122 protein-coding genes and 3 pseudogenes (1 of these 125 only partly in view) are annotated in these 110,589 nt (G+C 60.2%); 77 read left to right on the forward strand and 48 right to left on the reverse strand.

What is annotated here, in order from left to right; all coding sequences use genetic code 11:
* The 16 genes and pseudogenes from IGB42_RS21875 to IGB42_RS08890 all read left to right on the forward strand — a co-directional run.
* A partial coding sequence (locus IGB42_RS21875) for a hypothetical protein (RefSeq protein ID WP_201799877.1) occupies positions 1-598 on the forward strand: 598 nt, incomplete at its 5' end.
* Between the two features lie 42 nt (positions 599-640).
* Entirely contained in the window at positions 641-1,126 is a 486-nt protein-coding gene (locus tag IGB42_RS08830) for a hypothetical protein (RefSeq protein WP_159670160.1), read from the forward strand.
* 90 nt (positions 1,127-1,216) lie between these two features.
* Positions 1,217-1,297 (forward strand): annotated as a pseudogene (locus IGB42_RS22650) (hypothetical protein); the annotation flags it as partial.
* A gap of 167 nt (positions 1,298-1,464) precedes the next feature.
* Positions 1,465-2,250, forward strand: a complete 786-nt coding sequence (locus IGB42_RS08840; protein WP_201799878.1) for an RHS repeat-associated core domain-containing protein — start codon at positions 1,465-1,467, stop codon at positions 2,248-2,250.
* 8 nt (positions 2,251-2,258) lie between these two features.
* Positions 2,259-2,615 (forward strand): carboxypeptidase-like regulatory domain-containing protein, encoded by a 357-nt coding sequence (locus IGB42_RS08845; protein ID WP_159670163.1) that lies wholly within the window; start codon positions 2,259-2,261, stop codon positions 2,613-2,615.
* A 77-nt stretch (positions 2,616-2,692) separates the two neighbouring features.
* Complete coding sequence (locus IGB42_RS22170) at positions 2,693-2,911, forward strand: hypothetical protein (protein ID WP_159670166.1); 219 nt, start codon at positions 2,693-2,695, stop codon at positions 2,909-2,911.
* Between the two features lie 7 nt (positions 2,912-2,918).
* The gene (locus tag IGB42_RS21965; protein WP_236822536.1) at positions 2,919-3,557 is read left to right on the forward strand and encodes an RHS repeat-associated core domain-containing protein; all 639 of its coding nucleotides are present in this window, start codon (positions 2,919-2,921) and stop codon (positions 3,555-3,557) included.
* On the forward strand, positions 3,526-3,933 hold the full coding sequence (locus IGB42_RS08860; RefSeq protein WP_159670169.1) for a hypothetical protein: 408 nt from the start codon (positions 3,526-3,528) through the stop codon (positions 3,931-3,933). Before IGB42_RS21965 ends, IGB42_RS08860 begins: the two co-directional genes overlap by 32 nt.
* Positions 3,934-4,004: 71 nt before the next feature.
* Positions 4,005-4,133: a hypothetical protein gene (locus tag IGB42_RS22435; protein ID WP_255461447.1), complete on the forward strand. Its 129-nt coding sequence runs from the start codon at positions 4,005-4,007 to the stop codon at positions 4,131-4,133.
* A gap of 60 nt (positions 4,134-4,193) precedes the next feature.
* Positions 4,194-4,451, forward strand: a pseudogene (locus IGB42_RS22655) (RHS repeat-associated core domain-containing protein); the annotation flags it as partial.
* A 69-nt stretch (positions 4,452-4,520) separates the two neighbouring features.
* Entirely contained in the window at positions 4,521-4,973 is a 453-nt protein-coding gene (locus IGB42_RS22175; protein ID WP_236822537.1) for a DUF4951 domain-containing protein, read from the forward strand.
* Positions 4,970-5,215 carry a hypothetical protein gene (locus IGB42_RS08870; RefSeq protein ID WP_159670172.1) on the forward strand — a complete coding sequence of 82 codons (246 nt, stop codon included), beginning with the start codon at positions 4,970-4,972 and terminating at the stop codon, positions 5,213-5,215. The genes IGB42_RS22175 and IGB42_RS08870 overlap by 4 nt, the downstream gene beginning before the upstream one ends.
* A gap of 71 nt (positions 5,216-5,286) precedes the next feature.
* Positions 5,287-5,466, forward strand: a complete 180-nt coding sequence (locus IGB42_RS08875; protein ID WP_159670175.1) for a hypothetical protein — start codon at positions 5,287-5,289, stop codon at positions 5,464-5,466.
* 311 nt (positions 5,467-5,777) lie between these two features.
* Positions 5,778-6,395 carry an RHS repeat domain-containing protein gene (locus IGB42_RS08880; protein WP_159670178.1) on the forward strand — a complete coding sequence of 206 codons (618 nt, stop codon included), beginning with the start codon at positions 5,778-5,780 and terminating at the stop codon, positions 6,393-6,395.
* Positions 6,396-6,517: 122 nt separating this feature from the next.
* Positions 6,518-7,318: an RHS repeat-associated core domain-containing protein gene (locus tag IGB42_RS22530; RefSeq protein WP_304505712.1), complete on the forward strand. Its 801-nt coding sequence runs from the start codon at positions 6,518-6,520 to the stop codon at positions 7,316-7,318.
* Positions 7,288-7,710, forward strand: a complete 423-nt coding sequence (locus IGB42_RS08890) for a hypothetical protein (protein ID WP_159670181.1) — start codon at positions 7,288-7,290, stop codon at positions 7,708-7,710. Before IGB42_RS22530 ends, IGB42_RS08890 begins: the two co-directional genes overlap by 31 nt.
* A 331-nt stretch (positions 7,711-8,041) precedes the next feature.
* Here IGB42_RS08890 and IGB42_RS08895 read toward each other — a convergent pair.
* Positions 8,042-8,262 (reverse strand): annotated as a pseudogene (locus IGB42_RS08895) (transposase); the annotation flags it as partial.
* 189 nt (positions 8,263-8,451) lie between these two features.
* On the opposite strand from IGB42_RS08895, the gene IGB42_RS08900 reads away from it, so the two are divergent.
* The 5 genes from IGB42_RS08900 (at position 8,452) to IGB42_RS08920 (ending at position 13,843) form a co-directional block, all read left to right on the forward strand.
* Positions 8,452-8,976 (forward strand): RHS repeat domain-containing protein, encoded by a 525-nt coding sequence (locus IGB42_RS08900; protein ID WP_159670184.1) that lies wholly within the window; start codon positions 8,452-8,454, stop codon positions 8,974-8,976.
* A 591-nt stretch (positions 8,977-9,567) separates the two neighbouring features.
* The gene (locus tag IGB42_RS08905; RefSeq protein WP_159670187.1) at positions 9,568-10,203 is read left to right on the forward strand and encodes a hypothetical protein; all 636 of its coding nucleotides are present in this window, start codon (positions 9,568-9,570) and stop codon (positions 10,201-10,203) included.
* Positions 10,204-10,630: 427 nt separating this feature from the next.
* A complete protein-coding gene (locus tag IGB42_RS08910) occupies positions 10,631-10,810 on the forward strand; it encodes a hypothetical protein (protein WP_159670190.1) in 180 nt (59 codons plus the stop codon).
* Positions 10,811-11,419: 609 nt separating this feature from the next.
* Complete coding sequence (locus tag IGB42_RS08915) at positions 11,420-13,156, forward strand: hypothetical protein (protein WP_159670193.1); 1,737 nt, start codon at positions 11,420-11,422, stop codon at positions 13,154-13,156.
* Positions 13,157-13,258: 102 nt separating this feature from the next.
* Positions 13,259-13,843: an RDD family protein gene (locus IGB42_RS08920; RefSeq protein ID WP_201799880.1), complete on the forward strand. Its 585-nt coding sequence runs from the start codon at positions 13,259-13,261 to the stop codon at positions 13,841-13,843.
* Between the two features lie 228 nt (positions 13,844-14,071).
* Here the strand turns inward: IGB42_RS08920 and IGB42_RS08925 are convergent, their stop codons facing one another.
* Positions 14,072-14,623: a C39 family peptidase gene (locus tag IGB42_RS08925; protein WP_159670196.1), complete on the reverse strand. Its 552-nt coding sequence runs from the start codon at positions 14,621-14,623 to the stop codon at positions 14,072-14,074.
* Positions 14,624-14,941: 318 nt separating this feature from the next.
* Between IGB42_RS08925 and IGB42_RS08930 the strand changes: the two genes are divergently transcribed.
* Complete coding sequence (locus IGB42_RS08930) at positions 14,942-15,709, forward strand: DUF2310 family Zn-ribbon-containing protein (RefSeq protein ID WP_159670199.1); 768 nt, start codon at positions 14,942-14,944, stop codon at positions 15,707-15,709.
* A gap of 16 nt (positions 15,710-15,725) precedes the next feature.
* On the opposite strand, the gene IGB42_RS08935 is transcribed toward IGB42_RS08930, so the two are convergent.
* From IGB42_RS08935 to IGB42_RS08950, 4 genes are all read right to left on the reverse strand, one after another.
* The gene (locus tag IGB42_RS08935; protein WP_159670202.1) at positions 15,726-17,156 is read right to left on the reverse strand and encodes a hypothetical protein; all 1,431 of its coding nucleotides are present in this window, start codon (positions 17,154-17,156) and stop codon (positions 15,726-15,728) included.
* On the reverse strand, positions 17,153-18,025 hold the full coding sequence (locus tag IGB42_RS08940; protein WP_159670205.1) for an ABC transporter ATP-binding protein: 873 nt from the start codon (positions 18,023-18,025) through the stop codon (positions 17,153-17,155). Before IGB42_RS08940 ends, IGB42_RS08935 begins: the two co-directional genes overlap by 4 nt.
* Positions 18,022-18,414: a GntR family transcriptional regulator gene (locus tag IGB42_RS08945; RefSeq protein ID WP_159670208.1), complete on the reverse strand. Its 393-nt coding sequence runs from the start codon at positions 18,412-18,414 to the stop codon at positions 18,022-18,024. Before IGB42_RS08945 ends, IGB42_RS08940 begins: the two co-directional genes overlap by 4 nt.
* A 190-nt stretch (positions 18,415-18,604) precedes the next feature.
* Positions 18,605-20,026: a DUF2867 domain-containing protein gene (locus IGB42_RS08950; protein WP_159670211.1), complete on the reverse strand. Its 1,422-nt coding sequence runs from the start codon at positions 20,024-20,026 to the stop codon at positions 18,605-18,607.
* Positions 20,027-20,193: 167 nt separating this feature from the next.
* On the opposite strand from IGB42_RS08950, the gene IGB42_RS08955 reads away from it, so the two are divergent.
* Together IGB42_RS08955 and IGB42_RS08960 are read left to right on the forward strand one after the other, a co-directional pair.
* Positions 20,194-20,865, forward strand: a complete 672-nt coding sequence (locus IGB42_RS08955) for an NAD-dependent epimerase/dehydratase family protein (protein ID WP_159670214.1) — start codon at positions 20,194-20,196, stop codon at positions 20,863-20,865.
* A gap of 143 nt (positions 20,866-21,008) precedes the next feature.
* Positions 21,009-21,308: a hypothetical protein gene (locus tag IGB42_RS08960; protein ID WP_159670217.1), complete on the forward strand. Its 300-nt coding sequence runs from the start codon at positions 21,009-21,011 to the stop codon at positions 21,306-21,308.
* Positions 21,309-21,335: 27 nt separating this feature from the next.
* On the opposite strand, the gene IGB42_RS08965 is transcribed toward IGB42_RS08960, so the two are convergent.
* On the reverse strand, positions 21,336-23,804 hold the full coding sequence (locus IGB42_RS08965; RefSeq protein WP_159670220.1) for an SEL1-like repeat protein: 2,469 nt from the start codon (positions 23,802-23,804) through the stop codon (positions 21,336-21,338).
* Positions 23,805-23,947: 143 nt separating this feature from the next.
* On the opposite strand from IGB42_RS08965, the gene IGB42_RS08970 reads away from it, so the two are divergent.
* Positions 23,948-24,922, forward strand: coding sequence for an NUDIX hydrolase (locus tag IGB42_RS08970; protein WP_159670223.1), 975 nt, complete (start codon positions 23,948-23,950; stop codon positions 24,920-24,922).
* Between the two features lie 90 nt (positions 24,923-25,012).
* Here IGB42_RS08970 and IGB42_RS08975 read toward each other — a convergent pair whose 3' ends face one another.
* The gene (locus tag IGB42_RS08975) at positions 25,013-27,481 is read right to left on the reverse strand and encodes a tetratricopeptide repeat protein (RefSeq protein WP_159670226.1); all 2,469 of its coding nucleotides are present in this window, start codon (positions 27,479-27,481) and stop codon (positions 25,013-25,015) included.
* A gap of 404 nt (positions 27,482-27,885) precedes the next feature.
* Between IGB42_RS08975 and IGB42_RS08980 the strand changes: the two genes are divergently transcribed.
* Positions 27,886-30,606 carry a chemotaxis protein CheW gene (locus tag IGB42_RS08980; protein WP_159670229.1) on the forward strand — a complete coding sequence of 907 codons (2,721 nt, stop codon included), beginning with the start codon at positions 27,886-27,888 and terminating at the stop codon, positions 30,604-30,606.
* 194 nt (positions 30,607-30,800) lie between these two features.
* Here IGB42_RS08980 and IGB42_RS08985 read toward each other — a convergent pair whose 3' ends face one another.
* Positions 30,801-31,322, reverse strand: coding sequence for a Clp protease N-terminal domain-containing protein (locus tag IGB42_RS08985; protein WP_159670232.1), 522 nt, complete (start codon positions 31,320-31,322; stop codon positions 30,801-30,803).
* A gap of 1 nt (position 31,323) precedes the next feature.
* The gene (locus IGB42_RS08990; RefSeq protein ID WP_159670235.1) at positions 31,324-31,557 is read right to left on the reverse strand and encodes a helix-turn-helix domain-containing protein; all 234 of its coding nucleotides are present in this window, start codon (positions 31,555-31,557) and stop codon (positions 31,324-31,326) included.
* 236 nt (positions 31,558-31,793) lie between these two features.
* Between IGB42_RS08990 and IGB42_RS08995 the strand changes: the two genes are divergently transcribed.
* Positions 31,794-32,777: a hypothetical protein gene (locus tag IGB42_RS08995; protein ID WP_159670238.1), complete on the forward strand. Its 984-nt coding sequence runs from the start codon at positions 31,794-31,796 to the stop codon at positions 32,775-32,777.
* Positions 32,778-32,960: 183 nt separating this feature from the next.
* Here the strand turns inward: IGB42_RS08995 and IGB42_RS09000 are convergent, their stop codons facing one another.
* A complete protein-coding gene (locus IGB42_RS09000) occupies positions 32,961-33,212 on the reverse strand; it encodes a DUF433 domain-containing protein (protein WP_159670241.1) in 252 nt (83 codons plus the stop codon).
* A 593-nt stretch (positions 33,213-33,805) separates the two neighbouring features.
* On the opposite strand from IGB42_RS09000, the gene IGB42_RS09005 reads away from it, so the two are divergent.
* Positions 33,806-33,997: a ribbon-helix-helix protein, CopG family gene (locus IGB42_RS09005; RefSeq protein ID WP_159670244.1), complete on the forward strand. Its 192-nt coding sequence runs from the start codon at positions 33,806-33,808 to the stop codon at positions 33,995-33,997.
* A gap of 56 nt (positions 33,998-34,053) precedes the next feature.
* On the opposite strand, the gene IGB42_RS09010 is transcribed toward IGB42_RS09005, so the two are convergent.
* Positions 34,054-34,689 (reverse strand): DNA-3-methyladenine glycosylase I, encoded by a 636-nt coding sequence (locus IGB42_RS09010; RefSeq protein WP_159670247.1) that lies wholly within the window; start codon positions 34,687-34,689, stop codon positions 34,054-34,056.
* Between the two features lie 226 nt (positions 34,690-34,915).
* Complete coding sequence (locus IGB42_RS09015; protein WP_159670250.1) at positions 34,916-35,395, reverse strand: VOC family protein; 480 nt, start codon at positions 35,393-35,395, stop codon at positions 34,916-34,918.
* A 340-nt stretch (positions 35,396-35,735) separates the two neighbouring features.
* Between IGB42_RS09015 and IGB42_RS09020 the strand changes: the two genes are divergently transcribed.
* Complete coding sequence (locus tag IGB42_RS09020; RefSeq protein ID WP_159670252.1) at positions 35,736-36,182, forward strand: SRPBCC family protein; 447 nt, start codon at positions 35,736-35,738, stop codon at positions 36,180-36,182.
* 204 nt (positions 36,183-36,386) lie between these two features.
* Positions 36,387-37,400 (forward strand): sensor domain-containing diguanylate cyclase, encoded by a 1,014-nt coding sequence (locus tag IGB42_RS09025; RefSeq protein ID WP_159670254.1) that lies wholly within the window; start codon positions 36,387-36,389, stop codon positions 37,398-37,400.
* Between the two features lie 373 nt (positions 37,401-37,773).
* Here IGB42_RS09025 and IGB42_RS09030 read toward each other — a convergent pair whose 3' ends face one another.
* Both IGB42_RS09030 and IGB42_RS09035 read right to left on the reverse strand, forming a co-directional pair.
* Positions 37,774-38,559 (reverse strand): hypothetical protein, encoded by a 786-nt coding sequence (locus IGB42_RS09030; RefSeq protein ID WP_159670256.1) that lies wholly within the window; start codon positions 38,557-38,559, stop codon positions 37,774-37,776.
* A gap of 401 nt (positions 38,560-38,960) precedes the next feature.
* Positions 38,961-40,478: a class I tRNA ligase family protein gene (locus IGB42_RS09035; RefSeq protein WP_159670258.1), complete on the reverse strand. Its 1,518-nt coding sequence runs from the start codon at positions 40,476-40,478 to the stop codon at positions 38,961-38,963.
* 334 nt (positions 40,479-40,812) lie between these two features.
* Here IGB42_RS09035 and IGB42_RS09040 point away from each other — a divergent pair, with 334 nt between their 5' ends.
* From IGB42_RS09040 to IGB42_RS09070, 7 genes are all read left to right on the forward strand, one after another.
* Positions 40,813-41,364: a M48 family metallopeptidase gene (locus tag IGB42_RS09040; RefSeq protein WP_236822538.1), complete on the forward strand. Its 552-nt coding sequence runs from the start codon at positions 40,813-40,815 to the stop codon at positions 41,362-41,364.
* Between the two features lie 431 nt (positions 41,365-41,795).
* Positions 41,796-43,046 carry a hypothetical protein gene (locus IGB42_RS09045; RefSeq protein WP_159670260.1) on the forward strand — a complete coding sequence of 417 codons (1,251 nt, stop codon included), beginning with the start codon at positions 41,796-41,798 and terminating at the stop codon, positions 43,044-43,046.
* A gap of 145 nt (positions 43,047-43,191) precedes the next feature.
* Positions 43,192-43,599 carry a DUF2251 domain-containing protein gene (locus tag IGB42_RS09050; protein ID WP_159670262.1) on the forward strand — a complete coding sequence of 136 codons (408 nt, stop codon included), beginning with the start codon at positions 43,192-43,194 and terminating at the stop codon, positions 43,597-43,599.
* Between the two features lie 203 nt (positions 43,600-43,802).
* Complete coding sequence (locus IGB42_RS09055) at positions 43,803-44,471, forward strand: peptidoglycan-binding protein (RefSeq protein WP_159670264.1); 669 nt, start codon at positions 43,803-43,805, stop codon at positions 44,469-44,471.
* Positions 44,468-47,305 (forward strand): hypothetical protein, encoded by a 2,838-nt coding sequence (locus tag IGB42_RS09060; RefSeq protein ID WP_159670266.1) that lies wholly within the window; start codon positions 44,468-44,470, stop codon positions 47,303-47,305. The genes IGB42_RS09055 and IGB42_RS09060 overlap by 4 nt, the downstream gene beginning before the upstream one ends.
* Positions 47,306-47,587: 282 nt before the next feature.
* A complete protein-coding gene (locus tag IGB42_RS22535) occupies positions 47,588-48,031 on the forward strand; it encodes a LysR family transcriptional regulator (RefSeq protein ID WP_304505713.1) in 444 nt (147 codons plus the stop codon).
* Positions 48,004-48,675 (forward strand): LysR substrate-binding domain-containing protein, encoded by a 672-nt coding sequence (locus IGB42_RS09070; RefSeq protein WP_159670272.1) that lies wholly within the window; start codon positions 48,004-48,006, stop codon positions 48,673-48,675. Before IGB42_RS22535 ends, IGB42_RS09070 begins: the two co-directional genes overlap by 28 nt.
* Positions 48,676-48,688: 13 nt before the next feature.
* Here IGB42_RS09070 and IGB42_RS09075 read toward each other — a convergent pair whose 3' ends face one another.
* Positions 48,689-49,588: an NmrA family NAD(P)-binding protein gene (locus IGB42_RS09075; protein ID WP_159670277.1), complete on the reverse strand. Its 900-nt coding sequence runs from the start codon at positions 49,586-49,588 to the stop codon at positions 48,689-48,691.
* An 80-nt stretch (positions 49,589-49,668) separates the two neighbouring features.
* Between IGB42_RS09075 and IGB42_RS09080 the strand changes: the two genes are divergently transcribed.
* The 4 genes from IGB42_RS09080 to IGB42_RS09095 all read left to right on the forward strand — a co-directional run bounded on the left by IGB42_RS09080 (position 49,669) and on the right by IGB42_RS09095 (position 51,878).
* A complete protein-coding gene (locus tag IGB42_RS09080) occupies positions 49,669-50,613 on the forward strand; it encodes a LysR family transcriptional regulator (protein ID WP_159670282.1) in 945 nt (314 codons plus the stop codon).
* A gap of 116 nt (positions 50,614-50,729) precedes the next feature.
* The gene (locus IGB42_RS09085) at positions 50,730-50,987 is read left to right on the forward strand and encodes a hypothetical protein (protein WP_159670287.1); all 258 of its coding nucleotides are present in this window, start codon (positions 50,730-50,732) and stop codon (positions 50,985-50,987) included.
* A gap of 62 nt (positions 50,988-51,049) precedes the next feature.
* Positions 51,050-51,373, forward strand: a complete 324-nt coding sequence (locus IGB42_RS09090) for a hypothetical protein (RefSeq protein ID WP_159670292.1) — start codon at positions 51,050-51,052, stop codon at positions 51,371-51,373.
* 88 nt (positions 51,374-51,461) lie between these two features.
* The gene (locus tag IGB42_RS09095; protein WP_159670297.1) at positions 51,462-51,878 is read left to right on the forward strand and encodes a DUF1398 domain-containing protein; all 417 of its coding nucleotides are present in this window, start codon (positions 51,462-51,464) and stop codon (positions 51,876-51,878) included.
* A 106-nt stretch (positions 51,879-51,984) separates the two neighbouring features.
* Here the strand turns inward: IGB42_RS09095 and IGB42_RS09100 are convergent, their stop codons facing one another.
* Positions 51,985-52,248 carry a hypothetical protein gene (locus IGB42_RS09100; RefSeq protein ID WP_159670300.1) on the reverse strand — a complete coding sequence of 88 codons (264 nt, stop codon included), beginning with the start codon at positions 52,246-52,248 and terminating at the stop codon, positions 51,985-51,987.
* A 354-nt stretch (positions 52,249-52,602) separates the two neighbouring features.
* Here IGB42_RS09100 and IGB42_RS09105 point away from each other — a divergent pair, with 354 nt between their 5' ends.
* From IGB42_RS09105 to IGB42_RS09120, 4 genes are all read left to right on the forward strand, one after another.
* Positions 52,603-52,992, forward strand: a complete 390-nt coding sequence (locus IGB42_RS09105; protein ID WP_159670305.1) for a nuclear transport factor 2 family protein — start codon at positions 52,603-52,605, stop codon at positions 52,990-52,992.
* A gap of 388 nt (positions 52,993-53,380) precedes the next feature.
* Entirely contained in the window at positions 53,381-54,835 is a 1,455-nt protein-coding gene (gene pyk / locus IGB42_RS09110) for a pyruvate kinase (RefSeq protein ID WP_159670308.1), read from the forward strand.
* A gap of 1 nt (position 54,836) precedes the next feature.
* Complete coding sequence (locus tag IGB42_RS09115) at positions 54,837-55,574, forward strand: TSUP family transporter (protein WP_159670313.1); 738 nt, start codon at positions 54,837-54,839, stop codon at positions 55,572-55,574.
* Between the two features lie 13 nt (positions 55,575-55,587).
* Positions 55,588-56,505, forward strand: a complete 918-nt coding sequence (locus IGB42_RS09120) for an AEC family transporter (RefSeq protein ID WP_159670318.1) — start codon at positions 55,588-55,590, stop codon at positions 56,503-56,505.
* A 31-nt stretch (positions 56,506-56,536) separates the two neighbouring features.
* Here IGB42_RS09120 and IGB42_RS09125 read toward each other — a convergent pair whose 3' ends face one another.
* The 4 genes from IGB42_RS09125 to IGB42_RS22540 form a co-directional block, all read right to left on the reverse strand.
* Positions 56,537-56,998, reverse strand: coding sequence for a hypothetical protein (locus IGB42_RS09125; protein ID WP_159670321.1), 462 nt, complete (start codon positions 56,996-56,998; stop codon positions 56,537-56,539).
* Positions 56,999-57,046: 48 nt separating this feature from the next.
* The gene (locus IGB42_RS09130; RefSeq protein WP_159670326.1) at positions 57,047-58,372 is read right to left on the reverse strand and encodes a type II toxin-antitoxin system HipA family toxin; all 1,326 of its coding nucleotides are present in this window, start codon (positions 58,370-58,372) and stop codon (positions 57,047-57,049) included.
* Positions 58,373-58,374: 2 nt separating this feature from the next.
* Entirely contained in the window at positions 58,375-58,764 is a 390-nt protein-coding gene (locus tag IGB42_RS09135; RefSeq protein ID WP_159670331.1) for a helix-turn-helix transcriptional regulator, read from the reverse strand.
* A 305-nt stretch (positions 58,765-59,069) separates the two neighbouring features.
* On the reverse strand, positions 59,070-60,488 hold the full coding sequence (locus IGB42_RS22540) for a chitosanase (protein ID WP_159670333.1): 1,419 nt from the start codon (positions 60,486-60,488) through the stop codon (positions 59,070-59,072).
* Positions 60,489-60,767: 279 nt separating this feature from the next.
* Here IGB42_RS22540 and IGB42_RS09145 point away from each other — a divergent pair, with 279 nt between their 5' ends.
* Positions 60,768-61,049, forward strand: coding sequence for a putative quinol monooxygenase (locus IGB42_RS09145; RefSeq protein ID WP_159670336.1), 282 nt, complete (start codon positions 60,768-60,770; stop codon positions 61,047-61,049).
* Between the two features lie 134 nt (positions 61,050-61,183).
* Here the strand turns inward: IGB42_RS09145 and IGB42_RS09150 are convergent, their stop codons facing one another.
* Together IGB42_RS09150 and IGB42_RS09155 are read right to left on the reverse strand one after the other, a co-directional pair.
* Positions 61,184-61,489 (reverse strand): hypothetical protein, encoded by a 306-nt coding sequence (locus tag IGB42_RS09150; RefSeq protein ID WP_159670339.1) that lies wholly within the window; start codon positions 61,487-61,489, stop codon positions 61,184-61,186.
* A gap of 200 nt (positions 61,490-61,689) precedes the next feature.
* The gene (locus IGB42_RS09155; RefSeq protein WP_159670342.1) at positions 61,690-62,433 is read right to left on the reverse strand and encodes an ABC transporter substrate-binding protein; all 744 of its coding nucleotides are present in this window, start codon (positions 62,431-62,433) and stop codon (positions 61,690-61,692) included.
* Positions 62,434-62,947: 514 nt separating this feature from the next.
* Here IGB42_RS09155 and IGB42_RS09160 point away from each other — a divergent pair.
* Complete coding sequence (locus tag IGB42_RS09160) at positions 62,948-64,456, forward strand: phospholipase D family protein (RefSeq protein WP_201799881.1); 1,509 nt, start codon at positions 62,948-62,950, stop codon at positions 64,454-64,456.
* A gap of 94 nt (positions 64,457-64,550) precedes the next feature.
* Complete coding sequence (locus tag IGB42_RS09165) at positions 64,551-65,105, forward strand: hypothetical protein (RefSeq protein WP_159670348.1); 555 nt, start codon at positions 64,551-64,553, stop codon at positions 65,103-65,105.
* A gap of 33 nt (positions 65,106-65,138) precedes the next feature.
* Here IGB42_RS09165 and IGB42_RS09170 read toward each other — a convergent pair whose 3' ends face one another.
* On the reverse strand, positions 65,139-65,426 hold the full coding sequence (locus IGB42_RS09170; protein ID WP_159670351.1) for a ribonuclease E inhibitor RraB: 288 nt from the start codon (positions 65,424-65,426) through the stop codon (positions 65,139-65,141).
* 376 nt (positions 65,427-65,802) lie between these two features.
* Between IGB42_RS09170 and IGB42_RS09175 the strand changes: the two genes are divergently transcribed.
* From IGB42_RS09175 to IGB42_RS09190, 4 genes are all read left to right on the forward strand, one after another.
* Entirely contained in the window at positions 65,803-66,198 is a 396-nt protein-coding gene (locus tag IGB42_RS09175; RefSeq protein ID WP_159670354.1) for a hypothetical protein, read from the forward strand.
* A gap of 205 nt (positions 66,199-66,403) precedes the next feature.
* Positions 66,404-66,973, forward strand: coding sequence for a YdeI family protein (locus tag IGB42_RS09180; RefSeq protein WP_159670357.1), 570 nt, complete (start codon positions 66,404-66,406; stop codon positions 66,971-66,973).
* Between the two features lie 152 nt (positions 66,974-67,125).
* Positions 67,126-67,527, forward strand: coding sequence for a glyoxalase/bleomycin resistance/extradiol dioxygenase family protein (locus tag IGB42_RS09185; protein ID WP_159670360.1), 402 nt, complete (start codon positions 67,126-67,128; stop codon positions 67,525-67,527).
* The gene (locus tag IGB42_RS09190; protein ID WP_159670363.1) at positions 67,524-67,844 is read left to right on the forward strand and encodes a ferredoxin; all 321 of its coding nucleotides are present in this window, start codon (positions 67,524-67,526) and stop codon (positions 67,842-67,844) included. The genes IGB42_RS09185 and IGB42_RS09190 overlap by 4 nt, the downstream gene beginning before the upstream one ends.
* 151 nt (positions 67,845-67,995) lie before the next feature.
* Here the strand turns inward: IGB42_RS09190 and IGB42_RS09195 are convergent, their stop codons facing one another.
* Positions 67,996-68,244, reverse strand: coding sequence for a hypothetical protein (locus IGB42_RS09195; protein WP_159670366.1), 249 nt, complete (start codon positions 68,242-68,244; stop codon positions 67,996-67,998).
* Between IGB42_RS09195 and IGB42_RS22440 the strand changes: the two genes are divergently transcribed.
* Together IGB42_RS22440 and IGB42_RS09200 are read left to right on the forward strand one after the other, a co-directional pair.
* Entirely contained in the window at positions 68,244-68,372 is a 129-nt protein-coding gene (locus IGB42_RS22440) for a hypothetical protein (RefSeq protein WP_255461449.1), read from the forward strand. The two genes, IGB42_RS09195 and IGB42_RS22440, sit on opposite strands and share 1 nt — an antisense overlap.
* A gap of 174 nt (positions 68,373-68,546) precedes the next feature.
* Entirely contained in the window at positions 68,547-68,786 is a 240-nt protein-coding gene (locus IGB42_RS09200; RefSeq protein WP_159670369.1) for a hypothetical protein, read from the forward strand.
* Between the two features lie 153 nt (positions 68,787-68,939).
* Here the strand turns inward: IGB42_RS09200 and IGB42_RS09205 are convergent, their stop codons facing one another.
* Both IGB42_RS09205 and IGB42_RS09210 read right to left on the reverse strand, forming a co-directional pair.
* Positions 68,940-69,413, reverse strand: coding sequence for a hypothetical protein (locus tag IGB42_RS09205; protein WP_159670372.1), 474 nt, complete (start codon positions 69,411-69,413; stop codon positions 68,940-68,942).
* A gap of 45 nt (positions 69,414-69,458) precedes the next feature.
* Positions 69,459-69,662 carry a cold-shock protein gene (locus IGB42_RS09210; RefSeq protein WP_159670375.1) on the reverse strand — a complete coding sequence of 68 codons (204 nt, stop codon included), beginning with the start codon at positions 69,660-69,662 and terminating at the stop codon, positions 69,459-69,461.
* A gap of 407 nt (positions 69,663-70,069) precedes the next feature.
* Between IGB42_RS09210 and IGB42_RS09215 the strand changes: the two genes are divergently transcribed.
* On the forward strand, positions 70,070-71,593 hold the full coding sequence (locus tag IGB42_RS09215) for a SulP family inorganic anion transporter (protein WP_159670378.1): 1,524 nt from the start codon (positions 70,070-70,072) through the stop codon (positions 71,591-71,593).
* 200 nt (positions 71,594-71,793) lie between these two features.
* Here the strand turns inward: IGB42_RS09215 and IGB42_RS09220 are convergent, their stop codons facing one another.
* Genes IGB42_RS09220 through IGB42_RS09245 form a run of 6 tightly spaced genes read right to left on the reverse strand, consistent with a single transcriptional unit; the run spans position 71,794 to position 75,842 of the window.
* Positions 71,794-73,026 carry an MFS transporter gene (locus tag IGB42_RS09220; protein ID WP_159670381.1) on the reverse strand — a complete coding sequence of 411 codons (1,233 nt, stop codon included), beginning with the start codon at positions 73,024-73,026 and terminating at the stop codon, positions 71,794-71,796.
* Positions 73,023-73,742, reverse strand: coding sequence for an arsenical resistance protein ArsH (arsH, locus tag IGB42_RS09225; protein WP_255461450.1), 720 nt, complete (start codon positions 73,740-73,742; stop codon positions 73,023-73,025). The genes IGB42_RS09220 and arsH overlap by 4 nt, the downstream gene beginning before the upstream one ends.
* Before the next feature lie 54 nt (positions 73,743-73,796).
* Entirely contained in the window at positions 73,797-74,228 is a 432-nt protein-coding gene (arsC, locus tag IGB42_RS09230) for an arsenate reductase (glutaredoxin) (RefSeq protein ID WP_159670388.1), read from the reverse strand.
* A gap of 24 nt (positions 74,229-74,252) precedes the next feature.
* Positions 74,253-74,978, reverse strand: a complete 726-nt coding sequence (locus IGB42_RS09235; protein ID WP_236822539.1) for an MIP/aquaporin family protein — start codon at positions 74,976-74,978, stop codon at positions 74,253-74,255.
* 8 nt (positions 74,979-74,986) lie between these two features.
* Positions 74,987-75,484 carry an arsenate reductase ArsC gene (locus IGB42_RS09240; protein WP_159670392.1) on the reverse strand — a complete coding sequence of 166 codons (498 nt, stop codon included), beginning with the start codon at positions 75,482-75,484 and terminating at the stop codon, positions 74,987-74,989.
* A 25-nt stretch (positions 75,485-75,509) separates the two neighbouring features.
* Positions 75,510-75,842, reverse strand: coding sequence for a helix-turn-helix transcriptional regulator (locus tag IGB42_RS09245; protein ID WP_159670395.1), 333 nt, complete (start codon positions 75,840-75,842; stop codon positions 75,510-75,512).
* Positions 75,843-76,121: 279 nt separating this feature from the next.
* Here IGB42_RS09245 and IGB42_RS09250 point away from each other — a divergent pair, with 279 nt between their 5' ends.
* From IGB42_RS09250 to IGB42_RS09265, 4 genes are all read left to right on the forward strand, one after another.
* On the forward strand, positions 76,122-76,571 hold the full coding sequence (locus IGB42_RS09250; protein ID WP_159670398.1) for an Hsp20 family protein: 450 nt from the start codon (positions 76,122-76,124) through the stop codon (positions 76,569-76,571).
* Between the two features lie 174 nt (positions 76,572-76,745).
* The gene (locus IGB42_RS09255; protein WP_201799882.1) at positions 76,746-77,168 is read left to right on the forward strand and encodes a GNAT family N-acetyltransferase; all 423 of its coding nucleotides are present in this window, start codon (positions 76,746-76,748) and stop codon (positions 77,166-77,168) included.
* A 38-nt stretch (positions 77,169-77,206) separates the two neighbouring features.
* Positions 77,207-77,749 carry a hypothetical protein gene (locus IGB42_RS09260; protein ID WP_159670401.1) on the forward strand — a complete coding sequence of 181 codons (543 nt, stop codon included), beginning with the start codon at positions 77,207-77,209 and terminating at the stop codon, positions 77,747-77,749.
* A 145-nt stretch (positions 77,750-77,894) separates the two neighbouring features.
* A complete protein-coding gene (locus tag IGB42_RS09265; RefSeq protein ID WP_159670404.1) occupies positions 77,895-78,245 on the forward strand; it encodes a hypothetical protein in 351 nt (116 codons plus the stop codon).
* Between the two features lie 6 nt (positions 78,246-78,251).
* Here the strand turns inward: IGB42_RS09265 and IGB42_RS09270 are convergent, their stop codons facing one another.
* Together IGB42_RS09270 and IGB42_RS09275 are read right to left on the reverse strand one after the other, a co-directional pair.
* The gene (locus IGB42_RS09270; protein WP_159670407.1) at positions 78,252-79,733 is read right to left on the reverse strand and encodes an alpha-amylase family glycosyl hydrolase; all 1,482 of its coding nucleotides are present in this window, start codon (positions 79,731-79,733) and stop codon (positions 78,252-78,254) included.
* Positions 79,734-79,752: 19 nt separating this feature from the next.
* Positions 79,753-82,476, reverse strand: a complete 2,724-nt coding sequence (locus tag IGB42_RS09275) for a glucosidase (protein WP_159670410.1) — start codon at positions 82,474-82,476, stop codon at positions 79,753-79,755.
* Between the two features lie 313 nt (positions 82,477-82,789).
* Between IGB42_RS09275 and IGB42_RS09280 the strand changes: the two genes are divergently transcribed.
* The gene (locus tag IGB42_RS09280) at positions 82,790-83,227 is read left to right on the forward strand and encodes a hypothetical protein (RefSeq protein WP_159670413.1); all 438 of its coding nucleotides are present in this window, start codon (positions 82,790-82,792) and stop codon (positions 83,225-83,227) included.
* On the opposite strand, the gene IGB42_RS09285 is transcribed toward IGB42_RS09280, so the two are convergent.
* Positions 83,224-84,108, reverse strand: a complete 885-nt coding sequence (locus IGB42_RS09285; RefSeq protein ID WP_159670416.1) for a LysR family transcriptional regulator — start codon at positions 84,106-84,108, stop codon at positions 83,224-83,226. The genes IGB42_RS09280 and IGB42_RS09285 overlap by 4 nt on opposite strands.
* Before the next feature lie 126 nt (positions 84,109-84,234).
* Here IGB42_RS09285 and bla point away from each other — a divergent pair, with 126 nt between their 5' ends.
* Both bla and IGB42_RS09295 read left to right on the forward strand, forming a co-directional pair.
* Positions 84,235-85,146, forward strand: coding sequence for a class A beta-lactamase (gene bla, locus IGB42_RS09290; RefSeq protein WP_159670419.1), 912 nt, complete (start codon positions 84,235-84,237; stop codon positions 85,144-85,146).
* Positions 85,147-85,284: 138 nt separating this feature from the next.
* Positions 85,285-86,238: a hypothetical protein gene (locus IGB42_RS09295; RefSeq protein ID WP_159670422.1), complete on the forward strand. Its 954-nt coding sequence runs from the start codon at positions 85,285-85,287 to the stop codon at positions 86,236-86,238.
* 94 nt (positions 86,239-86,332) lie between these two features.
* On the opposite strand, the gene IGB42_RS09300 is transcribed toward IGB42_RS09295, so the two are convergent.
* Positions 86,333-86,974, reverse strand: coding sequence for a lytic enzyme (locus IGB42_RS09300; protein ID WP_159670425.1), 642 nt, complete (start codon positions 86,972-86,974; stop codon positions 86,333-86,335).
* Positions 86,975-87,164: 190 nt separating this feature from the next.
* Between IGB42_RS09300 and IGB42_RS09305 the strand changes: the two genes are divergently transcribed.
* Positions 87,165-87,776 carry an NUDIX hydrolase gene (locus tag IGB42_RS09305; protein ID WP_159670428.1) on the forward strand — a complete coding sequence of 204 codons (612 nt, stop codon included), beginning with the start codon at positions 87,165-87,167 and terminating at the stop codon, positions 87,774-87,776.
* 104 nt (positions 87,777-87,880) lie between these two features.
* Positions 87,881-88,327 carry an isoprenylcysteine carboxylmethyltransferase family protein gene (locus IGB42_RS09310; RefSeq protein ID WP_159670431.1) on the forward strand — a complete coding sequence of 149 codons (447 nt, stop codon included), beginning with the start codon at positions 87,881-87,883 and terminating at the stop codon, positions 88,325-88,327.
* A gap of 155 nt (positions 88,328-88,482) precedes the next feature.
* On the opposite strand, the gene IGB42_RS09315 is transcribed toward IGB42_RS09310, so the two are convergent.
* A complete protein-coding gene (locus tag IGB42_RS09315) occupies positions 88,483-89,007 on the reverse strand; it encodes a hypothetical protein (protein ID WP_159670435.1) in 525 nt (174 codons plus the stop codon).
* A gap of 187 nt (positions 89,008-89,194) precedes the next feature.
* On the opposite strand from IGB42_RS09315, the gene aspT reads away from it, so the two are divergent.
* The 3 genes from aspT to IGB42_RS09330 all read left to right on the forward strand — a co-directional run bounded on the left by aspT (position 89,195) and on the right by IGB42_RS09330 (position 93,046).
* Positions 89,195-90,880: an aspartate-alanine antiporter gene (gene aspT / locus IGB42_RS09320; RefSeq protein WP_159670439.1), complete on the forward strand. Its 1,686-nt coding sequence runs from the start codon at positions 89,195-89,197 to the stop codon at positions 90,878-90,880.
* A gap of 261 nt (positions 90,881-91,141) precedes the next feature.
* The gene (dapA, locus tag IGB42_RS09325) at positions 91,142-91,999 is read left to right on the forward strand and encodes a 4-hydroxy-tetrahydrodipicolinate synthase (protein WP_159670442.1); all 858 of its coding nucleotides are present in this window, start codon (positions 91,142-91,144) and stop codon (positions 91,997-91,999) included.
* A 387-nt stretch (positions 92,000-92,386) separates the two neighbouring features.
* A complete protein-coding gene (locus IGB42_RS09330; RefSeq protein ID WP_159670445.1) occupies positions 92,387-93,046 on the forward strand; it encodes a hypothetical protein in 660 nt (219 codons plus the stop codon).
* Positions 93,047-93,081: 35 nt separating this feature from the next.
* On the opposite strand, the gene IGB42_RS09335 is transcribed toward IGB42_RS09330, so the two are convergent.
* Positions 93,082-93,915, reverse strand: coding sequence for an isocitrate lyase/phosphoenolpyruvate mutase family protein (locus tag IGB42_RS09335; protein ID WP_159670448.1), 834 nt, complete (start codon positions 93,913-93,915; stop codon positions 93,082-93,084).
* Positions 93,916-94,127: 212 nt separating this feature from the next.
* Between IGB42_RS09335 and IGB42_RS09340 the strand changes: the two genes are divergently transcribed.
* The 9 genes from IGB42_RS09340 to IGB42_RS09370 all read left to right on the forward strand — a co-directional run bounded on the left by IGB42_RS09340 (position 94,128) and on the right by IGB42_RS09370 (position 102,187).
* Complete coding sequence (locus tag IGB42_RS09340) at positions 94,128-94,472, forward strand: YciI family protein (RefSeq protein ID WP_159670451.1); 345 nt, start codon at positions 94,128-94,130, stop codon at positions 94,470-94,472.
* Positions 94,463-94,651: a hypothetical protein gene (locus IGB42_RS21970; protein WP_201799883.1), complete on the forward strand. Its 189-nt coding sequence runs from the start codon at positions 94,463-94,465 to the stop codon at positions 94,649-94,651. The genes IGB42_RS09340 and IGB42_RS21970 overlap by 10 nt, the downstream gene beginning before the upstream one ends.
* Positions 94,630-95,034 (forward strand): hypothetical protein, encoded by a 405-nt coding sequence (locus IGB42_RS21975; RefSeq protein WP_201799884.1) that lies wholly within the window; start codon positions 94,630-94,632, stop codon positions 95,032-95,034. Before IGB42_RS21970 ends, IGB42_RS21975 begins: the two co-directional genes overlap by 22 nt.
* Positions 95,034-95,636: a DUF6596 domain-containing protein gene (locus IGB42_RS21980; RefSeq protein ID WP_308419219.1), complete on the forward strand. Its 603-nt coding sequence runs from the start codon at positions 95,034-95,036 to the stop codon at positions 95,634-95,636. The genes IGB42_RS21975 and IGB42_RS21980 overlap by 1 nt, the downstream gene beginning before the upstream one ends.
* Positions 95,637-95,757: 121 nt before the next feature.
* A complete protein-coding gene (locus IGB42_RS09350) occupies positions 95,758-97,671 on the forward strand; it encodes an ATP-dependent helicase (protein ID WP_159670454.1) in 1,914 nt (637 codons plus the stop codon).
* Between the two features lie 158 nt (positions 97,672-97,829).
* Positions 97,830-98,084 carry a hypothetical protein gene (locus tag IGB42_RS09355; RefSeq protein WP_159670457.1) on the forward strand — a complete coding sequence of 85 codons (255 nt, stop codon included), beginning with the start codon at positions 97,830-97,832 and terminating at the stop codon, positions 98,082-98,084.
* A gap of 432 nt (positions 98,085-98,516) precedes the next feature.
* On the forward strand, positions 98,517-99,380 hold the full coding sequence (locus tag IGB42_RS09360; protein ID WP_159670460.1) for a DMT family transporter: 864 nt from the start codon (positions 98,517-98,519) through the stop codon (positions 99,378-99,380).
* Between the two features lie 169 nt (positions 99,381-99,549).
* On the forward strand, positions 99,550-101,922 hold the full coding sequence (locus IGB42_RS09365; RefSeq protein ID WP_159670463.1) for a hypothetical protein: 2,373 nt from the start codon (positions 99,550-99,552) through the stop codon (positions 101,920-101,922).
* A gap of 91 nt (positions 101,923-102,013) precedes the next feature.
* Complete coding sequence (locus IGB42_RS09370; RefSeq protein ID WP_159670466.1) at positions 102,014-102,187, forward strand: hypothetical protein; 174 nt, start codon at positions 102,014-102,016, stop codon at positions 102,185-102,187.
* A gap of 118 nt (positions 102,188-102,305) precedes the next feature.
* Here IGB42_RS09370 and IGB42_RS09375 read toward each other — a convergent pair whose 3' ends face one another.
* The 9 genes from IGB42_RS09375 to cadR all read right to left on the reverse strand — a co-directional run bounded on the left by IGB42_RS09375 (position 102,306) and on the right by cadR (position 108,658).
* Positions 102,306-102,761 carry a hypothetical protein gene (locus tag IGB42_RS09375; protein WP_159670469.1) on the reverse strand — a complete coding sequence of 152 codons (456 nt, stop codon included), beginning with the start codon at positions 102,759-102,761 and terminating at the stop codon, positions 102,306-102,308.
* A gap of 157 nt (positions 102,762-102,918) precedes the next feature.
* Positions 102,919-103,251: a low molecular weight protein tyrosine phosphatase family protein gene (locus tag IGB42_RS09380; RefSeq protein WP_159670472.1), complete on the reverse strand. Its 333-nt coding sequence runs from the start codon at positions 103,249-103,251 to the stop codon at positions 102,919-102,921.
* Between the two features lie 206 nt (positions 103,252-103,457).
* A complete protein-coding gene (locus tag IGB42_RS09385) occupies positions 103,458-103,724 on the reverse strand; it encodes a hypothetical protein (RefSeq protein WP_159670475.1) in 267 nt (88 codons plus the stop codon).
* A gap of 214 nt (positions 103,725-103,938) precedes the next feature.
* Entirely contained in the window at positions 103,939-104,178 is a 240-nt protein-coding gene (locus tag IGB42_RS09390) for a hypothetical protein (RefSeq protein WP_159670478.1), read from the reverse strand.
* A gap of 434 nt (positions 104,179-104,612) precedes the next feature.
* Positions 104,613-105,353 (reverse strand): hypothetical protein, encoded by a 741-nt coding sequence (locus IGB42_RS09395; RefSeq protein WP_159670481.1) that lies wholly within the window; start codon positions 105,351-105,353, stop codon positions 104,613-104,615.
* 109 nt (positions 105,354-105,462) lie between these two features.
* The gene (locus IGB42_RS09400; protein WP_159670484.1) at positions 105,463-106,569 is read right to left on the reverse strand and encodes an RDD family protein; all 1,107 of its coding nucleotides are present in this window, start codon (positions 106,567-106,569) and stop codon (positions 105,463-105,465) included.
* Positions 106,570-106,676: 107 nt separating this feature from the next.
* A complete protein-coding gene (locus tag IGB42_RS09405) occupies positions 106,677-107,018 on the reverse strand; it encodes a hypothetical protein (RefSeq protein WP_159670487.1) in 342 nt (113 codons plus the stop codon).
* Between the two features lie 58 nt (positions 107,019-107,076).
* Positions 107,077-107,994 carry a DUF4339 domain-containing protein gene (locus tag IGB42_RS09410; RefSeq protein ID WP_159670490.1) on the reverse strand — a complete coding sequence of 306 codons (918 nt, stop codon included), beginning with the start codon at positions 107,992-107,994 and terminating at the stop codon, positions 107,077-107,079.
* A 229-nt stretch (positions 107,995-108,223) separates the two neighbouring features.
* Positions 108,224-108,658 carry a Cd(II)/Pb(II)-responsive transcriptional regulator gene (cadR, locus tag IGB42_RS09415; RefSeq protein WP_159670493.1) on the reverse strand — a complete coding sequence of 145 codons (435 nt, stop codon included), beginning with the start codon at positions 108,656-108,658 and terminating at the stop codon, positions 108,224-108,226.
* A 71-nt stretch (positions 108,659-108,729) separates the two neighbouring features.
* Here cadR and IGB42_RS09420 point away from each other — a divergent pair, with 71 nt between their 5' ends.
* Positions 108,730-110,589, forward strand: the 5' portion of a protein-coding gene (locus IGB42_RS09420) for a cation-translocating P-type ATPase (RefSeq protein WP_159670496.1). It continues 564 nt past the right edge of the window; only the first 1,860 of its 2,424 coding nucleotides appear in the window; its start codon is at positions 108,730-108,732; its stop codon lies off the right edge, out of view.

Here is a 110,589-nt window from a genome sequence, read left to right on the forward strand (position 1 = left end):
GTATGTCCAATCTGATCCGATTGGGTTGGCGGGCGGGAGCTTCTCTACTTATGGGTATGTGGGTGGAAGCCCAATCGTAAATACCGACTCTCAGGGACTCTTTCTCGATACCACCGGCGCATACACGGCAACATCAGCCGCGGCGGGATCGATAACTGGTACTTCGGCCGCTGTTGCTGGTGCAGGTATAAGCGTTGCTGCTATCGGCGGAGTTGGTATTGGGCTGGCATTTAATTACTCAGTCGAGCAAATAACCGGGCGGTCACCAGGCGCCCATATTTATGATCTTCTCCATCCTGCGGCAATCAATCAACTTCCGGGCGGAAATGCTACAACGAGAGCACCCTATACTCATTTGCAAGAGCGGGAGGCTAGGAGCTTTCAGCCGGATCCATTTGCTTGCTTAGGGGGAGGTGGTAAACGAAACCATTGCGACCAATTGGCAAATGCCATTAACGTCCTTCGTGCGCAAATTGCTTGGCGGAAAACGGATCTCAATCCAAAGTCACCCAGTTACCAGCCTCATCTAAAGCATATTGCCGATTTGCAGAAGGAACTTGAACGGCTTGAGCGCGCTCATCGCGATATTTGTGGTTGATAGATGACCCTAGTGTTCAAATTAATTTGATTGAGAAGTTTTATGGATAAAGATAATGATATCAAAGTAGCTAGGCTTGATGGATATTTAAACGGAATTTCCGAACTAAGCGGACGTATTCGAGAGTATGCCTCTTTTGCTTATGCTTTTTCTGTGTTGGATGCCAGCAAAAGCGTTGCTGATTTGTTGGTTGAGTACTATTCGCCTCAGGTGCGATTGGAGTTTTCGAGTGTAATTGAATTGGCCGGAAATCTGGATGATTTGGAGGCGGAGTTGTGGGGGTGTTTGTCTGTTGATACTCTTGGAGAGTTGGGCGGTTTATTCAAAGAATTGTTGGTCGAGCGTAATAAATACTTGGCGTTCAGAGTTATGGATCAAGTGTGCGATATAGCAGATTCGATTGGGGGTTGTCGAAAGGTATTTAAGCTTGAGAGGAAGGGGGTCGATGAAACTGATTGTACATATTTTGGCTTGTTATTTGATGGGTCGATTCTTTTTTTGCAGTTCAATAAAATGAGCTATGACTGAGTGCCTATTTTGCGGAGACCCAGGATCAAGTCTTGCATTCCAACAATGTATTGGTTGTTAAGTTGTTGGTGTTGACCTGTCCCCACCGCCCAATACCGCTACAACGCATTAGGCCAACGTACCCAGAAAACCAACCCCAACGGCGTAACCCGCTTGTCTATGACCAACTGAAATCCACAGGATGAAGGCGGAAAACCCCATGGGGCAACGAAGCCGGCCACCTGCTGGGCGAATACCAGGCCAACGGCACCCCCATCCAGGAAACCGTCTGGCTCGGCGACACCCCCATTGCCGTCCTCAAACCCACTGCCGACCCCGCCAACCCCAAGGCCTACTACGTGTGGGCGGACCAGCTTGGCACCCCGCGGCAGATCACCGACCCGGCCAGCAACGCCGTAGTCTGGCGCTGGGACAGCGAAGCGTTCGGCAACACGCAAGCGAACCAGGACCCGGGCAACACCGGCAATCAGTTTGTGTACAACCTGCGCTTCCCGGGGCAGTACTATGATGCGGAGAGCGGTCGGCACTACAACTACTTCCGGGATTACGACCCCCAAACGGGGCGGTATGTCCAATCTGATCCGATCGGGTTGGCTGGGGGGAGCTTCTCCACGTATGCATATGTGAATGGAAATCCAATTGGCATAAATGATCCATTGGGTTTGATGGGGGCCGGCGGACAACGGCCATGGACATCTACAGCTACTCCCAAGAAAATATATGCAAGAAAATTAACAGAGTGCGAGATTGATGTGCTTCAGGATTATTTTCCTGATTTTGATTTGCATCAGATTTATTTGCACAATCCGCCTGGATCAATTTTGCCGTTTCCTGGCTCGGATGGAACAACTTTTGGCAACGATGTTTATGTGAATGCTTCTGACTACAATGGGACCAACTTAGAAACGAAAGTATTGTTAGGGCATGAAGCAACACATTCAAGACAGGCGAGTCAGGTGGGCGGGACTGCTCCGTTTGTAGCGATTTATCTACTACATGGGCTTTATAATAAATATCGAAATATTCCTGAGGAAGTGGAGGCGTATAAGATGGGCGATAGAATTCGTAAAGATTTGAAAGGAAATAATTCCGATGGCGTGGTCGATTGTTCTTGTCGAAAATGAGCGTTCTTATGATGAGAAATATACTGGTTTTCGTGTTGATTGTAATGCTGGTTTCTGCTTGCGATGCGCAGACCACCATTCGTGGGCATGTTACGGATAAAAATAATAATCCTATTCCAAGTGCAAAAGTATGGTTGGTTTATGGTTCTTGGTCATCAGATTCTGACGTGGCATCTGATGGGCGGTTTTCAGTGACAATGATTCACGGTAGTGGAGAGACGCCTCAATTCATTGTAATTGACAGTAGTCATAAGACCTATACGCAGCCGATCAATAACAAAGATAGAAAATTGGATAATTTGCACGTTATTCTAGAAGAGGGTGCTCCTACAGAAATAACAGCAAAAGAAAGTCCTGGGGCTTAATGCTCGCGCCATTTTTTGCGGGGAGCGAATCGGATGGATCACCGACCTTGCTCTTGCTGATACCAGCGGATTCGGCTATGACGAAGCTGCCCCCCATACTGGGAGAATACCAAGCCAACGGCACCTCCAGCCAAGAAACCGTCTGGCTCGGAGACACCCCGATTGCCGTCCTCAACCCCACGGCCGACCCTGCCGACCCAAGGGCTCACGTATTGGCGGACCAGCTTGGCACCCCGCGGCAGATCACCGACCTGGCCAACAACGCCGTGGTGTGGCGCTGGGGTAACGAAGCCTAGACCGAGCTTGTTCGGCCATATCAAACAGGTTTGCAACACGCAAGCGAACCAGGACCCGGGCAACACCGGCAATCAGTTTGTGTACAACCTGCGCTTCCCTGGGCAGTACTATGATGCGGAGAGCGGTCGGCACTACAACTACTTCCGTGACTATGATCCGAGCACGGGGCGGTATGTGCAGAGTGACCCGATTGGGTTGGCTGGGGGGAGCTTCTCTACTTATGCCTATGTGAACGGGAGTCCGATTAATAATTTAGATGCGCTTGGTCAAGATGTATGCCGTTATGAGAGCGATATAGATTATCAGCATCAATGGATTGAAATTGGTGGCGATTCTAACCGAAGCTATGGCGGATGGCCGGATGATAATCCATTTGGCGGTCCTATGAAGGTCTTTAACCCGGATCCAAAAAATAAAGAGAAAAATCTGAAGGAAACAGAAAAAGAATGTACAAAAACAACTGTTGCGCAGGATGCTGAAATTGAAGGTTGGATAAAGAAAAACTATCAGATAAACAGTACTAGTAAAAATATAAATGGCCGTTATTTTTTTGGTGTTAGGGATTGCCGGGCTTTTGCTGGAGCTGTCATGAGAAAAGCCAAAGAGGTTGTAGATGGCTCTTCATCGACCAACGCGGGGAAATAAAGTGGTGAGTTTTTTAAAAGCGAGAAAATTTTTTTTTTTATTTACTTTATTTGTGGTGGGTTTTGCCTATTTTACATTTGCTGTTGTTCCAAAGGAACGGTTGAGGACGGCAACTTCACAGGCAGTTTCAATTTGCCGTGAAATTGCGATTGGCCGGAATGGATGTGCCAATTTTGAAGTATTCACTGAGCTGAAAGATCGTCCTGAAGATCCTTGGGGGAATTACTTTAGATGTAAACAGGGGGAGAGCGGCAATGTGGTTGTATTCTCGCGTGACTACAATGTTTACGATAGTGGCGGGAGGGCGCAAGTGGTTTGCACTTCAGAGGGGAAGCAGATGAAAAATAGTTGTTTTTGTAAGGTTGATCGTCTGTGAATGGCTGATTCAATACCTCTTGGAAGTTCCGAATCAAATTCTCACCTATAACCCCTAATCATGGGGCCTTAGTGAGGGCGGAAACCCCGCGCTGGGCGAATACACCACCAGCGGCCCCCACCCAGGAAACCATCTGGCTCGGCGACACCCCGATTGCCGTCATCAAACCCACTGCCGACCCCGCCAACCCCAAGGTCTAATACATCTGGGCCGACCAACTTGGCACCCCACGGCAGATCACCGACCCGGCCAACAACCAACTGGTATGGCGCTGGGACAGCGAAGCCTTTGGCAACACGCAAGCGAACCAGGACCCGGGCAGCACCGGCACACAATTCGTCTACAACCTGCGCTTCCCTAGGCAGTACTATGATGCGGAGAGCGGTCGGCACTATAACTACTTCCGTGACTATGATCCGAGCACGGGGCGGTATGTCCAATCTGATCCGATTGGGTTGGCTGGGGGGAGCTTCTCGACTTATGGGTATGTGAATGGGAATCCATCCCGTGGGATCGATCCGAGTGGGCTATTTGAAAGCCATCCTCTCCTGCGAGCGCTCGTTCCCGGTCAAGTGCTATACGACAATATGCTGACTCATATTGAGCAGGGTAATAATTTGGACGCCGCGATTAGTGGCGCTGCGATGCTGGGAGAGCAAGTAGCTACGGTAGTGACGTTGGGTGAGTATGGAGCACTCAAGCAGTCATACCAATGCGCTAATACAACAGCACCTCGCCTTGCTGCGGGTGCGAAAGGTGAGTTCCCATCATTGCCCTCTGATGTAAGTAACAAAATTCTTGGCGAGCTTGCTGGATGGGGAAACGGGGCGAATGATGCTGTAGCAAAAGTTATTCAGGGATACACCAGAGCGGAAATTGAAGCTATACAAAAAGCAGGAGTTAGCATGGCGGATATTGCCTCTTGGAAAGCACGGTATGAAGCTATGGCAAAAATTGCTTTGTCCAGAGATAATCCAAATGCGATTGTTCCCGCTGCTCGGGCCAAGTTAATGCAGTACATCATGGAGGCGATGAAATGAAATTTTCCATTAAGAACAAGGGGTTGGATGGAATTATGGTTTACATTGAACCGTCTTGCGACGAAATTTTCTTGCAAGCTGATGATGTCTTGTTATTAATGGCGAAGTTTGAAAGTGAGGCTCCTTTTGAATTTGATGTTAAATCTGATAGCGTGGTTATATGGATACCTCATGGAAATTCGGCAGACGCATTTATAAATGGCAGCGAAGTCGAAACGATGTGTAGCAAGTTTACATGGTGAATATAAAAGGTTCGCTAACCAATGGTTGGCACTTTGTCACCGGGAGAGCATGACGAAAAGGAAGGTGAGAAATGCGGGAAATGCGCATTGATTGCAGGTTGCAAAGTCGTGATCAGATCACTGGCGGATTGCTGATGGAGCTGATCCCCACTTGGCTGAGGATGCTGCTGTGCGCAAACAAGCGATTTTTATCAGTGAAGATGCTTCGGTTTTATCGATCCGGCTATTACCAGACGCTGGCCAAATTATGAAAACTATGGGCATTGGGTTATCAGCGTTATCTCCGTTTCTACTTGGGCGGAGATTGTGGTTGGAAGTCTGGGATCAGGTCTTGCATTCCAACAATGCATTCCTAAGTTGTGCTATGGACGACCTCGGCGCATTGAACTTTCTGGAGGCCTGATCAAGTCACTTCTCGTGATGATCTGCGCGAAGGCCATGCACCATACAGAAGATCCATGCACAAGATCGCTCCCCGTTGGCGTTCACGATGCCACCGCCAGCAGGGCAATCAAGGTGGTAGAAAATGTATGATTGCAAGATCTGACCCCGGATTTGCAGCTTGAACAACGGCGCCCTCACCGCCGTCCAGATCGGCAGCCAGCCCCTCGCCAGCAACATCCAGTGGTCCAGCAGCATCGGCGCCCAAAGCTTCACCTACGGCAACGGCCAACTGTGGGCCCGCAGCAGCGACAACACCGGCCGCATCGCCGGCCTTGCCCTTGGCGACACCATCCGCAGCCACGGCTTCGACAACGTCGGCAACATCAAAACCATCAACGACATCGCCCGACCGCAACTCAACCAGAACTTCAACTACGACAATCTCGACCGCCTCACCCTCGGCAACGTCGGCGGCATCGGCTACAACTACACCTACGACGACAACGGCAACCGCACCAGCGAAAACCACGGCAGCAGCACCACCCTCTACAACCACGCCGCCACCAACAACCGCCTCAACAAAACCACCGGCAGCAACCCCCAGACCTACAGCCACGACCCCGCCGGCAACCGCCTCAACGACAACAACGGCCTCGTCAACACCTACAACGACGCCGGCAGAATCAGCCAGATTACCCGTAGCGGCACCACTACCCAATACAACTACAACGCATTAGGCCAACGCACCCAGAAAACCAACCCCAATGCCGTCACCCGCTTGTCTATGACCAACTGAAATCCGCAGGATGAAGGCGGAAACCCCTGTGGGGCGACGAAGCCGGCCACCTGCTGGGCGAATACCAGGCCAACGGCACCCCCATCCAGGAAACCGTCTGGCTCGGCGACACCCCGATTGCCGTGCTCAAACCCACTGCCGACCCCGCCAACCCCAAGGTCTACTACGTGTGGGCCGATCAACTCGGCACCCCGCGCCAGATCACCGACCCGGCCAACAACCAGATCGTCTGGCGCTGGGACAGCGAAGCCTTTGGCAACACGCAAGCGAACCAGGACCCGGGCAACACCGGCAATCAGTTTGTGTACAACCTGCGCTTCCCTGGGCAGTACTATGATGCGGAGAGTGGTCGGCACTACAACTACTTCCGTGACTATGATCCGAGCACGGGGCGTTACGTCCAATCTGACCCGATTGGGTTGGCTGGGGGGAGCTTCTCGACTTATGGGTATGTGAATGGCAATCCGCTGAGTGACGGCGACCCTTTAGGTTTGGTAACTCAATGTGAACTTTCAGCACTACGTGAGATTATTAATATTTATGGTGAAGGCCCCAAAGTTGGGCCTGAGGGAATCACAACAGATCCTACCGCTACCAGAGGGTATGGGCATACAGATTTTGGAGGGCCTATCACGCTTCACACAAACCCAGCATATGCAGATCAATATGCTGGGTCAGCTACTGCTACACATTCCTTGGCAATGTTGGTGTCCACTGGCTTGCATGAAAACATCCATCAAAAGCAAAGCAGGTGGGAGCATAGAAAAGATGCATGGCGCGAATTTTTCTCTGGTGGAGATAATAGTCATGCTCAAGATCGCGCTGAGGCAATAATGCAAAGAAACCCTAATATAATTAATGACTACATGAAACGCATTGAAGATTGTCGGAAATGTTCAAAATTCGACCAGGTGGTGAAGTGATGCTTGGGAATGTAAAAAATAACAAAGTGATCGGGTTTGTTGTGTTGATCGCTGTTTTGTTGTGCCTTGGGGTTTATTGGGCGGGGGCTCTCCTTGGAGAAGAGAGTGAAAATAGGCTTTATCTTGCATCGGTAGTTTCTTCTTTTAATGGGAGAGCGGCTGAATTTAAAAAAATATTAGCGACCGAAAAAAGCGGTCGTGATATTTTAAGTAATCCCAATCATCAGTTTAAAGGTGTTGATGAGATAATTTTTGGAAGGGGCGGAGAGGTTATTGTTCTAAGTAAGGAATACAACAGGATTGTTGTATTAAGAGTAAATAAAAACGGACGGCGATTGTGGGATTGTGAGACCTTTCCTCGTGTTTCGTTTAAATCCATGTGCGAGATGTAGTTGCCGGATGGAACTCTGGGGGCAGATATCGTGTTAAACGGTAACTCCTGTTTTTCCGCGATTTACATAAAGAGTTTGCCCGATGTGGTCACACTATAGATCAGGCGGGCCAGCTTGCGCATCACGGCCCCGACCGGTGGCTTTGGGGCTAGGTATCCCGTCTAGGTTAATTGATCTTTAACAGGCTAGTGAGAAACTCGCCGCCCCTTGCTTCTGGCGGAGGTTGAGGCAGAATCTCGCCTCAAACCAGCCCTCTACTTTTCCCATTTCCCATGCGCGGCCAAGAGAATCCTCAGTCGTCGATGTTCAGCTACGTCAGCCTGGCGCGACGTCACCCCATCTTCAGTAGCACTCCACTTTGGAGTCCGGGGTTAGTTTAACTGCTCGTGCTGCCAATTGCCGGGCATACGCCGATGGCGTCAGCCCGCCCAAGGTTTTCTTGGGTCGCTCCTCGTTGTATTCTCGCCGCCAAGCCTCAATCAGCACGCGGGCATGAGCCAGACTGGTAAACCAGTGCTCGTTCAGGCACTCATCCCGCAAGCGTCCATTGAAGTAAGTAATAGGGGACGGACCACGATTTAATCGTCATGCCCCGGCAACCCCAATGCCCACCCGCCCGGTGGGCATTGTCGCTTCTGGCCTTTCCCCATCAAGCCGCCGATCCAGTCCGGCCGCTACACCACCTTCAGCTCGATTTCCTGACGGCGCTGCTCGTCCCGCGCCAGCCGCCGCATGCTCGTCATGAAATCAGCCACGGCCTCGTCGCTGGCGTCGCAGTGCGTGCCCGGATCGGTCGCCGGCCTCACCCCCGGCGACACCATCCGCAGCCAAGGCTTCGACAACGTCGGCAACATCAAAACCATCAACGACCTGGCCCGACCGCAACTCAACCAGAACTTCAACTACGACAACCTCGACCGCCTCACCCTCGGCAACGTCGCCGGCGTTGGCTACAACTACACCTACGACGACAACGGCAACCGCACCAGCGAAAACCACGGCAGCAGCACCACCCTCTACAACCACGCCGCCACCAACAACCGCCTCAACAAAACCACCGGCAGCAACGCCCAGACCTACAGCCACGACCCCGCCGGCAACCGCCTCAACGACAACAACGGCCTCGTCAACACCTACAACGACGCCGGCAGAATCAGCCAGGTCACCCGCAGCGGCACCACCACCCAATACAACTACAACGCATTAGGCCAACGCACCCAGAAAACCAACCCCAATGCCGTCACCCGCTTGTCTATGACCAACTGAAATCCGCAGGATGAAGGCGGAAACCCCTGTGGGGCGACGAAGCCGGCCACCTGCTGGGCGAATACCAGGCCAACGGCACCCCCATCCAGGAAACCGTCTGGCTTGGCGACACCCCCATTGCCGTCATCAAACCCACTGCCGACCCCGCCAACCCCAAGGTCTACTACATCTGGGCCGATCAACTCGGCACCCCGCGGCAGATCACCGACCCGGCCAGCAACGCCGTGGTGTGGCGCTGGGACAGCGAAGCGTAGGCCGAGCCTGCTCGGGCCGTATCAAGTAAGATTGCAAACACGCAAGCGAACCAGGACCCGGGCAACACCGGCATACAATTCGTCTACAACCTGCGCTTCCCGGGGCAGGACTATGATGCGGAGAGCGGTCGGCACTACAACTACTTCCGGGACTATTATCCGAGCACGGGCGGCATATGCAAAGTGACCTGATTATTTGCCTGGAGGAGGGCTTCCTTTATTGGATGTGTGAACTTTCTCAATTTGGGTGTTTAATTGATCGGCAACAAAAATAGATTTGTCGATGCAGCTAGTTTTGAATTGTCGAATATATTTTATGATGCCGTTGGCAATTACTATGACTATTGATATTAAAGTTGCAAGTTGTGATGATGTTTCAGTCAAAAATGGTGTGATTAATTTTGGTGACGTAGATTTTTTTAAAGGTACTATCCTCGCAGCAAGGCGCTGGGTAGCATCAGCTACCTCCCCGGAGGGGGCTTTGTCTTCTGTTTTACAATTCGTGTGTGATACCCTTTCCAGAGGGTTGCCTGAATATGAACTATGGATTCTTGTTGGCAATTCTGCATGGCAACCTGATACGAGAATTATTCGCTACAAAAGATTATGGAAAATTCTGATGGAACAAGGGTTTGAATTATCAACCTTGCGTCCGTTGCCAGAAGTTCTTGTGGAACGAGATGGGGAGCTACGGTTTTTTGGGGTGTTTCGACTTCAGAATGCGTCGACATCTGTTGTAAAAATGATGTTGAGTGAATATCGAACGTATATGCTTGCGATTCCCGGTGGTTTGAAAATTCAAGATTTTTTGAAAATTGATTGGTTGGGAAATGTTGAGGATGATGGCCACTTCTTAAGTGCAGTTGGCAATGGTGGAGGGCTGGCGATCAAGGTGGTTGGTGGATTTGATGATCAAGAGCGCGGGCTTGTCGCTATTGGAAAGCCCTATTTGATTGGATCGCTTTTGAATTGAAGACTCGGTGGAAATGAATGTTAAGTGTTTCGCTTTTTCTACAAGTGCTGAATATCCCTTTCTAATGCAGCAGCCTACTTGCTGGGCAATAGCAGATGAACAATGCCCTATCAGGAAGCCATCTGGCTCGATGCTCCCCATTGTCGCGCGCAAGCCCATTGCAGATTCAGCATCTCAAGACGATTACATGTAGGCCGACCCGCGCGGCGCCCTTGCGTTAATGATTGAGTCCACCAAAAACACATGATCTGAGGGGGATGGAGGCGCTTGGACCGAACCTTGTCCAGCAGGGTCGAGCAGATCTGAATCGAGAACGATAGGCCGAGCACGGCCTGCTTGAATATTGCCGCCCGTACCTTGGCCGGGATCGCCGCTACAGTTCGTGCTACCCTGCGCGGTTCTTTCAAAGCAACGCCCGGAGCGCCCGATGTTTACCTGTTTGAACCAGCCTTGTGGCGCGCAGTGGAAGCTGGAAGAAGTGGTGATCAAGAACGAAGGGCAGGGCGAGTTGTTCCGTTGCCCGTTGTGCGGCGCCCGCAACCGGGTGATCCGCAGTGAAAAGGCTAATGGCAAGGTCACCTACAAGCAGGTGCGGCCCAAGCTCTGATGGCGTTGGTTGGGCGCGTTGCGAGTGCGGCTTTGCGGCAGGTGGCTTGAGCACATCTGGTTGCTGAGTGAGGGTAGCTGAACCACCGGTTGTTGCGCTGGCCGGCGTGATGCAATGTCGCGCTGATCACATCGGGGCGTTACCGTGATGTCGCGCTACGCACTGAAGTGGCTCCCATGAAATACTGAAGCTGATATTGGCGTGGCTCTGCGTGGTGCTGATGTTCTTCGACATCATTTACCGCGACGCCATCCTGCCATTTCATCGCCACTGTTTGATCTGCTGGCGTGGATTGCAATCGGTGCGGCGATGCTTTGCATGAGGGTATTGAGCAAACGATAAGCTGCAGAATGGTGCAGCGGTTTGTGCGCTCTTCCTGCTGGCAATGCACGGGACCGCCGGACTGCATTCTTGCCAGCCTGTCCTTGTCGTGCCTGGCACTGATGCTTGCAATGCTGTTGATGGCTGCGGGTTTTGCCGGCGCTGAACTAATCAGGTCAGCCTGTATCTGCTTCGCGCTTGTCCGTTCACCGTTGCCCGTTTCAGCGCTTCAAATTTCAGTATGCTTAAGGTATAAATCGCACTCCTTGCTAGTTTAGAGAAATTCTCATGAAATACTTGTTTGCCGCCACCAGCCTGTTGCTGACCACGACTGCGTTTGCTGGCGAAATCCCCAGTGTGCCGACAACCATTGCGCGTGAAGTGATCACCAGCGATAGCCAGACCCTGGCTGCGCCGGCGGTGTCGTTCCGCTTCTCTAACGATATCGATGCGCAGGCAAGCAGCGTTACCTTCCAGATGCAATACACGCTTGATGGCGGTGCGGCATGGAAAACCACCGGCAATGCCACGCATATCAAGCTGGCCGATGGCGTAGTGGGCACGCAGATCGCCCAAGGTAGTGCTGCGGGCCAGTTCAAGGTGGATGCACTCAAGATCAGCGGCGATGGCAAAACGCTGTTTGCCACGCTCACAGTCAATGCCGGTGCAGCTGCGGTGATCCGGCAGCCGGTGATCAGCATTGCCGCTTCGGGCACGCTGACGGATAGCCCCACCATTGGCCAGCTGAAGCAGCTGTCGGGCACGCTGGATCGCTGTGATACCGCGGTAAAAGTCCTGAAGGTATCGATCAAGCACTATCTGGCGCTGTCTGATCCGCAAACACTGGCTAATGATAGCAATGCCACTGCGAGTGAACACCTGAGCGGGAGTCCTAAAACCCTGCAGAATTTGCTGCTGTTCTCATCCAATTTGCTGGTGATTGTAGGCAGGTCGGGCGGTAACGCCGCATTGAGCGCTAGCAACGGATACAGCGCATTTGTAGGTAGTGTCACCGCGGCAGACGACTGGATTCCTTCTTCATTCATCAGCAGCAAACTCCTCAACCTGGGGTTTGTGCGGGTAGGTTCAAATGCCCACGGCTATGACCTGGATCTGACCCAACAGTATCTGTTGAACGGCATGAATGCCGCAGGGATATCCGCCACTGCCAACGCAGCAGTCCAGGATGGCCATATCGAGGCGGAACGGCTGGATGTGGAGATCAACGCATCGCCGGCTCCGGCCAGTGGCAGCAAGCTGTTCCTGTCCAGCGCGGCCGATTGCAGCGCAATCATTCCGGGCAGCAGCGTCAGCTTCACCAATAGCTCGTCCGGCCCCATCCAGTTGTCGGTGCAGACTGGCCAACTGGCGGCAGCGCTGTCTGGCGACACGGCCAAATCTGTCTACATTTGTTATGACGTTACTGGCGCCAGCAGCATCCCCAGCACCAACTTCACCGTCAGCGCGGCGACACTGGTGAAGGCCGCGCAAGGCAATGCCTTGATGGCCGAGCAGAACAACCGTTGCGATGGCTCGCTGTACAACCTGGCTGGCTCGATCAAGATCGATATCCGCAACTATGCGGCCGATGGCCGCAGCGATGGCTGGATTTCGGTGCTGCGTGTGATCAACGCCAGCGAAACACGCAATGCCGAGGTGTATGGCCAATACATCCTGGCCAATGGCAAGTATGGCAAATGGGGCAAGCTGCTGACGCTGGCGCCGCGTGCCGTGGCCATGCTCAATCCGACGGAAGTGGCGACCAAGCTGGTGAATGCGCCGACCGCGCCGGGGGCATCGGAAGACAGTGCGCCGTCGGCCTTGGGTGCTGCACCACGCCTGCGCATCACCTCGGAGACCACCGACAGCCTGCGCGTACAGAACTACCTGTACAACCCGCTATCGCAGAACTTCATCGAGGCTTCGGGTACGCAAGGCGCGGACCTGATCACCGAAAACCAGCGTATCCCGGCAGCGCAGCTGCTTAACCAGGACGCACAATTCGGCCTGAACGGCGGGCGCTAAGCCAGTACGTGGGGTGTGGCTGCAAGGGCTGCCCCCACGCGGCCGGGGCCGGTACTGTATTAAAATGGCGCCGGTCCATATCGGGCATCAACAAAGAGAAAGATGATGGAAGCCCGCATCCGCGAAAATTATCAATACAAGGACAGCGAAGAGCTGCTGGCATTGCGGGCCAGCAATGATCTGACGGATGTTGCACGCCGGATACTCGATGAAGAATTGGCTGCCCGCCAAATCGCGCCAGGCGAGATCGCGGCGGGCACGCAACTGTATGCCGATCTGGCGTCGGTACAGCAGGAGGGGCAGGCAGCGTTGGCGTCGATTCCGGCCCGCTTCATGGCCAAGCTCATTGATGTGTGGGGCGTGGCATTGATCGGTTTCGGGATCAACTTCCTGCTGGCGCTGATGCTGCCTTTGGCTGCCGCTGATGTGCTGTTCACTGCCACGGTGGTGCTGTTTGTCGCTTATCTGTTTGCCAAGGACGGGATTGCCGGTCGAAGCCTGGGTAAGCGTGCAATGGGTATCATGGTGGTTGATGCCGACACCGGCAAGCCGTGCTCGGTGCCAAAATCCATCCTGCGCAATGTCCTGGGCTTTTTCCTGGGGTTCATCGATGCGCTGTTTGCGCTGGGCGCAAAGCGGCAACGGTTGGGTGACATGGCGGCCAATACCCGGGTGATCAATAAATAGATGCGGCTTGCGGCTTGCGGCTTGCGGCTTGCAGCATGCACGGCGCTGATGCCTACTCACCGCGCTGAAACCAAACCGGCAGCGGGTGCTGCATTGCCTTGAACGCGGGGCAGCTTCGGGAGCGGGTTGAGATCGCGGTACACCACCAGCAGCGTGGAGATTGCCAGCCACGCCATTCATGATGCCGGAGGCCGGCATCACATCGCTGCATGTCGGCCGCACCGCTGGTTACGAGTGCGTGAGGCAGGTGGCATCCCAAACGCCGCCACTTTTGTAGCTGCCAGGGAAATCGGCATAGCGGATCACCGTGGTATCCCCGTCTGCCGGATCGTTGATCTCTATGGTGGTGATCGGCCCAGTATCATCGTAGCCGGTGATCACCACCGGATGGCGTTCTGTGCCTTGGGTCCAGCGTATGGCTACCACCACTGGCTGCGCGGCATCAATTTCGCCAGTCAGCGCCGGCAAGGAGATGCCGCCTTCAGTTTGCTGATGCAGGTGTCCAAGATGCTGCAGTGCTTCCGCCAACAGGTAGGGCCGATTGCATGCGCTGCTGGAGCCATCGATACAACAATTTATCTGGTTGAATGCCCAATTGGCCAGCTCGCACTGGCTGGTTGTTGCGCGGGGGTCGTAATAGCGGGCCACGCTGGCAGTGACTGCTGCCCATGCCCAATGGGTTTGCTGCTGCCGCTGCATGGCAAACCGGAGTTGCGTGCGTGCTTGCTGCTGTGGCAGGGAATCCGGCGTGGCATCGCCTGCGGGGGGTGCGTTGTACATGAGGATCTCCATGGGCTGGGTGCCGGGGGCCGGGTGTGGGCGGGGTGGGGATCTGGTCGATCAGCGCGCATTCCGGCGGCAGCTTGTTGTATCCCTTGGCGGGATGAGGCATGCCCGGTATTTGCTTTGGCGCCTGATCAGTATACTGAAATGCTGATGTCATGGTGGGTGGCGTGCGACAGCAGGTGGTGATGCCATCAGAGCACCGTTTGCCGTTTCGCCATCGCAGCTTGCAGCGAGGATGGATTACCCGGTTTGCTACCGTCCTGGGTGCCACCTGTTAGCATCGCGGCTTCACCTTTGGCCACAATCCAGTCCATGTTTGTTCAACAAATCGAATTTGCCCCCGCTGACCGTGCGCCTTCCGCGGCGCTGGCCGATCTGATCTTTGCGTATCAAGGTGTGCTGCTGCGCAACGGCCAGGTGTGCGGCGAAGGCTTGCCGCTGTGGTTTGCCGATGGCCGCTACAAAACCACGCTGCTGACCCCGGCGCGAGATTCGCTGGCGGCGCGATTTGGCAATCGCCATGTGCATGCGCAGCTGGCTGCATTGGGTGAATACGGGGTTACCATCACCACGCAGGTGCTGGGTGAGGATGAACAAAGCGTGCCGGCATGCAACTGTGCAACCTCCGGCGGCCATATCCTGTTCACCACGTTCATCTCGCACGAATCCCCGGTGCGCTGCCTGGATTGCTTCGGCGCTGTGCCGCTCTACACGCTGCCGCTACTGGCGGGCGGAGAGCATCATGAACTGATCTCCTGGCAAGCCGCTTACCAGCGCTGCGATGGTTTACAGATGGGCAATACGCTGCAGCGTGCAGCCACGCGTCAACTGACCCGTATCGATAGCAGCCTTAGCCAGAGCGGCATTGCACATTGCCGTACATTGAGCGCGCTCACCAGTACGCCGTTTTACTTTTACCTGTATCACGCCAGCGGCCGCAGCCACCGTGCCGAAGCACAGCGCCCATGCCCCGGGTGCGGGCAACCGTGGCTGTTGCCGCAACCGCTGCATGGCTTGTTTCACTTCCGGTGCGATGATTGCCGATTGCTGTCCAATATGGCGTGGGATGTGGTGCGCTAAGCCAGTCGATATTCCGTCAGCCAAGTTCTGCAAGTATCGCTGCATTGTGCAGCCGACCAACCGGAAAGGCCGTTGGCGCGTGAGCTGCTTTGCGATAACGGTAGGCAATGATTGTGGCGGCGGCGCCCATGCAGACCAGTACAGGCGGTAAAAGATTCATGTCCATATCCGGGTTTGTCATGAACAATGTACGCAGGATCACGATGAGCATGATCGCCATCATCATCCAGATGAAGGGTGAGCGCTGTTTCAGCACCGTATAATCGGTGATGACAAAGCCTGCCAGCAGCAGATTGCCCATGCTGAGCAGGACACTCAGGTCAAAGAGCGCAGGCGCAACATTGAACAGCAGGCAACCAAGCAAGACTGCAACAGTGGATGCCAGCCACGATATGCCATAAAGCAGCAGACAACGCCGTGCCAGCGCCTGATTCAATGCCTTGCCCTGCGGCGTGCCGGGCAAAAGCAGCAGCAGGCTCTGGTCACCCCGGGTGGCATACAGGGTCTGTCTCAACGTGCCCAATATCGTGATTGGTGCAGCCATCAGCAACGGTAAAGCATGCCAATCCAATGCGTTGAACAAGCTTGGCCAGAACGCGCGGCTAGCCAGCATTGTTGCAACGCTACCCGCACAAACCATTAGCCCTCTCCCAGCTTGCGTGGACGGTTGGAAAGCACTGCCGAGCGCGGCAAACATATCCTGTTTGGATGAGCATCCAGACCTATGCAGGCGTCGGGACAGGTACTGTTTCAGCTGGTCGATACCGGTTTCCGCCATGTTTGGCAACGTGCCTCCCTGCTGAGTATGAAGCGAGGTCAGTTTCCACTGATACCAACGCCAATGCGCATCGCTGCTACGCGGGTAAAGCCGGGCGACCATGACCATGCCGGCCAGTAACAAGCCGCCAAGAAACAGGATATTGAGCGCATCGTGAGCGTATGGAAGGGTAGTCAACATCTTCATGCGGCGGGAATTGATGGCGTAGTAGGCTGTACCGGACAGTACCGGTAGCCACAACAAGAACACCAGACCCCGGACCTCGCGCTGTGACCACGCAAAAAGCATGAACAGGTACAGCAGGCCGGCCCACCACCGCGTGAAATGGCCCCATGGCAATGCAAGTCCCGTGGCCAGCAGCGCGCTGCTGCCCAGCCACAATGCATAAGTCAGCCACATCAACCGTTGCCGGTGCCGTGGCACCAGCTGCGCATTGGCTGGCGTGTGCTGGCGCAGGCTGAAACGGATATGCGCAGCCCACCACGCCAGCGCCAATGCCACGCCGGGAATCAGCCCGCCGAATATCCAAACCACCTCCCAGAATGGCCCGGCCAGCAACCCGATCAGCGCCAGCAATAACAAGGGTATGAAAACCCACAGCATGCGCTTGTCCATATTGCGCCAGAACGCCAGCAGCGACAGGCGTAGCATCAGTGGGTAGGCATTCATCGGGTGACCTCGATGAACAAGTCTTCCAGGCTGACGGGGGCGTGCACCAGCACCGGGTTGGACGCCAGCAGTTGCTGCTGGAATGGTGTGATACGCGCCACCACGCTGGTCTGGCCGGTGTGCCCGAGCATGCGGCTGAGTGGCTTGAGCGCCAGTTGTTCCAGCGCGGCCGCCGGGCCGGTGATGCGCCGCACGCTATCGAGCAGGTCATCCAGCGGCGCCTGCAGCGCAATCTGCCCTTCATGCAGGAAGGCCACATCCATGGCCACCCGCTCCAGGTCGGACAAGATGTGCGTGGAGAACACTACGGTGCTGCCGCGCTCCAGCACGTCGTCCACCAGCTCGCGCAGGAAATCTCGACGGCCAGCCGGGTCCAGGCTGGCCACGGGTTCATCCAGGATCAGCAGATCGGGCTCTGGCGCCAGCGCACGGATGATGGATAGCCGTTGCTGCTCGCCCACCGAGAGGCGTGCGATGGGTTTATCCCGCGCGATATCCCAGCGGTCGAGCAGGGAGTCGGTCTTGGGCTGGTTCCAGCGCGGGTAGAACGAACGGAAGTAAGCCAGCATCTGCGTGGCGGTCATCCAGCCGAACAGCTCGGCCTTTTGCGGCACGTAGCCGATGCGCGCGCGGCCGGCATCGCTGAGGGTGGCAGGGTTTTCGTCCAGCAGCGTGATGGTGCCCAGGTCCACGTCGCGCAGGCCCAGCGCGCATTCCAGCAAGGTGGATTTGCCTGCGCCATTGCGCCCCAGCAATCCATGGATGCGGCCTGGTTCCACCTGCCAGTTCAGCCCGCCAAACCCGCCCAGCACGCGCTGCAGGCCGTAGGATTTGGCAACGCTGGCAAGCTGCAACAGCGGTTGGGTCATGGTTTTTCCTCCAGGAGTTGTTGAAGCAGCGCCAGCACGGCGGCAGGCTCCAGCTCCAGTTGTTTTGCTTCCAGTGCGGCGCGCTGCAAGGTGCCGCGCAGCAGCGCCAGGCGTTCATCCTGGCCGTGCGTGGCTGCGCCCTGATCGGCCACCTGCATGCCCAGCCCACGCCTGCGCAGCAGCACACCTTCCAGCTCCAGCAGGCTGTACACCTTGGAAACCGTCATCGGGTTGACGGCCAATGCCTGCGCCAGCTCGCGTACCGATGGCATCTCGCTGCCCGGCTGCAATTGCCCACCCGCAGCCAGCCGGCGGATCTGATCCATCAGCTGGCGGTAAATGGGCTCGCCCGAACCGGGTGAAACCGACAAGGCGTGAAGTAGGCTCATTGTGTGTATGCTGTATTGGTTGATTAATACACTAGATGTGCTGAAGATCGATGTCAAGCATGCCGTTGGCAACTTGCCGGGCATGGCAAACTGTCTTCAGATTGCGATGGGGTGCAGGCCGGTCAGGTCGGGTTGCTGTCCGGCTTGCAGGCAGGAGCGGGGCGGGTTTGCTGAAGGTGCTGCTGGTGGATCAGGCGCTTGCCCATTGCGGCAACGCATTCACACTGGCCCGGGCTTGCCGTTCTGCCACATGCGCTACTGCCTGGCGCAGCATGGTGGGGGCGACATAGCCGCGGTGTGCGCGGTCGATGGCGCTCATGTAGAAGCGGCCGAACAGGTTCTTGCAATGCACGCGTGTGCCCAGTGTGAAGCGCACGCTGCCATCGAGGATTTCCACGGCGGCGCACGAGCGGAACAGCAGGTGTTTATCGTCCGCACCCAGTACCACTTGCGCCAGGCGGTCGTCTGGCGTGCTGGCCTGCGCCAGGACCGGAAAGCGGTTGTCGAACAGCTGTTCGCGGTTGGCAGACAGCAACGACGATACCGGACAGCCCAGCGTGGAGGTGCGCAGCCCCATCGGCCGCACCAGCAGGTTGCGGAATGCCATCATGCGCGATACGCCCGGGGGGGCGTTTTGCAGAAAGCCTTCCAGCAAGCCGGCCAGCAATGCATGCGCGCTGCGGCTGGGCAGATTGGCCGCCGGCAGCGTCAGGCTGAAGGTGTCCTGGTGATATAGCGGCAGATCGGCCAACTGGCCCAGCAACAGCGAATGGGCGGGTGGGGCGGCCATTTCTTCCACCGCATGGCGCGCGCCGTTGTCTGCCAGAAAACCGGTGGTGCCACGCCAGCGGCCCCAGCGCCCGCGTACCAGGCCGCTGCTGCAGCGGGCGGTTCTGCACAGCAGGTGCTGCAGCGAGCCGGGTGGCGCATCGAGCGATAGCGTGATGGTGGGCAACTGGCGGTGCGCCAGTGGCGTTTGCGTCAGCAAATCCTGCACATTTTGCGGCAATAGCTCGGTCAGTGACGGAATGGTGGCCAGGTTGGCCAGCACCTGCGCACGCAACGCATCCGGCAGATTGCCGCCCAGTTCGTCGGTATGGCACGACAGCGCGAAAAACGCAGGGTGCAGTCTGCCGGCCAGCGGGGCGAACTGGTGCCAGGTTTCGCCGCCGAAGCGCACGGTGAACAGGCTGTCCGGCGGGATATTGATGCATTGCAGGCAATCGAAAAAATGCTGCGGGTTGTGCGCCAGCTGCTCGGGCGCGGCGGTGCTGAAGCGCAGTTGCGCGCCGCCACTGCCGGATATCGCGGTAAAGATGCGGTGGCCGGCATGGCGGTGGAACGGGTGCCCGTTCGGGCCGACCGAGAACGAATACAGCGCGGTGGCATCGCCCCTGGCAAAGTCGGTGGCACCCAGCCGGGCGGATGGCTCATCCAGTTCGTCCACGTATTCGTCATGTGCTTTCTGCCGTGCGAACACGCCTTCATACACATGATCGCCCGCGCCATGGCCCAGTTGGGCAATCAGCGAGACTTCCACCGGCAAACCACCCGTCTGCGACGGAATGCGCGCGGAGGGAAAAGTGCGGATCACTTGCTTGAATTCCGGCATGGCAGGCCCTTGGGCTGGATGGAAAAAGCGGCACCGACGGGGATGATTGTGCTATCTGTAGCAGCGGGGAGCAACCCTGCCGTTTTCCTGCGGCCCACGCCACATGGTGTAGCCGGTTTGCCAGCGCCGGACGCCGATCTCCCCGATCAGATCACCTCGACCAGATCATGACCAAGACCATCCTTGTTACCGGTATTTCCGGCTTTATCGCCAAGCATTGCGCGCTTGAACTGCTGCGCCATGGTTACCGGGTGCGGGGCCCTTTGCGTGCGCCGGAGAAGGCTGCGGAAATCCGCACTACGCTTGCGCAGCACTGCGATATTGCCGGGCTGCCCATGGTTGAAGCAGATCTGCTGGCGGATGAGGGATGGGCCAATGCCTGCGCCGGGGTGGACGGCGTGCTGCATCTGGCTTCGCCGTTTCCGATCCGTGATCCGCAGGATGCGGACGCGCTGATCCAGCCGGCTGTGGCGGGAACGATGCGCGTGTTGCAGGCGGCCATTGCGGCCGGGGTGCCGCGCTTTGTGCACACCTCGTCGATCGCGGCCATCGTTGCCGGCCACGACCCGGGCCGCGTGGCCGCGTTCACGGAGGCGGACCGGAGCATCCCGGATGCGCCAGGCGTCAGCGCGTATATCCGCTCGAAAACGCTGGCCGAGCGTGCCGCGCGTGATTACCTGTGCACGGCGGATGCCGCGATCCACTATGCCTCCATCAATCCGGGTTGCCCCCGGCTGTCCTTCCCCGTTGTGAATGTCCGCGACATTGCCAGGATGCACCGGCTGGCGCTGGAAACCAGCCAGCGGGCGGGCGTTGGCAGTTTCTTTTATCTATCGTAATCGACACCATGAGCAAGAAAATCGAGTTTGGTAACCTGTATGTCGAAGTGCCCGACGATCATATTCTGGCCAGCAGGGCAGCGACCAGCGTGCCCGCGTAAAGAAAGGCAGAGAAAACGGCTACGCCAGAGACACTTGAGGAAGTGGCGTACATTCCGCGCGATGTGTTCAATCTTGCGCCCAGCCGCCACGAGGACGAAGACGGCATCAGCGAGCCACATAGCGCGTGGTTGCGTAACGGGTTCCTGATTGCTGCCGTGCTGGTGCCGTGCGGTTCCCTGATGCTGGCTGTGCTGGCCTTCATGATCAGCGAAGGCCGGCCATTGAAGCAGATCTTGTTTGCCCTGTTGCTGGCAACCATACATACCACGCCGTTTTACTGGCTCTGGCGGAACGCCCATCGCAAGGCACGGGAAAAGGCCCAAGCAGGAACCAAGGGCTGATTCACGGCGTCAGGCTCTGCCCCGGGGCTATTTTGATCTGACCGTTTTTGCATACGCATCCAGCGCGGCGAGCAGGTCAGTGCTTTCCGCCCAGGAGAGAGCCAGTTTTTCGCCTTGATCCGCCCCCTTGCTGCCGATCACCATTGCCAGATCCTGGCGGTTTTTCGCGGGAATCTCGCTTTCAGTGCGGCTATTGGTGATGGCCAATGTATATAGCGCATAGGCAACGACCAGATTGCGTGGTACGCCTTTCCCGGATTGATAAAACCGCCCCAGGTTGTTTTGCGCGCCAGCTGAGCCTTGTGCTGCAGACTTGCGGAACCAGCTGATCGCCGTCTTGATATCCTGTTTTACGCCTTCGCCATTCTGATACATGAGGCCAATGGCATTCTGGGCCAGCGCATTGCCCTGGTCAGCTGCTTTGCGGTACCAGTGCAATGCCTGGGCATAGTCGCGGTTTACCCCTTGACCATATAAGTACACATAGCCCAGTTTTTGTTGCCCCTCCGCCAAGCCTTGCATCGCCGCACGCTTGAACCAGGCAATAGCTGTTGCCTCATCCTGTGCGACGCCACGGCCATTGAAATAGAGCAGGCCCAGGTTGACCTGGGCGACGGCCAGGCCCGCATCCGCGGCGATCCGGTAGAGCCGGGCAGCTTCGGCATGATCCTGCTCCATGCCGCGGCCGGATTCTCGCAGCAAGCCAAGTTGCACGTGGGCCGAGGTGTTGCCCTGGTCGGCCGCCTTGAGGTACCAGTCGATGGCCTGGCTGTAATCCTGTTCGCGGCCGGCGCCCGTCTCATAGCACCATCCAAGCCTGACCTGGGCGGGGGCATAACCCTGGTTCGCAGCTTGCTCATACCAGTTGGCAGCCCCTTCCGGATCTGCCGGCCGGCCCCGCCCTTCGGCATACAGCGTACCCAATGCGGTGATGGCTTCCGGCAGATTCTGTTCGGCAGCCTTGGTGAGCCAGCTGCCGGCCTTCTGCATGTCCTTGTTCACGCCGAGCCCGGCCGAGAAGGCGATGCCCAGATTGTACTGGGCCAGCGCGATGCCCTGTTCCGCCGCCAACTGATACAGGCGCGCCGCAGCAGCATGGTCCGTTGCCGTGCCGCGGCCGGTGCTATAGGCATATCCAAGATTGAATTGCGCTTCGGCATCGCCGCTCTGCGCGGCCTTGCGCAGCCAGATGACGGCTTCGGCATCATCATGGACCGCCTCCGGGCCATGGAAATACATCCGGCCAAGCTGCGCCTGGGCCCGCACCGAACCGTGCAGCGCGGCCTTGCGGTACCAACTGATCGCTGTTGCGTCATCCTGCGCCACGCCGCTGCCCGCCTCGTAGGCGCGGCCCAGATTGAATTGCGCATCGACGTTATCCTGTGCGGCGGCTTTGCCGTAGAGCACGGCGGCCTGTTCTTCATCCTTGTCCACGCCACGCCCGGACATATACAGGATGCCCAGGTCGTTCTGGGCCTGGGCGTGGCCCTGGTCGACCGCCTTCTGAAACCACATGACAGCCAACTGGTCATCCTGTGGCACGCCCTTGCCTTGCAGGTACAGGTAGCCCAGCTCGTCCTGCGCAAGGGCATTGCCCTGTTCCGCAGCCTTGCGCATCCATGCTGCGGTTTGCGCCGGATCCGTGTCGACCCCGGCGCCGGTGTTGTACATCATGGCCAGATGGACTTGCGCCTGCACCAGCCCCTGATCGGCCGCCTTGCGGTACCAGATGGCCGCCTGCGCGGCATCTGCCGGCATGCTCATGCCCTGCCGGTATAGCTGGGCCAGCGTGTATTGCGCTTCAGGCAGGCCCAGATCGGCTGACTTGCGAATCCACTGCAGCGCTTGTGTTTCATCGCCTGCCTGGCCATCTTCGGGCAGGTAGACCATGCCCAGCTTGTACATGGCCCGGGGATTGCCCTGCGTGGCCGCCTTGCGGTACCACGCTGCAGCCTGTTGCTTGTCCGGCTTCATGCCCAGGCCCAGATCGTACATGCGGCCCAGATTGAATTGCGCCTCCAGGTAGCCTTGCGCGGCGGCCTTGTTGAACCATTCCAATGCCAATGCCGCATCCTGGGCTACCCCCACGCCATCGGCATATAGCACGCCCAGATTGTTCTGCGCACTGGCCGAACCCTGTACACCCGCCTCGCCATACAGCTTGAGCGCCAGCGCCAGATCCTTGGGCACGCCACGGCCGCTCTCGTAAAGGACTGCCAGGCTGTTCTGGCCTGCCGCAAGGCCCTGGTCCGCCGCCTTGCGGAACCAGCGCGCAGCCTGTGCGTCGTCTTGCGGCACGCCGTGGCCGTCCAGATACATCGTTCCCAACGCAAACTGCGCTTGTGCATCGCCACGCTCGGCCAGCGGGCGGAATTCCTTCAGCGCCTGTGCGTAATCATCGAACTGATAGGCATAGACACCATCGCTGAGGTCGGCATGGGCGGGGGTGGCCAGCGCGGTGGTCAGCAACAGGGCGAGCAGGGTTCTTCTGGTCATGGCTTGCAGGCGGCGGGCGGGGTCGTCATTCTGCCCGTGAGTTTTGAGCCCCGGCAAGCAACGACTGATGGTTGGCGGGGTGGCTGTGTGGCCCGTTTTGCGATGCACCGCGCTTAGGTCGTGGATGCCGTGAGCGGCTGGCTTTGCAAACCGGGGAAACAACCGGCCTGCCTTGTCGCCGGGCGGCAGGCATCCTATACAGATACGCGTGTTTGATCATGCAATCTGCATTTATTAGGAGACCGGGCATGTCTTGGAACAAGGGGGGGCGTGGTGGCGGAAGAGGCGGTGGCGGGCAGCGGCCCCAGCAGGAAAAATCGCACAGCCTGACCCGGATGCAGGAAGGGCCATATGTTTTTCCGGTTCAGGCGCCACACAATGCTTATACCGGACGCCCGCAGCCGCAAGTTCCGTCATTGTTTGGCGGCAATGTCGATCGCGGTGAAACCCATGTCGATACGGTGCGCAGGGAGACCCATGAAGAAAGCCAGGGCCATTTCCAGATGATGCCCGGCTCGCACACGCAGCACCCGTCGGTGGATGCAGGCAGATATCAGCAGCATCTGTTCACTTCCGTGGTGCAGCCGCACACGCCGGTAAACAGCGGTGACCAGCATGGGCAGGAAACGCGCGAGATGAGCGGCCACTTCATGCCCAGCCTGACCGAGCTGAACACGCCGACGCCGCTGACCACAAGCAATGTGCAGCAGCACCTCACGCAAAGCTTCATGGCGCACGCCGGACAGCAGAACTTGCAGGTTACCCGGCAGGATGTCGACGAGCGCATGGGCTGGCATACGATGCAATTTGCGCAGCAGCAGCTGGTCAATGACAGCCAGGTCTTCCACGCAGCGCAGACCAATTACCAGCAAGCGCGGGATGGGTTGATGCCGCCGCCGTTCACCTCCCGTCATACGTCGCCATACCAGCAAAGTATTGCCGACGAGGCTTACAACGCCATGCCGCCGTTGCCGGTGCAGCAACATGTGCTCCCGCCTGTCCAGCAGCAGGTGCCGCCGCGCCCTTCCGCGCAGGGCTTCATGGATATGGAAATGCAATCCGAAGCGGAATTCAATGCGCGGCGGCAAGAGGGGACTGGCGGGTTCGGCAACTTCTGACCATCGCGTGCTACCCGTCTGCCTGCGCAGTCGTGCGGCTTGGAAGCGACGGTTGCAGGATGCTGCCTGGTTGCGGTTTGGCCTGCCGCGTTATCTGGACGCAGCGGTGTTCAGGTAAGCATCCAGCGCGGCAAGCAGGTTGTTGCTTTTCGCCCATGCTGCCGCCAACTGCTCAGCCCGGGTGATTTCTTGGGCGCTCATCTGTTTTTGTGTGGCTTGGCGATTTTGCACCAGCACGGGGTCGCGGGATTGATCGTTGCTGATTGCCAGCATCAATAGCGCATGGCTGACGACCAGATTGCGCTTTACGCCATCGCCACGCTCGAACAGCATCGCCAGATTGTTCTGTGCGGATGACAGCCCCTGCGCAGCTGCCTTGCGGTACCAACTGATGGCGCTGCGGATATCCCGCTTTACGCCTTCGCCCCGCTCGTAGTGCTTGCCCAGGCTGTCCTGCGCCATGGCATCGCCTTGTTCGGCTGCTTTGCGGTCCCAGTACAGCGCTTGGGCATGGTCTTGTTCCACCCCTTGGCCGAGCGAATACAAGTAGGCCAGGTTGTACTGGCTTTCTGGATGGCCTTGCAACGCCGCGCGCCGGAACCACGCGGCGGCAGCGGCATCATCCTGCGCCACGCCACGGCCATGAAGATAGAGCGACCCCAGATTGAACTGGGCCGCCGCCAGACCGTAATTGGCCGCAGGCGCGTATAGCCGGGCAGCCTCTGCATCGTCCTGTGGCACACCTCGACCATCTTCATGCAGCAAGCCCAGCTGAAAATGAGCCATCGCATTGCCTTGCGCCACTGCCTTGCGATACCAGGCGGCTGCCTGTGCATAATCCTGCTTGCGTCCCTCGCCGCTGTCATAGCTCATGCCCAACATGGCTTGTGCTGGTGCATAGCCCTGCTGCGCGGCTTTTTCATGCCAATCGGCCGCCAGCTTTGCATCGGCAGCCCAGGCGTTCCCGTTGCTGTACAACATGCCCATTTCGAATTGCGCTTCCGGCAGGCCCTGCTCGGCTGCCTTGCGCAACCATAGCCCCGCCAGGCCCATGTCTTTGGGTGTGCCCTGGCCATTTGCATACAGCTGGCCCAAGTCAAGCTGGGCATCGGCAAAGCCCTGATCCGCCGCTTTCTGCAGCCACGCAATGCCCTGTTTTTCGTCTTTGGGCAGGTCCCGGCCTTGCAGGTACATCCTGGCGACTTCGCGTTGTGCCAGCGGATTGCCTGCTTCTGCCGCCTTGCGTAACCACACCGCGGCAATGGCCGGGTTTTTCTCGACTCCGTTCCCGCTGGCATACAGCAAGGCCAGATCGAGCTGCGCCAGTGTGTCGCCCTGTGCGGCCGCTTTTTGATACCAGCTTGCGGCTTTGCCGGCATCGTTGGCGACGCCCCTGCCTTGCCGGTACATCTGTGCCAGTGTGTACTGTGCCTGGGCAAGCCCCGTTCCGGCTGCTTTGCTGATCCATGCCAACGCTTGGGCATCGTCTTTCAGCTTGCCTTCGTCCTGCAGGTAAAGCAGGCCCAGCTTCAGCATGGCCGCAGGGACGCCTTGCATGGCAGCCTTGCGATACCAGGCTGCAGCTTGCTGTACATCCGCTGCCGTTCCCTCACCCCGTTCAAACAAACGGCCCAGGTTGTACTGCGCCTCGGGGTAATCTTGTTCAGCCGCTTTTTTGAACCAGACCAGCGCCTGCTGCATATCCCTGGAAACAGCAATCCCGCCTGAATACAGGGTACCCATATTGTTCTGGGCGTAGGCATTGCCCTGTTCGGCCGCTTTGCGATACCACTCGAAGGCCTGCTGCACATCGCTATCGATGCCATTACCCTGCTCGTACGCAAGCCCCAGGCTGATCTGGGCGCTGACATGGCCCTGTTCGGCCGCTTTGCGATACCACCGGATGGCCTGCTGCATATCGGTAGCAACGCCATTACCCTGTTCGTACGCAAGCCCTAGGTTGAATTGGGCATGGGCATGACCTTGTTCGGCCGCTTTGCGGTACAGCGCCGCGGCCTGCCCGGTATCCTTGGGCACGCCACGACCACTGGCATACATTGCGCCCAGATTGTTCTGAGCGACTGCCATGCGCTGATCCGCTGACTTGCGCAGCCAGAGCGCCGCCTGGCTGTCGTCTTGTGGCACGCCCTCGCCCTCGGCATACCGCATGGCCAGATTGAACTGGGCTTGGGCAAAGCCTTGCTCAGCCGCCTTGCGATACAGGCTGGCAGCAAGCGGCAGGTCGGTAGATACCCCCAGGCCCTGTTCGTACAGTTTGCCCAGATTGTTCTGTGCGCCGGCCATGCCCTGATCTGCCGCCTTGCGCAGCCAGCGGGCAGCCAGCGCGTTATCCACGGGCACGCCGTGGCCGTCCATATACATCGTTCCCAGCGCAAACTGCGCTTGTGCATCGCCCTGCTCGGCCAGCGGGCGGAATTCCTTCAGCGCCTGTGCGTAATCATCGAACTGATAGGCATAGATGCCATCGCTGAGGTCGGCATGGGCGGGGGTGGCCAGCGCTGCAGTCAGCAACAGGGCGAGCAGGGTTCTTCTGGTCATGGCTTGCAGGCGGCGGGCGGGGTAGGGGCGTCATTCTGCCCGTGAGTTTTGAGCCCCGGCAAGGCAGCGCTGATGTCTGGCGGGGTATTGCCGCGCGCTGTATCGAGCGTGGGGCCGGGAGCCGGAGCTTGCCGGTCGGTGATACAGGCCTGCCGGCCGGGAGAATGGCGGCGAAGGGAAATGTGCACCAGCGTTTGTCACCACCGCGGTGCACAGGCACTGCGGCGGTGCGTTGTATGCAAATTGCCGTCGCTGCGTCACCGTTGCGGTTGAAGTTATCTGCTTGATTCGATGGTTGTTATTTCAGTGTTGTGCACCTTGTCCTGCACGGGCATGGCTTCTGCTTGTTGAAAACAAAGTTGCACGCATTCCATCTCTTCCAGATTCAGCAATCCGGAGCCTGCATGACCAGTTACAAGGGTATCGAGATCGATGCCAGCCTGCGTCCGCTGATCCGCCATATGGGCAGCGTGAATGAATACCGCGAGATGCTGCAGCGGCTGCAGGCGGTGTGGGACAACCTGGCATTGCTGGGGCAGTTGTCCGGCATGGCGACGGATATGGTGGGCACGCGGCAGGCATTTGCCGAGCTGACCACGGTGCTGCTGAACAAGCTGGGGCTGGAAATGCGCCGCAAGCTGGTGCAGGAGCTGGGTTCGCGCGCGCAGGTGGCGGTGGATATCCTGACGCGCAACCTGTTCGAGCGCACTGCGGATATCGGTTTCCTGGCCATCGATGATGCGTTGCGCCAGTTTGCCGCGGGGGCGGGCGGCGCTGTTGATCCGGATGCGGACGACGGGCTGGCGGTGCGGCGCGCTGCCATCGTGGCGCGCTTCCGGGCCTATGTAGAGAAGTATTCGGTCTACGACGATATCGTATTGCTGACACCGGATGGCCGCGTGCTGGCGCGGCTGGATGCGCGCGTGAGTGTCGGGCAAACGCACGACCCCGTGGTGGCAGAGGCATTGAGCACCCGTGCCGCGTATGTCGAGCACTTTGGCGTATCCGATCTGTTTCCGCAGCGTGGCGCGGTGCTGCGCTATGCCTACCGCATCAGCGATGAAAAGAGCCAGCGCCCGCTGGGCGTGCTGTGCCTGAGCTTCCGCTTCGATAACGAAAGCGAACGCATTTTTGCCAACCTGCGCGGCAGCGACGACTGGTCGCTGTTTGCATTGATCGACACGGCCGGCCACGTGGTGGCCACGTCGGACGCACAACAACTGCCGCTGGCCAGCCGCGTGGAGCCGGTGCTGGACGAGGCTTGCAGGGTGATCCGCTTTGGCGGGCGTGAATACCTGGCGGTTACCCGCGCCACTGCCGGTTACCAGGGCTATGGTGGCCCCGGCTGGCTGGGCCATGTGATGGTGCCGCTGGAGCACGCCTTTGCCGATACTGCCGAGGGCAGCGATGCCGGCCGGCTGGCGCAGCTGGATCGTGCGCTGATCGATGCGGTGATGCACAGCCCGGCGCTGTTTTCTGCCGAGTTGCGCGGCATTCCGCAGCAGGCGGAGCGCATCCAGCGCGAGCTGAACCGCTCGGTATGGAATGGCCGCGTACTGCAAAGCCGCGAGGACAACAACAACGCCACCTTCAGCAAGGTGTTGCTGAGCGAGATCGGCCGCACCGGCCTGCAAACCAGCGATGTGTTTGCACAATCCATCGCCAACCTGCACGAGACGGTGGTGTCCGCAGTGCTGGGCGACAGCGAATTCTTTGCCGCGCTGGCCATCGATATCATGGACCGCAACCTGTACGAGCGCGCCAACGATTGCCGCTGGTGGGCACTGACGCACCAGTTTGCCGAATGCCTGGCGAGCGACCCGCGCAGCAGCGCCACGCGCGAGCAGATTACCGCCACGCTCAAGCTCATCAACAGCCTGTATACCGTGTACGACAACCTGGTGGTGTTCGACCGCCATGGGCTGGCCGTGGCGGTATCCAATGCCAATTACGCGGGCGTGGTGGGGCAGGCGATAGGCGAGGAATGGGTGGGCCGCACGCTGGCATTGTGCCAGCCGCAGCAATACGTGGTGTCGGCCTTTGCCGCCACGCCGCTGTATAGCGGCCGCCATACCTATATCTATGCCGCGCCGGTGTTTGCGCCGGGTAGCAACAGCGTGGTGGGCGGTATCGGCATCGTGTTCGATGCGGCACCGCAATTTGCCGCCATGCTGGCCGATGCACTGCCGGCGCGCCCGCCCAGCGCTACAGCGGTGGGCGGGCCACAGGGCTTTGCCGCATTTGTCGAGCGCAATGGCCGCGTGGTGGCGTGCAGCGATGGCGCTTTTCCGCCGGGCAGCACGCTGGCACTGGATGGCAAGCTGCTGCAGCAGGCTGCCGGGCAACGCAGCGCCAGCATCGTGGCGCTGGATGGCCAGTACTACGCGGTGGGCAGTTGCCCTTCTACCGGCTACCGCGAATACAAGGCGGCGGAAGATGCCTACCGCAATGAACTGATCGCGCTGGTGCTGATTCCGCTCGGCGCCGTGCAGGCCGCTGCGCAAACGGCCCGGCATGACCGGGTGCGCAGTACCGCGCAGCGCCCGCTGGAACGCACCGAGGAAGTGGCGCAGGTGGCTACCTTCCAGATCGGCGGCGAATGGCTGGGCGTGCCCTGCGATGAAGTGGTGGAGGCGGTGGATGCCACCCATATCACCCCGTTGCCCGGCATGCCCGCCGCAGTGCGTGGCGTGGTGATGCGCAACGGCAGCCCGGTGCCGGTGTTCGATCTGAAGGAACAGCTGCGCTTTGGCCGCAGCGTGGATGAAACCGATTACCGCCAGGTGGTGATCATGCGTGGGCGCGATGGCGTGCAATTTGGCGTGCTGGCGCATGCGCTGGCCGATACGCTGGAAATACCATTGCGGCAGATCGATGCCATTGGCGGCCTCTTCCCCGGCCAGATGCCGCTGGCGGAAAGCGTGGTGCGACCAGACCCGGCCCAGGGGCGCGAGGGCATCCTGATCGTGCTGTCGGTGGAGCGCATCCGCGACCGCGTGATGGGCCGTGCGCCCGAGCTGCTGTCCACCTGGAATGCGCCGCTGCTGCCGGAACGCAATGGCGAGCGCATCGTGGCCGGCCTGCCCGGGGCGGCGCCGCTGCGGTTGATGGGGGAAGGGGTTTAGGGCGGGATCGCCGGCAAGGCGTGTTGACGGGGGATGATGCCGGAACGCCCGGGTAATGCAGTCAGATACGGGCTGCCGATAGAGGGCACTGCAGCTGGCAACCGCCTGTTACAAGGGGTTCCGGAATGGCCGGGAAGCGCTGCCCGCGCCGTGACTGATTGCCAGGCACCTGTGGCGGGCGGTGGCCGCTGCGATCAGCGGGCGGTGGCCGTCCGCAATTCATCCTGCGTGGCGTTGATCAATGCCTGCAGATCGATCCCCATCGCTTTCAGTGCACGCGGTGCCACGCCGAAGCGGGCGGCGGCTGCCACTGCAATCACATGCGCACCCAGCAAGGGTTCGGCCGCGTGGCTTCCCGGCCGGCTGGCCAGTTGCTGCATCAATGATTGCACCGCTGGCTTGGCTTGATACGGGCCCTTGCCGGGGGCAATGGCGGCGGTATCGCCTTGCGTATCCAGCGGTGATGCGGCAATGCCGATGCTGTTCAGCGCATCTGCGTATTGCCGGGCAATGGCAGCGGTAAATTGCGCCGGATCTGCGCCGATGCGCTCGAACGCCCGGCGTGCGCTACCGTCGGGCAAGGCCAGCGCCGCCAGTACGAAGTGCTCCAGTCCCGGTTCTGTCTGCCCCGCTGCATTGGCGTGCTTTTCGGCATCCGTGCACAGGACCTTGATGGTGCGCATGTCGCTGATGCGCTGTGTGAGGCGACGTAGCATGTCAACGCTCCTGGTCAGGCAAATCAATGGGGGGCAGGGTGCCAGCCAGCCGCTTGTGTGCGGCCTGCTTTGAAACGCCGAGTGCCTCGGCCACTTGTGTCCATGACCAGCCCTGCGCAATGGCATGCGCTACGGCGTTGCGTTCCAGCTGGTCTGCAAGCAGGCGCAAGGCCACGACGGCGGCCAGTGCCTCGGCAGGGTTGTCGGCCGCGGGAAGGGGGTGGGGGATGATCATTCGTCAACTATGGTTGACGATTTTGATGTTGTCAACTTTTGTTGACGAGGAGATGAAGGGAGGGCTGGAGGCAGGCGAATGTGGCAGCACTCATGCAGCGGCATGCAGTGCGTGTGCTGTCAGCCTTCGCAACCCCAATGCAATCCCCTCGACAGCCATTTGCATTATGATGCGCTCAGCCGCCATGCCACCCGGGTAGCCCTTACCCCATGACCGTACCCCATCCAGGAGCCTGTATGTCTACGCCAACGCCAGACCAGATTGCCCTAGCCCGCAGCAACCTCAGCATCTTGCGCGAGCTGAACGAAGAAGCCTGCCTGCACCACCTGCCCAAGATACTCAATGCCTATGCGTTGCTGGTGGGCAACAAGGATGAAAGCGATCCGGGCATTGCCTTTTTGCTGGAAATCTTCCAGGGATTGTTCTCTGCACTGGGGGCGGAAGTGGGCGGTGGCGCCGGCAAGGCGGCAGCCGGCTTCGTGGCTGGCCTGGTGGCGAACTGGATTTCTGCGCCGCCCAGCTCGCTGAACACGCAATTTGCCTCGTATGCCACGCGCTACGATGCCACCGTGCGTGCGCTCAGCCTGCAGCTCGATACCATCAACGCCAACCTGGGCAGCAGCGATGCGGCACTGGTGCAGCAAACCTGGGACAGCAAGGTCAGCTACAACGGCATTACCACCGCGGTGGCTGATTTTGCCGCCCCCGGCCTGCCCAAGGTGAAGGAAGACCCGCTGTTCGACCACATGGTGGACAAGGTGACGTTCTCGCAGGATCAGGCGCTGTGGAAACAGATGCTGATCCAGAACTATCAGGCGCTGTACTACACCTGGTATCACCGCGGCCAGGCGGGCAGCCCGCCGTTGAGCTGGTCGCAGTACCGGCTGTCCTTCTACAAGTATTGCTATTACACCTACTACACCTTCCAGGCCGGCTACGAGCCGCCGTTCTACCTGTGGTGCGTCAACGAATACGTGGTATGCCGCAAGGGCACGGTGGAATGGTATTACCTGAATGGCGATGCCTGCGATTACCTGTTCATCGACAGCACGCCCGGCACCATCATCAACCCCAACGGTTTGTTCGGGCGTGAGGAAGTGGTGCAGTTCCTCGGCATCGTGCATGTGGAAACCGAGCCTTATGTGACCATCTTCAACCCGCCCAACTGGCGCGATCCCAAGCGCAATGCAAGGCCGGATGTGGAACCGGTGCCAGCCTGATGGTTGCCACGTCCCGATGGCCTGGCTGCATGCTCCGGAATCGTGGCGCTGCACATCTCATTGATGGGCTGACTACATGGCAGGTGTAGCGGGTAAGCCGTTGCATCTGCAGTGAACATTGCGGTGATCAGGGTGGAACAAAAAACGGCGTGCACAGCACGCCGTTTCTATTGCTGCCGCAGTTTATCCGTGTGCCGGTGCGGCATCTGCAAGCGGGTGCAACTGCCTGGCCGATTCGGGAAGGCGCATATATGCGTCGGCAATGGCGAGCAATTCCGCGCTCAGGAAGGGGTGGACCGCCTGCAGCGCTTCCAGTGATGCCCCTGCGGCACTGGCGGACAACACATCGGCAACCGGCACATGGGTGCCGACAAAGCAGGTTGCGCCGCTGGCGGGATCGTTGACGAGATAAAGATGGAATTTATCTGTATGCATGACTGCCTGATACCCCAAATGTTGTCGTGAGCTGGCTGCGTAGCGTGGAAGACCACCTCACACGCCAGCATGCTGATGCGCCGGCCCGATGCGGTCTGAAGCGTGGTCGTGAAGGGCTGGCCGCAGGATGAGCACACAGGCAAGCACTTCACTGTGTGCGATACAGCAACCTGAAACCCATTTCATTATCATCACATGATAACAATAAACAAACTTCATTAGAAATGGATGCGTGGAATGGATGCGGGGGGATGGCTACGCCAGCCGCCTGCGACGCGGGCAAGACAGCCACGCGATTGGAAGCCGTAAAACAACGGAAAAGAGCCGTGCAAGGCAGCAAGCGCCGCAGTGTGCAGGAGTAGATAGCAACAATGTGCCGGGCGGTATGCTGGCAAGCAGAATGGCTTGTGCAGGCACGGGCTTGTGCAAAGCCCTGGCGGGCAGCAGCCAGAAGAGGGTGGCAGGGGCTGGTGCCATGGTTGCAGCCGTTTGCAAGCCTGCAGCTGCAGGCAGCTAGCCGGGGTAGCAAAATTCTCCCCGGCTTACGCACATCAAATTATAATGCGATTACCATAAAAATCTGGGTGTGCAGGATGGAAAGCAAGACAGCCCGTTTGACGGTTCTGGTCGACCCGGCCAAGAAAAAGGCTTTTGAGGAACTGTGTGCGTCGCAGGATCTGACGCCTTCCCAGGTGGTGCGGCAGATGATCCGTGAATACCTTGCAGCGCATGGTGTCAGCTATAGCTCGCAAGCGGCAGGCGCTGCCGGTAAAGCAAAGAAATGATACCGGACGGGCGATTTTTCTGCCCGTCCTCAGTGGCTTCGATGATCAAGGGGTGATCAGGCTGTAGCCTGCGCATCGCCATGCGTCGCGGGGCGATCAAACCCCTCGCGCGCCTGGGCAACCCGGGCCCGGATCACGCAGCCTTGGGCATGGTCGTTGATCAGGCCCATCGCCTGCATGAAGGCGTAGACGGTGGTGGGGCCGACAAACTTCCAGCCCAGTTTCTTCAGGTCTTTGGACAGCGCGATGGACGCGGCCGAGGTCGAGACAGTTTGCGGCGTGCCCAGCAACTGCGCGTCCGGTTCGTAGCGCCAGATGAACGCGGCCAGCGAGCCTTCGCGTGCCACCATCTCCTGCGCCCGACAGGCGTTGTTGATTACCGCCTCGATCTTGCCGCGATGGCGCACGATGCCGGCATCCTGCAGCAGGCGTTCCACATCCTGTCGGGTGAAGCGGGCGATCTGGTTGAAGTCGAAATCACGGAACGCGGCACGGAAATGCGGGCGCTTGTTCAGGATGGTGCGCCAGCTCAAGCCGGACTGAAAAGCTTCCAGGCTCAGCTTTTCGAACAGGCGCTGGTCATCGCTGACGGGAAAGCCCCATTCCACATCGTGATAATCGAGAAATTCCGGTGCACTGCTGCACCAGTGGCAACGCGGCTGGCCGTCGGCGCCCGGGGTGGTCGTGGTCATTGCCTGGGTGTGTCCGTGTGAGAGGCTGCGGATGGCCAGCGCCGGCAGGAAAGCCGGGCAGTCATCGGCTGTGGCCTTCCATCATATCGGCCGCGGCGGCCTGATTGAAAGGCGCAGAGCGCTCGCTGCGCTTGCGAGGCGAGGAGGGTGGATTGCCTGCCGGCCAATGCGCACGGCCGGTTTGCCCCGGGGGATGGGGCCGGCCAGCCTGGCGCTTGCAGCGGGCTTAGCCGCGGCGTGCTGCTTCGATGGTGGCGATGTCGATCCTGCTCATCTCCATCATGGCGTCGAAAGCGCGCTTGGCTGCGGCGCGGTCCGGATCGGTGAAGGCGTCCGTCAACACGCGTGGCGTGATCTGCCACGACAGGCCCCATTTGTCCTTGCACCAGCCACATGCGCTTTCCTGGCCGCCATTGCCAACAATGGCGTTCCAGTAGCGGTCTGTTTCTTCCTGATCATCGGTCGCTACCTGGAACGAGAAGGCTTCGTCGTGCGTGAAGGCAGGGCCGCCGTTCAGGCCCAGGCAGGGGATACCCATCACCGTGAACTCCACGGTCAGCACATCACCCTGTTTGCCATCCGGGTAGTCACCCGGGGCATGGTGTACGGCAGTCACTGCCGTATCCGGAAAGGTTTGTGCATAGAACTGTGCGGCTTCCAGAGCGGTACCGTTGTACCAGAGGCAAATCGTGTTCTTGCTGGGCATGCTGGTTCTCCTGGGATAAAGGGCGGCAGGTCAGCGGTGCATTCGTGGGCATCGCTTGCCGGCATCGCCCATGAACGCAATGGGTTGGCCGGTGGTGCTTGCAAAAGGCTTATGTGACCAGTGTAGCGATTGCAAGTTTCAGAATGAGTGTTCACGATAGCGCGGGATTGCGCAATGCCACGATGGCTGCATACGCTGGCGGAACTTTCACCGTTGCCGGCTTGCCCACACCATCAACAAGCGCATGCTGCGCCGGTATCCGGCAGCAAACCGCCCGGCAGATGCGGCAATCCCCATTACAGGAACATGAACGCCAATCCAACTACCAGGAGTTATTGTCATGGCTACCGGCACTGTTCGTCTGCACCGCGTATTGCGCGCCCCTCCCGAGCGCGTCTACCGCGCCTTCCTCACCGCGGAAGCACTGGCCAAGTGGATGGCGCCGCATGGCTTCACCGCCACCGTGCACCATCTGGAGGCCAAGGTGGGCAGCGGCTACAAGATCTCGTTCACCAACTTCACCACCGGGCAGAGTCATGCTTTTGGCGGGCAGTATGTGGAGCTGGTGCCGAACGAGCTGATCCGCTACACCGATCAGTTTGAAGACCCCAACCTGCCCGGCACCATCCAGGTGGCGATCACGCTCAAGCCGGTGCTCTGCGGCACCGAAGTGCATATCGTGCAGGAAGGTATCCCCGAGGTGATTCCGGTGGAAATGTGTTACCTGGGCTGGCAGGAATCGCTGGCACTGCTGACCTTGCTGGTGGAGCCGGAAATCCGCGAATAGCGTTATGTATCATGCTGGCTGCGTATACCCATCGGCTGCGCTAGCCAGCACCATTGCTGCAGTTTTGCTGCATGCGCCAGCGGTTGGTGCGCAACGGCTTGGCATGACCATGTCATTGCGTATTGAGCTTCCCTTGCCGAAAGAGGACACTGTAAGGGTTGGCCGTCAGCGGCGAAAAATATTCAATACGGTGAAAGGGAAGGTATGTCGGAAGCATTGATCCCGCAACTTTCAGATGCGCTGGATTCGGAAAAAACCTTTGAAGGGCTGGTGCGCCGCTTGCTGGTGATGCTGGAGCTGGCCACCGACCTGGAATCCACCTATCTGACCAAGATCGACCTGGATGCCGGCCTGCAGAACATCCTGTTCTCGCGCAATACCAAAACGCTGACCATCCCCGAGGGCCTGTCGGTACCGTGGAGCGATACGCTGTGCAAACGGGCGATGGACGAGAACGTCAGTTATACGGACGACGTTGCCAACCGCTGGGGTGATTCGGAGGCGGCCAAGGCGCTGGGTATCGAAACCTATGCCAGCACCAAGATCTGCCTGGAGGACGGCAGCGTATACGGCACGTTGTGCGCGGCAAGCTCCACCCGCAAGCCGATGACGGCGGACGGCCAGCAGTTCTTCGAGCTGTTTGCACAGCTGATTTCGCACTTTGCGCAGAAGGAACAATTGCTGCGAAAGCTGCAGGTGGCCAATGCCGCCTTGCACCAGCATTCGTATACCGATGCGCTGACGGGGCTATGCAACCGCCGCGCGGTGTTCGAGGAACTGGCCCGGCTGTTTGCCCAGGCCCGCCGCAGCCACCAGCTGGTGGTGATTGCCTTCATCGACCTCGATGGTTTCAAGAAAATCAACGATGTGCATGGGCACGAAGCCGGCGATGCCTTCCTGGTGGAAGTGGCGCAGCGGCTGACGCTGGTGCTGCGCGCCGGTGATGTGTTGGGCCGGCTGGGGGGCGATGAATTCGTGATCGGTGGCCTGGGCCCGGCCAACAGCGCCGAAACCGCACACGCCGCCGCCGCTATGAAGGCCCGGCTGGGCCCCGCATTGGTGGGGCACTATAACCTTGGCAGCACCGAGATCGATTACCTGGGTGCCAGCATCGGCGTCATCTCCGTAGACCCGGCTGCGCTTTCGCCAAAAGCGGCGTTGCAGGCGGCAGATGAAGCAATGTACGAGGAAAAATCAAGGCGGCGCGCGGCTGCCTGAAGCGAGCGACTGGTGGCGCTGGTGCAGCATTGCCAGCCAACGCTACTGGTGGCACGCACCGGCAGATTGTCGAGCTGCTGTTGATCTGGCTACCGGCTAAAACCGGCAGCCAGATTGAGGGTGCCGCGCTGGCGATCTTCTGCCCGCCCGCTTATTCAAAGCCGTGCGTGATACCGACCAGTTCCATGAAAACCAGGAAATTGCCTTTAGAGCGGCTAGCGTTCAAGCGCTCGGCTGACCTGAACCGAGTCAGCGAATCAGTCCCTTCAGCACGAAGCCAGTTTCTGATCGCGGTAGACCCAGCCTAAGCCGCCATTGTAGGCGGACATGGCGATGCCCCGGTGCTGACAAGGATCAAAAAAAGGGCTTGAAGTTAACCTTGTCCCCCATGGAATTCGCCAAGTGCGCGTTCAAGGGCATCCGAATCGGGCTGAGCACTCTCTAGAAAACTTCTGACAAGGCGAACCTGTCCGTCGTTACCGTGCTGAGCAAAACCAATGCCCTTGTTGCTATCTAGAATTTCGCCCGGCGGGAGATCCCTTGGTTGTCCAGTATCAAACATCCGAAAGACAAGCCCAAAAGCCCCAAACTGCGATTCTCCATGATCATTACGTATTGGACTCACGATGAACGGACTTCGTACTTCTTCAATCGAGAAAATGCTCACTGAACAGCCAAGATGCAAGATGGGGGGCTCCGCCTGCATGTTCAATCGCAACTGCGCTTCCGTTTCGGGAGGCAGCTTGTAATCAGCGCACATCTTTTCCGATACCGATGCACGCCAGAAAATGGATTGAACGGCCCCGATCATCGCTCCCAAATCTTCAGTCGGGATACGCATTCTTGATTTAGAGCCTAGTTCCTCATATAGCTTTCTTGATACAGGAGCCCATCTGTTCTCGAAATCCCCAAATTTTTTTTCGCAACACGAGCAGAGCATCGGCTCCTTCATGTCAGAGTCATTCTGCTGGGGTGGGCCATGTGTCGAGATCAAGAAGTTATGCCCTTTGTTTTTTGTAGCCCTATGAGCCGACGCCGGAATGATGTGCGAATCGCATACTTCGATATCGCTTTCCGCATAACTTGCAAGTTGCCATAAGGCAAATTCCTTGTAATCGATGCAAGCGGCTAATGATGGTCGTTCAGTCGACTCGGGCATTCGAGATAGGATTCTATTTTCCTGGTCCCGTTTTCCACATCAGTCAAGCTCCGGCGAGTTCAAGGGCGTCAAACCCGCATGTACCCCTCAGATATTCAAATTGCTCTCTAACGTCTTTCGGGCACGAGATACCAACATTTTCAAGAAATCCGCTTGCTTCTTCGGCTCAGGAGTCGGTCATGTTCATATTCAGCCCATGCAGCTGGTTTGCGTGCGTGTGCAGATAGGAACGCATGGGCTAGGCTACCTGGCTGATGGCTATGGTGATCCTACACCGCGCGGCGCTGGCAACGCACCGCGCAGGTGTACGGTTGTTGCAGCCGGGCCACCCGGGCGGGACCACCATCGCAGCTCCCATGCGCAAAGGGCCGGAACGCGCAGGTGCAGGCCTCCCTCCTGCCTCAGCCCTGCTTGGGGAACAGGATGCCGGTAGTCACCACATTGCCCGGCGTTACACCGTGGCCCCATGGCAGGTGCCATGCCGGGCCACTATCCGCCCCCAGCAGCACTAGCAATTGCTGCATCTTGCCCGGCATGACCGGGGCCAGCAGGTGGGCGGTGCAGCACAGCGCTTCCAGCAGCGTATGCAGCACGGTATCGAGCCGGCCGGCGGCGTTGCTGTCCTTGGCCAGTTGCCATGGCGCGCTGCTGGCCACGTAGGCGTTCAGCTGCCGCACGAATTCCATCACCAGCTCGATGGCCTGCGCGAGCTTCATTTCATCCACCAGCGCCAGTACCCTATCCGGCAATGTGGTGGCATGGGCGATGATGGCGTCTTCCGCCGGCGTATACGTTTGCGGTGCAGGTACGCGCGCGCCGCGGTATTGCGTGACCATGGCCAGCGTGCGCGCGGCCAGATTGCCCAGGTCATCAGCCAGATCGCGGTTCATCCGCTGTTCGATGATGGCGTTGCTGATCACGCCATCGAAGCCGAAGCTCACTTCGCGCAGCAGCGTGTAGCGCAGCGTATCCACGCCATAGGTTTCTGCCGCCTGCAGCGGATCGACCCCGTTGCCGAGCGATTTGCTCATCTTGCGTCCATCCGCACCCAGCAGGTGGCCGGATACATGCAGCCGCTGGTAGGGTGGTATGCCCAGTGCGTGCGTCATGCTCAGCCAGAACAGTGTGTGGGTACGCAGGATGTCCTTGCCGATCACGTGCCGTGCCGCAGGCCAGTAAGCGCCAAACGTGGCCTGATCCGGGTAGCCGATGGCCGATACATAGCTCAACAGCGCATCGAACCACACATAGGTGACATGGCCGGCATCCCAAGGGATGGGTATGCCCCAGGCCAGTCGGTCTACCGGGCGGGAGATGCTGAGATCGCCGATCGGCTCTTCCAGCAGCTTGAGGATTTCATTGCGGTACTGCGCGGGCTGGATCAGCTCTGGTGTATCGCGCAGCAGATCGCGTATCCATGGCCGGTGGGCTTCCATGCGGAAGAAGTAATTGGGTTCACGCCGCAGCACCGGTGGATCTTTGTCTTCCGGCAGCTTGCCGTCCACCAGCTCCTTGTCGGTGACGTAGCGCTCTTGCCCCACCGAATACAGCCCTTCGTATTCGGCCAGGTAGATATCGCCCGCTTGGTAGAGTCGGGTAAGGCAATCTGCCACCACCTGCGCATGCGCGGGGGCGGTGGTGCGGATGAAGAGATCCGGTGCTACCGCCAGCTGTGCCCATGCCTGCTGGAACGATTGCGCATGGCGTGCTGCAAATGCGCCGGGTTCCTCGCCGGCCTGTTGCGCCGCCTTGGCGATTTTCTCGCCATGCTCATCCGCCCCGGTCAGCAGCAGCACATCGTGCCCGGCTGCGCGCAGGTAACGCGCCATCACATCGGCATGGATGCTGGCGTAGGCATGTCCCAGGTGCGGGCGGTCGTTCACGTAGTAGATCGGGGTGGTGATGTAGCGGTATGCCATGCTTGCTCCTGAAATGAAAAAAGGGACGCCGCAGCGTCCCTTTTCTGAAGTACGAATAGCCTCAACGCCCGGGGGGAGAACCTTCCAGGGGCATGCGCATCGAGCGGATGATGGCGTTGTGGGCGTAAAGGGTCATGTGGTTCCGGTGTTGAGGTTGAACAGGCAGGCGCGGCCCGCATGCTGTTATTGATCCTCGCATCCGGCAGGGCGGTTTGTCCAGCCCCTGCGGGTGGCCTGACTGGCATACCGTTGATGCCATGCGGTTTGCGCAACATTCTGCCGGAGCGCACGCGCATTGCCCGGCGCGCTCTGCTACCTTGATCATGGCGCTGGCATGGCCGATACCGTTTTGCATCCTGGCATTTCCCGGCTGCCCGGGATTGCCTCAATACCCCTTTGGGTCCACTTGGCAGGGTTCGAAAGCATGTTCGGGTTTTCAAGGAAAAATGAGCTGCGTGCCAAAACCGCAGCAGAGATCGAGCAACTCTCGGAAGCGGGCAATGCGCTGCTCGACAAGGAAGATTTCAACGGTGCGTTCAAGCACTTCATGAAAGCACTCGACTTGCTTCCCGAGCCCAAAACCAAATGGCGGGAAGCAACCTGGCTGTTGGCTGCGCTGGGTGATGTGTACTTCCTTTCCCGGAGCTACGCCCAGGCGCTGCAGGCATTTTCCGATGTCATGCATTGCCCGGAGGCAATCGGCAACCCCTTCCTGCATCTGCGGCTGGGGCAATGCCAGTTTGAGGCCGGTAACCTGGACCGGGCTGCCGATGAGCTGGCAAGGGCGTATATGGGGGGCGGGTTGGAAATCTTTCAGAACGATGATGACAAGTATTTCGAATTCCTTAAAACCAGGCTGAAGCCACCAGCAAACGGTGAGTGGTGAGCTGATCTGGTTATTCGAGCCTGCTTTGCCGGCAGCTAGCGGATCTATTTATCTGCACTGTGCCGGCGAAATACCGGGCCGGACCGCAGCCGAATGGATGGGAGCCGCTGCGGATGATGTCCATGTTGTGCTGCTCCTGCATGTGTTGGTTGGGCCGCCGGTGGGGGCCTGATGCATGCAAAGGTAACAGGGGTGGGGCTATGTGATTAGATGGGGGGGAATGTGCATGGACTCATGATTCGTGCTCATGAATTGCCATGAACTGCCGGTACAAGGATATTCAATACAGCTTATGCAACATTTGCTGTCTGGATTGTGCAAATTTTTTGGTTTGTATGGCGTTGTCTGCTACGGTCGTACGTGGCGCTGCAATGCGATGGTGAATGAGAAAACTGATTGCTGTTGCAGCATGAAAACGAATGGAGGACATAATGTCTGATGCATCCCTTGGCAAAGTGATTGTTTCCCGAACCAAGCGGTTTGGCGGGATCTGCATTGCGCTGTTTTGTATCCCGATTTTTTACACAGCATGGACCCATCTGAGTAATTCACCGGGCTCCGTCAGTATTGCATACAATATTGTGCTTGGCGCTGTGTTGGTATTGATTGGTTTGGGCCTTTCCGGGTTGGTGCTTTTCTTTCTCACCGAGCGAACCGAACTTCACGAACATGGTGTAACGGGCAAAAGCCTGTTTCACCCTTTGCGCAAGATCTTGTATAAAGACCTGTCGCATTTTACCTATGCAGCCATCTCAGTAAATGGCGTGCCGAGAGTGACGCTTGCTTTTGGTGCAAAAAATATAAAGCCGATCAGGATCATAACGGTTGGTAAAAAAGGCATTCAAGGCCTCGATGCCATCGTTGATATGGCCACGAATGTGGTTCTTGAAAAAATGACCCGATTGTTCGAGAGAAACGGCTATGTCGATATCCCCGCCGGGCTGCGCCTTGATCAAAGAAAAATAAAATTCAAAGATAAGGAAATTCCGCTGGAACGCATGCGATACATGGCCTGCAATGGGGCAGTGATTTTTTTTGACGGAGATCGCGAGCGATTCCATGTGCGTACAGCGGAAGAAAATGTGTTGCCCATGCTTGAACTGTGTTTGAAAGTTCAGGCTAGCGGGAAAACCCTTGTGGGAAATCAGAATGCAGCCGATGCCGATGCCGATGCCGATGCCAGAAAAAAGCATAGAAGCTTGGTCATACTCATACTGATTCTCTTCATTGCAGGTACAGTGCTTATTGTCATGCCTTTCGTGCAATGGTCAAAACCCCATCTTGACCATGTGACGGCTCGCGTTGTCAGCTGCGAAGGCGGAATGCGCCGTGGTTTGACCAGTACGGTCATGATGCGTATCGACCGGTCTCCTTTCGAGGTCTGGATACAACTGAACAGTACAGCTGCGTCCGACAAGATAAAAAGCGGTTTCGAGCTGGCTTGTACACAGGCAGATGTCGTGAAGATTGACTATGCGACATCAACCAGTCTGGCTGACGATGCTTATGTGGCCGTTGCCATTCAGGGTGCCGAGGGCGTGGACTATGTTACGCAGGAGGATACATACCGGGCAAAGCGGCAGGACAATATGTATGCAATCCCCATAGGGCTGGTACTTTACGGGCTGGTTGGATTCCTGCTCTGGAATATGCGGAAGAATCGCAGAACCGCACAGCAGTGACGCTTGATCCGGCGTTGTTTCTTCTGGCGGGATGATGTGGCTGTGCGGCAGTTGCGAATGGATCGCTTTTATCGGCTGTATATCGTGTACCGCCAGATAATCGATACGCAATTTTATTGACCCGCTTCAGATTTCTGGAGAATCCATGCCTATTCAGATCACCGCCGAACAGGAAATCACCGTTGGCCAAACTGTGGTCATCGAAGCTCCTGCGCCAGCAGGCCACTTCATGGCAGCATTCGAGGACGATACCGAAACCGGCTACTTCTACGCGCTGGATCTATCCCGGCCGGATAGCCCGATCGAGGATGCGCTGCATATCTATAACGTGAGCAACGTGAAGGACAAGGCGCTGCCGTCGCTGCTGAAGATCGGCTGGTCGCTCGATTCGCGCAAGGCTGTGTTGTTGATCAACGGCTACCCGCATGCGGTGTTCGATTTCGATGCCAGGCGTGGTTATTGCCGGACTGGTTTCCCCCCGCCGGATGAGAGCAGCCCATGGGGCGCGCACTCGCATGCATGGCTGGATGAAGCAACTGATCTGTTCGCCTGATATTGCCGCCGGCCCGGTCTGCTGCTGATAATGGGGGCGTCGTGCAACAGGCGCGTGCAACAGTCGTTATCCAACGGGCGCTCCACAACCAGCATCTGCCACGGCGGATGCCGCAGATACAGCCTGACGCGTGCTGGCGCATCCGCATCATGCGCGTTGTGGCAGGTAGCCCGCATGCAGACCATCCCACAATTGAAAGAACCATGCCCAAACTGAAGATTGCTGCCGGCGATAGTGTGGCGCGCCTGGCTGGCGCGGCCGGCGTGGCGCCGGATACCGTCTGGTCGCACCCGGATAACGCCAGGCTGAAGGCCCGCCGCGATCACATGGATGTGCTGGCGGTGGGCGATGTGCTGACCGTGCCGGAGCCAGAGGCCAAGACCCAGCAATGCGCTACCGGCAAGCGCCACCGTTTTCGCCGGCATGGCGTGCCCATGCGCTTTACGCTGCAATTGCTGGATGAAGCGGGGCAGCCCCGCAAGGGCAGGCCGTTCCGGCTGGAGGTGGATGGCACGCCACAAGAAGGCAGCACGGATGGCGATGGCGTAGTGCAGGTTTATCTGCCCACTGCCGCCAGGCAGGGCGTGCTGGTGGTGGATGACCTGATGCTACAGCTGGCCTTCGGTGTGCTCGAGCCCAAATCAGGTTTGGCGGGGGTACAGCAACGGCTGACCAATCTGGGGTTTCCGTGCCTGCAGGATGCCGGGCGGCTGGGTAGCCCCACGCGGCGTGCGTTGCGGGCATTCCAGCAACTGGCGGGGCTGACGGTTACCGGCAAGCTCGATGATGCCACCCGTTCCGCGCTGGATGACCACCATACGCAGCGCAACAAGCTGGCGCAGCAGCTTGCCAATGCGGATGCCGGCACATGACGCGCCCGACACCCTGGCTGAGCGCATTTGCGGTACTGGCGGACTGGAACTTGGATGATTGCCCATGGCCGGAAGGCCCGGAAATCGCCATGAACGCCATGGTGAAAAGCCAGGGCGATCAGGGGGAGCTGAACTTCGTGGCCACCCGCCGCGAGATACTCGAAGCCTTCCTGCACCCGAACGAAGATGACGACATGCAGGGCGTGGTTGAGAGCACGCCAACGGTCCAGTTCGGCTTCAATCCGTTTGCCCCGAATTTGTTCAATGTGTTCCGTCCGCCACCACCCAAGCCGCCGCGCTATTTCCGTGCGCTGGTGTGGAACCTGGAAAACTTCACCAACGACAGGCGCCCGCGTGGTGCCAAGCCGATCGATTCGCCCCGCAATCTTGCACGTATTGCCATGGTGGCCGATCTGGCCTACCGCATGGGGGCGGATGCGTTGCTGTTGATGGAAACAGGCGCCGATGTGGGGCAGGCGATGACGCATATGGCAACGCGCTGGCAGGCGCAGGAAGAACAAAGCGGTGATACGGTGGTGCGCAGCGTGGAGCCGCTGGTCAGCCCGGCAACCTATGCTTTGCCGGAAATCGCCCTTGCCTATCAAGGCGTGCAAGTTGCTGCGGAGGCCGATAAGGTTCGCGCATTGCTGCTGGTGGGGGAGGGCTACATCATCACGCCCACGGCGTTTCCCGCGCTGGATAATGGCAAGTTGTGTGCTGCCTTCAACTTGTTGTTCGATACATCGAACAATGTGGCACGCCTGCCAGAGCTTCCCGAGCTGGCGGGTGATCTGGACAGCACGCTGTATAACGTTGCCATGTGGTGCTGGAAGATGCTGGCGCATTACCAGTCCAGCATGGGTAGCGAGGCGGATCATCACCTGCTCAAGCTGGTGCTGGAAGACATGATCCAGACGCCGGGGCAGTTTCTCACCCAGCCGGAAAACGATTATGGCAACTTCCATCTGGCACTGCTGACCGCGTTCGAACTGGCTAACGACTATTCGCCCTCGCCAGAGGCCGGCGGGGCGGAGATCCTGCAGTTGCTGATGCTGGCCTGGATATTGCGCCGCAACCTGGGCACGCTGCAGGAAAAGCCCAGTATCTCGCAGCCGCAACAGTTCAATCAGTTTTTTGGCACGTATACGCCCCCACCCATTCCATTACCGGCGCAGCGGCAATTCTGGCTGAACGGCTACGGCGATAGCCCTGATCTGGTGGCCACGGTGCTGCTGGTGGCTTGCGGGCAAACCTTCGACCTTGCCGCACATGACCCGGACAACGGCGCCGTTGCCAGTTGCAGTGATGGCGAATTGTTACCGGGTGGCCTGGCCCGCCTGGGCTTGCTGACCTTGCCGCATGCGGAAACCTATGGCGTGGTGTACCGCCCGTATAGCAGCCAGCATCTGGAGTGGTTTTTTGATAGCCCGTTCCAGGACCTGGGCTACAGCACCAGCGGCATGTACGGCATCCTGCATGGCGACAAGAACCGCACCTTGCGTGCGCAGAGCCCCACTGATGCGCTCAACGGCCGCTCTGCGCTGATCATCCGTTTTCCGGTCAGCGAAAAACTGAAAGTGCCGTTTGCGCTGCATCACAACCGCTATAGCCCCAACAAGGCCATCAAGGAGATGGATACCGAGTTTACCGGCGAGCGGGCGATTCTGGCGCGCCTGCAAACGCTGGAAGATGAAGCCAGCATGCTGGCGCTGAAAGATTTTGATCCAGCGCCGCTGATCGTGGGCGATTTCAACGTGCCCAGCGGCCTGGTGCAGGCCGAAAGCGGCGCCAAGAGCACAACGGCTGCCGGCAAACGCCGCAGGAAGCTGCGCAAGCTGCATGTGAGCCAGATGGCAGCGGCCGGCTATGTGCGGCGCAGGCGCGGTGACCGCACCCATCCACAAACCACCCTCAAGGTGCCGGCCAATATCGCCCGGGACCGGGCGCCGTATTCCGAGCCTTACGATGCGGTTTACCAGCCGTTCGATTTTCTGGATGGGGAGGCCAATGTGCGCAGCGCCGCCGTGCACAATGTGCAACGCCTGATTCCGCCGGCATTGCTGCAGCAAACCATCTCCGTACCGGGCGCATTCGGCATGAGCCAGACGGTGGCACTGAGCACTGTGGTGCGTGAACAGATGGAATACATCTACCTCGGCATCGTCCGCCGCATCCTCACCACGCTGGGGGACGCACAGGCGTGGCTCCAGGCCAACCTGGCTGCCAATGAATCAAAGCAAGCCTATACGCAGGCGGACGACATGCTGCGTGGCCAGTTTACGGCGTTCTGCAAATGGCTGGAGGCACGCCGGAAAAAGTTTGCAGAACTGCTGGGACAGAATTTGCTGGCGCCCTGTGTACCGACAAGCCTTGAGGACTGGTTTGGCGAGCTGAGAAAAGCCATCGCCAAGATCAAGCCATTCGTGGAAGGCGCCAAAAAGAAGGCCGCTGCCGCCCGCAAGGCCGAGCGTGAACGCTTGAAAAAAGAAGCCAAACGTACAGGCAAGAAAACCCGCCGCAAGAAACCGCAGCCGCAGTCCAGCACCAGCGTACCCTTGCTCGATCAGCTCGATGCCGAGCTGGATGAAGAGATGCAAAGCCTGTTCGACGAGGAAGACGACGAAGGCGAAGAAACCGAAGTGATTGCCACCAAACCCAAGCAGAAGCGCAAGACGCCGGGCCAGGAGCGCATGCTGAAACTGGGCGAGCTTTTCGATGCGCTGCTGCACCTGGAGCAATACCCGGATCTGCGCCTGTGGGGAGCATACCGCAACATCGTCAGCGATCACTTGCCGCTGCTGGTGGAAATCGATCTGGAACCTGGCAGCAGTTGATCAAGCCGCCTGTGTGCGCGTGCTCGTACCTTCTGCACCGGACGGCCTTGATGCCGGATGCGATCTGCCCCGGCGACGTTTGCCTGCAGTCCGTTGCGTGCCCCAGGCCGGTTTGTGACCGCCTGGCATTGTTGCAGGCTGCCGAAAGCCGTTTGCCATCATCAAGATGATTTTTGGCCGCTAACAAAACCCGGTGAAACGTGGCCGGCGAGGTGCGGCGCGAGGTGCGGCCGGCCTGGCGCCCCCGGCTCGGCGCCCCCGCCCAACGTCGCAAGCAGGGGGGTGTCAGCGGTTTTCAATGAAAGCAAATTCATCAATGGGGGCTGTGCGCCACGAGAGAACTTCAATGACTTGCCGGCGTTCGTGGCGGTGGCGCGCGAGGGCAGCTTTACCCGGGCGGCCGCGCAGCTGGGCGTATCGCAATCCGCGCTCAGCCACACCATATGCGGGCTGGAAACACGGCTGGGCTTGCGCCTGCTTACCCGCACCACGCGCAGTGTGGCGCCCACCGAAGCGGGCGAGCGCCTGCTGGCAACGGTGGCGCGGCGTTTTGAAGAAATCGAGCAAGCGCTGGCGGCGCCGAGCGACCTGCGCGAGCAGCCCGCCGGCACCATCCGCATCAGCACCGCCGAGCACGCCGCCAACCAGGTGCTGTGGCCCTGGCTGGCCACGCTGCTGCCGGATACCCGGATATCAAGGTGGAAATCAATATCGATTACGGCTTGATGGATATCGTGGCCGGGCGCTTTGATGCCGGCGTGTGGCTGGGCGACCAGGTGGCGAAGGACATGATCGCCGAGCGCATCGGCCCGGACCTGCGCAGGGCGGTGGTGGCCACGCCCGGCTACTTCAGCCGCCGAGCGCCACCGCAGGTGCCGCAGGATCTGACCGCGCATGACTGCATCAACCTGCGCCTGCCCACCTACGGCGGCCTGCTGCCGTGGGAGTTTGCCAAAGACGGCCACGCGCTCAATGTGCGGGTGGACGGACAGTGGGTATTCAACAGCAGCACGCCCCGGCTGCGTGCGGCGCTGGCCGGCTTCGGCATTGCCATGCTGCCGGAGGATATGGTGCAGCCACATGTGGCCGACGGCAGCCTGATCTGCGTGCTGGAAGACGGGTGCCAGCCGTTTGCCGGCTATCTCCTTACTATTCCGGCCGCCGACAATCCTCGCCGGCGTTTGCGCGGGTGGCGCAGGCGTTGCGGTATCGGCATGAATAGGGGGCGATACAGGCTACAAAACCGCATCAACCCCCGACGATGGCCAAGCGATTCTGGCTTCAGCGTGTGGGCATGGCGTTTGGAATGGCCCAATTGCGTGAAAAAGCGGCTATTGGTCGGTCTTCGGCCATGTGGCAACGCCGGATAACGGCTGCTGACCTTCAGCGCTGCCGCTGTATCAATTCGGCGATGACCTGTTCGAGCGTCGTCGTGCCTGCCAATCCAACTGCGCCGGGATCGCTGTTGATGTCGATATGCGGGCCATTGAGGCCACGGGTCATTTCAATGAAGCCGGCCAGCGCAGCCTGCGAGAAATGGGCATCCGCCAGTGCTTGCGGCCACGCTGCTTCCGGCAGGACTGCCACGTCGACGGGCTTGTGAAGCGTGATTGAAACAATGGCGGCGACATCGTCCGGCGCGTAATCCTTCGGCCCGGTGAGCGTGACAACAGCCGTGTCCGTCCCATCATCTTGCAGCAAAGCCGCTGCGGTGCGGCCGACATCCACAGTCGCCACCATCGGGATAGCACGCTGTGCTGGTGCCAGAAACGTTGGCAGCCTGCCGCTGTGCACGGCCAGCCCTAACAGCGGCATCCAGTTCTCCATGAAATAGGCGGCGCGCAGGAAGATGGCAGGCACGCCGGCTTCGCGCAAGCGCTGCTCGAACAGGCGGTTCATCCTGATCCACCCGGTGCCGTTTTCTCGATCGGCCCCTACCGAGGAAAGGGCGACAAGCCTGGGCACCTTTGCCGCAATCGCGGCGCGCGCCGTGATATCGGCAATCAGGTCGGCGCGTTCGAAGAGGTCTTCGCTGTCGTAGTGCTGCGGGCAGACCACATAAGCGCCTTTGGCCTGGTTCAGTGCACTGACCATTGATACCAGGTCCGTCATGTCAGCCACGGCAACCGATGCGCCACGTGCGGCCCACGCCTGGCCTTGGGCGGGATCACGCACCACCACGCGCACAGGGTGGCCGGACCGCAACAGCGTTTCGGCCGCGGCAGCGCCGGTACGGCCGGTTACGCCAAACACAACATAGGGAAGGGATGAGGAAGCCGTCATGCAAATTTCTCCTGTTCAGATGAACCATGAGGATGCATGATCGACAGATATGCATAAATGCCATGAAAGGCATGATGAAAATGCACCAAGTGGATTTGTCTACGGTTGATCTCAACCTGTTGAAGCTGTTTGAAGCGCTGGTTCGGGAGCGCAGCGTCACGCAGGCAGGCCTGCGGCTGGGCTTGAGCCAACCGGCCGCCAGCCGCGCGCTGGGCCGGCTGCGTACGATGCTGGGTGATCGTCTGGTGGTGCGCGGCAAGCTCGGGCTGGAGTTGACGCCACGCGGCGAGGCACTGGCAGATCCGGTGACCAGGCTACTGGAAGATGCCCGCAGCATTGTCTCGCCCATGGTCTTCGACCCCGCCGCCGCCACTGGCCGGATCACCATCGCTGCGCACGATCACTTGAGCCTGGTGGTGCTTGCTGGTTTGCTGGCCCGCCTCGAGCGCCAGGCGCCGGCGCTCAGTCTGCATATCGCCCAACCTGCGGGAGACAATGTGCGGCTTGTCGAGCAAGGCGGTGCAGATCTGGCACTGGGCATTTTCGAGTCACTGCCCGGCAGCCTTCATCGCCGCGGCCTTTACGCCGACAGCCTGGTTTGCGTGGTGCGGTCCGATCATCCCTGTGTAGCGGATGGGCTCAGCCTGGCGCGGTATGTGGCCTTGCGGCACATCACCGTGACCATTTCGGGCGTAGGGCAGAGTGCGGTCGATGTTGCGCTCTCGGCAATGGGGCTTACCCGCCAGGTGGCATTGCGCGTGCCCCACTTTCTTGCTGGCGCGATGCTGGTGGCGGATAGCGACATGATCCTCACCTTGCCAAGCCGTCTGGCGCGGCTGCTGGCGAAAAGGTTGCCGCTGGCACTGCTGGATCTGCCGCTACAGGTTGCGCCCTTGTCGCCAGCCATGGTCTGGCACGAGCGGTTCCACCATGATCCCGCACATGTCTGGGTCAGGCGACAGCTGGTCGATGTTGTCGAATCGTTCAGTACTGTAGCGGGTACAGCGGGAGCAACGGCAGGTTGAATTGCGTGCAACGGACAGGCCAGCAGCGGATTCGGACTACCCGGTTTGAACCGCTGGGCACTGCCAGGCAATTCAGTCACACTTGCCTGCGCGAATAGTGATCAAGGTGTTATCAGATGTCTGATGAAGCATATTGGGTTTTTTTCAATTTCATGGTACGCAGAGTGCTCGCCAGCCTATTCATTGTTGTGGGCCTGCTGCTGTGCATTTTCAATCTCCCGGCCCTGATGCCGGGCGGCACCCTGTTGGTTGATGGCAGCCCAAGCGCCGATTTGGTGATGCGCCTTTTTGCGGTGTTCTTTCCTGTGTTGCTGTGCGTATTGGGCATTGCCCTGTTTCGCTGCAAGCCGTTCCGGTATGACTTGCCGCAATGAAGGTACCCGTCAATACCACATGCCAGCGCGAGGAAGCCGCGCCATGCAGAAGGGGTGATTGCATGCGCAAAGCCATCACATGCCTGTTGCTGCTGCCAGCCACCGCATATGCATCGGATATGGGCGGCATCGGTTTGTTGATGCTGATTCTTGAATTGGCATTGCTGATCTTGATCGCTGCACTGCTGGCCGGCCTGCAGGAAGGCAAGGTCGCCTTTTTCATCTTGCTGGGCTTGAGCGTGTTTGCCTCACTGCAACTGGGCTGGATGGCGTCCATTTCCTGGCAGCGCAGCGACGATGTACTGATGCTGCAAATAGTGATGGGGCAGGTGGCGTTTTTATGGCTGCTGACCGTGTGGCATTACCGGAAGAAATGCTTCAAATGATGGGCATTGTGCCATTCTGAAGCGCAAACCGGTGACAGGCACCGGGAGGATCGAATAGCCATCCCGATACAGCATACTGAGCATGGGAATGAGCAAGGCAATCGATAATCTGCAGGCGGCCCAGCAGCGCGCCATGGCCGGGCGGCCGACAGCAGGTGGTTTTCCGTACCTGGCGGAAACGCTGCGCAGCGCAGGGGTGACGCGCAATGTATGGTCGCTGCCGGCCTGCCAGAGCTTGTATCTCACTGCAGATGGCCCCGTGCTGATGCAGGGCACGCCGCTGCTTACCGGCATGGTGGATGTACCGCCCTTTGACGAAGCCGCACTGATCCGCGCATTGCGGGCCGATCAGGCGGGGCAGAGCACCTTTCCGGCATTCTTGCAGGCGTGCTGGCAGGCCGGTGTGGTGCGCTACGACGTTGATTTCATCGGCCGTAGCGTCAGCTATTACGGCTGCAATGGTGAGGTTTATGTCGAGGACTATCCGGCAGTGGTGATTGCCTGAGCCGTGATAGATGCACGCAACTGATACCTGATGCAGGCATGGCAAAAAGGCCGACTGAGGTCGGCCTTTGCGTTTGCTGCCGGTTGCTACCCGGCGTTGCCAGTGCTTACTGCAGCGGCACCACGGCGCGTTGCGAGAACTCAACCAGCGATGTGCCCTGGGCGGTTGCGAAGTTGTCCGCTGCCGGGGCATCGAGGCGCGCACGTTGCGAGAACTGTACCAGGCCCTGGCCGTCGGCCTGTGTAGCGGTAGCTGCAGCAACCGGGGTGGTGGCGCGTTGCGAGTATTGCAGCAGGCCATCGGCAGCGCTGGCGGCGCCAACGGTGGCAAACAGGGCAACAGCGGCGAGAGTGGATGTGAACTTGGTCATGATGGTTTCCTTTCCTGTCTTGTGGTCAGAGATCGCGACGGCGAGGGAAACGGCTTTTAACCGGTTGGCTGTTCGTCGCGCTGAATGTCACGGCGGGTTGTGCTGTGCTGCATCCATGACCGAATCATATGCTGGCGTTCTTTGTTGATAAACGGCTGTTTCGTAGATGGATTGTTTCCTTTTGGTTGTTAATGCGTGTAGTGCATGGCCCGCTGCTGCTGCCTGGGTAGGCGGGGCAGGTTCCTACCGCGTACCCGGCACAGGCTGACCCGGTATTTGTGCCCCGTCTGATGCCCGGCTGTTGCATGGCGGCGCATAGTGATGCCTTGTGGGCCAATGAAAGGAGTAGTGATCATGCAAACTGCCAACAGAGAACTGATCGATCTGGAAAACCGTTTCTGGCAATCACTGGTGGACGAAGATACCGATACCGCCATTTCCTTGCTGGCTGAACCGGCACTGATGGTCAGCTCGCACGGTGCCATGTCGTTCGACCATGCCGGTTACCGCAAGATGGCCGAGAAATCGCCCATGGTGGTGAAGTCGTTCGCGCTGAGCGATGTGAACGTGGTGCAGCCCAGCGCGGACACCGCCATCCTCACCTACCGGGTGAAGCAGGCCTTCGGCACCCGGGGCAAAGCCGATGATGTCACGCAGGAAATGACCGATTCGTCGGTGTGGACTCGTGATGGCGGCAACTGGCGCTGTGTGATGCATACGGAAACGCCGGTTGCACGGCACTGACCGTAGCGCTCGGCCGGCACTGGCTTGGGCATATGACCGGTTGATTACCGGTTTGCATAACGTGCATGCACAGGCCGGCTGATGCCGGCCTGTTTGTTGCAGCCCATGCCAGGATGCACGCTGATCGCACGCATGGGCGGGTGCTGCGCTGCGCTCGTTACAAAATTTATTGCCGATTTGTGACAAAGCCTGGGCGGTTTTGGTGCTTGTCCATCGTGCCGCCGTTTTGGCGTGATGCCAATGTCTGCTTGGTGTACAGGTCAGTTCACTATCGGGCACAGCGTTTTTTATTCCAAAAAGAAATATATAAGCCATATATTATTATTTTGTTGCTTGTAACGTAGGCGTCATATTTCTCGCCACAATCTTTCACTTGGCGAAATGTGATATGTCGAAAACAAGCGTAGTGGCAACAATCGGGCCGGTTTCCAACACTGCTGACGTGCTGCGCGCGCTGCGCGATGCCGGTGTGACCGTGGCCCGCCTCAATGGCTCGCATGGCAACCTGGCATGGCACGCAGAAACCATCGCGCTGATCCGCCACACCTTGCCGGATGTGCCCATCCTGCTGGATATCCCCGGCCGCAAGATCCGCACCACGCAACTGCGTGTGGAACCCTCGTTTGCGGTGGGCGATATCGTGGTACTCACCACCGATATCAGCCATGACGGCAGCAGCAAGGTGCCGGTGAATTACGATGTACTGCACGAGAAGCTGCGGGTGGGCGTACGGGTGTTTGCCGACGATGGCACGCTGTCTTTCGTGGTGGATGCCATCGATGGACGCGATATCCATCTGCGGGCAGAGGCCGCTGGCACCTTGAAAAGCCGCAAGGGCATCAACGTGCCGGAGATCGATCTGGGCCAGCAGCTGGTAACCGCGCGGGATCGGGAGATGATCGCCTTTGCCCGGCAGCATGGTGTCGATTTCGTCGGCATCAGCTTTGTGGAAAGCGCCGCGCACGTGGAGGCCATCCGTGATCTGATCGGCGCCAGCACGCCGCAGATCGTCGCCAAGGTGGAAAACCAGGGCGGGCTGGATCATGTGGAAGAGATCGCTGCCGCCACCGATGTGATCATGATCGACCGTGGCGATCTGTCGGTGGAAACCAATGTGGATTATGTATCCATTTACCAGAAGCGCATCATCTCGGCGGCGCGCCGCCACGGCAAGCCGGTGATCGTGGCGACCGAGCTGCTGCACAGCATGATCGACAACCCGCTGCCCACCAAGGCGGAGATCGGCGACATCACCAATGCGGTGATCGACGGCGCCACGGCAGTGATGCTGTCCGGCGAGACCGCCGTGGGCAAATTCCCGGTAGAGGCGGTGGCGCGGCTGCGCAGCATCGTTACGCTGGCCGAATCGCACTATCACCCGGTTACGCATTACGTTGGCAACGATGCCACTACGCCCACCGACCTGCGCGCGGCCACGCTGGCACTGACCCGCACCTTGCCGATCTCGCAGGTGGTGGTGCTGTCGCAAACGGGCTACGCGGCACGGCTGGTTGCCATGGCAGCGCTGCGCCAGCCCATTCTGGTGGTCGGCAACGATCAGGCGCTGGTCCGCACCTGGAACCTGTTGCCGGGCGCTACCGGCATCTACCTGCCGCAAATTCCGTTTGTGGCGCCCGATGCCGGTCTGCTGGCGCTGAAGGTGCTGTGGGAGCAAGGCCATCTGCACGAGCGCGACATCGTGTTGCTGGTGCAGGCAGCCAGCGACAACGCGCAGTCTTCGCTGAACCTGCTGCAAACCGTACAGGTGGGGCAACTGGCGCGTGAGCAGGCATGGCACGCTGTGGCAGCTTCAGCGCCGCTTACCAGCGCCGTGGGGGTGTGACATGGATGCCATTTACCTGCACGCCGGCCTGATTGCAGTGCTGGCGGTGATCCAGTCCGTTTTTGGCATGGGCATCCTGGTATTTGGTACGCCCACCTTGCTGTTGCTGGGTTTTGATTTTACCGTGGTGCTGGGCTTGCTGCTGCCGGCGTCGATGACGATATCCATTATCCAGGTGCACGCCGCGCGGCAGATTGCGTGGCTGCGGCAGGACAAGATCAATATGGGCGTTTGCGCGGTGGCTATCGTGGCCGCGCTCAGCCTGTTGATCCTGCTCAACTGGAAGGCCCATATCGAGCTGTGGCTGGGCATCACCATGCTGGCTGCTGCAGCGCTGCGTTACTGGCGCGCATTGCAGGAACGCTTGCGCACGGTGCTGGATCGCCAGCAATCCGTGTATGTGGCGGTAATGGGCGTGCTGCACGGGCTGACCAATATGGGCGGCGCGCTGCTGGCGCTGTACGCCACCAGCGTGCACAAGGACAAGCACGTGGTTCGTGCCACCATTGCGCGCTACTACTTGCTGTTTGGCGCCATCCAGCTCAGTACGCTGGCCTTGCTCAAGCCCGCTTCGCTATCGCTCAACGGCTTGCTGGTGGCGCCGATTGCCGCAGTGGCGTACTTCGTGGTCGGCAATGTGCTGTTCACGCGGGCCAGTGCGCCGTTGTTCGATCGCAGCATCACCGCATTCATTGCCGTGTATGGCGTGGCGGTGCTGGCCAAAGCGCATTTGCTGTAGCACAAGGTATCTGATGATTGCTGTATTGACTGCGCTTGCGCCCATTTTCATCCTGATTTTCATGGGCTTCGCGCTGCGCCAGCGCCGGCTGCTGGCAGACGAATTCTGGTTGCCGTGCGAGCACCTGAATTACTTCTACCTGTTTCCGGCGCTGATGTTCAGCCAGGTGGCCAAGGCCAACCTGGCGCAGTTTCCGGTGCGCCCCATCGCCATTGCGGTGCTGGGGGCGGTGGCGGCGGGGGCGCTGGTGCTCTACGTGTGGCGGTTCTGGCGCAAGCAGCCGGGTGCGGTATTTTCTTCGGTGATCCAGGGATCGCTGCGGCCCAATACCTATGTGGGTGTGGCTGCGGCCGCAGCCATGTATGGCACGGTGGGGCTGACGGTGACATCGATCAGCATCGCGGTGGCGATCCCCCTGCTCAATATCGCCTCCATCGTGGTGCTGATGCATTACGGCAGCGGTGGCCGGCCCACCTTGCGGCAACTGGGCAGGGCGCTGGTGCGCAACCCGGTGATCCTGGCGGTGTTGCTGGGGGCGGTTTTCAATCTCAGCGGGCTTGTATTGCCGGAAGTGATCGGCAACATGCTCACCATCCTCGGCAGTGCATCGCTGCCGCTGGGCTTGCTGGCGGTGGGGGCCGGGCTGGACATGCGCGCGGCGCGCGCCGCGCATGGGCCGGTGCTGCAGTCGTCATTCATCAAGCTGTTGCTGGTGCCGGTGCTGACATTATGGTTCGGCATCGCGCTGGGTGTGAAAGGCCCGGCGCTGACCATCATCGTGCTGTTCAACTCGCTGCCATGCACGCCATCGGCGTACATCATGGCCAAGTTGCTGGGTGGCGATCACCGGCTGGCCGCGGGCATCATCACCGTGCAAACCGCACTGGCTGCCATCACCATGCCGCTGATCCTGATGCTGTCGCGGCATTGATGACGCGGTCGCTGCAAGGCTGTAACAGGCTTCAACTCTTGCTGCTGGCTGCCAGGCATGGATCGATTCCCTGCTGCCAGTAGAGGCTCAGATGGTAGTGATCGCCATGTCTGGTCACGGTTGCGGCATGGTCTGCCTTGCAGAAGGTGTGCGCCCATGGGGCTTGCCCGTCACCGACCTGCTGCCAGCCGGCCACGGCCAGCGCGGCGGCGAAATCAACGGTGGGCAATGTCTTGCCATCAGCGGCTGCATAGCCGGTGCTGTAGTGCGCTTGGGTGTTCTGCCAGCCGTCATCGTCCGTTGCGGTGCGGGATATCCCTGCGGGCGGCGTGATCAGCGCCAGCTCTTTCTTCAGTGCGTACATCTCTGTGCCGCCGAATTTGGGCGGCCCATGGCGCTGGGTGGGCGTTGCCTTCCACCAGAGAACGCCGCAAATGAGCAGGCCAGCGGCAATCAGCATGGATCGGGCGCGGGGTGCAATGTTCGTTGGCATCGATGGTTCTTGTCGCTTTCTGATTGATGCTTTGCCGCAGCCAGCTTATTACGTGTTTGGCATACTCGCCAGGCGCTCGCTTTGCTGGCGCAAGCCAGCAAAGACCGCTTCGGCCAGATCGGCGGGAAAGCCCGCAGGCAGCATGGTGCTGACCTGATCGATGACGCGTGCAGTCGCGCTGATCAGTGCTGCGATCATCGCCTCGACTTCATCTGTGGCCAGGCCGGCGCGCTGCGCTTGCGCGATCCAGTGCCGGCGCTGAATCCTGCTGATCTCGCAGTGCAGCGTGCTGCTGCGCACCCCCATGGCCAGTCGGGCTTTTTGCTGCGCCAGCTGATTGGCACCAGGCCCGATGATCGGGTGTGCCGACAGCACATCGTAGAGTGACGTGCTGGTGAAACGGTTGCCCGCGTGATGCGCAATGCTGAAATTCTTGGCATGTCCGTCTGTTGCGGCCAGCAGCCAGAACACCAGTTGCGCCTTGAAAAAGGCATGGCGATCCGCAGCGGCGCGATCCGAACCCAGCAGTACATCCATGATCTGCGCAATGCCCGGCCCACCATCGCTCTGGTATTTGCGGTGTGGCGGCGTTGCGGTGGCTTGGCACATGTCCTCCTGCGGCAGGCGCATGATCCAGCTGCCATCTGCCGCCGGGCGACGATCAAAGCGCGTCACGATCAATACCTTCTGGTCTTCGAACCGGGCGATTTCGCAATTGGCAATGGGCAGGCCATAGGCTGCAACGATTCTGGCGCACAGCCATTCGTTTTCGACCGAGGTACGCATATCCGCCTGCATGCCGCCGACCAGGCCGATGGGCAGCTTGAAAATATGCGTGGTGGGCGTGCTGCCATGTGGCAGTAGCCACTGATTGTCGTGATACAGCAGCGCGGTTTTTTCCTGGGCGCCAGCAATGGACAGGCGCAAATCCCCGTCGCCATCGGGATGTCGCCCCAATGGTTCCGCCGAGGTGCTATTGCGCAACAGCCGGGCTATCTGTGCCTCGTCCAGCACATGGCCGCTGATGGTATGGATATCGGTAGGGGTTTCGTTCTGGCCCAGCAACTGGATGGCACCGACACAGTCACGGCCAAGGGCGGCAAGCAACGCAAACGGGGCCTGATTGGCTGTGCGGTGACGCTGGGCGAGGCGGCGGCGGATCTGTTCGTTGTCAGGCAGCAGGTTATCGAAGTAGTTGCTGACCACATCGCCTTGAAGAGGCTGGTTACCGGGCGTGAAAGGCAGGGAAAGTGATAGCGGGCGGCCTTGTGGATCGTTGACCCATTCGTCGAAGTAGGCGAATCGCGCGCTGTCCCTGCGCTGAGTCCACACCCCTACCGGAAGGCCGTTCATCCAGATATTCAAGCTGTCCATGCTTACCAGTCCTCGTGCTTTTTCGGGCGGACTGCCATCGGTGCTGCCGGGTGGGATGGCATTGGTTGCGTTTCATCCTTGCCTGCAGTGCTTGGTGTGCCGGGTTTGCGGATATTTGCCACGTTGGCGGCGGTCAACGCCGGTACAGAGCGATAGCAATGCAAGTGGCGCACCTGCTTGGCAGAGGCAAGCTGTACATCCACATCCAGCAAGCGCAATACCTTGAAAAGACGTTCAAAGCTGGCCGCAGCAGGGTTTGCTTCCAGCGCGGCATAGCTTTGCTGGGTGATGCCCAATTGCGCGGCGATGGCTGCCTGCGTCAGGCCTGCCTGCCTGCGGAACCCGAGCAAAATGGGGCGTAACTGCTGCACTGTCTTGATTTGGTAGTTCATGTCGCCTTCTGTTTGGCAGGCTTGTTTGCAGCCGCAACCGGGTTTGCCCCATACAGTGTATGAGCTGTTTTGGATTGATACAAATTAAAGGCTGTATTTGTTATTAACAGCTTATAGGCTGTATTTTTCGTTTCTGCGAAACCCGATCAAGCCGCCACATCGTGCCCGGAAAACGCCGAAACGGGCACGTGGCTGTTCTGCTCAAGTTGAACAAGCGCAGTGATGCGCGTTGCAATCAAACAAAAACAGCCCCTCAAGCTTGAGGGGCTGTTGTCCCTTGCCGCATTGCTTTGCGGCCGGGCGGCTTACTTCAGGATAGAGAACGAATCGCCGTACACCTTCCAGTACAGCGGTGTGTCGAGGTTGAGGTTGCCGTTGGTAAGGAACACGCGCTGGGCGGTTTCGATGCGGCTAACGTCTTCATGTGCGGCTTCTTTCTTCATTTCCACCACGCGGGCATCCAGGAAGGCGTTGAGGTAAGTCACCTCGGCGCCGCCGGCCGATGGTACCGATGCTTTCTTCAGTGCGGCGCGGCGTACGCTTTGCAGCCCTTCAAAACCGTGCACCACCGCGGCATCGTAGTAGGCAAACTGGCCCAGTGCATGCAGGCCATCCTGCTTGGCCAGCTTTACCGCCGGGTTGAAGTACACGGTATCGCGCTCGTATTCCTGGGCAGCCTGGAAGCGGCTGTCGGCTGCGGCGGTTTTCCAGGCGCTGGTGAAGTTCGGGTCCAGACCGGCGTGCGAAGCGGTGTTGTTCACTGCGCGCAATGCCGGCAGGTAGCTGGCCAGGTTGTTGCCCGGTACCTGCGCGGTGTAGTACTCCACCAGCTCCAGCATGTCGCCGGTGCCCGAGCAGAAGCCGATGATGCCGGCGGTGTAACCGCGGCCATCGCCGATGTCCTCGATATAGGCAAACTGGCCGCGCCAGTTGAGCGAGGAGTTTTCTGCGCTGGAGACCAGTTGCATGGCGATTTCCTTCTTCGCCGGGTCATCCAGGTTGGCGCCGCCCGGTACTGCGGTCGGTGCGGTTGTCGGCGTTGGCGTTACCGGTGCCGTGGTGGGCTTCGGGGTCGGTGTGACCGGCGCGGTGGTCGGCTTGGGCGTCGGGGTGATTGGCGCAGTAGTCGGTTTCGGTGTCGGCGTTATCGGGGCCGTGGTTGGCTTGGGTGTGACGGTGGGCACAGGAGTGTTACTGCTGCCGCAGTTGCCCAGGTTCTTCCACACGCCATCTGCGGTAGAGAGCGCGGGGTTATCGCCCTGTGTCCACCACTTGGCTTCGTAATTGACGTTCTGCTGCGTTACGCGCTGGCCGCCGGTGTACACGCTGGTGGCACTCCATGCGGCATAGCAGGTGCTGCTGACCGGGGTAGGCGTAGCTGGCTTGGGGGTGGCTGTCGGCGCGCTGGTAACCGGGGCACCGGTCGGCGTTGTGGTCGGCAGGCTGGTAGGTTTGCTGGTTGGCGTGGGGATTGGCGTGGCGGTGCTGGTGCCTTGCGCCGCCCACAGCGTGGGCGTGCCGGCCGGATTCCAGTTGGCGCCCACATAGGCGGTGTGCGTAACCAGTGCACGATAATCCTGGCCGTTGTAGCTGACCACGGTGCCTGCGGTGTAGGTAGTGCCTTCTTGCCAGCTGTCTGCTGCCAGCGCGGTGCTGATCAGCAGGCTGCTGCCCATCAACAGGCCCAGCAGTGGCTTGAGGGCGCGATAGGTGGTGTTTTTCATTGTGGTCTCTCTCCATCCCGGTGCGTGCCGGAACTGGTTATGGATGCGGGCAACACCTTTGCTGCCTTGGCATCGATTGCCGGCACATCTTTTCGTGTACGCGTGTTTCTGCCTAGCGGGCAGCGCGGGTGCTTTCACGGAATGTGCAACTTTTTCTGTATTTATCCATTTTAATCAATGGCTTGATTGCCTGGTGGGGCCCGGTTGGTTTTCACGGATTTGGCGTGGCAGCGTGCTGTTGCGGCACACTGGGGCACAGGTCAAACCCAAGGGGCAAACATGCAATACGTACTGATCATTCATGAAGTGGCAGATTACCCGGCGTGGAAGGCGGTGTTCGATGGTGCAGCCGGCATCCGGCGCGAAGCGGGCGAGCGCAGCTACCAGGTGCTGAAGTACCAGAACGAGCCGAACCGGATCGTGCACTTCTCGGCCTGGACATCGATTGCGGATGCGAAAGCGTTTTTCGAATCGCCACAGCTGGTGCAGATCAGGCAGGAAGCGGGCGTGAAGGCGCCGGAGTTCATCTATCTGGATCAGTTGGAGGCGGGGCAGCTATAGCACGCAGCTGTGCCTGAAAGGGCACGCAAGGACCAGATTGCCGTTGCGTGCGGGCGTCGATGTATGAGAACGGAAGAGGTATGGCGCTGTGCCGCTGGCCTACCCGTTACCGGTGGCGCGCGGGTTGGGTATTGCTATGCGGTGACTGCTTCGCTGGCACGGCTGAACATCGCCAGTACCTTGTTGCGTGCGGATGCGCTAGTCAGCCGCAATGCATAGATGAATTCGTATTCTTCAGCGCTCAGGTAATCCATTTTCCAGTCTGTGGGCGGGGGTGTATCGCCGCGCAGCACCAGCCGGGTTGCCAGGCTTTCGCCATGCTCCACCCTGGTGATGGGCCGCGGATAGCAGTTGCTGTCCTGGGTAACCACTTCCGGATCGAGTGGCCATACCAGCGCGGCTTCCCGCTGCAGCTCTGCAATCAGTTCAGAGGTTTTCATGTGCGTGTACCTTGTATGCACCTGGCAGCAAAGCACATTGCGCAGCCCCCAAGTCCAGCGATCATCCTACACGCTTATGTGCATTGTCTTACCATGCAACAGTACCAGCGGTAGGTATATTTCGGGCCCGCTGCCTGAGCTGCACAGGCAGGAGGTAGACGGGATGGCACGCTTCATGCCGGAGTACGCGGCGCGCCGGTCTAACGCGTGTTTTCCGGGCCCTGCTGCAGATATCTGTCGCGCAGCACCTGCAATTGCCCGCTGCGCGCCAGCGCATGGAAAGCCGCCTCGAAGCGCTGCAGCAGCTGTGGATTCACCTTGGGGTTGAAGGCGAAATAGCAGCCCTGACCGGGGTCCAGCACATAGGCCACCTGCAGCCGCGATGGCGGCAGACCGTACTGGCGTGCCTGGTACGCGTAAGAGAGCTGGATGCCGGACAGCAGATCGAAACGGCCGGCATAGAACATGCGGATCAGGCTGCCGGAGCCGGGCACCAGGATGGCCTTGTCCAGCGACAGGTGCTGTGCCTGGAAGATATCCAGATCCGCGCCATGCGTGGGCAAGCCGATGCTGTACTGGCCGATGTCGGCGCGTGAGGTGATCTGCACGCGCGTGTTGTCCTTGCGCTTCATCACCACCACCGCGCAATCGTCGATCGGCCCTACCCAGCGGTATTGTTTCTCGCGCTGTGGCGTGCGTACGGTGGTGAACAGCAGGCTGTCGGCATCCTCGCCGTTACGCAGCACCGCGCGCGGCCACGGCAGCACGGCGGTGTCCACCTGCAGGCCGGCTGCTTTGCTGACCTGCTGCAGTACCTCGACCGCCAGCCCGCGAAATTGCCCCTGCTCGGTAAAGTTGAACGGGGCGAATTCCTCACTGTAGGCGCGCAGGTCGGCCCCCGGGCAAGCGCTGGCCCACAGGGTGCTACACAGCAGCAGGAGCAAGCAGCGTTTCATCAATGCAATACGATCCACCACAGTGCCCGCCGATGCTGCCCTTGCCGGATGCAAGGCCAACCGGCGCCGTAGATCATTACAAAGGATAGCGGCGCGGGGTGCAACTTTGCACGCTGCGGCGGTGGCTGGTTGTGGTTTAAACCATAAGCGGGTTGGTGCCTGCGCACAGGCGTTGCGCGGCACGCAATGCATGCCCAACTTCTACCTGATATGGCTCCCAGCATAGTGGACAGGGACGCGAGGCCACGGCTGCGGAGCCCGAGCTGGCAGGCGGCGGGGGAGAGGGGCTGTGGCCGCCGCCACAGCTGCGCACGTGCAACTGTGCAGCCACTTTTGCTGCCGCGTTCTAGAATGGCAGCCAATGCCTTGCATTGTTGCAGGGGGATCGGTGGGCATGGGCCCACGGGTCGCTTGATGGTTGATCAGGCCCGGCATCTGGTTGCGGGCGGGGTGTGCAATGCGCAAAGGGTGCAGTCTGATGGCGATGATGGTGGCGGTTTTGATGTCGGCGTGCGCCAGCTTGCCACCGCAGGCGGACCGGGTGGCGACACAGGCACTGGCACGGCAGGCGGATACGCGGCTGGGCAATACCTATGCGGCGGCAGAACGGCAGCATGCGGACAGCACCGCCATGCACCTGCTCCCGGACGGCGTGGATGCTTTGCTTGCGCGCATCGCGCTGGCGGAGGCCGCAGATCACAGCCTGGATCTGCAGTACTACATCTGGCACGACGACCTGACTGGCCGGCATCTGGCGCATGCGCTGCTGCGCGCCGCAGACCGTGGCGTGCGGGTGCGGCTGCTGCTTGATGACCTGGGTACCAATGCGGATGACCAGGTGTTGCTGGCGCTGGCATCGCACCCCAATATCAGCGTGCGGCTGTTCAACCCGGTGGCCAATCGCCGCTTCAAGCGCATCAGCGCCTTGGTGGATTTCGGCCGCATCGACCGGCGCATGCACAACAAGGCGCTGATTGCCGACAACCAGGCGGCCATCCTGGGCGGGCGCAATATCGGCGATGAATACTTCGGCGCTTCCAGCGAGGTGGCATTCGGTGACCTGGATATCCTGATGCACGGCGTGGTGGTGCCGCAGGTATCCACCGCGTTCGATGCGTTCTGGAATGCGGATTCCGCCTACCCGATCGAGCGGCTGATGGGCCGTGCCGCCGCAGCCGATGCGTTGGCCGGCTATCGCGCCAAACTGGATGCCTTTGTTGCTGCGGAGCGGGCCAGCCCGTATGTGACACAGGTAGGGCAGCGGCTGGCGCAGTTCCTGGATGAAGGCGGCGTGGATTTTGCATGGGGCAAGGCCACGGTGCTGTACGACGACCCGGCCAAGATCAGCCGGGCGCCGGAAGATACGCAGGGGCATCTGCTGCCGCAATTGCAGGCGCTGCACGTGGCGCCCACCCGGCAGATGCTGGTGGTATCGCCGTATTTCATCCCCGGTGATGCCGGCGTAGCCTGGCTGCGCGGGCTGAGCGAGCGCGGCGTGCAGGTGACGGTGCTGACCAATTCGCTGGCTGCCACCGATGTCAGCGCCGTGCATGCCGGCTACCAGCGCTATCGCAAGGATCTGCTGGCAGCGGGCATCCACCTGTATGAGCTCAAGCCGGCAGCCAGCGACGATGGCAAGGCGCACAAGAAATCGCTGCTGGGGTCCTCGAAGGCATCACTGCACGCCAAGACCTATGTATTTGACCGCGGCAGCATCTTTGTTGGCTCGATGAACCTGGATCCGCGCTCGGTGATGCTCAATACCGAAATCGGCGTGTATTGCGAAAGCCCCATGCTGGCCGGGGAAGTGGTGGACAGCCTGCTGCCGCAGCTGGACCGGATTGCCTGGCGGCTGGCATTGCGCAACGATGAGCAGGGCCGGGAGCACATCGTCTGGATCGATAGCGAACCGGGTGGCGCGATTACCGAACGGGACGAACCGGAAGTATCCGCGCTGCGGCGCATCGGCATCTGGTTTTTAAGCATACTGCCGATTGAATCCGAACTGTGAACCGGCTGCCGTGGCTGCTGCCATGGCGGGAACCTCATGCTGCAATGCCCGGCTGTCATCGGCTGGCTGAGCGGCAATTGCCGAGAGTAACGCAATGATCGAACTGGAACTGACCAAGGCCTGGCTGGCGTTTTTGTCTTCACTGACTTGGCCCATCGTGGTGGTGATCGTGCTGTGCCTGTTCCGGCACAAGATTGCCGCGCTGAGCGAGCGGCTAAGCTCCGGCGAGGTGGCGGGGGCCAAGTTCAGTTTCAACGAAACCGCATCCGGCTATATCGAATCGCGCATCGATGATCTGGCCGGGCAGAAAGACCCGGAAAAGCGCGCCGCGCTGGCCGGTGAAATCAAGGATGTGGCCGCAGTGCTGGGCGGCATCCACCCGATCTCGCTCTCGCTGCTGATCAACGCCGGCGAGCCGGGCGGCCAGCTCTGGGTGGGCGATACCTACCTGAAAAAGAAAGAGCGCTTCGAGGTACTGCAGCAGCAGGGCCTGGCCAGCGTAGAAACCAAAACCATGAGCAACGGTGCGCTGGTGGCAGAACTGCACCTGACTGACAAAGGCCGGGGCCTGTTGCGCAACTTGGGTATGGAAACGGCGGTGGCACCTGTGCCGCAAGCCAGCACCATTGCTGCCGGAAGCGCGATCTAGCACCGCTCTGCCCTTTGTTGCCCAGCGAGGCAATCAGGCCGTTACGCCTGCCGGGCGGATATAGGCACCGCAGCGTTCAAAGTCGATCGACAACTGCTCAGCCAGCGTGGCGAACTGTACGCATTGCTGATCCAGCTGCTCCAGCGTCCATGGCCGGGAAATCGTTACAGTGACCTCCCAACCCTTGAAGATGATCAGTGTGCGTTTGGTGCGCTTGGTGACAAGCATGCCACGGTTGCCCAAGCCGGATATCAAGGCATCGGCACTTTTATGGTCTGCCGAATAAAAGTGGAATTCCACCGGGAAATCGATGCCCGGCACTAGTCCGACCCCCCAGCCATACCGACCACCAATTTGCGTTATGAATGACTTTTTCGTGTGCTGCACTGGCCATGGGAAAGCCTTGTAAAAATGCCGGAAGGCTACCCGGCAATGACGTTTTGAAGGGGGAAAATGGCTACGCTCTGCGGTTCGGCACGATGTGGATTGCTGCACCCGCAGAATCGCAGTTGCAGCCTAGCAGAGCTCGCATGAAGACAAGGCTGGAGATGCAATGGGATCAGGTGAGACCTGTTCACCAATTTCCCTTGCAAGACTTACACCAGGCTAACATGTTAGGCTTGCCATTGTAGTGCGATGCAGCATGCCGCGCAGTGCCTTGTCATCGCCATCACGCCAGCGCGTCGGGAGCCCGCCTGTGAGTAACGAGAGTTATCAGAACATCACGCTTCAGTTCAGCCAGGTTGCTGCTGGCCAGATGATCTTGCTGGATCTTGTGGCGGATGGCACGCCGATCAGTTTCAGCGGTGGGCCGGCGGGGCCAAGCTCGGGGATGCAGATCCAGGCGCAGCCATCGTTGCTGCTGAGCTCGTTCACGCTGAGCAGTGCCGAGTTGAGGATCATCGTGGCACCTGCGGCGGCCGATACCAGCAGCTTTTCAGTCAAATTGTACCTGGCAGCCAATCCGGGCATCGTGCGTTTCTTCCTGAAATCCCGCTCTGATCCAGGCGTACAGGCAAGTGCCGCATTGGGCTTTGCCACGCCACAAACGGTGGGCACCACCAACACCCCATTCAGTTGGAACCCCTGGTAGGCCAGCGTTGCTTGCATGCAGCATGGTGATCGAAGCAGGGCGGCTGGATGCGCGCTTCATTCAATGTGCTGATCGGCACGCAGTGCGGGCGTGAGACTGATACGGACAATCACGCAGCGGGGCAGTGCGTGCCGCAACGATAGAACGGCAGCCGGATTGGCTGGCGGCAAAACAAGCGAGACCAGATGACGGCAGAATGCAACCGATGAGCGATCTGCAACTTACTTTCGCTACCCAGCAGGATTGGGAAGACTGGCTGGAGCAGCACGGCGCAGATGCCAGCGTGGTCTGGCTGCGCCTTGCCAAAAAAGGCGCACCGCAGCCAACGCTGAGTTACGCACAAGCGCTGGAAGCGGCCTTGTGCTTTGGCTGGATCGATGGCCAGAAAAAGACGGATGACGCACATCACTGGCTGCAGCGCTTCACCCCGCGCCGTGCGCGCAGCATCTGGTCGCAAATCAACAAGGACAAGGCACAGGCGCTGCTGGATGCCGGCCGCATGCGCCAGGCTGGCCAGCGCGAGATTGCGCTGGCGCAACAGGATGGCCGCTGGGATGCTGCGTATACGTCCGCACGCAATTCGACCGTGCCGGATGACCTGCAAAGCGCGCTGGATGCCAATCCGGCTGCGGCCGCATGTTTCGCCACCCTTAACGGCGCCAACCGCTTTGCCATCCTGTTCCGGCTGCAAAATGCCAAAAAGCCGGAAACCCGATCGCGCAAGCTGGGCGAGTTCATCGACATGCTGGCACGGGGCGAGAGGCTGCATCCCTGAGGGATATCCACCCGGGGTGGTAACGGCACGAACGGTGCTGCGGCGCGATACCGGAATGAACATGTACTTCTGGAAAAACGATTCTCTTTTCAAACCTCGTATGCGCCGGCAGCGCCATGGATTCTGCCGGCCCACTATCACCCGGAGTTACCATGCCCAGCTACAAACCCGCTGAACACCGTGCCGTTTCGCCTTATCTGATCGTGCAGGATGCCCATGCCACGCTGGCCTTTCTGGTGCACATCTTCAACGGCATCGAGCGCTACCGGATGGCGGACGAACAAGGCGTTATCCGCCATGCCGAAGTGCAGGTTGACGATTCGGTGATCATGGTGTGCGGGCATCCGGATGGCCAGCAGGCCACGGTTGGCTCGGTGCATGTGTATGTACCGGATGTGGATGCCTGTTACGCGCGCGCACTCGCCGCTGGCGCTACCAGCATCAGTGCGCCCGCCGATCAGCACTATGGTGACCGCAGCGCCGGCGTGACCGATGCCGCAGGCAACATATGGTGGCTGGCTACCCACCTGAACCTGCCGGCAGGCGTAGCATGATCCGCAAGGCCGGTCAGGCCATCCCGCACCCGTTGAATGCGCCGGGCGATTTTTATGTGGAGGATGGCTGCTGCATGGCCTGCCTGATACCGATTGCCACGGCACCGGCATTGCTGGTTTATGACGACGATGCTGAACATTGCTACCTGCAGCGCCAGCCAGCGTCGGCAGCGGAAAACAGCTTGATGATCGAAGCGATCCAATTGGCGGAGGCACGCTGCATCCGCTATCGCGGCAGCGACGCCGGTATCCGCCAGACACTGGAACGATGTGGCGAAGCCGAACAATGTGACGGCCTGCCGTTGCAGGGCCACTGAATTTCGCTTGCCGACATGCGGGCAGGCCATGCGCTGGTTTACCTGCCAGGCATTGCCGGATTGCTGCAGCCATGCGCATGACGGATGCCACCAGGTACGAAGTTGAGGATTCAATGCCGTGCCATCTGGAGGCCATCACCGGTTGACCGATTCAGCGCAACTGATGGGCGCCTGAACCGGTGGCCAGCCTGAGATGCCCGGGCTGGCGGGTTATGGCAAAACCTGCTCCGGGGTATTGGCCTGGTGCAAGGGTGGTTTCCTGCATCACGACATCAATTTCATGAGGAATGGTAGTGAGCAGTATCGAGATTTTCGAAAATGAAAAGCCTGACGTCATCATCCGGATTACGCTGCAGGTATTGCGTGCAGCGGAAAAATTGCTGCCGAAACGGATGAGCAATGCGCTGGCTGGTGAGGATATCGATTTCAAAGCCTTGCTTGGCGATCAGTGAGAAAGCGCTGATTGGCCAGTTGCTGGAAGTGATCGATCACAAAGATAACGAACGCATCGTCATTTCGGTGACGTGAGTGCTGGTTAGCGTTTCGGCTGGCTGGCCGGTTTGCCGATATTGCGGTACTGGTGCGAAGGAAATTGCATGAAGTCCGGATCGGGGATGCACCGGGTGCCATTCGCGCCGGGCACGACTGTCAGGCTGCGCCGTTCATGGACGGCATGGCCGGTATGGGGAGGGGAGCCAACACATGACGATTGAACAACAACTCCACGAAGCCCGCGTCAAAAGCGCCGCGTGTGCTTATCTGATTGATTTGCTGTTGCAAAGAGCAGAAGTCACGCAGCCGGGTTTGATCCAGGCACTGATGGATGGCGTTGCTGCCGATCAGGCGGGCGTGGATGAAGACATCAGCGAAAAACCGTTCATTGATGACATTTTTGCCGAGACCCAGAAAATCCTGAAACGGGCAAATGGCCCATGGGTATAGATGGAGATGGCTGATTACGGCTGAGCGGCCATGCATGCCGCCTGATCACTTGATCGGGCAGCATGCTCATGCGTGCCGGGCCGGGGTTGATGACCGGCCGGATCGAATCAGCCGATCGGCATCAGACCGCAGACATCAACATGGGCGCGGTAATCAGATCATCGCCTGCATATCGGCAATGGTATGGCCGGAATTGGCGACCATTTGCTGGACGGCAGCCATGGCTTCGCGCTTGCGGCGCAGGGTTTCAATCCGGTTGCTCAGCGCGCTGGCTTCGCTTTGTTGCTGTGCTTGCAGTACGCGATCGCTGATGGATTTTTCCTGCTGGCCGGGTGCATCCTTGTTGGGGCTATCGCCAAACAAGGCATTCAATTCGGCGCGGGCGCGGCGAGCATCGCCATTCTGGGTATGTGTTTCTGTTTTCTTCATTGTGTATTGAGCTTTTATTGTGGCAGGTCTGGAATCGATCCAGCGCCAGCCCGTGCTGTTGCCTGCTGTGGGATATGGCTGCAAGGTATGCAGTACCCACAAAGAACGGTAAACAGCGATTGGTTCGGTGGCCGTGAGGTGGTCCACTTTGGCCGATGCCAGCCAGGGCGTTAAGCCTGCGTCAGCTGCATCGTGCAAAAGCCCCGCATAGGCGGGGCTTTTGAAACAACCATTCAGCGCTGATTAAGCAGCTTGAATATTGGTTGCTTGCGGGCCCTTGGCGCCCATGCCTTTGGTGTAGGTCACTTTCTGGCCTTCTTGCAGGCTCTTGAAGCCATCCGACTTGATCTCGGAGAAGTGAGCGAACAGATCTTCGCCACCTTCAGACGGGGAGATGAAGCCAAAACCCTTGGCATCGTTGAACCACTTGACTGTACCTGTTTCCATGATGAAATTCCTTAAATTGATTGCGAGCGTATGCCCAAAAAATGCACGACATCAAGGAATAGATACGGGAACAAGGTGTGCTGCGGTGAGGCTAACGATGTAACTATAGGTCTTGCGCTTGAAAATCCTGCAACACCTGTTTTACGGACTTAATCACCGCAGGTAAAGCTTTTTCTGCAGTTATTTGTGCAGGGCAGTGCCGGTGTGGGTGCGATAATTGCGGTTTCGGGGCGTATGCCGGGCTGTTTTGCCCATATGGCACTGGCCCGCCCGGTCCTTGCTTTGCCCGGGGTGCAGCGCTGTTCCCGCTGGGCTGCCGGGTTGGCCGCACTGGCTGCAAGCCAGCCCCAACGATCTGCTTGTATTCAATATCGCGCCGCATGGCCTGCGCCGCGCCGGAGTTCTTCATGCCCGACCTCAACCCCGCCACGCTCAGAATCAATGTGCTCAGCGGTTTTACCGTATCGCTGGCGCTGGTGCCCGAAGCGATTGCCTTTGCACTGCTGGCGCATGTCAGCCCGCTGACCGGCCTGTATGCGGCTTTCATCGTCTGCCTGCTGACCGCCGCGCTGGGGGGCAGGCCGGGCATGATCTCGGCAGCTACCGGCGCGCTGGCGGTGGTGATGGTCAGCCTGGTCAGCCAGCATGGCGTGGAATACCTGTTTGCCACCGTGGTGCTGATGGGCATCCTGCAGCTGCTGTTTGCCGCGTTCCGGCTGGGCAAGTTCATCCGCATGGTGCCGCACCCGGTGATGCTGGGTTTCGTCAATGGCCTGGCCATCGTGGTGTTCCTGGCGCAACTGGGGCATTTCCGCCTGCCAGCAGCGGGTGGCGTAGCCGGTGACTGGATCAGCGGGCAGGCGCTGTGGGTGATGCTGGGGCTGATTGCGCTGACCATGGCCATCATCTACCTGCTGCCGCGGCTGACCACGCTGGTGCCATCGTCGCTGGCAGCCAACTTGCTGGTCAGCGCGCTGGTGGCCGGCATGGGCATCAAAACCCGTACCGTGGGCGATATGGGGTCGATTGCCGGCGGCCTGCCGCAGTTCCATATCCCGCAGGTGCCGCTGGACCTGCACACGCTGTATATCGTGCTGCCGTATGCACTGATCCTGGCCACCATCGGCCTGCTGGAAACGCTGCTTACCCTCAACCTGATCGACGAGATCACCGATACCCGCGGCAAACCCAACCGCGAGAGCATGGCGCAGGGTATCGCCAACGTGGTGGCCGGCTTCTTTGCGACCATGGGTGGCTGCGCGATGATCGGCCAGAGCATGATCAATATCGGCAACGGTGCACGCCACCGGCTTTCCGGCATTGTGGCGGCGCTGTTCCTGCTGGGCTTCATCCTGTTCCTGTCGCGCTGGATCGAGATGATCCCCATGGCGGCGCTGGTGGGCGTGATGTTCGTGGTGTGCCAGAAAACCTTTGCCTGGGGCAGCCTGCAAACACTGACGCGGATTCCCCGCCAGGATGCCATCGTGGTGATCGGCGTGACCGTGATCACGGTGCTGACCGATCTGGCGGTGGCCGTGCTGGCCGGCGTGGTGTTTGCCGCACTGGTGTTTGCGTGGCAGCACGCCAGGCAGATGCGGGCCAGTACCCATATCGATGCCGCTGGCCGCAAGGTGTATGTGCTGCAGGGCAGTCTGTTTTTTGCCTCTACCGCCAACTTTGCCGCGCTGTTCAACCCCGGCACAGACCCCGGGCAGGTGGTGATCGACTTCCGCAATGCGCGGGTGATGGATCATTCCGCCATCGAGGCCATCGATGCGCTGGCAACGCGCTACCAGCAGGCTGGTAAATCGTTGCAACTGCGCCACCTCAGCCCGGATTGCCTGGAGTTGCTGGTGCGCGCCAAGCCCATGGTGGAAGTGAACGAATACGAAGACCCGCATTACCGGATTGCGGATGACCGGCTGGGCTGAGAGCCGCTAACAAAACCTTGCTGGCCGCGTTGCGGGCGGGCGGCGAGCTGGGGCGCCTGGCTGGTGGCGCCGAGCCGGGGGCGCCGAGCCACACTTGCCGTACGTCTTGTAATGCCTGTGTTTCTTTGCGCGCCTCGCCGGCCGCGCCTCGCCGGCCGCATTCCATTGGGTTTTGTCATCCGCTCCAGGGCGGGGAGCGGCTAGCGGGGTTGTCCGGTGCTTGCAGGCAGGTGGATGCAAAGCAGCGCAAGGAACGCCAGGGTGCCTGCCATGCCGGATAACCATGCGGCGCCCGCGCCCCAGCGATCAAGACAGAACCCGAACAACAGTGGGGCAAAGGCCTGACCAATCCGGGCCGGCGCCATCAGCAATCCCAGCCGTGCCCCATAGCCATCGGGGCCGAAGATGGCCAGCGGCAAGGTGCCTTTGGCAATCGTCATGATGCCATTGCCCATGCCGTGCATGGCGGTGAAGACGAACACGGCCGGCCCGCCCATGGCCAGCATGACGACCACGCCAATGGGATGAAGCGCCGCAGCGAAACGTGCGGAGATCAGCGCATGGTGATGGCGCAGCCAGCCAAATTCCGCGATGCGCCCCATCACCTGCATGGGGCCGACCAGCGCGGCTGCGCTCAAGGCCGCTACCGGTGTGGCGCCGGCGGCCTGCAACAGGCGGGGCAGGTGTGTGGCCATCGCGGTGGCAATGAACCAGGCCAGACCAAAGGCTATGGCCATCAATATCGTGATGCGCATCGTTGCTGATGAGATCGGCACGGCGCCGCTGGCCGCTTCCACTGCCGATTCAGACTTCAGCACCGTATGCCGTGTATTGGGCATCAGGACATTCAGCGGCAAACCGATCAGCACGTGCGCCACCGCCCAGACAAAACAGGCAGTGCGCCAGTCGAAGGTATGCACCAGCCAGGTGGTTGCCGGCCAGCCGACGGTGCTGGCAAAGCCGGCCAGCAGCGTGATGCCGGTGATGGCTTTTCTGGCATGCTGGCCGTAGGCTACCACCAGCGTGGCAAATGCGGCTTCATACAGCCCCATGCCCATGGCGATACCGAGTATCACCCAAGCGATGCCCACGCTGATCATGCCCTGGCTCAACCCCAGTATGGTCAGCCCCAGCGCAAACAAAGTACTCGACAGCATCAGCAAGTGCCGCCCGCCATGCTGATCGATCAGCTTGCCTATTTGGGGGCCAAGCAAGCCAGAGATCAGCAGCGCGGCACTGAATGCCAGGAAGAGGGCCGAGGTGGGGAGGCCCAGTGATTTGGCCTGGGCATCGGCCAGTACCGCTGGCAGGTAATAGCTGGATGCCCAGGCCAGTGTTTGCGCAGTCCCGAGTGCCGCTATGGTTTTGCCGACAGGCCTTGGCTGTTGGGCGGCGCCAGGTGGTTCGTTACCGGCAGGCGCAATCCCGCTCATATATTGGCTTGGTTTACGCGTTTGGAGAGTGCTGCCGCGTCTTCCTTGCGCTCGCTGTAGCGGTCCACCAGGTACGGTGTGATATCACGCGTCAGCAAGGTGAACTTCACCAGCTCTTCCATCACATCCACCACGCGGTCGTAATACGACGATGGCTTCATGCGGCCGGCTTCATCGAACTCCAGAAACGCTTTGGGCACTGACGATTGATTGGGGATGGTGAGCATGCGCATCCAGCGGCCGAGGATGCGCAACTGGTTGACCGCATTGAACGACTGCGAGCCCCCCGATACTTCCATTACCGCCAGCGTCTTGCCTTGTGTGGGGCGTACAGCGCCGACCGACAGCGGTATCCAGTCGATCTGCGCCTTCATGATGCCGGTCATCGCGCCATGTCGCTCAGGCGAGCACCACACCATGCCTTCCGCCCATTGCGCGAGCTGGCGCAGCTCCAGCACCTTGGGGTGATCATCGGGGGCGCCATCGGGCAACGGCAAATCGGTAGGATCGAAGATGCGCGCTTCCGCACCCATGTTTTCCAGCAGGCGGGCGGCCTCCTGGGTCAGCAGCCGGCTGTATGAGCGCTCGCGCAACGAGCCATAGAGCAACAGGATGCGGGGCGGGTGTCCGGAAGTACCGATTGCCGCGTAACGGGAGGCGTTTGGCCGTTTGAACAAGTCACTATCGATATTGGGCAGATCATTCGGTGTGTGCAAATCCAAACCTCTCGAGTGTGTTGCGGCGTGCTTGGTCAACCTGATTCAGGCCAATCAGGATGACTGATTGACCCGATTGCCTTGTGCATCAATCACGGCTTCCCCGTCTTCCTTGCTGAATGCGTGTTGCTGCGGATCAGGCAGCAGATCGAGCACCGCTTCCGAAGGCCTGCACAGCCTGGTACCCAGTTCTGTGACAACGATGGGGCGATTGATCAGGATCGGATGCGCCAGCATGAAATCGAGCAACTGATCGTCAGTCCACTTGGGATCGTCCAGTTGCAGTGCGTCGTATGGCGTGCCGCTCTTGCGCAGCAGCGCCCGAGTACTGATTTCCATGGCGGCAATCAACGTCTTGAGTTCATCCTTGCCGGGCGGGGTATCCAGGTAGTGGATGATGGTGGGCTCTACACCGCTATTGTGGATCAGCGCCAGCGTATTGCGCGAGGTGCCGCAATCCGGGTTGTGATAGATGATGCGTGACATGGCAGGCTCCGTAGCGGTCATGATTCAATCTTTCAAAGGCGCAGCGGTGCGGTCTTCACCGGCGTTGGCCATCAGGTCGAGCGATAACGCCGCTTTGTCATGCAGCAGCCAGCCGAACACCCACGTTGCCGCGATGGCGCCGGCCAGCTGCGCCAGGATGAAGCCCGGTGCATCGATGGGGCGGATGCCGGCGAAGGTACCGCTGGCGGCACGTGCCAGCGTGACGGCCGGGTTGGCAAACGAGGTGGATGCCGTAAACCAGTAGGCGGCCACGATGTAACAGGCCACGGCAAACGGCACTGCTTCCGGCCGGCTGCGTGAGCAGCCGAAGATCACCGCCAATAGCCCGAAGGTGGCGATGAATTCGCTCCACCATTGCGCCGGGCCGGTGCGGATGTGCTGCGAGGCGAAGAACAGCGGCTCGCTGAACATCCCGTGTGCTGCAGCCACGCCGCAGAACGCGCCGATGATCTGCACCACCACATAAAGGCCTGCATCCTGATGGCTCAGCTCGCCACGTATCGTTGCGGCCAGCGTAACGGCCGGGTTGAAGTGCGCACCGGAAATCCCGCCAAAGGTCAGGATGAGTGCGATCAGGCCGCCACCGGTGGCAATGGCATTGGCGAGTAGCGCCACGGCCACATTTCCGCCAGACAAGCGCTCGGCCATGATGCCGGAACCAACCACCACGGCCAGAAGGAAAGCAGTACCCAGCCACTCGGCAAACAGACGACGCTGCAGGTTCATCATCGGTTCGCTCAATCGACCCTGGTTTCACCGATGTCGCGTACGACATCTTTCAGCGCCAGGCTGTGCAGCTTGTCATCCGGCAGGCTCACCAGCAGCTCGATGCGGCGTTTGATCTGGAAGAAGATTTTTTTGAATGATGCCCGTTTTTCTTCTTCGGTTTCGCCATGCGGGTCTTCGTAGCCCCAATGCGCGGTGAGCGGGTGGCCCGGCCAGATGGGGCAGACTTCACCTTTGGCGTTGTCACAGACGGTGATGATGATATCCATCTCGGATGCGCCGGCACCTTCAAAGGCTTCCCATGATTTGGAGTACAAGCCACTGGTGTCGTAGCCGATCTCGTTCAGCAGTTCGATGGCGATCGGGTTGACGGTACCGCTGGGATGGCTGCCGGCGCTGAACGCCTGAAAGCGGCCTTGGCCCAGCACATTCAGCCAGCCTTCCGACATCACGCTGCGGGCAGAATTGGCGGTACACAGGAACAGTACATTGAAAATCTTGTTGCTCATGATCGGATTCCGGGTGGGATGGTAGTCAGCAGCAGGCGCCGTTGGCCTGCACGGTGGATGCAACGCCGCATGGCATGCCACCACAGCAATTTTCGGTGAGGAAAGCCAGCAGCTCATTCATTGCGGCGTAGTTGGCCGAGTAGTGGATGAAGCGGCTTTCCTGCCTGGCGGTAATCAATCCGGCATGCGTGAGTTCTTTCAGGTGGAAAGACAGCGTGGCGGGTGCTACGCCCAGCGTTTCGCCAATGCGGCCAACCACCAGCCCTGCGGGGCCGGCAGTGACCAGCAGGCGGAAAATCGCCAGGCGCGTGTCTTGCGCCAGTGCGGACAGTGTGAGGACTGCAGCTTTTGATTCCATATTTCCATTTTTATAGAAATATTGGATGAAGTCAATCAGGGACGATGTTGAAGGATGCCATGCGAGCCGTGTTCGATGGCGGCAGCAAGGATTGATTACCGCGGGACCAAGCAGGCAAAACAGCAAGAAATCGGGGGCGGGGCAGGGCTTTTCAAGCCGGAAAATCACCAATCAGATCAACGCTTGAAAGGCCGCTGGCGAGACGCATTTTCCTTGTCAGCGGGGGCTCATGGTGAGACCCGCCAACCCATATTGCTTAATACCTTGAGGATATGAACCATGCGTAGCTTTGATTTCTCCCCCATTTATCGTTCCGCCATCGGCTTTGACCGCGTTGCCCAGTTGTTCGACGAGGCACTGCGTACCGAAAGCGCCCCCAGCTACCCGCCGTACAACATCGAGCTGGTGACGGAAGACCAGTACCGCATCACCATGGCCGTGGCCGGCTTCAGCCGCGCCGAGCTGGATATCGAAATCGAGCGTGACCTGCTGAAAGTCACCGGCCGCAAGCAGCGCGGCGAGGCCCGCCCCACCTATCTGCACAACGGCATTGCCGCCCGCGATTTCGAGCACAGCTTCCGCCTGGCAGACCACGTGCGCATCGTTGGCGCTACGCTGGAAAATGGCTTGCTGAACATCGAGCTGAAGCGCGAAGTGCCGGAAACGCTCAAGCCACGCAAGATCGCCATCGATGGCGATAACGTGCAGTTGCTGAAACAGGCAGCCTGAATAGCGCGCTGATCGTTCAGCGTTGGTGCTGCGGTAAAGCAGATGGCCGGGACATGGTTCCCGGCCATTTCTGTATCATCGCCATGCATGTCGCCCGGCGCTGCTGGCAGACGGCGTGCCCACTTTTCTGGATTGATTCACTTCCAATCAGGCTTCGGCATGGCACTGCAGGACATGGCAATACGGCTTTTCTCGATGGCGGACTATGCGGATGCGGCGGCGCTGTGGACATCCATCCCCGGCGTGACCTTGAATGAAGCAGATACGCCTGAAGCGATTACTGCATTCCTCGCCCGGAATCCGGGGCTGAGTTTTGTGGCGACAGATCGCAACGGCCAACTGATCGGCACCGTGCTGTGCGGCCACAATGGCCGTGCCGGCCATCTGTATCATCTGGCCGTTGCGCCATCGCATCGCAACCGGGGCGTGGGGCGTGCGCTGGTAGAGCGCTGTTTCAACCACCTGGCCGCAGCGCATATTCCCAGATGCAATATCTTTGTTTATGCCGATAACGATGTTGGCAATGCGTTCTGGCTGAAGGCCGGCTGGGATGATCCGGCTACCTGGAAAGTCCTGCAAAAGCATGTGCAGGTCTGATGGCGTTCAACGCTCGATTCAATGCGAGGTGACCAGCCATGCCGATTGAACCCTTGTTGCAGCAAATCGCCACCATCCCGTGGTTTACCAACCTGGGTCACGCCGAAGGCTGTGAGCCATATGTTCCCATCACCGATCTGGCGCAGTGGCAGCAGTTCATCAGGGCGGCGAATGCTGCGGAGTTTGGCTTGGCGCACGATGCAGGCGTCGCTTTGGCTTACCCGTTTGCCGGGATGTCGTGGCTGCCCACCACGCACGACGAAGCAGATCCGATTCACGGTGATGCGTTGCTCGCCGTTGCCAAGAGCACAGGGCAAGAGCCGGGCTTCAAGGCGGCCAAGCTCGCCGCTTTCAAGGTGGCAGGCACATCCCAGCGCAACGCACAGCTACACCCGGCATTGAAATCAGGGGCAACGAATCTGGCCGAGACCGCATGCATGGGCGGGCGCCACGCTTGCCGAATGGCTGCGGCAGAGGCTTTTCTGGGGCAGGAAGGCTTCTGGTACAGGGTGGTGCAATGCTATGCCAACGGTCATTGGCCGTTGGGGTTGTTGCCGGGTAACAGGGTGCTGGTGTTGTGACTCCATGTGATGGTGCTTATGTAATCACGGGCCATGTGGCTACCGGGCCGCAGGCGTGCCATTTCCATTCCTGACCCCTGTTCGCTCCTGATACGCCGCGCTAGTATGACTGCCTGTCAATGAAACGAAAGCGAGGGAACGGAACATGGCTGAATCACCTTTTGACGGCGCATGGCAATTGGTAACCGGTGAGTGCATCGATGACGGGCATCTGCTCGATTACGACACGCTGGATATCAAATCCCGCAAGGTGCTGGCCGATGGGCATTTCACCTTCATCTCGTACCAGAAGGGTGCTTTCTGGTCGGCGGGCAGTGGCCGCTTCCGCGTCGATGGCGCGGTCTATACCGAAAGCCCGGATATGGGCACCTATCCGCCGGCAGGGTTCCGTGATTACGTGTTCAAGGCCCGGCTGGATGGCAATGACTGGCATAACGAGCGCTGGGAAGACGGTGTGCGGGTCGAGTACGAGCTGTGGCAGCGCATTGCTGATTGATTGCTGTCATCCGTGGCTTTTCAGCGCGAAGATGTGCGGGTGCCAGGGCGGTACATCCAGGTACAGCCCGTGCGCCTGCAGATCTGCGCCATCCCGTTCGTAGCTGTTGTCGCCCAATAGATCTTCCAGCACCCAGTGCGTGTCGGCCATGCCGGGTAGCGGCAGTTGCACATAGCACTGGCCCTGCGTGGGCGCATAGTTCACGGCCACCAGCACATGGCGGCCGTTGGGGTTTTGCCAGGCAAACGCTACGAAATGATCCCGGGTGTCGTTGCCCGCCCATGCGGGCGTGCATTCCAGCAGTTGCCATGCGCCATCGCGCACGGTCAGCCGCCGCAGTACCGCCAGCAACCGCGCGTAGAACGCTGCCAGATCCGCATCGGTGGCTTCTGCCGGTGCGCGTACCAGATGCGGGGAGATCCGCAGCGTGTGCCCCTCGAACTGGCCCTGATGGAAAAAGCGCAGCCCCGGCGCCAAATAGGTGATGACGGCGGCGGCCTGGTGTTGGCCCGGCGGGAAGGTGGCAGCAGCACGTGGCTCGTCGTGGTTTTCCAGGAAGCGGGCCATGCGGGCCTGGTAATCCAGCCCGGCGTGAAAGTGCTCGCGCACCGGTCGGGCGTGGCCGTCGTGCAGACGGTCGTACAGCCGTTTGTCATAGGTGTAATCGAAGCCCTGCTGCTGGATATCCCATTCCCGGTCCCAATAGACTTCGGCCATGAAGGTGAAGTCCGGCTGGGTGCGCCGCACCACGGCAATGGCGGCCGGCCAGAACGGCGGGGCGGCGATGCCCCAGGTGCGCTCGAACACATCCGGCAGCAGCAGCATGGCCATGTCGCAGCGCACGCCGTCGCATTGTGCGGCGATGTTTTCCAGCTCGCTGATCATGGCCTGTTGCAGCGCCGGGTTGCCGTAGTTGAGCTGCAGTGTATCGGGCCAGCCGTCGAAGTACGGGTCGCGCCCGTAGGCAAACACGCGCGGGCCTTGCGGGGTTTGCAGCCGGCAGTAGTTTTGCGGTGCGTTTGCCAGATCGTTGTCGCTACCCGGCACGAAGTAATCCGGATGCGCGTTCACCCATGGGTGATCCGGCGCCATGTGGTTGGGCACGAAATCGAGCAGCAGTTTCAGCCCGCGCGCATGCAGCCGCTGCCGCAGCCGCGCCAGTGCACGCGGGCCGCCCAGGGCCTGATGGGCGGCATAGCGCTGGATGGCAAAGCCGGAGCCGGCGATATCATCGTCCCTCAGGTCTGGCAGCGTGTGTACAAACTCCTGCCGCCAGCCGGCGTTGGCACGGGAGACCGCTTGCGCAGCCGGGCCGGTCTGCCACACGCTCAGCAGCCAGATCCAGTCGAAGCCCATGGTTGCCAACTGGTCCAGCGCGCTATCCGGGATGTCGTCCAGCGTGGCGGCCCTGTTCAGCGTGCGCCCCAGCACCGTCAGCCAGACGCGGGTATTGATCTGGTACAGCGCGGGGTAGAGCGGGCTGGGCATGCGTTCTCCTCGGGCGGGGTTACAGGCCCGCCTGCCCCTTGATGACTTTGCCCAGCATGTCCCCCCGATCTGCGGTCAGCGCGGTGTCGGCATCCAGCCGGCCAAACAGGTTGAGCAGGGGCGCCACCAGCGCGGTCCAGCCCGTCTGGTGGCTGGCGCCCAGCCCGGCGCCGTTGTCGCCGTGGAAGTATTCGTAGAACAGGATCAGGTCGCGCCAGTGCGGATCGTTCTGGAAGGTATCGGCGCCGCCATACACCGGGCGCTGCCCCTGCTCGTTGCGCAGGAAGGTGCCTGTGAGCCGGCGTACCAGTTCTTCCGCCACCTGGAACAGCGTCATGTGCTGGCCGGAGCCCGTGGGGCATTCCACGGTGAAGTCGTCGCCGTAGAACTGATACAGGTTGATCAGCGCGCGGATGATCAGCGTGTTGACCGGCATCCACACCGGCCCGCGCCAGTTGGAGTTACCGCCGAACATGCCGGTATTCGATTCGGCCGGCAGGTATTGCACCTTGTATTCCAGGCTGCCCACGTTGAATACGAAAGGGTTGTCCAGGTGATGGCGCGATAGCGAACGGATGCCATGCGGGCCGAGGAATTCGTTTTCGTCCAGCATGTAGCCCAGCACGCGCTGCAGCTTTTTCTTGCTGAGGATGGCCAGCAGGCGCCGCCCCTTGTAGCCGGTAAAGCCCTGATCGGTGGGGGCCACCTGCGCCATCAGCTCCGGATAGCGCTCCTGGAACTGGTGGATAAGCGCGGTCAGCTTGGGGTAGCGGGTGGCCAGATCGCCTTCGAACACCGTGGATACGCACAGCGGCAGCAGGCCTACCAGCGAGCGCACTTTCAGGCGCATGGCCTGGCCGTCGGGCAGGCGTAGCAGATCGTAGAAGAAGCCGTCTTCTTCATCCCACATTTCGTCATTGTTATCCCCCACGCGATCCATCGCATAGGTGATCCACAGGAAATGCTGGACGAACTTGAACGCGATTTCCTCATAGATGGGATCGTATTCAGTGAGGATGAGTGCGATTTCCAGCATGTTGTGGCAGTAGAACGCCATCCATGCGGTACCGTCGGCCTGTTCCAGCGTGCCGCCGGTAGGCAGCGGTGCGCTGCGGTCGAAGATGCCGATATTGTCCAGCCCCAGGAAACCGCCGGCGAACACATTGCGCCCATCCGGATCCTTGCGGTTTACCCACCAGTTGAAGTTGGACACCAGCCCCTGGAACGAGCGCTCCAGAAAACGCAGGTCGGCGCGGCCCAGCTGGCTTTCGTACTTGTACAGCCATAGTGTGGCAAACGCGTGCACCGGCGGGTTCACATCGCTGAAATTCCATTCGTAGGCCGGAATCTGTCCGCTTGGATGGATGTACAGGTTGCGCAACATCAGCGTGAGCTGCTCTTTGGCAAAGTCGAAATCCACCAGCGCCAGCGAGATGGTATGGAAGGCCAGATCCCATGCGGCGTACCACGGGTATTCCCATTTGTCCGGCATGGAAATCACGTCTGCATTGAGCATGTGAAACCATTCGGTGTTGCGCACGTTCAGCTGCCGGGATTCCAGCAGCGGGTGATGCTTGTGCTCGCGCAGCCAGCGGTCCAGATCGAAGTAATAGTACTGCTTGCCCCACAGCATGCCTGCCAGTGCCTGGCGGTGTACCAGCTGCTGGTCTGCACTGAGCGTGGCGGGGGTGATTTGCTGGTAGAACGCATCGGCATCGGCAACACGGGCTTTGAAGACTTTGGCGAAATCGGCAAAAGGGCGCTCGATTTGCGTGGCGGAGAGGCGCAGCCGGATGGTGCTGCTGCCGTTGCCGGGTACTTCCAGCGCGTAGTGGGCGGCGGCCTTGGTGCCGCGCCTGTCCGGGTTGACCGCATCGTGCTGACCGCCGATCACGCGGGCATGGAACGCGTCTTTCACATAAGGCGTGTTGTTGGGCTGACCCCATAGCCGCTGGTTATTGCTTTCGTTCTCGGTGAACAGCAGCTCGGCCTTGCCGTCACAATACAGCCAGTATTCGCCCAGCGCATGGTGGGTAGCCTGAATGACGCCGGGGCCTGCTTCGCCCAGCACCGGCTTGCGGCCGTCGCCTCCCCACGACCAGGTATTGCGGAACCACAGCGTGGGCAGCACGCGCAGCCGCGCGGCTTCCGCCGCCCGGTTGTGGATGGTGATGAGGATGCAGATATCGTCCGGCCCGCCCTTGGCGTATTCGACGAAGACATCGAAGTAGCGGTCATCGGCAAACACGCCGGTATCGAGCAGCTCGTATTCGAATTCTTCGCGCGTGCGGGCGCGGTTGGTTTCGATCAGATCCCGGTAGGGGAATTCGCGCTGCGGATACTTGTACAGATACTTCATGTACGAGTGAGTGGGCGTGCTGTCGACGTAGAAGTAGTATTCCTTCACGTCTTCGCCGTGGTTGGCCTCGCTGTTGGTCAGGCCGAACATGCGCTCTTTCAGGATGGGATCGCGCTCGTTCCACAGCGCCAGTGCAAAGCACAGCTGCTGCTTGTCGTCGCAGATGCCGCCCATGCCGTCCTCACCCCACTTGTAGGCGCGCGAGCGGGATTGATCGTGGGTGAAGTAATTCCATGCGTCGCCGTTGTCGCTGTAATCCTCGCGCACCGTGCCCCATTGCCGCTCGCTCAGGTAGGGCCCCCATTTCTTCCAGGGCGTGCCTGCTTCACGTGCTTCGTTCAGGCGTTTCTGTTCGGCAACTTCGCGTGCGGCTGATCTGGGCATGGCGGCTTGCGCTCCGGGCGTGCGGGGGAAAAGGGGCCGCCGCGCGCGCATGGCTGCGTGTTGGCCGCTACTGGCTACCCATCCGTTCTATATGGGCATGTGGGGCAAATCAATCGAAACCAGCCTGAATGATGGCTTGCGGTAGCCTGGGCTGAAACGATACCGCTTTGTTTCGCGGCATTTGTGTAACTTTCGCTACGGCGTGAGCAGGCGCGGGCTGATGCCTGGAGTGCATACTGCCGACCCCGAAAGCTGGCGCTTTGGCATGCTGCTAGACTTCACTCAGCAGTCATATTCGTAAATTGGGGGTGCAATGGCCAAAGCATTAATCAGCTATCAAGACACTGCTTTGTGGGTCGATCCTGAAGTCTTGGCAGTGTGGTTAAGCACTGTGGCGCTGAATTTTGGCGTGCTCGAAAGCCCAGACCAAGCTTGGTTGGATGAGCTGCAGCATGAGTTTTTGGTTAGCAGGTGGTTTGCCGGGTCTAATACGTTGAGTATCAATTTTGACGACATATTGATCTGTGAAGTCATTGCCATCGCTCTTTATGCGGACTTTGCCCGGGTAGCCCGGATGTTCGAAGATATGGCGCCAACAATTCCGGGTGCGGTTTTTGATGTGCTTGGTTTCGAGCGCGGCTCGGTTTCCGATGATGCCGAAGTCTTTATCGACATCGGAAAGATATTCATGGAAATTTTTGAAAACGCGTTGCAACAGCAGCCTTGGCGTCAAAAGCCATTCTCCAATTAGTTTATGGCGGTTGAGCGGTTTACCGCCTGCGCCAGCAACCAGTCATGAAACAGTTGCATGGCCGGCGACAGTGCGCGTGTTTTTAGCCAGGTGAGCCAGTAGCTACCGGTGTGTACCTCGATGCTGAACGGGCTGACCAGCACGCTGCTTTGCAGCTCGCGGCTGAACATGCGCCGCGGGGCGAGCGCCACGCCGGCGCCTTGCGTGGCGGCTTCCACCATCAAGCGGGACGAATCGAACACCGGGCCATGCAGCGGCCATGCTGCCAGGCCGGCGGCGGCCAGCCATGCCGGCCATTCATCACTGCGGTAGGAGCGCAGCAGCGTTTCGCGGGCCAGATCGGCGGGTGTGGCCAGCCGGCGGGCGATCTGCGGCGTGCACAGCACCGTCAGCGGTGCATCCAGCAGGGCAGCATTGTGCGTGCCGGGCCAGTTTCCCTCGCCAAAGCGGATGGCGAAGTCGAGCCCTTCGGCCGCCAGGTCGACCAGGTTGTTGTTGGTCAGCAGGCGTAGCTCCACGAATGGATGCGCTTGGCGGAATGACTGCAGCCGCGGCATCAGCCAGCCCACGGCAAAGGTGCCCACCACGCCGACGGTAAGTACCTCGTGGAAGTGCCCGCCGGCAAACTGCTTGAGTACGTTTTCGATACGGCTGAACGCATCACTGAGCACCGGCAGCAGCGCGCGGCCTTCATCGGTCAGCCCCAACCCGCGTGGCAGGCGCTTGAACAGCACGCAGCCCAGCCGTTCTTCCAGTAGCCTTACCTGCTGGCTGACGGCGGCCTGCGTGACATTGAGCTCCTGCGCGGCGCGGGTGAAGCTCAGGTGCCGGGCCGAGGATTCGAAGGCGCGCAGCCCATTGAGCGGAAGGTAGGTTCGCACGCTGGCCTGCCAATAGATTTTCTTGGGTATGGTGGCAATTATTCTCGTTTGTGCCACCGCTGCAAAGGCCCGATAGTGCGGTAGCGGCCATGCCCGCCGCCGGATGACCATAGCGAGACCCACACGATGACGCACTCCCCAAGCCGCCGTACCCTGTTGCTGGCTGCAGCCACGCTGCCGCTGGCCCTTGCCCTGAAAAACCGCGCCGTTGCCGCAACAGGTGATCCCGTCTCAGCGGGCACTGCGGCCGGTTCCGCGCCAGCACTGCTGGCCGCGCTGGAAAAGCAAGCGGGCGGGCGCCTGGGCGTCTGCGCGATCCATACCGCCGATGGCGTGCAGACCGGCTACCGCGTGGACGAGCGTTTTCCGTTCTGCAGTACCTTCAAGCTGATGCTGGCCAGCGCAGTGCTGGCACGCAGCGTGCACGCCACCGGGCTGTTGCAGCAACGCATCCGCTATGGCAAGCGCGATTTGGTCAGCTATTCGCCCATCAGTGAAAAGCACCTCGGTGAGGGCATGACGGTGGCCGAGCTGTGCGCGGCCACCATCCAGTACAGCGATAATGCCGCCGCCAACCTGTTGATCCAGCTGCTGGGCGGGCCGGCGGCGGTGACGCGGTTTGCGCGCTCGATCGGCAACAACACCTTCCGGCTGGACCGCCGCGAAACCGCGCTCAACACCGCCATTCCCGGCGATGCACGCGATACTGTTACCCCGGCCGCCATGGCGCGCAGCGTGCAGGCGCTGGCATTGGGCAATGCATTGCCCGCAACGCAGCGCGAGCAACTGCAGGCCTGGCTGCGCGGCAATACCACCGGCGGCAAGCGCATCCTGGCGGGTGTACCCGCTGGCTGGGCGGTAGGCGACAAGACCGGCACCGGCGCCTACGGCACCACCAACGATATCGGCGTGATCTGGCCGGCCAGCGGCGCCCCCATCGTGCTGGCGGTGTACTACACGCAGCACGGTGCCGATGCAAAGCCCAAGGATGAGGTGATTGCCGAGGCAACGCGCATTGTGGTGGCAGCGCTGGGGTGAGTAGGCTCGGGATGGCGCCTGTTGGCAACACGCCGGGCTTTCTCGCCGGCCGGCTGGCCAGCCATCGCCTAAGATGAGCTGGCAACGGGCAAGGCAAGCAGGGCCCGATTTGCGCCCTCATCCCGACGAGTACCGCTCATGCCCTTGCGTTTCCTTCCTGCCGGTTTGCTTTGCGCTGCCGCTGCATTGCCCGCAATGGCAGACCCGGCGCGGGATGCGGTGCGCGATGTGGTGGCAGGGGCTGATCTGGGCAAGGGCTATGCGCAGATCATCAACCTGGCATCCACGCCGGACATCAGTGCATCCCGCTACGTGGTGGATCAGGACGAAGGGAATTTCACGCTGGAAGTGGCGCAGGTGCCGTACGAGGCCAAGCTGCTCAGCCTGACGCCGGATACGGATATCAACTGGCGGTTAGCGGGTGGTTATCTGCAGCTTGCCCAGGACGTTTTGCTGGATGACCTGCCCGCTAGCGGGCAGAACATCGACAGCAAATGGTCTGCCTATAGCGTAACGGGTGGCCTGGTGGCGCGAATCAACCTGGGCAACGGCTTTACCTTGCTGCCGGCGCTGGATTTCGGGGTTGCGCAGCTGGATAACAAGGCACAGTACGGCGCTGCCGCCAGTGCATTGCGGCCCCAGCTGGATGGTTTGCTGCTCAACTGGCAGACCAAGGCATGGTTGATTACGCCCAGCGTGGGCGTGCAGTGGCAAGGGGCGGATACCGTGCACCGCACCCGTATCGGCGGCCATGTGGCACGATCGTGGATCAACAGCTTCGATGAATCAGACCCGCAATTGCGTTTTCGTGAAACCGCCAATGTCTATTCCGTACATGCCGAGTACGCAGCGCCACTGGGCATGCAGCTAGCCAGCCGCCCGCTCGATTGGGTGGTGCTGGGCAGCTATGCCGGTTTCTTTGGTGCGGACCGCGATGCGATGGGTTTGCAGGCGATCGCCGAGCTGGGCCTGGCGCTGGAAGTGCCACTGGCCGGAAATGACTCCGCCAGCGACCGTGTGCGTGTGGGCGCCAGCTATCTGTTCGGGCCCAATGGCAAAGGCTGGACGCTGGGTTTGGGCTTGCAGTACTGAGCATGGCAACGTCGCGACGGCATCAGCGCCAGGCCGGGTGCCCGCAAGGCCATGCCTTTTTCAGGGCCAGATCGTTTTCAGAAGCCGCTCATATTCAGGACCAGATGGCCTTGGTGCGCCGCAGCCATTCTGCCCGCTCGGCAAGCCCGATGGTGCCGCCGTTGATGGCGCGGGTGACCTTGTTGAGGTTGTCTGCATCGGCCAGTGCATTGCAGTCTTTTTTCACCCACGCCGCTGCGGCCACGGCCAGGCACCATTGCGTGCTGATCACTTCATCCGGCACGGTGACGAAATCGGGTGCATCGGGGATCAATACGCGCAGGTTCTGCGTGGCGGTGCTGTAGCTTTCCCGGCCGGTGAGTTGCAGCAGGCCGCGGCCACGGAAGACATACCCGTCGTCCGGCTCGCAATTGCCCATGCGCCCGCCGTATACCTCGTTGGCCAGCTTCTGCTGATTGTGCGCGTATTCCTGTGGGTCCAGCGGGCCCTTGGGGGCAAAGCGCGTTGGCCATACCTTGGGCAGCCGTTCCGGACTGTAGTTGAGGCTTTCGAACTGCACGCTCAGCCCTACCGATTCATGCAGCACTTGCGCCATGAAATGGGCCAGCCGCAACGCATTGGCACTGATGCCGCTCTGGTCGAGAATGGCCTGGCCGCTTTCAAATGCCTCCCGGTAACTGGAGCGTGCATTCGGGGCCAGTGTAGCCAATTGGGATAGGTCGATAGACAGGGGCATGAGGGCTTCCTTGGGTATCCAGGCTGATTTTTATGTATTGGTCATATTAATCATGCTTTGATGAAAGGCAAGCCGCGGCAGGGCGGTGCATGAATGTGCTTGCCCGTTGCGGGCGCCGATTTTTACCTTGCATGCAGCGGGGCAGGCATGCCGAAATGGCTGCATTAACGTCATCCATCAAAGGCCGCGCATGGACCCACGCATTGAACAAGCCCGCCGCCTGCTGGCGATTGCCCAGACTGGCGAGCACTACGCGCGCGATCCGTTTGATGTGCTGCGTTATCAGGAAATCACCGATATCGCGCATGCACAGCTGGCGGCATTGGCCGATCTGGAAAGCGCCGAAGTGGCGCGGCTGTTTGCACCGGAAGCGGGCTATGCCAACCCCAAGCTGGATGTGCGTTGCGCGGTGTTCAATGCCGCGGGCCAGATGTTGCTGGTGCGTGAGGCCGCCGAGGGGCTGTGGGCATTGCCCGGCGGCTGGGCCGATGTGGGCGCCACCCCGGCCGAATGTGCTGCGCGCGAAGTGCGGGAGGAAAGCGGCTACACGGTGCGCATCACCCGGTTGCTGGCGCTTTGGGACATGCGCTTGCATCCGCACCCCGAGCAGTTGTTCCATATCTGGAAGCTGATCTTTCTTGGTGAGGTGATTGCCAGTGGTGAAGGCGATGGTGTGGAAACCGATGGCGCCGGTTTCTTTGCGCTGGATGCGCTGCCGCCATTATCAGAAGGCCGCATCCTGCCGCAGCAATTGCAGCAGCTGGATGCGTTGCGCCGCGGGGGCGGCATGGTATTTGATTGAGAGCCGCCTGACAAAACTCTGCCAGCCGCAACCTGGCGGGTTGGTCAGCGGCTCCAGACCAGGCAGATGCGCTGATGCTTTACCGCCCGCACAAGGAGATCATCATGTTCATGCGTGCATTGCTGGCCTTCCTGGCGCTACCCGGCCTGGTGGCATTTGCCGTGCCCGCGCTGTGGTTGTGGCGTGCGGGCGAATGGCGGCTGGATCAGCCTTTCGGCTTGCTGCCCCTGTTGCTGGGGACCGGCATGCTGTTGGGGTGTGTGCGGGATTTTTATACTGCCGGCAAAGGCACGCTGGCGCCGTGGGCACCGCCGCAGCATCTGGTGGAAGTGGGGCTGTACCGCTATAGCCGCAATCCGATGTATGTATCCGTGGCGCTGATCCTGATCGGCTGGAGCGTGGCGTTCACCTTTGCCGGCCTGGCGTGGTACACATTGCTGGTGGTGGCTGCCTTCCACCTGCGCGTGGTGTATGGCGAGGAACCCTGGCTGGCGCGCACGCATGGTGCGGATTGGCAGGCTTACGCGGTGCGTGTACGGCGCTGGCTGTAGTGGCGGCTTGCCAACGCAGCGGTCCGGCGCGGGCAGATTACCCCGGTAGTTCAATCAACACGGTACAGGTTTGCGCTTTTGCCTGCGCGGCCGCCAGGCGCTGCCGTTGCCTGCCAGGAGAAAACGGTCTGCATTGCAGGCGGGTTACCGGCAGATCAGTCGTCTTCTGCCGCGTCGTCGTCTTCGTTATCCCTCACGGCATGATCTTCATCGGCAAACAGCGCAGGCTTGCTGAGGCGCAGATCCGCCGGGATCAGTGCCTGCCATTGCTGCACCAGCGCTACGTGGGCTTCTTCGTCGTAAGCGCCTTCGGTATCGATCTCTGCCGCCAGCCGGCTGCTGCCGTCCAGCGCGTAGTAGCCGATGCTGCCGTGCTCGTGGTGGAGGCAGCCATACAACTCGATATCGCTGCCGCCCTCTACCAGTGCCTGGGCGAGGTACATCCATTCATCGCCGAATACATCCAGTACTGCATAGCCGTCCGGGTACTGCTCTGGCGGTCCGGCTAACGCAAAGCCTTCCTGTTCGCTCACGAACATGCTGTTGCCGTCAGCGTCGATGCCGGCAGCGGCATGCAGTGCTTCGATGACGGGCCAGCCTACGTTGTCCTCGTCCTCCACCAATTGGTCGAGCAGGTCATCACTGACCTTGATGGCAAGAAAACCGTTGGCTTCAGACATGGTGCTTCCGTTACGCGGGTTGGCAATGCAAACAGCATAGGTTGCGAATGGCGTAGTCGCAGCCAGCGATGATTTTTGCCGTGCCTGCTGCCATGGCTGCGCGGTGCGGTCTAGAATGCGTTGCAGCCCGGCATTGCGGGCCGCTTGCCTGATCCTTTCCGCCAACAGGCCACAGCCGGATATCACGATGATCGATTTCTTCCTGCACGCGCTCAAATCCAACCCTGAAATCGCCATTTTCCTGTCGATTGCGTTGGGTACCTTGCTGGGGCGCATCCCCATCATGGGTTTCCACTTGGGCACGGTGGCCGGCTCGCTGCTGATGGGGCTGGTGATCGGGCAGATCGGCATCGATATGCCGGGCATCCTGAAAGGCGTGTTCTTTGCGCTGTTCATCTATGCGGTGGGCTTCAAAAGCGGGCCGGAGTTCTTTGGCAGCCTCAACCGCGGCACCATCAAACTGGTGGTGCTGTCGGTGGTGCTGTGCGTGACCGGCTTGCTGGCCATCTTGCTGGTGAACTGGCTGTTCGGTTTCGATGCCGGCTTTGCCGCCGGGCTGGGCGCCGGTGCGCTGACCGATACTGCCATGATGGGCACCGCATCGAGCGCCATCAATGAACTGGATATCACCGCTGCCCAGGTGGCCGACCTCAACAGCCATATGGCCATTGCTTACGCCATTACCTATATCGGCGGCACGGTGGGCCTGATCCTGTTCGTGGGCAGCATTGCGCCACGGTTGCTGAATATCGATCTGAAACAGTCGGCACGTGAGCTGGAGGCAGAGCTGGCCGGCGGCGATGCGGTGCTGCAGCCGGGCGAGGTGATTGCCTATACACGGGTGATCACGCGTGCTTACCGGCTGGCTGCGCAGGCGGACGGCCTGACCATCGCCCAACTGGAAGCACGGATGGGGCAGGTATCGATAGAGCGCGTGGTACGCGGCAACGAAGTGCTGGAGCGCGATACCGCGCTGGTGCTGGCCACGGGCGACGTCGTGGGCGTGGTGGCGGTACGCGAACTGGTGGACCGGCTGTCCGGTTGGCTGGGCGTGGAAGTGGATAGCCCGCTGGCGCTGTCCTACCCCAGCAAGGTGGTGGAGGTGGTGCTGACCAGGGGCGAGTTTGCCAACAAGACATTGCAGCAGATCAAGGCGCTGATCGGCCCGGCTGCGCACCATGGCTTGTTCCTCAACCGCGTTACCCGGCAGGGTTACGATTTGCCGTTGCTGGCCAATACCGTTTACCAGCGGGGCGACATCGCGCACCTGTCCGGCCGCCCGGATGTGGTGGACGCGTGTGCATCGCGCTTTGGCCGCATCAGGGTGAGCAAGTACAAAAGCGATATCGCGCTGCATACGCTGGGCATCGTGGCCGGCTCCGTGCTGGGCTTGCTGTCCGCACACGTCGGCAATATCCCCATCGAGCTGGGCGTGGGCGGTGGCATCCTGATCGTGGCGCTGGGGCTGGGCTGGGCGCATTCGCGTTACCCGATCTTTGGCGATCTGCCACCGGCCGCGCAATGGGCGTTTTCGGAGTTCGGCCTGACCGCGTTTGCCGCCGTGGTGGGCCTGCTGGCGGGCCCCAAGGCGATCCACGCGATGCAGGAACACGGGCTGGCCATCCTGGTGGCCGGGTTGATCGTCACCATGGTGCCGCCGCTGGTGGCGTTCTACTTTGGCCGCTATGTGCTCAAGCTGCACCCGATGATCTTGCTGGGTGGCCTGGCCGGATCGCAAACCGAAGCCGCATCGATGAACACCATCCTGGACGAAACCCAGAGCCAGACGCCAGTGATCGGCTTCACGGTGTGCTACGCGGTATCCAATGTGCTGTTTGCGGTGTGGGGGCCGATCATCGTGGCGTTTGCCTGATGCGGCGCTGCCTTGCCGCGCTGCCGGCAACTGCGCTACAGTCATCCCCATGCAAATGCACCGCGCCCACGCTTTCCTGACTGCACTTCACGCCCCCGTTGGCGTGGCGCAGGCGTGCGCGGCATCCAAAGCCAAAAAACAGTTGCTCGTCTGACCGGAGCGCTGTTCCGTCAGAGGTGACGGAATGGCTGTGGCGGTGAATCTCCCCCTGTTGTCTGTCCCTCTGGCTGGTTTTTACCGGTCTTTTCTGGAGGGTAGGGCATGTCGATTTTTTCCGGTATCTGGGTTCCACTGATCACACCGTTTGCCGATGGCGCGGTCGACCATGCGGCGTTGCGCGCACTGGTTGCGCATTACGTTGACGCGGGCGTGCACGGCCTGGTGGCGCTCGGCACCACCGGCGAGCCGTCATCACTGAGCGATGCCGAGCAGGATGCGGTGCTAGCCACCATTCTTGCCGCTGCCGGTACGCTGCCGGTGGTGGTGGGTGTGGCCGGCAACAACGCAGCCGCGTTGCAGCAGCGCGTGCAGCAGTTGAACGCACTGCCGCTGGCGGGCTTGCTGGTGCCGGCGCCGTATTACATACGCCCGTCGCAAGCGGGCTTGCTGGCGCACTTTACCGCGCTGGCCGATAGCAGCCGCCACCCGCTGGTGGTGTACGACATCCCGTACCGTACCGGTGTGCGCATCGAGCTGCCCACGCTGCTGGCGCTGGCCGCACACCCCAACATCCACGCGGTGAAGGACTGTGCCGGCTCGCTGGATACCACGCTGGCGCTGATCATGGATGGCCGGCTGGCGGTACTGGCAGGCGAGGACCTCAACCTGTTCAATACGCTGTGCCTGGGCGGCCATGGCGCCATTGCGGCCAGTGCCCACTTGCGGCCAGCTGATTTCGTGGCGGTGTACCGCGCGATCTGCAACGGGCAACTGGCGGAGGGGCGCGGGCGCTTCCAGCAATTGGTGCCACTGATCCAGACCTTGTTCATCGAGCCCAACCCGGCGCCGGTAAAAGCGGCGCTGGCTGCACAGGGGTTGATCCGCAACGAGCTGCGCGCACCGATGCTACCGGTTGCCGCGGCAACGCAGCTGCAACTGGCGTTGCTGCAGGCTGCTTGAGCGTACATGCGGGCAGCGGCACGGGGCGGGCACCACAGCAGGTTTTTGCTGTGGCTTTCCATGAAGGTGCATCGGGGGCGGCCAGCGGTGCGGCGCGAGTTTGGTGATCAAAGCCTGCGCCAGGGCAGTCGGGCTGCGCTGCCACCGTTGCGCAAACCGGCGCGCGCGCTCACGCAGCCGTTATGGCCTGATCGAGCGGGGTGGCTTTGAAATGATGGTGCGCATGCTGGAGCGGGACTGGCTGGCACCGCACCGGTGATTGCCCGGAACTTGGAGCAAGCCAGCGGTGAATGGGGTGTGTATTCGCTACCACAAGCATTCCATCGGCTTGACCCGCCAGCAGGCGCCACGGTTAATGGCGGTATTGCATGCATCAGCAGGACCGCCGTGAAGATCAGTCTGCTTGCCGATCAAAACCAGTTACTGCTGTACCGGGATAAACAAGGCGTGTTGCTGTACACGCTTCTGTTGGCGATGGTGTGCCTGGGGTTCGGTGCGGCGTTCGTTTTGCTGCCCAGCAAGGGATGGCTGATCGCTGGTGCGGATGAGCAATGGGTGCTGCCGGCTGTTGGCCTGCTGTTCCTGTTGCCGGGCGCGTGGGCGCTACGGGCACGCTGGCAGTTGCACCGGAAAATGGCCGATCAGCCGGGCTATGTATTGCTGCAGGCAGGTGCGGCCGGGCTGGTGATGACCCCCGCGCTGAATGCACAAGCCACCACCTGCAGCTGGGCACATATCGCGCGCATCGTGGTAACGGACGCGTTCAATAGCCTAGACGGCGATGAGTGCGGATATAGCGGCAGCCGCGTGCTGATCTATCTGCGTGAGGATAGCCCAGCCGCGCAGCTGGGCCTGGTCGAGCACGCCAACCGGCAATTGAGCCGAAGCCTGACGGGCGAGCTGCTGGCTGCTGTGCCATGCGCTGCCGGCTTGCGGGCGCAGATCGTTGCCGGCCTGCAGCAATTTGCCCCGGCAGGCATACCCATCGCCAGTTGCCAGTGCGTACTGTTCGATTATCGCAAGGGCATCGAGCTGCTGGAAGATTGAGGGTAGGGGCGGTGCAATCGCTGAAGCATTGCTGTTCAATCCGGCTTTGCTTGCGCGAAAATCGCGTTCATTTCCTTGCCCGATATCGCATCGACAGCATAGTCGAATGTGCCTTCGGCCATGATTTCCTGCCCGGCGCGCAGCAGCGCACCGTAGGCGGCGCGGGCCATCGAGCCACCCACGCTGATGCGGGTAACGCCCAGCGTGGCCAATTCTGCCACGCGCAATTGCACGCCCTGCAAACCCATCAGTACATTGAGCGGGCGATCAATTTCCGCCAGGATGGTTTTCAGGTCAGCGAGTGAGGTGATGCCCGGCGCGTACAACACGTCTGCGCCCGCATCTTGATAGGCTTGCAGGCGCGCGATGGTGTCGCGCACGTCCGGTCGGTCGTACAGGTAATTCTCTGCCCGCGCGGTCAGCATGAACTTGAAACCAAGGCTTTTGGCGGCTTCTGCCGCCTGCGCGATGCGGGCGGTGGCCAGGCCGATATCGTAGATGGGCACTGCGGCATCGCCCGATGCATCTTCAATCGAGCCGCCTACCACCCCGCTTGCCGCAGCAGCGACAATGGCCGCTGCCGCTTCATCCGGGTTTGGGCCGAAGCCGTTTTGCAGATCGGCGCTGACCGGCAGATCACTGGCTGCGCACAGTTGCGCCAGGTAGGGCAGCAGATCGCGCGCATTGATGCTGAGATCGGTGCGCCCCTGCGAAAACGCGAACCCCGCCCCGGTGCTGGCCAGCGCGGCAAAGCCCAGGTGCTGCAGCAGGCGGGCGGAACCGGCATCCCACGGGTTGGGGATGACGAAGCAGTTGCCGGGGCGATGCAGGTGAACGAAGGCTTGGGATTTTTCGGCCTGGGTGGGCATGGGGTTTTGCTCCATCGATGGCAGGGGCGGGTGCGGCGCATCCGCTTTTGCCTGCGGCGGCTTCAAACAATCCGGATGCAGCCGCTATGATAGATGGCGCTGCATGGCGATGGTGGGCCCATCTTTTTCTGGCCGCTGTCGAAATCCCCGTTGCCGGGCCGTCATTGTCATGGCGGCGCACATTGCCCGCACCAACCCGATGGAGCGACACCATGAAATACCTGTTACTGCAGTACACCAATGAAGCGGCGATGCTGAGCCTGCCCCGCGAGGAAGCCGGGCAAATGTATGGCGCGTATATGGCGTATGTGGAGGCGATGACGGCGGCGGATGTGCTGCGCGGCAACCACGGCTTGCGCCCGACTGCGGAGGCCGTGACACTGCGTGCACCCGGCGGCGTGCAGAGCGTGGTGAACGGCCCGTTTGCCGAGACCAAGGAACAACTGGGTGGTTACTTCCTGATCGAGGTGGCAGACCTGGATGCGGCGCTGGCGTGGGCAGCGCGCTGCCCCGGCGCCGCGCACGGCGCCATCGAGGTACGCCCGGTTTGGGGCTGAGCGCAGCGCAGACTGCCGAGGCGGTGGCACGTGCCAGCTATGGCAAGCTGATTGCCTACCTGGCGGCGCGCACGCGTGATGTGGCGGGGGCGGAAGACGCGCTGGCGGAAGCCTTTGCCAGCGCGCTGAGCGACTGGCCGCGCACGGGTATACGCAGGTGCCGGAGGCGTGGCTGCTGACGGTGGCGCGGCGCAAGCTGATCGATGGCGCGCGCCGCCGCCAGACCGCACACCTGGCCGAGCCGACGCTGATTTTGCTGGCGGATGAGTTTGCCAGCGATGAAATGGCTGCCATTCCGGATGACCGGCTAAGGCTGATGTTTGCATGCACGCACCCGGCCATTGATGCCGGCGTGCGGGCGCCGCTGATGCTGCAGACGGTGCTGGGCTTCGATGCGGAAGCGATAGCTTCGGCCTTCCTGGTGGCGCCCGCCACCATGGGCCAGCGGCTGGTGCGCGCCAAGCGGCGTATCCAGCAGGCGGGCATTGCCTTCCGCGTGCCGGAGCACGACGAGCTGGCGGGCTGGCGGAGGAGGGCATCTGGCTGGGCCGCTTGCTGGTGATGTTGCTGCCGGATGCGCCCGAGGCTTCGGGCCTGCTGGCACTGATGCTGCATGCCGAGGCGCGCCGGGATGCACGGCGCAACGCCGCTGGTGATTTCATTCCGCTGCGCGAGCAGGATCCGGCACGATGGGATGGTGCATTGATCGCCGAAGCCGAAACGCTGTTGCTGGCCGCCAGCCGCAGGCGGGCGCCGGGGCGCTTCCAGCTGGAAGCTGCGGTGCAGTCTGCACACGCGGCGCGGCGTTTTAGCGGCCAGACGGATTGGACAGCCGTGCTGGCGCTGTACGATGCGTTGCTGGCGATGACCGGATCAGTGGTGGTGGCGATCAACCGTGCGGTGGCGCTGGCTGCGCAGCAGCAAGTCTTGCAAGGCGAGGCGGCCGGTGCGGCTGCAGGCTTGGCGGCGCTGGATGCATTGGTCGATGAGCCGCAGCTGGCGCAATACCAGCCCTATTGGGCGGCGCGCGCGGCATTGCTGGCGCAGGCCGGACATGCGCAAGCGGCAGATGCTTACCGGCGTGCGATCGGGCTGGAGGCTGATCCGGCTGTGCGGCGGTTCTTGCAGGGCGAGTTGGGGCGGTTAAGCACGGTTGCGACTTGAGCTTGCGTTCCATGCTGGACTGGCGCGACCGGTTTTACCGCCACCGGGCATCGTCACGTTGCAGCGCCGGGGGCTTTGAACCACACTGCGCGCTTGTTCGCGCATGCAGCCCAAGGCAGTAATGACATTCCCCGGTATTGATATCAACGATGAACTGGCTGCCATCCTCGGCTGGCCGGCGGCGCGCAAGGCGCAGCAGCATCTGTTGATCGAGGCGACGGCCGGCACCGGCAAGACCACCGCGCTGGCGGCATTGCACGGCACGCTGGCGCGGGCGGGCATGCGCGCGCTGGTGCTGACGTTCTCGCGCCGCGGTGATATGCGCTTCAAGGCGCAGTACAAGGCGCTGGTACAGCCGGGTATCAGCCCGGCGGAGCTGACCAATGTGAGCGGCACCTTCGATTCCTTCGCCATCCGCTGCCTGCGTGACCATGCCGCCGGCAAGCGCTGGGAAGCCGGTTCTCTGGGCCGCGCGCGCAATGCGGATGACCGGGCCTTCATCGCCATGCGCGAGGCGATCAGCGATCTGAATGCCGCGTATGGCTTGCGCGATGAAGCGGCAGTGATCGGCTACGGCCACGATGACCTGGCCGCATGTCTGGATACGGTGGCCAACCTGAAGGTATCGCTGACATTTGCGCAGCCGCCGTTCAGCAGCATGGATCTGGATTACGCCGATGAGTACGATTGGGAAGTGCTGGAGGCCACGCTGGAAGGCATGGACCTGCCGCCATGGGCGTACGCACTGTTCCTGAAGTACGAGAAAGCGCGCGAGCGGCTGGATTTTCTCAGCCACGGCGATGCTGCGTACGACCTGAGCCAGGAGCCGGATGCCATTGCCCGCTTCGTGGCGGCCAACCGCATCCAGTACGTGCTGGTGGATGAATTCCACGATACCAAGGCGGTGCATTTCAGCATTATCCAGGCGCTGGCACGCGCGGGCGTGGCCATCGTGGCCGTGGGCGACCGGGGACAGGATATCTTTGAATGGCGCGGCTTTGCGCCGTTCTCGGCATTCGGGCAGTTTGAAGCGGTGTTCAGCGATGTACTGCATTTGCCGCTGTCCGCCACCTACCGCTTTGGCCTGCCGCTGGCAAAGTCCGCCAGCAACCTGCTCAAGACCATCAGCGCCAGCAGCCCGGCCATCCGCCCCCGGCCCAAGGCCAATACCCTCATCAAGGCAGTGGAAAGCGGTGCGGTATGGACGGATGCCGTCATCCAGGTGATCGGCAAATTGCTCAAGGATGGCGCGCTGGGCAAGGATATCGCGGTGATCGTGCCGGGTACGCGCATGGCCTACCCGCTGATGGCGGCGCTGCATGCCGCCAAGCTGCCGTTTTACTGTGCCGGCGTGGCGCCACTGCCGGTCACGCGCGAGGCGTTGATCTTGCGCGCCTGCGTGCTGCTGCATGGCTGGTACGCCCCCGCGCAATACAGCTATCTGGATTGCCGTGCGCTGGTGCAGCTGGCGGCATCCCCGGCATTGCCGGCCAGCAATACCGAAGTGATCCGCAGCATGCTGACCGTCTTCAACAACGAAACCCGCCAGTTTGATTACCTGGTGGCTGATACCGGCCATGCGCTCAGCCTGCTGCGCCACCTGTATGGCGATCTGCCGGATGCGTTTGGCGATGAGGCGGTGAACGCCTGGCTGGAGCGGACCAATGTGTGGCAATGGTTTGGCTCGCTGGCGAAAAACCAGCAGGACATGCAGGCCGGCCGCAGCCTGTTGGAGGACTTGCTGGCACGCCTGCTGGCCGACGGCGCCAGTGCGTTTGCCAGACAGCTGGATGCACAGTACAGCGCCTACGATGCCAAAGTGCCCGCCGCCAGAAAGCTGGCGATCACCACCGTCAGCCAGTGCAAGGGCAATGAATGGCCATACGTGATCCTGCCTTCTGCCGGCGATTACGACTGGGCCGAGCACTTTGATGCCACCGCCAGCCAGCAGCAAAAGCGCGAGCTGTATGTGGCGATGACACGGGCAAAAGATGGCTTGTTCATCGTGAAGCCCAAGGTACCCAAGCAAGTGTAGGCATCAGCGTTGCTGTCTGCGTGGCGGTGTTGACCATCACAGTACTGCCTGTTTCCTTGAATGCCTTGTGTATCTCGGTTTTTATCCCAGACCGTCAACACGATGAGATGGTTATCTTCGTTTTCGGACCTTGGTTTATGTACTAAGTCATTGAAATAATGAAGGAAAAATATGGACTGGAGATCATCTCGCCGTTTCAAGTCGAAATGGCTGGGGAAGTTCATATCGTGCAATTCCTGATCAACGGCCACGGTGCACCGCATGGCATGGTGGTGGATGCGGATTGGGCAAAAATACGCCCGATCGCAGATCATCTCGTCCAAGCGGGCTATGGTTATTCGTGCTTTGATCTTGAAGGTGGCGGCACGGCGGGTTTTGAAGACGTGCTTGCCGATTGGGGAAAGAACGCTTAGCCATATCGGCCAGCGCGGGCGGCATCCGCTCTGCATGTGCCATAGCGGGCCGTTTGCATCACGCAACAAGCAGCCCGGTATGTTTGTGCCTGCATACGCCCATGCTATAGTCCCCATCGGTGTTGCCCACCCTGGGCAATCACGCTTCGGTCACCTCGATGAACCCTGTTCTGCGTACTGCACTGCTCGCCGCAACGGCCCTCCGGGCCGTCGGTGGTGTACGCGCGGGTTCTCCGCCTGTTTCATCTGTCGCACCGCCCGTGGGCGTTGCAGTTGCCGGTGTTGCACCGCCTGCATTGCGCCCCCTGGACTGATCGTCAGTCCGCTTCGCGGCTCCAGCTTTATCAATCACGGTTTGATCATCACCGTTTGCGTGCGCGCACGGTGATTGTGCTGGGGCCTGTCTGTTTCCCTGACAGGTGAACAAGAATCATGAATTTCAATCGTTCCGCATGGACCGCAACCGGTTCGACGGCGCTGTTTGTGCTGCTATGGAGCAGCGGCGCCATCTTTTCCAAATGGGGGCTGGCCCATGCATCGCCCTTTGCCTTTCTTGTCATCCGCTTTGGGCTGGCATTTGGCGTGTTGCTGCTGATCGGCCTGGCCCGCAGGCGCTGCTTGCCGCGGCCCGGCACGTTCGGGCTGGTGGCATCGGCCGGCTTCCTGATGATCGGCTGCTATGCGATCAACTTCTTGCTGGCGCTGGCGCATGGGGTGAATCCGGGGGTGCTGGCCACGGTGCTGGGCATACAGCCCATCCTCACGCTGCTGTTCGTGGAGCGCCGCTTCACGCTGCGGCGCGGGCTGGGCCTTGCCATGGCGCTGGGTGGCCTGACGCTGGTGGTGTACCAGAGCCTGATGCATGCGCGTTTTCAGGGCACCGGTACGCTGTTTGCGCTGGCGGCGCTGTTGAGCATTACTGCGGGTGCCATCCTGCAGAAGCGCGTGCAGCAGGCGCCCGTCGAGGTTTTGCCCATGCAGTACGGGGTAAGCCTGCTGCTGTGCCTGGCATTCGTGCCCGGCCGGCCGTTCATGTTCGAGTGGGCCGCAGGCTTTGTGGTGCCGCTGTTGTGGATGGCGCTGGTGATTTCGGTGCTGGCGCAGTTGCTGTTGTACCGGCTGATCCGTGGCGGCAATCTGGTGAATGTCACCAGCTTGTTCTACCTCGTGCCCGTTACCACGGCGCTGCTCGATTACGTGTTCCTGGGCAATGCATTATCGGTGCAGAGCGTGCTGGGCATGGTGGCCATCCTGGGTGGCTTGATGCTGGTATTTGCCAGGCCGGGCGTGAGCTGACCGGGCTGTTGCAGGCCGGCTTCCACGGTGTGACCGTGGGCGCCGGCCAACGCATGCCATCCCACTGATCGCACCAGCAAACCCACCCATCCGGCAGTGTTACACCGCCCGTTACATCGGGCGGCCACCGGTAGTCTTGCGGGTATCTATCCACGCAGGATGCGTACCCATGCAGACCACTGCCATGCCGTTTGCCGCGGCTGATGTTTCCTTTGACGTAACCACGCCAGACCAGCCTTTTTCAGAGGCGGAGAGCGAGCGCCACACCGAGCAGCAACAGATCGAATTTGCCGAGCGCCTGTCTGGCCTGGGCCAGCGCCTGCAAGGCCAGGCAGACAAGCTGGTGGCCGCGCGGCGCAGCGTGGAAACACGCATGCTGGCAGACCTGCGCCAATACAACGGCTTGTATGACCCCGACCAGCTCAGCAGTATCGAGGTGGCCGGTGGTTCCAAGGCGTTTGTGAACATGACGCGTGCCAAGTGCAATGCGCTGGAATCCCGGCTGGGCGATGGTTTGCTGCCCAGCGATGGCAATAACTGGGCGATTACGCCCACGCCGATGCCGGAGCTGAATGCCGTACTGGGTGATGACACGGTGATCGGCTACCGCAGCCCGGGCGCGATGCCGGGCGGGCCTGGCATGGTGAGCGGGCCTGCTATGGCGGGGCAGATGGGCAACGGCCCGGGCATGCCGCCCAATAAGCTGTTTGGCCAACCGGCGAACGGTGCGGGCCAGGCCATGGGGCAGCCGGTGCAAGCCAGGGACATGGCCCGCCAGCGCCTGGACGACGCGGCAGACCGCGCGGCACGCATGCAAACGCTGATGGCAGACCAGTTGGCCGAATGCGATTACAGCGCCAGCCTGCGCGATGTGATCCACGATGCGGTGGTGCTGGGTACAGGGGTGCTCAAGGGCCCGGTGGCGCACAGCGCAACCACCACGCGCTTCCAGAAGGTGGAAGAGGCGGGCGCGACCTTCCACCTGCTGGTGCGCCAGGCGCAGATCAAGCCGGTGGCGGAGCGGGTGGACCCGTTCGAGTTTTTCCCCGATCTATCCGCACAGCGGATCGAGGATGCCGAGTTTGCATTCCAGCGCCATTACCTGACGCGCAAGCAGTTGCGCGAGCTGGCGCGGCAGGATGATTTCCTCAAGGGGCAGATCCGCCAGGTCTTGCTGGAGAGCGAGCGACCCAGTTCCACCGTGCCCAGCCACCTGGCCGAGATGCGCGAAATGGCCAGCCTGACCGGCATCGAGGACAAGCGCTACCAGTTGTGGGAATACCACGGCCCCATCCAGCGCAACGAGCTGGAAGCGTGCGGCTGCGCCGGGCTGCCGGAAGAAGATGACCCCGATTACGATCCGTTTGCCGAGCTGCAAGCGTGCATCTGGTTTACCGAACACCGCGTGATCAAGGCATCGCTCAGCCCGCTGGATGATGGCCGGCTGCCGTATGCGGTGTATACGCTGGAAACCGATGGCACCAGCCTGTTCGGCACCGGGGTGCCCTATGCAATGCGCCATACCCAGCGCGTGCTGAATGCATGCTTCCGCGCCATGCTCGATAACGCCTCGCTCAGTGCCAAGCCACAGGTGCTGATCGATATCGGCGCGGTGCAGGGTGCTGATGGCGATTACACCATCAAGCCGGGCAAGAGCTGGGTATGGGATAGCCGCTACGCCAGTACCGAGCCATTCCGCGTGGTGCCCATCCAGTCCAACCTGACCGGCATGATGGGCCTGTTCAACCTGGCATCGCAGCTGCTGAGCGAGGAAACGGGGGTATATCCGCTGCAGCAGGGCGACCAGACGCGCTTCCTGAATGAAACCGCCACGGGCGCGGCGATTGCCGCCAATTCCATGTCCACGCTGATCGGCCGGTTGGTAAAGCGCTTTGACGATGGCGTGACCAAGCCCTTCATCCGTGCGCTGTACCACTGGAACATGCTGCATGCGGACGATGAAAAGGTAAAAGGCGACTGCAATATCGTGGCCCGGGGCGTATCGGCATTGCTGGAGAAAGAAACCCAGACCAATGGCCTGATGCAGATGCTGCAGATGGCCGGCCACCCGGTGGTCGGCCCGTTCCTGAATCCGGAAGGGCTGGTGGAGGAAATCTCCCGCGTGATGCGCCTGCCCAAATCCGTGCTGAAAACGCCGGAGCAGATGGCGCAGCAACAGCAGCAGGCACCAGGCCCGGACGCACAGGCAGGCCATGCACAGGCGCAGCAGGATAACGCCGCACTGGCGCAGGCCAAGTTGCAGCTGGAGCAGGCGCGCCTGCAGTTGCAGCAGCAGGAGCTGCAATGGGCGGCGCAGGAACGCCAGCTGCAACACCAGGAGTTCCAGCAAGACCAGGCGGGCGACATGCAGCGCCACCACGATCAGATCGCCATCCGCCAGGCAGGGCTGCAGGAACAGCAGGCGCGCCGCGCGATGGAGCTGACGGCGCAGCAGCAGATGCAGCGTGAACGGACCAATGCGGACAACCAGCGCTTCAATACCGAGGTGGCGTTGAAGCTGCAGAACGGTAGCGGGATTTAGCAGCGCGCCAACAGCCTGCGAGATGCGGGTGGGCCGGCTCGGTGGCCGACCCACTCCGCCAGCGAGATGAATGAATCAGGAGGAGGGCACGATGAGTGCAATGAGCCATACGGAAGTCAAAGCGCTGCAGGAGAAGATCGCTGCGGCTATCGAGAAAACCCGCGAGCAGCTGGAGCACTGCCAGCCGGAAAAGGTGGTGGGCTGGCAGGCGAGGTTGCGGACGCTGCGTGAGGTAGCGGAGTGGGTGGGTTGTGTGGTTGATTAGCAGATAGGCCCATTTTTTCGAGGTTAGGACGAAATAATGAGAAGCCGTTTTCTGTTCTCCAAGGTCGGATTTTTATTTGCCTTTCTTTTTGACGAAATTTACGTCATACGATTGTTTGTTATGCTTGATCAATCAGCTCTCTAATGCCGAGGGCAGTTTGTATTTTTGATACAGTCTTGTAATTTCTTTCGTGTCGATTTTCTTGAAAAACTGAGTTGGATAACCCAATTAAATTTGCTGCGGCAGTATGAATTTCTTTTGGATTTGGTAAGTAATTCGGGAGGATTTTACTCCAAATATTATATGCAGGAATTGCTGCTGCCTTAGATGAGAGGTCACAAGCAAGTCGCCGCAATGCATGGGATGCCTCAAGTTCTGATTCTCTGTTTCCTACTGGTGTACTTATTGCTTGTTGATGAAAAACTAAAGCAAATTGGATGTCTCCAATTGTTTTTCGAAAATCATGAGTGGGATCAATAAAAAATTTGCCTAATATTTGTCCGAAAACAAAAACTAACGTGCTGCCAAAGATGGTGAGGCACGTGGTGAAAATTATTTTCAATGATTCGTCCACTGTTTTCTCCGAGCAACGATGCGTAAGCTTTGAGGCTAGTGTAAATGTTTTCTGTATCTATATTTTGGCTTATTTGTTGGTTTCTCCAAGGAAATTTTTTACACGAGCATAGCTACTATCTAATAGCTCATCTGCATCTATTTTCGAGAAATTTCGATTATCTGCCTTCCAGCCAAGCTGGTATCGCCTCTTCCAGCATTGCCACCAGTTCCGCATCCATGTAACGGTAGTTGTCCGGGATATCCAGCACATGGATGGGCTTGTGATCGAGCAGGCGGGTGAATTCCGCCTTCAGGCGGCTTTTGTGTTTCTGTTCCATCACGATGATGATGTCGGCCCAGCTGATATCGGCCGCGCTTACCGTCTTGCGGGCATTGGGGCTGGTGCCGGCGGAGCGGGCGTTATAGCCGGGTCGTTTGCGCCACAGGGTTTCGGCGGTGGGGCTGCGCCACTGGTTGCGGCTGCAGATGAATAGCAGGTTGGTGCTCAATCAGGCTCCTTGATGGTGGGGGCTTGCTGTAAACGCCGGGCATCACGGCGAGTATGGATGTTGCCCGGTTGCCTGGCGCGCCTGCGCTTTTCGGCGCGGATATACATCAGCTTCCAGTTCTTTTCGCGTTTGACGGCGGCGGCCGGTGCTGGTCATCAGCAGTTTTGATCCGGTCTTTGAACCGGGACCATGCGCGGCCGCGCTGTTCAACCATGCGGGATCAGCGCCTTCATCCGGGCGGCAAGCTCGCCGTTGCCATCGCTGAGCCATGCGTCGTTCTGCAGCAGTTGCACGGCGACGGGTGGCAGGTTGGCGGGGCCGATTTCTGCCAGCAGCTTGCTCAGCGCGCTATGGAATCCGGCCCGTGTGGCGGCAATCTCGTCCGCAGTGTGGTTGGCCCGGCACACGCCCTTGTCGTTGTACATGCCCATGCCATCGAGCAGTTCGAACAGCGTGCTGGTTTCTGCGTTCATGCGGTGACGAATCGGGCAGCTGTCATGCCCGCTACTTTAATCCGTAGGGTATGCGGCAAGCCAGTGATGCCGTTGCGGTGGGTGTTTGGTGTTGCCTGCAGGCAGGTGGCTTGTACGTCGGCATGATGTCCACACGACCTGGCCAAGCAAAATGCGTTGAGCCGTGCCGGTTCTGGCGGGGGGCGCAGGTGATCATCTGGCTGCGCCGATGACCTCAGGCGGCGTCGTTGACGTCGGTTACGCTGGGCGGGGCGGCCTGGAAGGTGCTGACTTCGTCCAGCAATGCCAGCAGCTCCGGCACTGCGGCATCCGGGCAAGTCACATCGAGTCGGGTGTGGTCATCTTCCACCGGTGTGACGGTGGCGGTGGTGCCCTTGGTGCCTTGCATCGCCTGTTGCAGCACCGGGCCTACCGATGCCCCCAAGCCATGCAGGGTGACGGAAATCTGCTTCATGACTGCGACTCCTGAATGAAATGTTGCCGGTGCTGGCCTGCCTCCCTGGCCTACTTCGGCCTTGTAGCCTGGATGCCCGATAGCACCCCCGCAGGCGGCTGCACTTTTGTTGCTTGCGCTATCCAGCGCGGCTTGGCAGATATGAGCGCTTGTTCCGGCTCGGAGACAAATGACGGCCAGATAAACAATTTCTTACTTGTTCGGTATTAAATAGGGTCTTCGATTACGCTGCAAGCATTTTCTGAATGCGCTTTCAGAAAGTGGATGAAGGGCTGTATTGCAGCGATATACGGCATATTCTGGCGGAGCGGTTCCTCAGGCAGTCCTGTTGGTTTAGCAGGGCGCGGGTTGTATGGAAAGGCGCAATGGCACGGATTACTGACGCATGGTGCTGCGCTGGCATCGGCTGGCGTGCGCCACCTTGCAGCACATCGTTAACGGCGGCGCGGTGCCTTGGGCGCTATGGCAGGGGTATGGGCAGCGAGGTGTTCGCCCACTTTATGGAAGTAATCATCGTGCAGGCCACGTGCGGCCGGGTGGTGGGTGATGACGAATTGCGTATGCGCGTTGCCGGCATATTCAAAACCGTCTGCGCTGCTTTGCCAGTTGGCTTGGCCTGCAATGCGTAGCCAGTGGCGGCGGTGGCTTTTGCCGTAGAACACCACTTGCCGGGGCTGGTAGTGCTGCAGCATGGCGTGCAGGCGATGGCCGCGCGGGGGAGCGAGCGTGCGCTGGCAGATGGCGCGGCTTTGCAGCTGTGGCAAATGGCTGTGGGTGGCGTAAAGCCATTTACGGGTACTCAGCAGCGGCAACAGCTCCATCAGGCAGCTGCCGCCGCCGTTGCGGGCCAGTTGCTGCACCTGGTAGCGCAGCAGATCGGCTGCATCGCAGGGCTGGCCCTGGCTGGCCAGCAGTACACGGATCAGCCGGCTCCAAGTGGGATGGGGCACAGCGGTTTCATCAAAGAAGCGGGTGCTGCCGATGGCTTGATGGAAGCCGGCGAGGTCTTCCAGTGGGGTGGCGCCGCGTTCTTCCCAGGTTTGCAGCCGCTGGCTGATGTGCGCCAGCGTGTTGTTGCCGGGCTCGTCCATGCCGATGAACCAGATGGGGGCGGCCAGATTGCCGTAGCCGTAGAAAGAGGCGAGGAACAGGGCAAGCAGATCGTCGTCGAGCATGGTGCGGCCAAATCACAAAAGGGGCGCGAGTATCGGCGGATGCAGCCATTTTGGCAATGTGGCTTGTGCACAGCGCGCTGGCTAGCTTGCGAGCAGCGGCGTCGCGCAGCTATGGCGCAGTTGGGGGCAGAAGAGCGCCGGGCTGATCCATGGTGGATTGCAGCGCGGTTTGCAGCTGCTGTACCGGTGCATCGGTATCGGTATAGGGGGGATACTGCCAAGTGCGCACCAGCCAGTACCAATTGCCGTTCTGCCAGCGCGTGAGACGCAAACGTCTTTCGCCTGAGTCATAACTGTCGAATTTTCCTTCCCATTGCAGTGCATCGGCCGGGACATTTGCCGGATTGCTCTCGATGAGGTTTCGCCCGAGGCCCTGCAGCCGTTTTACCTCTGCCGCAATGCTCACAGGGACGGCAGTGCCCTGCATATCGACAGTGGCATCCGCATCACTGCGGTCCCCCAGATTGAACGTATAACGCCGCGTGCCATCCCGGTCTGTCTGGCCTTCTATCCACCAGGCGGGGTCCAGTTTCACTCGTTGTCGATTGAGCGGGTTTTGCCAGGTGCCTGATGGGTGGGTAATCAGGTCATAAGGGGTATGCACCGCCAGCGCAGTTTGCCACTCAGTGATCAGCCAGATTGCCGGAACCGGTAAAGCCAGCAGGATCAGCGTTGCGATGATATCAAGAGTCGTTGTGGTACGGCATTGCACCTTGCACCCGAGCATTGCATCGTAGGTGGTTGGCTGGCCTGAACGTAGCCGCGAGCCCTGCCAGATTGTCGTCAGGAACATGCTGTACGGAAACAGCAAGCCCAGGCCGAGTACCCAGCACAGCATGTTGCGCCGCAGGTGATCAACAAAATCCAGCGGGTAACCCTTGGCGTTGCGCACCGTGATGCCCTTCAAGACTTTGCCGGGGGTATTGCCAAGGCAGGCGGCAACGAGTGCATCCAGCACCAGTGCCAGCGGCGTGGCCAGCAGGATGAACCACAGGTTGTTCAGTGCCTGCAGCTTGAGCGATATCGGCTGTGGCACATGGCACAGTACGGCAAAGAACAGCGCATAGAGCAGCAGGATTTGCCAGGTCAGGTCGAACAGGCGGGCCTCGCCACGCGCAATCATCCAGGTGTCCGGGGGCGCGGGCGCGATTGCCTGCTTGTGTTGCAGCCGGCGTTTGCGCTCGGTGCGCGATGGTTTTCTGGACGAATGCTGCATGGTTGGGTGTCAGTAGCTGCCGATAGGCTTGGAAGTCCTGCCGGTAAGGGTAAGGAATCGGCAGGGCTGGCCTCATTCCCCAAGCGGGTCAGCGTGCCATGTTGGCGCTATCCGGCCTGTGTCGGCAGCGGTGGCGGTACCACCGGCTTGGCGCGTTTGCGCAGGAACAGGCAAACGGCGGTGCTGGCCGCCACGGGCAGTACCAGCGTAAACCAGATGAAAATCGCCGGGTCTGGCGACAGGGCGATGGGGCCGCCCAGCAGCATCCAGCACAGCAGGTGAACCACGCCAGTGATCCCCCATGTTGCACCTGCACCGATGAACTGCAGTTTGACCACGTTCGCCGGCTTGGGTTTGCCGCTCCAGATGACCAGCCAGGTCAGCACAAAGCAGATCAGTACCGGCACAATGGCTTGAACGAAAAAAATCATGAACAGGCTGTACAGCATGACGGCGTTGCTCCGGAAGGCAATGGGGCCCAGTAATCGGTATTGGAAAGAATCGCACTCACAGCGCTGAAGTGCGCCATAGCGCACCGACCAGCTTGCGCAGCATGGCATCGGTATCCTCTTGCCGGCCATCCTGAAAGGTCAGCAGGCGCCAGTAGCGGTTGCCAGAGCGGGAAATCTGGATGATGACTTGCGTATGGGGCTTGCCGGATAGTTTGGCGGTGTTGCTCCAGGCCTGTATTCCACCCCTCGTCTCGGTACTTGCATTGCTGTCGAAGTGGAGCTTGGGATTATTGGCTTCCAGCTGCCGTACGTAGGTTTCCAGTGAATTGGCAGACAATTCCGTGGCAAATAAGACCAGCGCGTCACCGTTATCGAGCGTGAAAGTGTTTTGCGGCAGACCATCGATGGTGGGCTTGTTGCCAGCCTGCCAGCGTGAGTCGATCTGTGCTTTCAGGCCGGTCTGCGGATTGACCCAGGATTGTGTGGCAGCCTCGCCGGCGCTGCTGGCCCGTGTGGGCTGCGGAGCGGGGGTAACCGTCGTGTTGGCGGCTGGCGTGGGGATGTCATCGGCCAACGGAGCGGGTGCTTGTGATGAGAAGCTCACCATGGCGATCCCGACCATGCAGCCCACAGCGGCGAGACCCAGCCAATGCACCGTGCGCATCCTGAACGGCTGGGCGTGGTCGGCTTTCTGCGTGTTGCTGGTTGGCGTGGCTGCGACCTCGACCGGCGCGGTGGGCACCGGGATAGCGGGAGCCAATTCGGAATCTGCAGCAGCAGGAACGACCGTCTCGGCGTGGGTTAGCCAGGATTGCAACGCTGCAACGGCATGCAGCGCTTGCCATGCCGGCATGCCGTCGCGCCATACCAGCGTGGCAGGGGTGATCTGCTTGCCTTGCAGCAGGCGCTTGAGGACGTCTTCCCCGATCGGGCCAATGACATTGCCTGCCTTGGCGTACCACCATTGTTTCATTGCTGTTGTTCCATCTGACTGGATACGTCTGCGGCTTTGCTGACAAAGTCTGGCCGGTTCTGGCGCAATGCCGATAACCCGGCAGGCTGGCGAAAAGCAGCATCCATCAGGTTGAAAGGCGAGCTGCAACGTGTTGCAGGCAAGCGCTATCATACCCAAGCCCAAACGGGTTGTTAATTTATAACTTACGTCAAACTTTTTTTGTTGCTGGTTCGGTACACAGTTACGGTTAGCACAGATGTGTGTGCCGATGTGCCGGCTTGGGCTCGGCGGTCATTTCGCTGATGCCATGCAGGATGCCGCATTCATCCAGTGCGTTTTCGCCGATGCAGCGCTGGCGCAGCTCCGCCAGCTGGGTTTTCAGGTGCAGCAGTTCCTGGATACGCGCATCCACATGGCCGATGTGATCGTCGATCAGGTGATTGATGCCGCCGCAATCGGTACCGGGTGTGTCCGCCAGTACCAGCAGCGCGCGGATTTCGCCGTGCGTCATGTCCAGTGCACGGCAGTTGCGGATGAAGCGCAGCCGCTCGGCATGCTCCGGCCCGTAGCTGCGGTAGTTGCTGCCGGTGCGGCTGGCTGCGGGCAACAGGCCTTCTTTCTCGTAATACCGTACGGTTTCCACCGTGCATTGCGCGGCTTGCGCCAGTTCACCGATTTTCATGCAGCCTCCGCTTGACCCTGTAGTGGCTTCAGGGTGTGTACTGTGAGCATAGTACTCATCCGGAGCCTGTCATGGCCACTGATCACGATCACCAGCCTGCACTGCCCAAGCACGCCGGCGGCAATTGCTGCGGGCATATGCACGGTGCGGCGGAGGGAGATGCGAACGAGGCGAATCGCGTTGTCGCGGCAGCAGCAGATAGCCGCAAATACAAGGCGGTGATACCGCCCGCCAGCGTTTGCTGCGCTGTGGACAGCGTTTGCTGCGCTGTGGACAGCGCATGCGTGCATGCTGACGCCGACCACGACCACGACCACGACCACGACCACGACCACGACCACGACCACGGGCAGGTTTCCGTACCGCAGGAACTGGCTGCGGCCGAGGTGACTGCGCATGGCGTCAAGACCGCCATTCGCATCATGCAGATGGATTGCCCCACCGAAGAGGCGCTGATCCGCAAGAAACTTGCGGGCCTGCCCGGCGTGGGGGCGATGGAGTTCAACCTGATGCAGCGGGTGCTGACGGTGGTGCATGCAGCAGATCAGCAACCACAGGTGCTTGATGCAATCCGCGCATTGGGCTTCACGCCGGAGTTGCCTGCCGCTGCAGGTGCCACATTCCAGCCCGCGCCTGCAACGCCCGCCAAACCCTGGTGGCCGCTGGCGCTGGCAGGTATTGCGGCATTCAGCGCCGAGATCATCCACTGGCTGGGCTGGCCGGAATGGCTGTCTGCCGCATTGGCAATCGCCGCCATCGCCAGTTGCGGTCTGACCACCTACCGCAAGGGCTGGGTGGCCCTCCGCAATGGCAATCTCAATATCAATGCATTGATGAGCATCGCGGTGACCGGTGCACTGGCGCTGCAGCAATGGCCGGAAGCGGCCATGGTGATGGTGCTGTTCACGGTGGCGGAATTGATCGAGGCCAGATCGCTCGACCGTGCCCGCAATGCCATTGCCGGCCTGATGCAACTGGCGCCGCAGCAGACCACCATGCAGCAGGCGGATGGCAGCTGGGCAGAAGTGGCTGCCAGCAAGGTAACCGTCGGCAGCTTGTTGCGGGTAAAGCCGGGTGAACGGCTGGGGCTGGATGGCGAGATCGTGCAAGGCACATCCAGCATTGATCAGGCCCCGATCACCGGTGAAAGCCTGCCGGTGGAAAAAGCCGTGGGCGATGCGGTGTTTGCCGGCACCATCAACCAGGCCGGCAGCTTTGATTACCGGGTTACGGCTGCCGCCAGTGATACCACGCTGGCACGCATCATCCACGCGGTGGAATCCGCGCAAGGTGCCAAGGCGCCCACACAGCGCTTTGTCGACCGTTTTGCCCGCATCTACACGCCGGTGGTGTTTGTGCTGGCGCTGGCGGTGGCGGTGTTGCCGCCGCTGTTGCTGGGTGGCAATTGGCATGACTGGATCTACAAGGCGCTGGTGCTGCTGGTGATTGCCTGCCCGTGTGCACTGGTGATTTCCACACCGGTCAGTATCGTCAGCGGGTTGGCGGCTGCGGCGCGCAAAGGCATCCTGATCAAGGGCGGCGTGTATCTGGAGCAGGGGCGCAGCCTGCGCTGGCTGGCGCTGGACAAGACCGGCACCATCACGCATGGCAAGCCCGTGCAGACGGATTTTGAAACCCGCGCAGCACTGGATGACGCGGCTTGCCGCAGCCTGGCCGCCAGCCTGGCTGGCCGATCCGATCACCCGGTATCGCTGGCGGTTGCCTATGCTGCGGACAGCATGGGTACGCCAAGGCGGGAGGTCACCGGTTTTGAGGCACTGCCGGGCCGGGGAGTGCATGGGGAGATCGACGGTGCCAGCTACTGGCTGGGCAATCACCGCATGGTGGAAGAACTGCAGCGCTGTTCATCCGCGCTGGAAGCCCGGCTGGATGGGCTGGAGCGGCAGGGCAAAACCGCGGTGATGCTGGTG

The organism is Andreprevotia sp. IGB-42, assembly GCF_009848685.1.
Taxonomy (GTDB): Bacteria; Pseudomonadota; Gammaproteobacteria; order Burkholderiales; family Chitinibacteraceae; genus Andreprevotia.

Excerpts from the sequence above, each read along its gene's own strand:
- IGB42_RS08830 (WP_159670160.1), top strand. The coding sequence starts at position 641 with ATGGATAAAGATAATGATATCAAAGTAGCTAGGCTTGATGGATATTTA.
- IGB42_RS08845 (WP_159670163.1), top strand. The coding sequence starts at position 2,259 with ATGATGAGAAATATACTGGTTTTCGTGTTGATTGTAATGCTGGTTTCT.
- IGB42_RS22170 (WP_159670166.1), top strand. The coding sequence starts at position 2,693 with ATGACGAAGCTGCCCCCCATACTGGGAGAATACCAAGCCAACGGCACC.
- IGB42_RS08860 (WP_159670169.1), top strand. The coding sequence starts at position 3,526 with ATGGCTCTTCATCGACCAACGCGGGGAAATAAAGTGGTGAGTTTTTTA.
- IGB42_RS22175 (WP_236822537.1), top strand. The coding sequence starts at position 4,521 with ATGCTGACTCATATTGAGCAGGGTAATAATTTGGACGCCGCGATTAGT.
- IGB42_RS08870 (WP_159670172.1), top strand. The coding sequence starts at position 4,970 with ATGAAATTTTCCATTAAGAACAAGGGGTTGGATGGAATTATGGTTTAC.
- IGB42_RS08875 (WP_159670175.1), top strand. The coding sequence starts at position 5,287 with ATGCGGGAAATGCGCATTGATTGCAGGTTGCAAAGTCGTGATCAGATC.
- IGB42_RS08890 (WP_159670181.1), top strand. The coding sequence starts at position 7,288 with ATGTTCAAAATTCGACCAGGTGGTGAAGTGATGCTTGGGAATGTAAAA.
- IGB42_RS08900 (WP_159670184.1), top strand. The coding sequence starts at position 8,452 with ATGAAATCAGCCACGGCCTCGTCGCTGGCGTCGCAGTGCGTGCCCGGA.
- IGB42_RS08905 (WP_159670187.1), top strand. The coding sequence starts at position 9,568 with ATGACTATTGATATTAAAGTTGCAAGTTGTGATGATGTTTCAGTCAAA.
- IGB42_RS08910 (WP_159670190.1), top strand. The coding sequence starts at position 10,631 with ATGTTTACCTGTTTGAACCAGCCTTGTGGCGCGCAGTGGAAGCTGGAA.
- IGB42_RS08915 (WP_159670193.1), top strand. The coding sequence starts at position 11,420 with ATGAAATACTTGTTTGCCGCCACCAGCCTGTTGCTGACCACGACTGCG.
- IGB42_RS08920 (WP_201799880.1), top strand. The coding sequence starts at position 13,259 with ATGATGGAAGCCCGCATCCGCGAAAATTATCAATACAAGGACAGCGAA.
- IGB42_RS08925 (WP_159670196.1), bottom strand. The coding sequence starts at position 14,623 with ATGTACAACGCACCCCCCGCAGGCGATGCCACGCCGGATTCCCTGCCA.
- IGB42_RS08930 (WP_159670199.1), top strand. The coding sequence starts at position 14,942 with ATGTTTGTTCAACAAATCGAATTTGCCCCCGCTGACCGTGCGCCTTCC.
- IGB42_RS08935 (WP_159670202.1), bottom strand. The coding sequence starts at position 17,156 with ATGAATGCCTACCCACTGATGCTACGCCTGTCGCTGCTGGCGTTCTGG.
- IGB42_RS08940 (WP_159670205.1), bottom strand. The coding sequence starts at position 18,025 with ATGACCCAACCGCTGTTGCAGCTTGCCAGCGTTGCCAAATCCTACGGC.
- IGB42_RS08945 (WP_159670208.1), bottom strand. The coding sequence starts at position 18,414 with ATGAGCCTACTTCACGCCTTGTCGGTTTCACCCGGTTCGGGCGAGCCC.
- IGB42_RS08950 (WP_159670211.1), bottom strand. The coding sequence starts at position 20,026 with ATGCCGGAATTCAAGCAAGTGATCCGCACTTTTCCCTCCGCGCGCATT.
- IGB42_RS08955 (WP_159670214.1), top strand. The coding sequence starts at position 20,194 with ATGACCAAGACCATCCTTGTTACCGGTATTTCCGGCTTTATCGCCAAG.
- IGB42_RS08965 (WP_159670220.1), bottom strand. The coding sequence starts at position 23,804 with ATGACCAGAAGAACCCTGCTCGCCCTGTTGCTGACCACCGCGCTGGCC.
- IGB42_RS08975 (WP_159670226.1), bottom strand. The coding sequence starts at position 27,481 with ATGACCAGAAGAACCCTGCTCGCCCTGTTGCTGACTGCAGCGCTGGCC.
- IGB42_RS08980 (WP_159670229.1), top strand. The coding sequence starts at position 27,886 with ATGACCAGTTACAAGGGTATCGAGATCGATGCCAGCCTGCGTCCGCTG.
- IGB42_RS08985 (WP_159670232.1), bottom strand. The coding sequence starts at position 31,322 with ATGCTACGTCGCCTCACACAGCGCATCAGCGACATGCGCACCATCAAG.
- IGB42_RS08990 (WP_159670235.1), bottom strand. The coding sequence starts at position 31,557 with ATGATCATCCCCCACCCCCTTCCCGCGGCCGACAACCCTGCCGAGGCA.
- IGB42_RS08995 (WP_159670238.1), top strand. The coding sequence starts at position 31,794 with ATGTCTACGCCAACGCCAGACCAGATTGCCCTAGCCCGCAGCAACCTC.
- IGB42_RS09000 (WP_159670241.1), bottom strand. The coding sequence starts at position 33,212 with ATGCATACAGATAAATTCCATCTTTATCTCGTCAACGATCCCGCCAGC.
- IGB42_RS09005 (WP_159670244.1), top strand. The coding sequence starts at position 33,806 with ATGGAAAGCAAGACAGCCCGTTTGACGGTTCTGGTCGACCCGGCCAAG.
- IGB42_RS09010 (WP_159670247.1), bottom strand. The coding sequence starts at position 34,689 with ATGACCACGACCACCCCGGGCGCCGACGGCCAGCCGCGTTGCCACTGG.
- IGB42_RS09015 (WP_159670250.1), bottom strand. The coding sequence starts at position 35,395 with ATGCCCAGCAAGAACACGATTTGCCTCTGGTACAACGGTACCGCTCTG.
- IGB42_RS09020 (WP_159670252.1), top strand. The coding sequence starts at position 35,736 with ATGGCTACCGGCACTGTTCGTCTGCACCGCGTATTGCGCGCCCCTCCC.
- IGB42_RS09025 (WP_159670254.1), top strand. The coding sequence starts at position 36,387 with ATGTCGGAAGCATTGATCCCGCAACTTTCAGATGCGCTGGATTCGGAA.
- IGB42_RS09030 (WP_159670256.1), bottom strand. The coding sequence starts at position 38,559 with ATGCCCGAGTCGACTGAACGACCATCATTAGCCGCTTGCATCGATTAC.
- IGB42_RS09035 (WP_159670258.1), bottom strand. The coding sequence starts at position 40,478 with ATGGCATACCGCTACATCACCACCCCGATCTACTACGTGAACGACCGC.
- IGB42_RS09040 (WP_236822538.1), top strand. The coding sequence starts at position 40,813 with ATGGCCGATACCGTTTTGCATCCTGGCATTTCCCGGCTGCCCGGGATT.
- IGB42_RS09045 (WP_159670260.1), top strand. The coding sequence starts at position 41,796 with ATGTCTGATGCATCCCTTGGCAAAGTGATTGTTTCCCGAACCAAGCGG.
- IGB42_RS09050 (WP_159670262.1), top strand. The coding sequence starts at position 43,192 with ATGCCTATTCAGATCACCGCCGAACAGGAAATCACCGTTGGCCAAACT.
- IGB42_RS09055 (WP_159670264.1), top strand. The coding sequence starts at position 43,803 with ATGCCCAAACTGAAGATTGCTGCCGGCGATAGTGTGGCGCGCCTGGCT.
- IGB42_RS09060 (WP_159670266.1), top strand. The coding sequence starts at position 44,468 with ATGACGCGCCCGACACCCTGGCTGAGCGCATTTGCGGTACTGGCGGAC.
- IGB42_RS09075 (WP_159670277.1), bottom strand. The coding sequence starts at position 49,588 with ATGACGGCTTCCTCATCCCTTCCCTATGTTGTGTTTGGCGTAACCGGC.
- IGB42_RS09080 (WP_159670282.1), top strand. The coding sequence starts at position 49,669 with ATGCACCAAGTGGATTTGTCTACGGTTGATCTCAACCTGTTGAAGCTG.
- IGB42_RS09085 (WP_159670287.1), top strand. The coding sequence starts at position 50,730 with ATGTCTGATGAAGCATATTGGGTTTTTTTCAATTTCATGGTACGCAGA.
- IGB42_RS09090 (WP_159670292.1), top strand. The coding sequence starts at position 51,050 with ATGCGCAAAGCCATCACATGCCTGTTGCTGCTGCCAGCCACCGCATAT.
- IGB42_RS09095 (WP_159670297.1), top strand. The coding sequence starts at position 51,462 with ATGAGCAAGGCAATCGATAATCTGCAGGCGGCCCAGCAGCGCGCCATG.
- IGB42_RS09100 (WP_159670300.1), bottom strand. The coding sequence starts at position 52,248 with ATGACCAAGTTCACATCCACTCTCGCCGCTGTTGCCCTGTTTGCCACC.
- IGB42_RS09105 (WP_159670305.1), top strand. The coding sequence starts at position 52,603 with ATGCAAACTGCCAACAGAGAACTGATCGATCTGGAAAACCGTTTCTGG.
- pyk (WP_159670308.1), top strand. The coding sequence starts at position 53,381 with ATGTCGAAAACAAGCGTAGTGGCAACAATCGGGCCGGTTTCCAACACT.
- IGB42_RS09115 (WP_159670313.1), top strand. The coding sequence starts at position 54,837 with ATGGATGCCATTTACCTGCACGCCGGCCTGATTGCAGTGCTGGCGGTG.
- IGB42_RS09120 (WP_159670318.1), top strand. The coding sequence starts at position 55,588 with ATGATTGCTGTATTGACTGCGCTTGCGCCCATTTTCATCCTGATTTTC.
- IGB42_RS09125 (WP_159670321.1), bottom strand. The coding sequence starts at position 56,998 with ATGCCAACGAACATTGCACCCCGCGCCCGATCCATGCTGATTGCCGCT.
- IGB42_RS09130 (WP_159670326.1), bottom strand. The coding sequence starts at position 58,372 with ATGGACAGCTTGAATATCTGGATGAACGGCCTTCCGGTAGGGGTGTGG.
- IGB42_RS09135 (WP_159670331.1), bottom strand. The coding sequence starts at position 58,764 with ATGAACTACCAAATCAAGACAGTGCAGCAGTTACGCCCCATTTTGCTC.
- IGB42_RS22540 (WP_159670333.1), bottom strand. The coding sequence starts at position 60,488 with ATGAAAAACACCACCTATCGCGCCCTCAAGCCACTGCTGGGCCTGTTG.
- IGB42_RS09145 (WP_159670336.1), top strand. The coding sequence starts at position 60,768 with ATGCAATACGTACTGATCATTCATGAAGTGGCAGATTACCCGGCGTGG.
- IGB42_RS09150 (WP_159670339.1), bottom strand. The coding sequence starts at position 61,489 with ATGAAAACCTCTGAACTGATTGCAGAGCTGCAGCGGGAAGCCGCGCTG.
- IGB42_RS09160 (WP_201799881.1), top strand. The coding sequence starts at position 62,948 with ATGTCGGCGTGCGCCAGCTTGCCACCGCAGGCGGACCGGGTGGCGACA.
- IGB42_RS09165 (WP_159670348.1), top strand. The coding sequence starts at position 64,551 with ATGATCGAACTGGAACTGACCAAGGCCTGGCTGGCGTTTTTGTCTTCA.
- IGB42_RS09180 (WP_159670357.1), top strand. The coding sequence starts at position 66,404 with ATGAGCGATCTGCAACTTACTTTCGCTACCCAGCAGGATTGGGAAGAC.
- IGB42_RS09185 (WP_159670360.1), top strand. The coding sequence starts at position 67,126 with ATGCCCAGCTACAAACCCGCTGAACACCGTGCCGTTTCGCCTTATCTG.
- IGB42_RS09190 (WP_159670363.1), top strand. The coding sequence starts at position 67,524 with ATGATCCGCAAGGCCGGTCAGGCCATCCCGCACCCGTTGAATGCGCCG.
- IGB42_RS22440 (WP_255461449.1), top strand. The coding sequence starts at position 68,244 with ATGCGCTGGCTGGTGAGGATATCGATTTCAAAGCCTTGCTTGGCGATC.
- IGB42_RS09200 (WP_159670369.1), top strand. The coding sequence starts at position 68,547 with ATGACGATTGAACAACAACTCCACGAAGCCCGCGTCAAAAGCGCCGCG.
- IGB42_RS09210 (WP_159670375.1), bottom strand. The coding sequence starts at position 69,662 with ATGGAAACAGGTACAGTCAAGTGGTTCAACGATGCCAAGGGTTTTGGC.
- IGB42_RS09215 (WP_159670378.1), top strand. The coding sequence starts at position 70,070 with ATGCCCGACCTCAACCCCGCCACGCTCAGAATCAATGTGCTCAGCGGT.
- IGB42_RS09220 (WP_159670381.1), bottom strand. The coding sequence starts at position 73,026 with ATGAGCGGGATTGCGCCTGCCGGTAACGAACCACCTGGCGCCGCCCAA.
- arsC (WP_159670388.1), bottom strand. The coding sequence starts at position 74,228 with ATGTCACGCATCATCTATCACAACCCGGATTGCGGCACCTCGCGCAAT.
- IGB42_RS09235 (WP_236822539.1), bottom strand. The coding sequence starts at position 74,978 with ATGATGAACCTGCAGCGTCGTCTGTTTGCCGAGTGGCTGGGTACTGCT.
- IGB42_RS09240 (WP_159670392.1), bottom strand. The coding sequence starts at position 75,484 with ATGAGCAACAAGATTTTCAATGTACTGTTCCTGTGTACCGCCAATTCT.
- IGB42_RS09245 (WP_159670395.1), bottom strand. The coding sequence starts at position 75,842 with ATGGAATCAAAAGCTGCAGTCCTCACACTGTCCGCACTGGCGCAAGAC.
- IGB42_RS09250 (WP_159670398.1), top strand. The coding sequence starts at position 76,122 with ATGCGTAGCTTTGATTTCTCCCCCATTTATCGTTCCGCCATCGGCTTT.
- IGB42_RS09255 (WP_201799882.1), top strand. The coding sequence starts at position 76,746 with ATGGCAATACGGCTTTTCTCGATGGCGGACTATGCGGATGCGGCGGCG.
- IGB42_RS09260 (WP_159670401.1), top strand. The coding sequence starts at position 77,207 with ATGCCGATTGAACCCTTGTTGCAGCAAATCGCCACCATCCCGTGGTTT.
- IGB42_RS09265 (WP_159670404.1), top strand. The coding sequence starts at position 77,895 with ATGGCTGAATCACCTTTTGACGGCGCATGGCAATTGGTAACCGGTGAG.
- IGB42_RS09270 (WP_159670407.1), bottom strand. The coding sequence starts at position 79,733 with ATGCCCAGCCCGCTCTACCCCGCGCTGTACCAGATCAATACCCGCGTC.
- IGB42_RS09275 (WP_159670410.1), bottom strand. The coding sequence starts at position 82,476 with ATGCCCAGATCAGCCGCACGCGAAGTTGCCGAACAGAAACGCCTGAAC.
- IGB42_RS09280 (WP_159670413.1), top strand. The coding sequence starts at position 82,790 with ATGGCCAAAGCATTAATCAGCTATCAAGACACTGCTTTGTGGGTCGAT.
- bla (WP_159670419.1), top strand. The coding sequence starts at position 84,235 with ATGACGCACTCCCCAAGCCGCCGTACCCTGTTGCTGGCTGCAGCCACG.
- IGB42_RS09295 (WP_159670422.1), top strand. The coding sequence starts at position 85,285 with ATGCCCTTGCGTTTCCTTCCTGCCGGTTTGCTTTGCGCTGCCGCTGCA.
- IGB42_RS09300 (WP_159670425.1), bottom strand. The coding sequence starts at position 86,974 with ATGCCCCTGTCTATCGACCTATCCCAATTGGCTACACTGGCCCCGAAT.
- IGB42_RS09305 (WP_159670428.1), top strand. The coding sequence starts at position 87,165 with ATGGACCCACGCATTGAACAAGCCCGCCGCCTGCTGGCGATTGCCCAG.
- IGB42_RS09310 (WP_159670431.1), top strand. The coding sequence starts at position 87,881 with ATGTTCATGCGTGCATTGCTGGCCTTCCTGGCGCTACCCGGCCTGGTG.
- IGB42_RS09315 (WP_159670435.1), bottom strand. The coding sequence starts at position 89,007 with ATGTCTGAAGCCAACGGTTTTCTTGCCATCAAGGTCAGTGATGACCTG.
- aspT (WP_159670439.1), top strand. The coding sequence starts at position 89,195 with ATGATCGATTTCTTCCTGCACGCGCTCAAATCCAACCCTGAAATCGCC.
- dapA (WP_159670442.1), top strand. The coding sequence starts at position 91,142 with ATGTCGATTTTTTCCGGTATCTGGGTTCCACTGATCACACCGTTTGCC.
- IGB42_RS09335 (WP_159670448.1), bottom strand. The coding sequence starts at position 93,915 with ATGCCCACCCAGGCCGAAAAATCCCAAGCCTTCGTTCACCTGCATCGC.
- IGB42_RS09340 (WP_159670451.1), top strand. The coding sequence starts at position 94,128 with ATGAAATACCTGTTACTGCAGTACACCAATGAAGCGGCGATGCTGAGC.
- IGB42_RS21980 (WP_308419219.1), top strand. The coding sequence starts at position 95,034 with ATGTTGCTGCCGGATGCGCCCGAGGCTTCGGGCCTGCTGGCACTGATG.
- IGB42_RS09350 (WP_159670454.1), top strand. The coding sequence starts at position 95,758 with ATGACATTCCCCGGTATTGATATCAACGATGAACTGGCTGCCATCCTC.
- IGB42_RS09355 (WP_159670457.1), top strand. The coding sequence starts at position 97,830 with ATGAAGGAAAAATATGGACTGGAGATCATCTCGCCGTTTCAAGTCGAA.
- IGB42_RS09360 (WP_159670460.1), top strand. The coding sequence starts at position 98,517 with ATGAATTTCAATCGTTCCGCATGGACCGCAACCGGTTCGACGGCGCTG.
- IGB42_RS09365 (WP_159670463.1), top strand. The coding sequence starts at position 99,550 with ATGCAGACCACTGCCATGCCGTTTGCCGCGGCTGATGTTTCCTTTGAC.
- IGB42_RS09370 (WP_159670466.1), top strand. The coding sequence starts at position 102,014 with ATGAGTGCAATGAGCCATACGGAAGTCAAAGCGCTGCAGGAGAAGATC.
- IGB42_RS09385 (WP_159670475.1), bottom strand. The coding sequence starts at position 103,724 with ATGAACGCAGAAACCAGCACGCTGTTCGAACTGCTCGATGGCATGGGC.
- IGB42_RS09390 (WP_159670478.1), bottom strand. The coding sequence starts at position 104,178 with ATGAAGCAGATTTCCGTCACCCTGCATGGCTTGGGGGCATCGGTAGGC.
- IGB42_RS09395 (WP_159670481.1), bottom strand. The coding sequence starts at position 105,353 with ATGCTCGACGACGATCTGCTTGCCCTGTTCCTCGCCTCTTTCTACGGC.
- IGB42_RS09400 (WP_159670484.1), bottom strand. The coding sequence starts at position 106,569 with ATGCAGCATTCGTCCAGAAAACCATCGCGCACCGAGCGCAAACGCCGG.
- IGB42_RS09405 (WP_159670487.1), bottom strand. The coding sequence starts at position 107,018 with ATGCTGTACAGCCTGTTCATGATTTTTTTCGTTCAAGCCATTGTGCCG.
- IGB42_RS09410 (WP_159670490.1), bottom strand. The coding sequence starts at position 107,994 with ATGAAACAATGGTGGTACGCCAAGGCAGGCAATGTCATTGGCCCGATC.
- cadR (WP_159670493.1), bottom strand. The coding sequence starts at position 108,658 with ATGAAAATCGGTGAACTGGCGCAAGCCGCGCAATGCACGGTGGAAACC.